Raw genomic sequence first — 82,563 nt, forward strand, 5'->3', positions numbered from 1 at the left:
GTCTTGTGCTCAACACCGAGCGCGAGATCATGAGCTTCGTCTCGGACATCATCTACGGCGTTTCGGAAGTGCTCGCCGACACGCCCTATCACCTGATCGTCACGCCCTATTCGCGCTCACAGGATCCGCTCGACCCCATACGCTATCTGGTCGAGACCGGTTCCGCCGATGGCGTCATCATTTCACGCACGCAGCCGAACGATGCCAGGGCCCGCTATATGCTCGAGCATGGCATTCCTTTTGCCACGCATGGCCGCACCGACATGGGGCTGGTCCACCCCTATCATGATTTCGACAATCACGCTTTCGCGGTCGAAGCCGTGCGGCGTCTTGCGAGCATGGGACGCCGCAAGCTCGCTCTGCTGGCACCACCCATTGGACTGAGCTACCACAGCCACACGGTCAACGGCTTTGCCGACGCGCTGAGCGAGGTCGGCGCCAACGAGATCCCGTTCAGCACGGTGTCGATCGACCATTCGATCGAGCAGATCAGAACGAGGACCGCGCAGCTGATGCGCCGCGACATCAGGCCGGACGGCTTCGTCAGCAGCGGCGCCGCCGCCACGCTTGCGCTCGTCGCAGGCATCGAGGATGCGGGCCTCAAGCTTGGCCGTGACGTCGATATCGTCTCCAAGCAATCATCGGACCTTTTGCACCTGTTTCGGCCCGAACTGCTGATAGTCAACGAGAACTTCCGGCTGGCGGGCTCGGAGCTCGCCCGCTCGGTGCTCGGCTGGATCGGCGGCGCAGCACCTGGCTCGCTGCAAAGTCTCAGCGTGCCAGGCGAGGTTCTGGCCTACCAGCGGTCCATGGCTTAGCCGGCAGCGCCACTGCCCCACGGGCCGTGGAAGGCACCCTGCTCGCCGATGCGTTCGAAACCATGCGCGCCGAAGAAATCGCGCTGCGCCTGGATCAGGTTCGAGGTGCCGCGGCCCTGGCGGTAGCTGTCGAAATAGGCCAGCGCGGAAGACAGCGCCGGCACCGGCGCGCCGGCCTCGGAAGCCTTGGCCACGATACGCCGCAGCGACGGATGCGCTTCCAACATCAAGCTGATGAAAGCCGGCGCCATCAAAAGATTGGTCGACGCGCCGCCGCTGCTAAAGGCCTCCGCCATCGTGTCCAGCATCTGCGAGCGGATGATGCAGCCGGCGCGCCAGATCCTGGCGATGGTCGGCATCGGCAGGTTCCAGTTGAACTCCTTCGAGGCACCAGCCATCACCGCGAAACCTTGCGCGTAGGCAGCGATCTTGCCGGCAAACAGCGCCAGTTCGAGGTCCTTCAGCAGCGCATCCTTGTCGCCGGAGATCTTCGACACACCGATATTGCCGTAGGCCTTTTCCGCCGCCTGCCGCTCCTCCTTGATCGACGATAAAACGCGTGCCGCCACCGCCGCCTCAATCGCGGTCGCCGGAATGCCGAGCTGCTGCGCCTCGATGACCGACCATTTGCCGGTGCCCTTCTGGCCAGCGCGGTCGAGGATGATATCGACCACCGGCTTGCCGCTCTTCGGATCGTCTGCCGCGAGCACCTTGGCGGTAATCTCGATCAGGTAGGAATTGAGCCTGCCTTTGTTCCAGGTGGCGAACACATCGCCGATCTCCTTCGGCCCCATGCCCAGGCCATCGCGCAGGATGCCGTAGATCTCGGCGATCATCTGCATGTCGGCATATTCAATGCCGTTGTGGATGGTCTTGACGAAATGGCCGGCGCCGTCAGTGCCGAGCCATGCCGCGCAGGGTTCGTCCTTGAACTTGGCGGAGATGGCGGTCAGCACTTTTTCGACGCGCTTCCAGGAATCCTCCGTACCGCCGACCATGATCGACGGCCCATGACGCGCGCCCTCCTCGCCGCCGGACACGCCCATGCCGATGAAGGTCAGGCCCGAGCCGGACAGTTCGGAGAAACGCCGCATCGTGTCGCGGAAATTGGCATTACCGGCATCGATGACGATGTCGTTGTTGGACAGCACGCCGCGCAGCGCTTCGATCTGTTCGTCGACCGGCTTGCCGGCCAGCACCATGATGATGATCGGGCGCGGCGGCCGGATCGCGGCGGCAAGTTCTTCCAGGCTGTAGCAGGGAACGACCATGTTCTTCAGCGCGCCGGCATTCTCGACAAAGGCGTCGGTGCGTGCCCTTGTGCGGTTGAAGACGGCAATGCGGTGCCCGTGTTCGGCGATGTTGAGCGCCAGGTTGGAGCCCATCGTGCCAAGGCCGATCAGGCCGATTTCGGCTTTTTCCATCGTTTCTTCCCTGCTTTCGGATCTTGTTGGTTGGAGCCCGCGATTTGGCGGGGATGATTGACGGGCCTTTCGCGCCGCGTCAACCGCCTCGCCGAATTGTGTTGCACATCTGCCGGTTACGGCCTGATGTCCACCGGCGCCTCGATCTTCACCATCTCGAAATCCGAAACCAGGATGTCGATGCGCACCGTCCAGCGGCCGGAAACCGGGATGACGAGGTTGTCGACGCGCCAGCTGCCGTCGCCTGGCTTGGTCGCCGCGCGCTTCAGCGGTTCGATGCCGGAATCGGGTTTCGACAGCACCAGCGTCACCTCCTTGGCGTCGAGTGGTCCGAAATCGCCGGTCATGATGATCATCGAGGCGGCCACCGGCCCGGCGTGGCCGGGCGTGATGCTGAGATCGGCCATCGCTTGTAACGCGTGGATGTGGACCGAGACCGGCTGCGCCGCCGCGATCGCCAGGGCTCGCGGCGGCGGCGTGAAGCGCCAGCCCGCGGCAACGCCGAAGATCGCCAGCACGATCAGCATTTCGACGCCGATCGAGCGGGTGAGCCTGCGTTGCACCTCGGTCGCGCCCGCCTCGGCCGAGGCAGTCAACTTCCAGCGATTGACAGCGGCCAGCGTGAACAGGAAGACCAGCAGCGCGAGCTTGACCAGCAGCAGCCGGCCATAGGCGGTACCGACCAGCGCCGAGGGGGTCTGCACCTGGATGACGGCCAGCACGATGCCGGCTGCGGCGAGCACGGCCACGACAGGCAGGATCGCTGAGGAGAAGCGGCGCAGGAAAGCGACGGCATCTGCCGTCTGGCGCTTCAGCGCGAGACCGAGCGGCACCAATGCGCCGGCCCAGAAGGCGATGCCGACGCCATGCACGAACACCATCGGCCGCGTCAGCCATTGCGGTTCGGCCGCACTGGCGTGGCCGCTGGCGGCAAGCGCGACGCCGACGCCGGCAAGCCCGGCAAGCGCAAACGGCTTGGCGAGTACACGCGGTCCGGCCAGTGACAGCAGACCGAGCCCCAGCGCAATCAGGGCGACCAGCACCGTCCAGCCGAAGCTGGTGCCGAGCCCGGTCCGCCAGATCACTGCTTGCACGAGATGGGAGAGCGGCGCGCCAAGCGCATCGAGCCCCTGAAAGCCGAGCGACAAGGGCGCCGCCAGCAGGCCGCACAGGATCGCGGCCGTGACGAAGCGCTGACCCGCTCGTCCTTCGCCGGCCAGCCAGGCAAGGGCAAAGGCGCCGCCGACGCCGAGGAAAAGGCCGATGTAGAGAAAGACCTTGCCGATCCAGATCGCCGACCGCAGCGGCCAGTCGACGGCCTCGGACACAGCGGGCGGTTCGCTTGCCGCGCCGATGGAAAACAGCAGCGAACCGCCGACCGGATGGCCATCGGCGGAAATGACACGCCAGCTCAGCACATGCGTGCCGGATTTGAGCGCTTGCGGATTGTCGATCTCGACGGTCTGGTCGCTGAGGCGGAAGGATGTCAGCGCAACCGGCGTGCCGTCGGGCTTCACCAGCGTCAGTACCAGCGGTGAGACCGGCTCGCTGAACGTCAGTGAGAACTGCGTCGGAGCCTGCGCCAGGATCGCACCGTCAGCCGGGTCGGTCTTGATCAGTGCGGCATGGGCAAAGGCCTGGTTTGTCGAGGCCATCACGATGCACAGCATGATCAGGGCCAGCAGCCCGCCGGCAATGCGGCCGAGGGGCTTGCCGGTCGTACCGACCATACACAGGGAAGATATTGCGCTCATGGCATGCCTTGGGATGCGGCGCGCCCTAACGAGCAGAGCGCGCCGCGAGAAAATTACTTCTTCGGCGTGAGCTTGATGCCGGGCGCTGGGTTCTCCAACGCGTCTTCATCCTGCCCTGCCGCGGGGATTTCGATCCAGCGGTCGGCGGCGCCATCGCATTCCTGCACCACCGGGAAGTAGAGTTTCTGGCCGACGGGCAGATCCGCCGTCAGCGTCGCGCGGAAGACGAACTCGTCATAGAATTCATCCGGCAGATTGCCGCCGCTCCAGTCGACCTCCTTGACGCCGTCCGTCACCGCCTGACCATAGAGCTGGTAGGATTTGTCATATTTGCCCTTCTTGGTCTGCAGCGTCCAGCCCGGCTTGGGCATCGGCTTCACCGCGATCACCCCTTCCGGAATCTGCACGCGCACGGCGGTCGTCGCCTTGCCGTCGCAGCCATGCGGCACGCGCAGCACGGCCTTGTAAGTCGAGCCGACCGCCGCTTCCTGGGTTTCGAGCGTGATGTGCGCGAAGGCGGCATTTGTTCCCAGCGCCAGAATCGCGCCGGCCGACAAAAGATACTTGTTCATGGTGGTCCCTCTGATTTCAAAATTTGCGGATCGGCGCGATCAATTGGCGTGGTCGTCCATGCCGCCCATCTCGCCCATGCCTTCGACGGCAAACTCGATATTGACCGTGCCGGCCTTCTCGAAGGTCAGCGTGGCGGCGAATTTCTCGCCTTGCTTGGGTTGCCGCTTCAGGCCGACGAACATCAAATGATAGCCGCCAGGCGCCAGCGCCACCTTGCCGCCCGCCGGGACTTCCAGGCCGCCGGAAACCGGCCGCATGGTCATGACGCCGTCCTTGATACCCATCTCATGCAGCTCGGCCTTTTCGGAGACATCAGAGGAGATCGACAGCAGCCGGTCCGGCGCGCTGCCCTTGTTGACGATGGTGAAATAGCCGCCGGCCACCTTGGCGCCGGCCGGTGTGGCGCGCGACCAGGGATGCTCGATCTCGAGATCGCCGACCTTGAACTCATGCGCCAGGACAGACTGGGCGCCGACGAGCATGATCGCAAACGCCAGCGCGGCAGCGCCGAGATGCTCCTGGAAACGAGACAGAATGCGACTGAACAGAGTGCCCGCCGCTATAGGGGAAAAATGGGACATGGTTGCTCCATGAAGTGATGATCGCGCCGTTGCCGGTCGCGAGCAGTTTTGATCCTTGGATGGGTGCGCCCGCGAAAGGTTCCGCCGGGCAAGCAGCTCAGGCTGCCAGCGGCGGCGCGCGCGGGTTCGACGGCGAGCGTTCGCGCGCGAAGTCGAGATGAATGCTCGCCGGAAAGACGAAGGCGACCGTTTCGAAGGAAAGGCTGCCCAGGGCCAGCCCGGCATCGGGCGGCGGCGCAAAGGCCGATGAGAACATGCTGCAGCCAAGCGTGCAGCAGGCCGGCAGGTGCGACGGGTGCTGGTCACCACCAGGGAGCTGGGTGGCGCCATCGCGGCTACAGATAACGTTGCCGAAAGCGTCGAGCTGCGCGGCATTCGGGCCAGTGCCGAAGGCGAACGCGCCGAGCGTCGACTGGAGCAGCAGCAGGTAGGCCGCGACAAGCGCGACCGGCATGCTCCAGCGTCTCCCCCGGCTATTCAAGCCATCTGCCTCTTCAAGCAATTTCTGGAAGGATATCTATCACGCGACCGGCGAGTGGAAAATCGGCAATTCGATGCTGCGGCAACGCGGCTCAGGACTTTAGCGAGGGCCGGCTTTCTGGGATCGAGGTCAGCAATGTCTGCCTTGCCGACTTCAGGTGCTTGCGGCAGGCGGCGTCGACCTTGCCGAGGTCGCGCGATTTGAGCGCCTCGATATAGGCAAGATGCTCTCCGACCGCCACTTCGTTGCGCTCGCGCTCCTGCGCCTTGTTCCACTGGTAGTGGTAATGGAAGATCATGGCGATGACGTCGTAGAAATCGACGATGAAACGGTTGCGCGACGCACGGTGGATAAGCCGGTGGAAGCGTTCGTCCAGCTCGGAAAACGCGTTGAAGCGCGTGGCGATCTCGCGTGCCAGCTGGCGATGTTCGTCCTCCAGGCGGTCGAGGTCGGTCCAGACCGGACTGTCCTGCGGCAGAGCCGCGAAGGCAGCCGCCGAGCGTATTTCGAACATCTCGCGGATTTCGGTCAGCTCTAGCGCGAAGGCCCGGGTAAAGCCCTTCAGCACCCAATGGCTGTTGCGGCGCTTCTCGATCAGGCCGAAACGCGAGAAGCGGATCAGGAACTCACGTACGCTGGTGGTGCCGACGCCGATCTCGCGCGCCAGTTCGAGCTCATTGATCTGCATGCCGGCCTCGGCGCCGCCGGCGAGCAGCCGGCGCATGAACGAACGCTCGATGATCTCGGCCAGGGTGTCGGTCTCTTCCTCGGGGAAGAAGTCGTCGGGACGCGGGTCGCGCAGCACCGTCTTGGCGCGCTTGTTCCAGGCGATCAGACCGGTTTCTTCCATGCGCGTCAGGATGCTGCGCACAGTGGTGCGGCTGACACCGAGCAGCGTGCCCAGTTCCGGTTCCGACGGCAGGCTGCGCGTTTCGTCGAGCAGCCTGAGGCACCTGTTGTAGGCGTCCTTGTAGACGTTGTTGCTCTTCGACATCCCCTGCCCCATTCACACTGGCGCTTGCGGCGGCCGGCTTGAAGCGCAATATGACGTTCCCATGACCCTGAAAAGCAGGAATCGCTTTCGCTGGGGTCCGGTCCGTTGTTTGCAGCGCCACCACCAGCCAGAGGCATGCGGAACGCCTGCGAAAAAACAATTGACGCAAAACTGTTTTTTCACGATAAAAGACATTAACTCTTAACAGGCGCGTGTCAATCCGCGCATCCCAGGATCACCCAGGAAACCGCCCGTGAACGTCTCCAACACCATTCTTCTGTCCCCCGCCGACAATGTCGCCGTTGCCAATGGCCGCATCGAGATCGGCACCGCTCTGCCAGGCGGCGCGCTTGCCTCCGCGGTCATCGAACCCGGCCACAAGGTGGCGATCAAACCGATTGCCGCCGGTGAAGCCGTCGTCAAATACGCCCAGGCGATCGGCCGCGCCACGCAGGACATTGCGGCGGGCGAGCATGTCCATTCGCACAATCTGGTGTTCGAGGCCGGCCGCCTGCCGGTGGTGCCGCCGAGCGAGGCAGAGCACGCAACCGAGGCCGACCGCGCCCGCACCTTCATGGGCTATCGCCGCGCCGATGGCCGCGCCGGCACGCGCAACTTCATCGGCATCCTCGCCAGCGTCAATTGCTCCGCCACTGTCTGCCATTCCATCGCCGACACCGCCAACCGGACCTTGCTGCCGAAATATCCCGGCATCGACGGCTTCGTGCCGATCGTCCACGGCCAAGGCTGCGGCATGAGCGGCACCGGCGACGGCATGATGGTGCTGCACCGCACATTAGCCGGCTATGCGCGGCACCCGAATTTCGGCGGAGTGCTGATGGTCGGCCTCGGCTGCGAGGTCAACCAGCTCACCCTTTACGGCCAGAAGGGCGTCTCCGCCGGCAAGCGCCATTTCAACATCCAGGACGCCGGCGGGTCGCGCAAATCGGTGGAAAAAGCGATGTTGGTGCTGGCCGAGATCGCCGAGGAAGTCGGTCAGTTGAAGCGTGAGCCGATCCCGGTCAGCGAGATCGTCGTCGGCCTGCAATGCGGCGGCTCCGACGGCATGTCGGGCATCACCGCCAATCCGGCACTGGGTGCGGCTGTCGATATCCTGGCCGGCGTCGGCGGCATCGGCATCCTGTCCGAGACGACGGAAATCTACGGCGCCGAGCATCTGCTCGCCTATCGCGCCGCGACGCCCGAGATCGCCAAGAAGCTCGATGGCTATGTGAAGTGGTGGGAAGATCACGTCGCCAAGCATGGCGCCTCGATCGACAACAACCCCTCGCCGGGCAACAAGCGCGGCGGCCTCACCACCATCCTGGAGAAGTCGCTGGGCGCGGTTGCCAAGGGCGGCCAGACGCCGCTCAACGGCGTCTTCGGCTATGCCGAGAAGGTCACCGGCAACGGATTGGTGTTCATGGACACGCCCGGCTACGACCCGGTCTCGGCCACCGGCCAGGTCGCGGGCGGCGCCAATGTCATCGTCTTCACCACCGGCCGCGGTTCCTGCTTCGGCTGCCGGCCGACACCGTCGATCAAGGTCGCCACCAACTCGACCATGTATCACCAGATGGAAGAGGACATGGACGTCAATTGCGGCGTCATCGCCTCGGGTGAAAAGACCATCGCCGGCATGGGCCGCGAAATCTTCGAACTGATCGTCGAGACGGCTTCAGGCCGCAAGACCAAGAGCGAGGATTTTGGCTACGGCGACAACGAGTTCGTGCCCTGGCATCTCGGCGCGACGCTCTAGATTTAGCTGATATGTGGTAGAATGGCCGGGCCGGGCAACGGCCGGCAACGGGGAGGCTTTGCATGGAAAAACGCCGCATCGGCCAGACGGCGCTCGAGGTCACCGAGGTCAGCTTCGGTGGCGCTGCGATCGGCGGCCTCTACCGCGCCTGTTCGCGCGAGGCGGCGATGGAGACGCTGCAAGGCGCCTGGGAGGCGGGCTTGCGCTATTTCGACACCGCGCCGTTCTACGGTTTCGGCCTGTCGGAACGACGCTTCGGCGATTTCCTGCGCTACAAGCCGCGCGATTCCTATGTGCTGTCGACCAAGGTCGGCCGCCTGTTTCACCCCGTACCCGAAGACCAAGTGCCCGACCACTCCTATGTCGATCCGCTGCCCTTCGCGCTCGACTACGACTATTCCTATGACGGCATCATGCGGTCGGTCGACTTCAGCTATGCACGGCTTGGCCTGAACAAGATCGACATCCTCTATGTCCACGACATCGGCGCTTACACGCATGGCGTTGAGAAGACCAAGCTGCACTTTCGCCAGTTGATGGACGGTGGCCTGAAGGCGCTCGACGAGTTGAAGCGTTCCGGCACGATTTCCGCCTACGGGCTCGGCGTCAACGAAGTCCAGATCTGCCTTGACGTGATGCGCCGGGCGCCGCTCGACTGCATCCTGCTCGCCAGCCGCTATTCCTTGCTCGACCGCAGCGCGGAAGCCGAACTGCTGCCACTGTGCCGGGCGCAACAGACATCGCTGGTCATCGGCGGCGTGTTCAACTCCGGCATATTGGCGACCGGGCCGGTGCAAGGCGCGCATTTCGACTACGCACCCGCCAGCCGCGATATGCTCGACCGGGTCGACGCCATGGAGAAGATCGCCGGCGAAGGCGGCTATCCCCTGGCTGCCGCCGCCTTCCAGTTTCCACTGCACGAGCCGACGGTCGCCACGGTGCTGACCGGCACCGCCAAACTGGCAAACCTGACACGCAACCTCGAACTGCTCGACATCGACGTGCCGGAGACGGAATATCAGAAATACCGTCCCTACACGGTGGTGCAGGATCTGGGATGAAGGCGGCATCTTGCCGACATGCCCTCGATGGCGGGCTCCAACTTCACAAATCCGCGACATCGTCGAGAGAATGAACATTCCATATTGACTAAAGCATGGAATTAATATTCCATGCTTCTACAGAACGAAACGGGAGCTTCTGGCTGCATCCTGGGAGGAGCAGCGTGCGAATGTGTCTCCGCCGACGATAGCAAGCCGGGCGTGAAACACCGCTTGCATCGGCCAGATCGATGCACTATCAAAACAGCGTAAATGTTTTTTATTGATAAAGTTCTGTTTGGGCCACGCCTATCCGAACGGAACTTTCCGTAACGTTCACCGGGCGACTTAGGGAGGAATCCTAATGAAATTCATGACCAGCATTCTCAACCGCCGCGCCGTCATGGCACTGGCAGCAGCATCGATGCTCGCCGGCGTCATGCATTCGGCGCCGGTTTCGGCGGCGGACGTGACCATTCCGATCATCGTCAAGGACACCACGTCCTTCTACTGGCAGATCGTTCTGGCCGGTGCCCGCAAGGCCGGCAAGGATCTCGGCGTCAATGTGCCGGAACTCGGCGCGCAGGCTGAAACCGACGTCAACGGCCAGGTCTCGATGCTCGAGAACGCCGTCGCCAGCAACCCGGCCGCGATCGTGATCGCGCCGACCGAGTTCAAGGCGCTTGGCAAGCCGATCGACGAAGCCGCTGCCAAGGTCAAGGTTATCGGCATCGACTCCGGCGCCGACTCCAAGGCCTTCACCTCGTTCCTCACCACCGACAACGTGCAGGGCGGCCGCGTTGCCGCTGACGGCCTCGCAGCCGCCATCGGCGCAGCCAACGGCGGCAAGATCGAGGGCGACGTCGCCCTGATCACCAACGCTCCCGGCGCCGGCTCGCTCGAACAGCGCAAGCAGGGCTTCACCGAACAGCTCAAGGCGAAATATCCGGGCCTGAAGCTGGTCGCCGACAAGTACGCTGACGGCCAGGCCACCACCGGCCTCAACATCGCCACCGACCTGATCACCGCCAACCCGAACCTCAAGGGTATTTTCGCCTCCAACCTGATCATGGCGCAGGGCGTCGGTCAGGCTGTCGCCGAGAACAACCTTGGCGGCAAGCTGGCGCTGGTCGGCTTCGACAGCGATGAGAAGCTGATCAAGTTCCTCAATGACGGCGTCATTTCCGCCCTCGTCGTCCAGGATCCGTACCGGATGGGCTATGACGGCATCAAGACCGCGCTCGCCGCCTCCAAGGGCGAGAAGGTCGAAGCCAATGTCGACACCGGCGCCAATCTGGTGACCAAGGCCAACATGAAAGACCCCAAGATCGACGCGCTGCTCAACCCGAAGCTCTGAGCTGTCGCATCCACAATCGTTTCCGGGGCCTCGCGCCCCGGAAACATCCACTGCCGGAACAAACGGCTTGGCAACCCGCAAGCTTAGGCTAGGCTGTTTTTTCGAGGCATATCCTTGCCTCGCCGCGTGCCAATGGTGAGGCCGATCTGGGAGCCAATCTGGGAGGATTGTCATGATTTCGACGGCGCAGGACCTGCATCCCGCCCCCGCGCTGGAACCAGGGCGCACGATCCTCGAATTACGCGGGTTGGAGAAGCGCTACCCCGGCACGCACGCGCTGAAGCCGGTCAACCTTGCTTTCAAGTCCGGTGAAATCCACGCCATCGTCGGCGAGAACGGCGCCGGCAAATCAACACTCATCAAGCTTCTGACCGGCGTCATGCCGCGCACATCGGGCGATGTCTTCTGGGAAGGCAAACCGGCAGCGCTCGCCACCCCGCATGAGGCGATGGCGCTCGGCATCAACGCCGTGCATCAGGAGGTCGTGCTCTGCCGTCATTTGACGGTCGCCGCCAACATGTTCCTCGGCGAGGAGAATTCACGTTTCGGCATCCTGCAGCAGCGCGCCATGGTCAGGGAAGCGCAGAAGATCATCGACGATCTCGGCTTCGACCTGCCGGCGCATGTCGTGCTCGGCGACCTTACCATCGGCCAGCAGCAGCTGATTGCCGCCGCCCGCGCCACCGTGCGCGGCACCAAATTCCTGATCTTCGACGAGCCGACCGCTTATCTCACCCGCAAGGAGGCGGACCAGCTCTTCACCCTGATCCGCCGGCTGAAGGGCGAAGGCGTGACGATCATCTACATCAGCCATCGCATGGAGGAAGTGTTCGAGCTCGCCGATCGCGTCTCCGTGCTGCGCGACGGCACGCTGGTCGGCACCAGGAACATTGCCGAGACCAACGACGCCGAGCTGGTCAAGATGATGATCAACCGCTCGATCGAGCAGGTCTATCACAAGGAGCATTTCACCCCCGGTGCCACAATCGTCGAGACCAGGAACCTGTCGGGCAAGGGGTTCGAAAATGTCTCGATGACGGTCCGCGCAGGCGAGATCATCGGGCTCTACGGCCTGATCGGCGCCGGGCGCAGCGAATTCGTCACCACGCTTTACGGCCGCCACCGCAAATCGGCGGGCGAGATCCTGTGGGAAGGCAAGCCGGTTCAGGTCAATTCCGAGCACGACGCGATCAAGCTCGGCATGGCGCTGGCACCGGAAAGCCGCCGCGACCAGGGCCTCTGCCTCAATCTGCCGGTCGGCCTCAACCTCAACCTGCCGATCTACAAGCGCATCTCCAGCAATCTCTTGATCTCCAACGCAAAGGAGAAGACCGAGGCCGACCGCCAGATCGCCGGCCTCCGGATCAAGACGCCGACGCGCGGCGCGCTGGCATCCAGCCTTTCCGGCGGCAACCAGCAGAAGATCGTCATCGGCAAATGGCTGGCGCATGGCGCCAAGCTGTTCATCTTCGACGAACCTACAGTCGGCGTCGATGTCGGCACCAAGGCCGAAATCTACCGCCTGTTCGGCGAGCTGTTGTCGAAGGGCGCCGGCATCATCCTGATCTCGTCCTACTTGCCGGAGGTCTACGAACTGGCCGACACGCTGCACGTGTTCCGGCGCGGCAAGCTGGTGGCCACGCATGGGTACCACACCGCCAGTCACGAGGACATTCTCACGCAGGCGCTCGCCGAGAAACAAGAAAAACTGGGAGGACAGACATGAGCATCGAGGCGATCCCCGCCGAAAAACCGAAGCGCAATTACAACGTCCTGTTCGGATTGACGCTGCTGGCGCTGTTGGTGCTGCTCTGGATCGTCCTTTCGCTGGCGACGCCAAGCTTCGCCTCGGGCAACAACATCGCCAATCTTCTGCGCCAGGGTTCGATGATCGCCATCATGGCGGTCGGCCAGACCTTCGTCATCATCACCGGCGGCATCGATCTTTCCGTCGGCGCGGTGGTCGGCTTCGCCACCGTCGTCGTCGCCATGCTGATCAATGCCGGCGTCCCGATCTGGCTCGCCATTCTGGCGACACTGCTGGTCGGCGTCGCCATCGGCATGTTTCACGGCTTCGGCATCGTCAAGATGGGCCTGCCGCCCTTCATCATCACGCTGGCGACGCTGACCTCGCTGCGCGGCATCGGCCTTTTGATGACCAACGGCAACTCGATCAACATCAACAGCGACACATTCACCGCCTTCTCGCGCAATTCCTTCATCGGCATTCCCAACCTGTTCTGGATGGTCATCCTGGTCGGCATTCCGGCTTACATCTTCCTCCACCACAGCCGCTGGGGCCGCTATCTGTTCTCGGTCGGCTCAAACGCCGAGGCCTCGCGCCTGTCCGGCGTCAACGTCCAGCGCACCATCTACATGGCCTACACACTGTCCGGCCTGTGCGCGGCCTTCGTCGGCGTGCTGCTTGCCGCCCGCATCGGCATCGGCAACCCGACCCAGGCCGAGGGCTGGGAACTGCAGGCCATTGCCTCGTCGGTCATCGGCGGCACCTCGCTGTTCGGCGCCGTCGGCTCGGTGCACGGCCCGCTGCTCGGCGCCTTCATCCTGGCCACCATCAACAACGGTGCCAACCTGCTCAACGTCAACTCGTTCTGGCAGCGCATCATCACCGGCGCGCTGATCATCATCATCGTCTACTTCGACGGGCTGCGGCGCCGCGGCAAGTAGGCATCCCTGAGCGGTCGCCGGCCCGACTTGACTGCCGGGCCGGCGATTTCATTAGAGACTGGATCGAAGCATGAAAGCCGTCGTCTGCCGCTCGCCCGGCGAACTTGTCCTGGAAGACCGCCCCGCGCCGGGCGCACCACCTGCCGGCTGGGCGCTGGTTTCAATCAGCCATGTCGGCATCTGCGGCACCGACTACCACATTTTCGAAGGCAAGCATCCGTTCCTCGCCTATCCCCGCATCATGGGCCACGAAGTGTCGGGAACCATCGTCGAGACCGGCGAAGGCGTCGACCTTGCCATTGGCGAACCGGTCGTCATCAACCCATATCTCTCTTGCGGCAAATGCATCGCCTGCCGGCACGGCAAGCCGAATTGCTGCGTCAGAATCGAGGTGCTCGGCGTTCATCGCGACGGCGCCATGTGCGAACGCATCCTGGTGCCGGCGCAGAATCTTTATCCGGCAAACGGCCTGTCGCTGGCCGATGCCGCCGCCGTCGAATTCCTGGCCATCGGCGCGCATGCCGTGCGGCGCGCGCGGGGCGAGCCCGGCGCCCGCACGTTGGTCATCGGCGCCGGCCCGATCGGCCTCGGCACCGCCATCTTCGCCCGCATAGCCGGGCTCGACGTGACGCTGCTCGACATGAGTACGGAACGGCTCGATTTTGCGGCGAACGAACTCGGCTTCAATATTCTCGACGGCTCCCGCGCAGCGGTGCCCGATCTGGTCAAGGAGGCGACGTCAGGCGAAGGCTTCGACGTCGTCTTCGACGCCACCGGCAACACCGCCTCGGTGCAGTCGGCCTTCGCTCATGTCGCGCATGGCGGCACACTGGTGCTGGTCAGCGTCGTCAAGGACGACATCGTCTTTTCCGACCCCGAATTCCACAAGCGTGAAATGACATTGATCGGCAGCCGCAATGCGCTGCGCGCCGACTTCGACCATGTCGCAGCCTCGATCCGCAACGGTTCGGTGCCCCTGGCCACGCTCGTCACCCACCGCACATCGCTTGCCGAGACGCCGAGCGATCTCGCCCGTTGGGCGCACGAAAAATCCGGCCTGATCAAGGCCGTGATCGAGGTGGGGTAGCCGGCCGCCGTCGCCCTACAGCGCCGACAGCTTCAGCTCCACCCGTTCCGCCGGAAACCGCGACTCCGAAAACTGGACCGGCTGCCCATCCGGGGTGACGTTGACGGAGACCGTGACGAGCACGATGGCGCCGGGCTGCAGGTCGAGGTCGGCAAGATCGGCAGCATCGGCATGGCGCGCCGACAGGACGGTCGATTGCCGGAGATAGTCGTCTATGCCGAAGCGGGCCAGCGACGCGGTGATCGAGCCGGTCTCAGCCATCGCCTTGTCGATCCCGGTAAAGCGCCTGGCATCGAACCATCCGGCGGCGCGCGACACCGGCCGGCCATCGGCTTCGCCGCGTGTCTCCAACCTGATCACCTCGGCGCCCCTGGCCAGGCCAAGCCCCTCGGCGACACGCTGGCTGGCCGGCTCGACCGATGAGGCGAGCAGCACGATATGCCGTTCCGACGTCTGCCCCTGCAGGCCTGTCGAAAAGCGTGTGCGTGCGCCGATCGGATAGGACAGCCGCTTGCGCGACAGCACGAAGGTGCCGCGTCCCTGCTCGGCCCGCAGCACGCCTTCCTGCACAAGCGCCGATATGGCGCTGCGCACCGTGTGACGGTTGACGCCATAGCGCTCGGCCAGCGCCACTTCCGGCGGCAGCGCGGAATTCTCGGCGAAATCGCCGATGGCGATCCCCTGCAGAATCCTGTCGGCGATCTGCCGCCACAACGAGACACCGCTGCGCCGCTCGATGCTGTCGGCTTCCTGTCGCCCGATCATGAATTGCCCCCCAAGCTTCCGCCGCTTGTCATCCACCCGTCATGGACACGCGTTAGGTAATATGTATAATTTGTATAGTTGTCTATATCAATAGACAAATTTAGCAAAGAGGAATGCTGCCGATGCGAGGACAGGAAGCCCGCGACCAGGCCGAGCGCAAGGCCGCCATGGCGACGCTGGCGCAATCGAGCGGCGACGACATCGTCCGGCTCTGGAACGAGGCCGGCCTGCCTTCGCAAGCCGAGCTGCTGCGCGGCCCCGAGACCGGTCTGGTGACGCTGCGCGGTCGCATCGGCGGCGGCGGCGCGCCGTTCAATATCGGCGAGGCGACCGTCACCCGCGCCACTGTCCGGCTGCCGTCCGGACAGGTCGGCCATTGCTACGCACTCGGCCGTGACAAGCAGAAGGCCAAGCTGGCGGCGATAGCCGACGCGCTGTGGCAGGACCCTGCCCGCCGCGCCGAGGTCGAGACCAGGCTGATCGCACCTTTGAGGTCGGCGCTAACGACTGCCCAGGAAAAACGCCGCGCCGAGACGGCGGCAACGAAGGTGGATTTCTTCACCATGGTTCGCGGAGAAGACTGATGGATATTGCTGCGCAATCGATCGAGGGCGGTTTCGCCGATCCGGTCTTCAACGCCCAGACCGTTTTCCGCGCCGTCATGGACGCGATGGCGCGGCCGGGCAGCGTGCAGCCTTTGCCGGCCTTGGCCCGCCCGCCGGCGCCGCTCTCGGCAACCGCCGGCGCCGTGGCCCTGGCGCTCTGCGACAACGACACGCCGCTCTGGCTCGACCCGGCCCTGCACGCCTCCGCCGCGATCGGCTCCTGGCTTGGCTTCCACACCGGCGCACCGCTGGCCAACACGCCGGCCGACGCGCATTTCGCCTTTGTCGCCACGCCGGCCGAGATGATGTCGCTCGACGGCTTTTCACAGGGCACGCAGGATTATCCCGACCGCTCGACCACCCTGATCCTGCATGTCAGCGACCTCACCTCAGGCGCTCCGCTGTTGCTTGAAGGTCCCGGCATCGAAACCACCGCCACGATCGCGCCGGCGCAGATGCCGCGTCATTTCATCGAGCAGTGGAAGCAGAATACCAAGCGCTTTCCACGCGGCGTCGACATCATCCTCGCCACCGCTGACGGCATAGCCTGCCTGCCGCGCACGACGCGCATCAAGACGATGGAGGCGTAATATGTATGTCGCGGTAAAAGGCGGCGAAGCCGCAATCGCCAACGCCCACAGCCTGCTCGCCGACCGCCGGCGCGGCGACCGTTCGGTGCCGGCGCTGCGCCTCGACCAGATCGTCGAGCAGCTGGCGCTCGGCGTCGACCGGGTGATGAGCGAAGGCTCGCTCTATGACCGCGAACTCGCCGCACTCGCCATCGTCCAGGCGCGCGGCGACATGATCGAGGCGATCTTCCTGGTGCGCGCTTACCGCACCACGCTGCCGCGCTTCGGCTACAGCAAGCCAATCGACACCGGCACCATGCGGGTCGAGCGGCGCGTGTCGGCAACCTACAAGGACCTGCCCGGTGGTCAGCTGCTCGGCCCGACCTTCGACTACACCCACCGGCTGCTCGATCCCGAACTTGCCGCCGGCGCCGATGTCGCCGAACCGTTGCAGCGCGAGACCGAAGCGCAGGCCATGCCGCGCGTCTCGGCGATCCTTGCCCGCGAGGGCCTGATCGAGCCGGACGGTGAGATGCCGCAGGACCATGTCCCCGGTGACATCACCCGCGAGCCGCTGGAATTCCCGATGGCGCGCGACATCCGCCTGCAGGCGCTGTCACGTGGCGACGAGGGTTTCCTGCTGGCGCTCGGCTATTCCACCCAGCGCGGCTATGCCCGCAACCATCCCTTTGTCGGCGAAATCCGCATCGGCGAGGTCGAACTGGAACTCGACGTTCCCGAACTGCCTTTCGCAGCACCCCTTGGTACGGTGCGGGTCACCGAATGCCAGATGGTCAACCAGTTCAAAGGCTCGGCCAAGGCGCCGCCGCAGTTCACCCGCGGCTATGGCCTCGTCTTCGGCCAGAGCGAGCGCAAGGCGATGGCCATGGCGCTGTGCGACCGCGCGCTGCGCGCCTCCGAACTCGGCGAAGACATTGTCGCCGCCGCCCAGGACGAAGAATTCGTCATCTCGCATTCCGACAACGTCCAGGCGACGGGCTTCGTCGAGCATCTGAAGCTGCCGCACTATGTCGACTTCCAGGCCGAACTCGACCTCGTGCGCCGTATGCGCGCCGAGTACGAAGGCCGCGAAAACCCCGCGAAGGTCGAAGAGAAGCGGGAGGCCGCGGAATGATCGAAGGCCTGTCCCACATGACCTTCATCGTCCGCGATCTCGACCGGATGAGCGAGATCCTGACCGGAGTTTTCGACGCGCGAGAAATCTACGCCAGCGACACCAAGCAGTTCTCACTGTCGCGCGAAAAATTCTTCCTGATCGGCGACATCTGGATCGCCATCATGGAAGGCGAGGCGCTACCGGAGCGCAGCTACAACCACATCGCCTTCAAGATCGATGACGCCGATTTCGACCGCTACGCCGAGCGCGTGGCCAAGCTAGGCCTCGACATGCGCCCGCCGCGTCCGCGCGTCGAGGGCGAAGGCCGCTCGATCTATTTCTACGACGATGACAACCACATGTTCGAATTGCACACCGGCACGCTCACCGAGCGGCTGGCGCGCTACGTCAGGGGATTGGAGGCGGTGCAATGAATTCAGTGCCCGCCCCCATGGCCGCCACCGTCGTGGGAATGACCGCCATAGCTATCATACCCGGAGTAGCCACCATTGCTGACGCCTATGGACTCACCGTGAGAGCCCTCTTTTGGCGCGGGAAGGATCATGCGCCGAAGGAAAAAGAGAACGACGCCGGCGAACACCACCAACAGAATTCCGAGATGCATCCATCCGGTCGAGTTCATCTGAATTCGCCTTTGTTTCCGCGTCCTGGACGCCAATTCAATAGCACAATGTGGATGTGATCGCCATGACCGACATCGCCACCTACAACTTCGCCTATCTCGACGAACAGACCAAAAGGATGATCCGCCGGGCGATCCTCAAGGGCATCGCCATCCCCGGCTACCAGGTGCCCTTCGCCTCGCGCGAAATGCCGATGCCCTATGGCTGGGGCACCGGCGGCGTCCAGGTGACCGCCTCGATCATCGGCCCGGACGATGTGCTGAAGGTCATCGACCAGGGCGCCGACGACACCACCAATGCGGTCTCGATCCGCGCCTTCTTCAAGAAGGTCACCAATGTCGCTGTCACCACCGATACCGCCAGCGCCACCATCATCCAGACCCGCCACCGCATCCCCGAACATCCGCTCACCGCGGGCCAGGTGCTGGTCTACCAGGTGCCGATTCCCGAGCCCTTGCGCTTCCTCGAGCCGCGCGAGACCGAAACGCGGAAAATGCATGCGCTGGAGGAATACGGCCTCATGCATGTGAAGCTCTATGAGGACATCGCCAAGCACGGCCGCATCGCCACCACCTATGCCTATCCGGTGAAGGTCGAGGGCCGTTATGTGATGGACCCCTCGCCGACACCGAAATTCGACAATCCCAAGATGCACCGCTCGCCGGCCTTGCAACTGTTCGGTGCCGGCCGCGAAAAGCGCATCTACGCGGTGCCGCCCTTTACCGAAGTCGTCAGCCTCGACTTCGAGGACCATCCATTCGAGGTGCAGACTTTCGACCAGCCTTGCGCGCTGTGCGCGGCGGAGAATGTCTATCTCGACGAGGTCATCCTCGACGACCATGGCGGCCACATGTTCGTCTGCTCCGACACCGACCATTGCGAGAAGCGGCGGGCGGACGGCCATCGCGGCCATCTTGCCCCCGAAGCCCATCCTGCCCCGGAAACCCATTCTGTCACGGAAAAAATGGAGCCGGCACAATGACCGACGAACCGTTGCTGCGCGTCTCGGCGCTGTCCAAATTCTACGGCTCGCGCGTCGGCTGCGACAACGTCTCCTTCGATCTGTGGCCGGGCGAAGTCCTGGCTGTCGTCGGCGAATCCGGCTCCGGCAAGACGACGCTGCTCAACTGCCTGTCGACGCGGCTCTTACCTTCCTCAGGCACCGCCAGCTACCGAATGCGCGACGGCCAGTTCCGCGAACTCTACCGCATGAGCGAGGCCGAGCGCCGCTTCCTGATGCGCACCGACTGGGGTTTTGTCCATCAGAACCCGGCCGACGGCCTGCGCATGACGGTGTCTGCCGGCGCCAATGTCGGCGAACGGCTGATGGCGGTCGGCGACCGTCATTACGGCAGGATCCGCGCCACGGCGGTCGACTGGCTGTCGCGCGTCGAGATCGAGGAAGACCGGATCGACGACGAGCCGCGCGCCTTTTCCGGTGGCATGCGCCAGCGCCTGCAGATCGCCCGCAACCTCGTCACCGGCCCACGGCTGGTGTTCATGGACGAGCCGACGGGCGGCCTCGACGTGTCAGTGCAGGCGCGCCTGCTCGACCTCCTGCGCGGGCTGGTCACCGATCTTGGCCTCGCGGCGATCGTCGTCACCCACGACCTTGCGGTGGCGCGTCTGCTGTCGCAGCGGATGATGGTGATGAAGGACGGCCGCGTTGTCGAAAGCGGCCTCACCGACCGCGTGCTCGACGACCCGCGCGCGCCCTACACACAGTTGCTCGTTTCCTCGATTCTGCAGGTCTGACCATGCCGACGCCTCTCGTTGTTTCCGACGTCGCCAAGAGCTTCATCATGCATCTGCGTGATGGCATCAAACTGCCTGTCGTTTCCGGTGTCTCGTTCTCGATCAAGGCCGGTGAATGCACCGTGCTTGGCGGCCCGTCCGGTGCCGGCAAGAGTTCGATCCTGAAGATGCTCTACGGCAACTATGCCGTCGACGAGGGCCAGATCATCGTCAAGCATGAGGACGGACTGATCGATCTTGCGCATGCCAGCCCGCGCACCGTGCTTGCCGTACGCCGGCAAACGATCGGCTATGTCAGCCAGTTCCTGCGCACCGTACCGCGCGTCTCGGCGCTCGATGTCGTCGCCGAGCCGCTGGTCGAGCGCGGCGAAGGGCGCGAAATTGCCCGTGGCAAAGCACGCGCCTTGCTGGCGCAGCTCAATTTGCCGGAAAAACTCTGGGCCCTGCCGCCGGCGACCTTCTCTGGCGGCGAGCAGCAGCGTGTCAACATCGCGCGCGGCTTCATCACCGAGCACCCGATCCTCCTGCTCGACGAGCCGACCGCCTCGCTCGACGCCACCAACCGCGACGTGGTGATCGAACTCATCGCCGCCAAGAAGGCTGCCGGCGTCGCCTTGCTCGGCATCTTCCACGACCACGATGTGCGCGAGGCGGTGTCCGATCGCGTCATCGACGTCACCGCCTTTGCTCCGGGAAAACTCGCCGCATGACCAGGAAGCTGTCGGAGACACCGTTGGTCCACCCGACGGCGGAAGTGCACAATTCTACACTTGGCCGCTGGACCGAGATCGCCGACCGCAGCCGGGTTTCGGAAAGCGAACTCGGCGACTATTCCTACATGATGCAGGATTGCGCCGTCTGGTGCGCGACGATCGGCAAGTTTGCCAACATCGCCGCAAGCGTGCGCCTCAATGCTACTAACCACCCGACCTGGCGGCCGACACTGCACCACTTCACCTACCGCGCCTCGGACTACTGGGACGACGCCGAGCACGAAAGCGAATTCTTCGCCCAGCGCCGCGCCAAGCGCGTCACCATCGGCCACGACACCTGGCTCGGCCACGGCTCGACCGTCCTACCCGGTGTCACCGTCGGCGACGGCGCAGCGGTTGGCGCCGGAGCCGTCGTCTCAAAGGATGTTGCGCCCTACACCATCGTCGCCGGCGTGCCGGCCAAGCCGATCCGCGAGCGCTTCGACCGCCGCACCGCCGAACGCTTCCAGGCGCTCGCCTGGTGGGATTGGGACCATGCCAGGCTGCGCGCCTCACTCGACGATTTCAGAGAACTGTCTGCCGAAGCCTTCTTGGAAAAATACGAAGCTTAGTCCCTCACATCATCGTCATGGGGAAACCTGTTTCATATCCCTGACACATCAGCGAGGCAGGACCCGGTCTTTCCCTGGAGATCGCCATGCTCGACACCGTCAGACCCTCGCTTGCCGGATTCTTTGCCGGCTCCAACCCGACCCCGCCGGCGCACCTCGGCACGCGCTACGACAGGTCAGGCAATTTCCTGACTGAGCCCGGCAACACCGTTGTCAGCCATCTCGTCAGCGGTTCCCCGTCCGAGGCCGTGGTGCTTGCGGTGCGCGAGAAGATGCTGGCGATGCCTGACGCCGACCGGCTCGCCTTCACGCCCGTTTCCAGCCTGCATATGACGCTGTTCCAGGGCATCATCGAATATCGCCGCCGCCTGCCCTACTGGCCGCAGGACGTGCCGCTCGACACCAGCATCGACGCCATGACCCGCGTCTATCTGGAACGGCTGAAGGGTTTCGAGGGCTTCGGTCCGTTCAACGTCAAGGTGGTCGAAATCGTGCCGACCGGGCTCACCGTGGCCGGCGCGACGGACGAGGATGTGCGCATCATGCGTCAATGGCGCGATGCGCTGGTGACGCCGTTCGGCTACCGGCACCCCGATCATGACGCTTACGTCTTCCACATCACCTTCGCTTACCAGATCCAGCGTCTGGCGGACGACAAAGCTGCAGCATGGCAGGCGCTGTTCGATGATGGCCTGGCACTTTTCGCAAAGCAGGCACCGGTGATCGAGATCAAGGCGCCCGCCTTCTGCGCCTTCCGCGACATGAAGCATTTCGAGGAATTGCTGGTGCTCGGCTGATTGCTTGCTGGGCGCCGGTCCTCACGCCTGTGGAGCGTAACAAAACTGACATGCTGGCGACACGGCAGGTTCATGTGGCTGCGTTAGGCGAGAGCCTAACGATCAATAAGGCCCGGACTGGAGCCCAGCCCCATGTCAGCAAGCTCTGCCACACTCGAAATCCGCGGCGTCAGCCGACGATTTGGCAAGAACACCGCCGTCAACGATGTCAACATCTCGATCCCGCAGGGTCAGATGGTTGGCGTCATTGGCCGTTCGGGCGCCGGCAAATCGACCCTCCTTCGCATGATCAACCGTCTTGTCGACCCCAGCCAGGGGTCGATTTTTTTTGACGGCGCCGAGGTCTCCCAGCTGCGCGGCTCGCCGCTGCGGCGCTGGCAGCGCGACTGCGCCATGATCTTCCAGCAGTTCAACCTGGTGCCGCGCCTCGACGTGCTGACCAATGTGCTGCTTGGCAAGTTGAACCACCGTTCGACCCTGTCCAATCTTCTCGGCATGTTCTCGCGCGCCGAATGCGCCGAGGCGGTCGCCGCCCTTGAGCGGCTCGACATCGCCCGCACCGCGCTTCAACCCGCCGGCACCTTGTCTGGTGGGCAGCAGCAGCGCGTCGCCATTGCCCGCGCCCTGATGCAGCAGCCCAGGGTGATCCTCGCCGACGAGCCGATCGCCTCGCTCGACCCGCTCAACGCCAAGGTGGTGATGGATTCGCTGCAGGACATCAATCTGCGCGAAGGCATCACCGTCGTCACCAATCTGCACACGCTCGATACCGCGCGCACCTATTGCAACCGCATCATCGGCATGGCTGCCGGCAAGGTCGTCTTCGATGGCCCACCGGAAGAGCTTAACCGCGAAGCCGTGCGTCTCGTCTATGGCGCCGACGGCAATGGCGGCGAAATCGCCGAGGCCATCACCTCGACCAGCGTTGCCTTCAAGCAAAAGATTGCAGCATCCGCCGGACCGCTCGAGCCTGCATTCCCAGGCTACTGAGTTCAACAAAGAGCGGCTCGGATCGTCCGCCCACGTCAAGGGCACCTGTCAAAATCGATAACGCTGCCGGCGCGGGGCCGGAACCTACAGGAGAGATAACAGATGTTCAGGAAGATGGTTCTCGGCGCCGTTTCGGTGCTCGCCATGGCCACCAGCATGGCCCACGCCGCCGATCTGAAGGAATTCCGCGTCGGCATTCTGGGCGGTGAAAACGAAACCGACCGGCTGCGCAACTACCAGTGCCTGGCCGACCATCTGAAGACCGAATTCGGCTTCGAGAAGGTCTCGCTGTTCCCCGCCGCCGACTATGATGGCGTCATCCAGGGCCTGCTCGGCGGCACGCTCGACTTCGCCGAACTCGGCGCTTCCGGCTACGCCAGCGTCTACATCAAGGACCCGAAGGCGGTCACCCCGATCCTCACCACCCAGCAGACTGATGGCGCCACCGGCTATTATTCGATCGGCCTGGCGCTGAAATCCTCCGGCATCACCGACATCAAGTCGGCCAAGGGCAAGAAGCTCGGCTATGCCGATCCGGATTCGACCTCCGGCTATCTGATCCCGCTGACCCAGATTCCGAAGGACACCGGCGCCTCCAACGAGACCTATTTCGCCTCGACCCAGTTCAACGGCGGCCATGAGAACAACATCCTGGCCGTGCGCGACGGCAAGGTCGACGTCGCGGTCGACGATTCCTCCGGCATCGGCGATTTCAAGAACGGCTACACCTCCGGCACCTTCCACAAGGAAGTCGCCAAGGGCGCCGTCGACCCCAACGACTTCGTCGAAGTCTGGCGCTCGGGCCTGATCCCGAACGGCCCGCTGGTCGTGCGCGCGGCGATTGGCGACGAGATGACCGCCAAGCTCGCCGCCTTCTTCACCGACCTGCCGAAGAAGGACAAGGCTTGCTTCGAGGGCGTCGAAGGTGGCGATTTCACCGGCTACGTTCCGGTGAAGCCGGACTTCTACAACGTCATCGTCGAAGCCCGTAAGGCAGCCATCGGCGGCTAACGGCGAAATCGGAAAGGGCGGCGCCGAAAGTGCCGCCCTTTTTGCATCTCCGATCATGACCCTTTCCGTGACAGCCCCTTCTTTGACAGCCTCTTCTGGCGCCACCCACCAGTTGGCCGAGGCCTGGCGACGCCAGACGTCGCTGCGCCGGTTCTATACGGTGCTTGGCGTCGGCCTGCTGCTCGCCGCGATGTTCGCCAGCATGTGGTTCGCCGACGAGGCCAATGCCGGCCATTTTTTCGACCGGCTGCCGCATATTCTGGATTTCCTGAGCTGGCTCGTCCCCAAGGACTGGAACGACGTCTGGCGGGCGCTGTTCGACATTGCCTCGCCGCATGACACCGGCACGCAGGAATTCAACTTCCCGCTCGGCCGCGTCTATGTCTGGGGCGGGTTCTACGTCCCCGAATATTTCGAGCTGATGCTGACTACGGTGAACATGGCCCTGGTTTCGACCTTCATCGGCTTCATCTTCGCGGTGCCATTCTCGTTCATCGCAGCGCGCAATCTGACGCCCCATCCGCTGCTGCGGCTGATCGTCAAGCGCTTCATGGAACTGCTGCGCGCCTTTCCCGAGATCGTCATCGCCGGCCTGTTCGCGGCCATCGTCTCGATCGGCCCGATCGCCGCCATCATCGCCATCGGCCTGCATTCGATCGGCGCACTCGGCAAGCTGTTCTACGAGGTCAACGAGAACATCGATATGCGCGCCGAGGAAGGTCTGCGCGCGGTCGGCGCCAACTGGTTCGAGCGCGTGCGCTTTGCCGGCCTGCCGCAGGTGCTGCCCAATTTCATGTCCTACACACTGCTGCGCGTCGAGATCAATGTCCGCGTCTCGACCATCATCGGCGCCGTCGGCGGCGGTGGCATCGGCGAGGAGTTGAAGCTGTCCATCTCGCGCGGCTTCGGCGCCAAGACCCTGGCGCTGGTGCTGCTCCTGTTCACCACCATCTTCATCATCGACCAGTTTTCCGCCTGGCTGCGCCGCAAGCTGGTCGGCGAACAAGCCTTCATGATGGGGGCGTAAATCATGGCGACCATGACCGCCGAGGAGATGCTGTCGATCACGGAACGCTATCCCCTGGTGTTCCGGCGGCCGCTGTACAAGCGCTTCGCGCCGCTCTTCCTGTTCGTCGGCATCCTGACTTACCTCATCTATGTCCTGTGGTTCTTCAGCCTGCCGCAAGTGTTGCGGGAATCGCACTGGGAGCGTCTGCCGCTCTTCCTGACACAATGGGTCAGCTACGATTTGCAGCCTGAGTTCCGGCTCGACCAGCCGGAGATCACGCCCAAATACCCGCGCTTCTCCGCGCTGGGCGAAAACCCCAACCCAGACTGGGTGATCAAGAACCCGGACGGCACCTTCACCGTGCTGATCGACGGCCCGGCAAAATCCGTCACCTTCGACAAGGCTCAGGCGACGATCGTGGCCAACGGCCAGACCGTGCCGGTTTCGCTGACCGGCGGCAAGCCGGTGATCACAGGCCCGGTGCCGGACTGGATCACCGCGCATGATGACGAGGTGGTGGCCAAGATGGGGTTCGTCGGCGAGGTGCGCGTCACCGTCGACCGCGTCAAGGTGCGCAAGCGCTTCCTCGGCTGGGCGAATTTCGTGTTCGACACACGCTCGCCCTTCTTCGGTAAATCAGCGGGAGAAGTGGTTTCGCTGATCGTGTCCGGGCCCGAACTGAAGCCGGGCACCTCGAACCTGGCGCTGGCCGGCGACAACATCTGGAACAACGCCCAGTGGCAGCATGGCGACGTCTGGACGAAGCTTTTGCAGACCATCGTCATGGCATTTCTGGGCACGCTGCTTGGCGGTATCGTCGCCTTCCCGCTCGCCTTCTTCGCCGCCCGCAACATCACGCCGAGCGGGGCGCTCAGCCAGGTGCTCAAGCGCTTCTTCGACTTCATGCGCTCGGTCGACATGCTGATCTGGGCGCTGTTCTTCACTCGCGCCTTCGGCCCCGGGCCGCTGGCCGGTAGTGCCGCGATCTTCTTCACCGAGATCGGCACGCTCGGCAAGGTCTATTCGGAAGGTCTCGAGAACATCGACGACAAGCCACGCGAAGGTGTGTTGTCGACCGGCGCCAACGGCCTCCTAGTGCAACGCTACGGCGTGATGCCCGAAGTCATTCCGGTGTTCATCAGCCAGACGCTCTACCAGTGGGAATCCAACACCCGTGGCGCCACCATCATCGGCGCTGTCGGCGCCGGCGGCATCGGCCTGAAATTGTGGGAAGCGATGCGCACCAATTCCAACTGGGCCAACGTCTTCTACATGGTGCTGCTGATCCTGCTCGTCGTCTTCATCTTCGACAACATCTCGAACTTCCTGCGCCGCCGGTTGAGCCGGACGATCCACGACTACAACAGGATACAGGCCGAGCAGGGTTAGGCGCCTCGCAACGAAAATTTTGACGCCAACGTTTGGTAGGTTTCTAAACCCTCGCCAGCAACGCGCAGCCGCGCCCTCACCCCGCCTTCTTCCACCCGTTCTTGATATGCTTGTACCCGTCCCGATAAACCGCTTCCGGAGTTTCCGCGAAATCGCGCCACACCTTCGTCGCCGCCGCCAGATCCTTCAGCGAACGCCCAAACGACTCGATCGTCAGCCAGTCGTCATAGCCGCTCTTGCGGATCGCCGCGAACGTCTCTTTCCACGGGATGTTGCCGCGCCCCGGTACGCCGCGATCGTTCTCCGATATGTGGATGTGCACGACATTCCTGCGGTGCTTCGTGTAGGCGCCGATCGGGTCGGCTTCCTCAATATTGGCGTGGAACGTGTCGTACATCGCCTTGATATGCGGCCTGCCGATGGCATCGATATGCTCCGACAGGTCCGCCATCGTGTTCATCAGATAACATTCGAAGCGGTTCAGCGCCTCCAGCCCGATGGTGACGTCCCGCTTGCCGGCATGGTCGCCGATAGTGCGCTGCGAGGCGACCGAACGGTTCTTCTCGGCGGGTGTCGGCCCGCTGCCGGAGAAGGCGCCGAGCGTCGAGTGCAGCGGCCCGCTGAGCGTCCTGGCGCCAAGCGCATCAGCGCAATCAACAGCCCATTTCATGTACGCGATACCGGCCTTGCGGGTCGCGGTATCCGGCGAGATCAGGTTCATTGAAGGATCGCCCATCGCCGAGACCGCGGTCCGCTCCAGCCCGATACGGTCGAGCAGGTCACCGAGCTTTTTGTAGTCGTCCGGCACACCGGCGAAGATCGGTATCTCGACGCCATCGAAGCCAGTCGCCTTGATGTCACGAAGCAGCTTCTCGTGCTTCTTCGACACCGCCGTCGTCCACAAAAACATGCACATGCCGATTTTCATCGACGCCCCTCCCCCCGTTTGATCCCCCCGGATCGTTTTTGTTTTAGAGTTTCGTCCACGCCCCATTCTTCTTCGATGACTTCACGCAGGCCTCGATGAAGGCCATGCCTTCGACGCCATCCTGGATGGTCGGGAAGACGACATCCTTGGGCGGCTTGCCGCCCTTGCGTCGTGCAGCCCGGATCGCCCGCGCGGCTTCCTGGTAGATGTTGGCAAAACCTTCGAGATAGCCCTCCGGGTGGCCTGACGGCACACGGCTGACACGGCCCGCCACCGGCAGCGCGCCGGCGCCGTTGCGGGTGATCAATTGCTTGGGCTGGCCGAACGGCGTGTACCAGAGATAGTTCGGATCGGCCTGCACCCATTCAAGCCCGCCCTTCGAGCCATAGATGCGCAGCTTCAGCCCGTTCTCGTGGCCGGGCGCCACCTGGCTCGCCCAGATCATACCCTTGGCCGGATGCGTCTTGCCGGTGGGCTTGAAGCGCAGCATGACGTTGACATTGTCGTCGAGCAGCCGACCCGGCACGAAGGCATCGAGATCGGCCGACAACGAGTCAAGCTCCAGCCCCGAGACGAAGCGAGCGAGATTATAGGCATGCGTGCCGATGTCGCCCAGCGCGCCGCCCGCACCCGCCTGTTTCGGATCGCCACGCCACGAGGCCTGCTTCTGGCCGGTGGCGGCGAGGTCCTCGGTCAGCCAGTCCTGCGGATATTCCGACTGCACGATGCGGATGTCGCCGAGCACGCCCTTGGCCACCATTTCGCGTGCCTGCCGGATCATCGGATAGGCGGTATAATTGTGGGTGAGCACGAACACCTTGCCGGTCTTCTCGACCACAGCGGCGAGTTTCTTCGCCTCGGCCAGCGTCGTTGCCAGCGGCTTGTCGCAGATCACGTGGATGCCGGCCTCTAGGAAAGCCTTGGCCGCGGGCACATGGACATTGTTCGGCGTGACGATCGCCACCGCCTCGATGCCGTCGGGGCGCTTGGCCTCTGCCTTGGCCATCTCGGCATAGGAGGCGTAGCTGCGGTCCGGATCAAGCCCGAGCTCGGCTGCCGAAGCCTTGGCGCGCTCGGGATTCGCCGACAGTGCACCGGCGACCAGCACGAAGTCATTGTCCAAGCGCGCCGCGATCCGGTGCACCGCCCCGATGAAGGCGCCTTGCCCGCCGCCGACCATGCCATAGCGGATCGGGCCGCCTCCCGTTTCCGACTTCGATGCGCCAACCATTTTCTTCTCCGTTAAATTCCCATCATCGCGCGCAGCAGCTTCTTGTCCGTGGTGCCGCTGGCAAAATCGTCGAACGCCCTTTCCGTCACGCGGATGATGTGGTGCTGGATGAAGGGCGCGCCTTCGGCAGCACCGTCTTCGGGATGCTTCAGGCAGCACTCCCATTCCAGCACTGCCCAGGAATCATAATTGTACTGCGTCAGCTTGGAGAAGATGCCGCCGAAATCCACCTGCCCGTCGCCCAGCGAACGGAAGCGGCCGGCACGGTTGGTCCAGCTCTGATAGCCGGAATAGACGCCTTGCCGCCCGGTCGGATTGAACTCGGCGTCCTTGACGTGGAAGGCCTTAATGCGCTCGTGATAGATATCGATGAATTCGAGATAGTCGAGCTGCTGCAGCAGGAAGTGTGAGGGGTCGTAGTTGATGTTGCAGCGCTTGTGGCCGCCGACCGCGTCGAGGAACATCTCGAAGGTGGCGCCGTCGAACACGTCCTCAGAGGGGTGAATTTCGTAGCCGACATCGACGCCATTGTCCTCATAGACATCGAGGATCGGCTTCCAGCGTTTGCCGAGTTCGCCAAAGGCCTCCTCGATCAGTCCGGCCGGCCGCTGCGGGAAGGGATAGAGGTAAGGGAAAGCCAGCGATCCGGTGAACGACACCGAGACATTCAGCCCGAGATTGCGCGATGCCTTGGCGCCGAACTTCATCTGTTCGACCGCCCATTTCTGCCGCGCCTTTGGGTTGTTGTGCACCGAGGCCGGCGCGAAGCCATCCATCTGCGCGTCATAGGCCGGGTGCACCGCCACCAACTGCCCCTGCAGATGTGTCGACAGTTCGGTGATCTCGACGCCGGCATCGGCACAGATGCCCTTCACCTCGTCGCAATACGTCTTGGAGGAGGCCGCCTTCTTGAGATCGAACAGCCGCGCATCCCAGGTCGGGATCTGCACGCCTTTGTAGCCGAGACCGGCGGCCCATTTGGTGATCGAGGCCAGCGAATTGAATGGCGCTGCGTCACCCGCGAACTGCGCCAGAAACAGTCCAGGACCCTTCATTGTCGTCGGCATCGGCATCCTCCCTCATTGTGTCTTGACCAAGCATAGCGCCGATTGAAAGCAGGGCCAGCCATTTTGGTCTTTTCGCACCGGGCGCTTTGCAGGCACTGCCATTCTGGTATTACCAAATAGGGGAATTTGGTCAAGCCTGACAATGCACCGGCAACGCCCTCTGCATGGCCAAAGTATCGGCATATATCGCAATATAATCAACGGAATAATTCGCACAAAAAGTTGCGTCGCCGCACTTCTTGCCGTTCCAGGTAATTTGCTGTAGACCTCGCTTCAGGCCCAATTGGTCGAACCAGTTTGCAGGAAAAGGCTGGGGATGCCTTGGGGAGGAACCCTTGCGTCGTCTTTGCGCGATGCATGTCGCAGGCAAACCATACGGACGAATTTGGGAAGGACAGACCATGCATCTTTCGACGCACAACTGGATGCGCGCGGAGCCCTTGGAGACGACGCTCAAGCGCATCAAGAAATTCGGCTATGAGTCGATCGAGATTTCCGGCGAGCCCGAACAGTACAAGACCAAGGAGACGCGGGCACTCTTGAAGGAGCATGGCATCCGCTGCTGGGGTGCGGTGACCTTGATGCTGGGCGAACGCAACCTTGCCGCCAGGGACCAGGGCCAGCGCGAGCGCTCGGTTCAATACGTCAAGGACGTGCTGACCATGGTCAGCGAGCTTGATGGCGAGATCATCACGCTCGTTCCCGCGACCGTCGGCAAGGTGGTGCCGGACGGTACCGAGGAAGAGGAATGGAAGTGGGTGGTCGACGCGACCCGCGAATGCTTCACCCATGCCAAGAAGGTCGGCGTCAAGATCGCCGTCGAGCCGCTGAACCGCTTCGAGACCTATCTGTTCAATCGCGGCGCCCAGGCGCTGGCGCTGGCCGACGCGGTCAGCCCCGAATGCGGCGTCTGCCTCGACGCCTACCACATCCACATGGAGGAATTTAACGTCCATGACGCGATCCGTCAGGTCGGAAAGCGGCTGTTCGACTTCCATGTCGCCGACAACAACCGCTTCGCCGCCGGCCTCGGCCAGATCGACTGGCCCGCGATCGTCGCCACCTTGAAGGAAGTCGGCTACGACGGCGCGCTGACCAACGAATTCGTCGCTCCGGTCGACCGCACGCCGGCAGCACCCTACCCCGAAATGGTCGAGCGCCACCCGGTCGACATCTCGCCCGAGCAGCTGAAGTTCATCCAGGATCACGGCTCCAGCGTGCTGACCGAAAAATTCTACACCAACCAGATGCGCATCACCGCCGAAACGCTGCTGCCGCTGATCAAGTAGTCGACTGCTTCTGGGAAATTTGCCCTTCCGTCCTGGCAGGCGGCAGGGCTGGGGAAAGACATGCGCATCAAGACCGTCCAAGCCTGGTGGGTCCGCATCCCGATCGAAGCCGCGAAGCAACATCGCAGCGACTTCGGCCAGGTGACGACCTTCGACGCCGCCATCCTGCGCATCGAAACCGATGACGGGCTGGTCGGCTGGGGCGAAGGCAAGAACGCCGCCGGCAGCGCCGGCAGCTACGGCGCGCTCGTCCATATGCTCAACCACGAGGTCGGCCCGCAGCTGATCGGCCGCGATCCGGCCGATATCGGCATCATCTGGGAGATGCTCTACAATGGCGTTCGCCACGACAGTGCCGCGCGCGCCGGCCACGCCATGCCGCAACTGGCACGGCGCGGCATGAGCATCGCCGCCATCAGCGCCGTCGACATCGCGCTCTGGGATATTTTGGGGAAGTCGCTCGGCGTGCCGGTCTGGCGGTTGCTCGGCGGCCGCAAGCTCGACCGCATGCAGGCCTATGCCTCCGGCGGCTGGGCGTCGGCCGATGCAATCGGCGAACAACTGAAATCCTACATCGCCCGGGGCGGCTTCAAGGCGCTGAAGATGCGGGTCGGAGCCATGGATGGCGCCGCGCACATTTCCGCCGGCCGTGTCCGCGCCGCGCGCCAGGCGCTCGGCCCCGATGTCGAGCTGATGGTAGACGCCCACGGCACCTATACGGTGGCCGAAGCCAAGCGCTTCATCCACCTCGTCAACGACCTCGATCTCGCCTGGTTCGAGGAGCCTGTGATCGCCGACGACAAGCCGGGCATGGCCGAAGTGCGTGCCTCCGGCGCCGTGCCGATCGCCACCGGCGAAAGCGAGGCGACGCGTTATGCCTTCCGCGACCTCGCGGTGCTGAAGGCAGCCGATATCTTCCAGCCCGATCCTGCCTTCTGCGGCGGCATCAGCGAGGCGATGAAGATCGGCACCATCGCCAGCGCTTTCAATTTGCGCTTTGCGCCGCATCTGTGGGCCGGCGCCCCTTGTTTCTTCGCCGGCTTGCATGTTTGCGCCGCCTCGCCGTCGAGTTTTACGATCGAATATTCGCTCGGCGCCAACCCGATGATCCATGATCTGATCGAAGAGACTGTCGAAGCCAAGGACGGTATGATAGCGATCCCGGAAAAGCCCGGATTGGGATTCACCATTTCCGAGCGATTCCTGGAGGCGCACGCGCAACGCAGTTGACGATGAAAGAAAAGAACCTCCTCGCCGAACTCGCCGCCTACCTGTTCTCCCACTCGGACAGCGAGACCGGCCGCACGCCGTCGGAGCGTGAGCTGGCGGAGCATTTCGGCGTCAGCCGCGGCCAGATCCGCGAGGCGCTGGCCATCCTGGAAGCCATGCGCATCGTCGAGCGCCGCGCCAAGTCCGGCATCTATATCGACACCAAGCAGGCCAGCGTCGAAGCGCTGGCGCTGTTCGCGCGCGCCGGGCTGCCGCTTGATCCCTTGCAGATCTATGAAACGGTCGAGCTGCGCAAGATCCATGAGATCAAGGCCGCCGAGCTCGCCTGCTCGCGCGCCACCGAGGAGAATTTCGAACGGCTGAGTGAGATTCTCAAGGCTTCCGAGGAGCGCATCGCCGCCGGCGAAGGCCTCGCCAAGGAAGACCGCGAGTTTCACCTGGAGATCGTGCGCGCCACCAAGAACAGCGTCTTCCACAACATCTGCAGTGTCTACTATCTGATGGGCGAACAGCGCCTGCCGATCTACTTCAACGATCCCGAGCGCAGCGTGCGCTCGCATGCAGAGCACGTGCAGATCTACGAGGCGCTGCTGCGCCGCGACGGCAATCTCGCCCAGGCGCTGATGAGCGCCCATCTGCAAGGGGCGGAGAGCTACTGGAAGGGCCTGATCGAAGGCGGCAAGGCGGTTGCGCCGCCAAGCCCGGCACTCGAAAAGGCCTGAGAGTGACGCAGACCGTGCCGAAGATCCTGTCGACCCATCCGCTGCATCCGCGCGCCGCGGCCAAGCTGGCTGGCGCTGGTCAACTCGTCATCGCCTCGGCGCTCGATCCCGCCACCTTGACCAGAGAGGCGAAGGACGCCGACATCGTTATCGTGCGCGCGCATCTGCCGCCACAGCTTTTCGAGGGCGCCTGGAAGCTGCGGGCAGCGATCCGCCATGGCGCCGGGCTCGACATGATCCCGATGGAAGCAGCGGCCGCCGCCGGCGTGCTGGTGGCCAACGTGCCGGCGGTCAATGCGCGTTCGGTTGCAGAGCATGTGATGTTCACCGCGCTGGCGCTGCTGCGGCAATTCCGCAGGGTCGACCGCGATTTGCGCGCCAAAGGCTGGCTCGCCGGCCGCGAGCACGCCAATTCCAATATCGAGCTTGCCGGCAAGACCATCGGCATCGTCGGCCTCGGCGCCGTCGGACAGGCCGTCGGCCATATCGCGGCGCACGGTTTCGACCTGAAGGTGGTGGCAACGACGCGCAGCATGCAGCCGGCGCCGGAGAAAGTCGGCTTCCTGTCGATCGACGCGCTGGTCGAGCAGAGCGACATCATCGTGCTCTGCTGCCCGCTGACGCCGGAGACGCGCGGCCTGATCAACCGCGAGCGCATCGCCCGCATGAAGCCCAATGCGCTGCTGATCAACGTTTCGCGCGGGCCGGTCGTCGATGACGACGCGCTGATCGAAGCCTTGCGGGAGCGCCGCATCGGCGGTGCAGCACTCGACGTTTTCTCGACGCAACCGCTGCCGTCAAATCATTCCTATTTCAGCTTCGACAACGTCATCATCACCCCGCATATGGCAGGGATTACCGAGGAATCGATGATGCGCATGGGCGTCGGCGCGGCGGGCGAGGCCCTGCTGGTGCTGGCGGACAAATTGCCGGTCAATCTGCGCAATCCGGAAGTGGTCGATCATTACCGGCGGCGGTTTCCGCTCGACATATAGCGGATCGCGGTTTCGCCCCAATTCTCCGCGACGTTGAGAGCTATGTCCGGTCTTCGCCTCGCATTTCTGATTGCTTCGTCCATCTGCGCCTTGCCGGCATTCGCCGCGGCGGAGAGCAGCTAAGTCTATTGCGACAACGGATTGCGTTGCTTCAAGGCGCCCTGCCCGTCGAACAGCGCGCTCGACCTTGCCACCGGCGCGATCATCAAGGGTGTGTCGATCGACACCAACGGATTGCCGCAGGCCGACAAGGCGATAATCGATCAGTCCGACGCGCTTTACAGCGGAAAGATCGTCGTCAGGGGCTCGATCGAGCGTCGTACCCAGACCATCACCGGCAAGGATTACAGCCTGCCCTGGCTGGTCGCGACCCGCATCGTGCGCACCGCCAAGGACAGTGAGCGCAAGCACTGCTCGTCGCCCTGACCCACTCCTAGCCACTCACAGCCGATCAGCCGCGCAGCAACCTCTCCACTTCAGCGGCAATCTGTAGCAGATGCCGGTCGAGGCCATTGCGCGCCACCAGCATCAGCCCGGCCGGCAGGGCCATGCCGGGCATCGGCAGCGAGATCGCGCAGAGGTCGAACTGGTTGGCGACCTGTGTGTTGCGCAAGAGCAGGCCTTCAATATGGTCGCGCAACTCGACATTCTCGGCCATGGAAGCGATGGTCGGCGCCGTCACCGGCGTGGTTGGCAGAGCCAGCACATCGACCGATGTCAGCCGCTCGTCCATGGCAGCAGTCAGAGCAGTGCGGCGGCGCAAGGCCCTGATGTAGACCGGCGCCGGCAGCATCGCCGCCCGCGACAAAGGCCCGCTGACATGCGGGTCCACCGGCACCCCTGCGCCCGTCGCCAGCCAGTCGGCATGGATCTCGGCCCCTTCCATGGCAGCGATCGAACCGCGCTTGGTCGCCGCGCGCAGCTCAGCGATCATGTCGTCGATCGACAGATCCGCAATGCGCGCGCCGGCCTGTTCGATCTTGCCGAGACAATGCTCGAACGCCGCCGTGACCTCGCTTTCCGTGTCGCCGAAAAGAACGCCGCGCGGAATACCGACGCGAAGCCCGGCGAGCGGAATGGCCGCCAGCTCTGTCGGCACGTCGCCAGCCATCACCGCATCAGCGGCGGCACATTGCGCGACGGTTCGGGCGAGCGGCCCGATCGAGTCCAGCGTGCCCGACAGCGGAAAGGCGCCAGAGAGCGGCACGCGCCGGGCCGTCGGCTTGAAGCCGACGACACCATTGAGCGCCGCCGGAATGCGGATCGAACCGCCGGTATCGGATCCGATCGAGATGTCGCTCGTCCCCTCCCCGACGGCAACGCCGGCACCTGAGGACGAACCGCCGGGGACACGGCTCGCCTCGGCGGCATTTCCTGGCGTGCCGTAATGCATGTTGTCGCCAATCGCGGTGAAGGCGAATTCGGTCATGTTGGTCTTGCCGATGATGACCGCACCGGCCTGCCGGAGCCGGCTGACGATGGCCGCATCACGCAGCGCGGGTGCAGCGGTCTTGCGCATCAGCGAGCCGGCCGTGGTCGCCTCGCCGGCGACATCGAACAGATCCTTGATTGAGACGATGGTGCCGTCGAGTGGTCCGAGCGTCACGCCGGCGCGGCTGCGGGCATCGCTGGCGTCAGCCGCGGCACGCGCCGCTTGGGCATAGAGCTTGGTGAAGACCTTCTCGCCGGCCGCACGATTGGCAAGACGTGACAGGATGATTTCGAGACGATCGCGGATTGATTGCATGTCGGTGTCGGACTCCGCCAAGCTAGAGCGTCTTTAAGGCAAGCAGCCGTTCGGCCTGCGGAAGGGATAGCCCGGCCAGCGTGCCTTTGCACCTGCCAGCGATAGGAAGATACTGATGCTGTACAAAGGCAGCTGTCATTGCGGCAAGGTCGCCTTCGAATTCAAGGCGGAACTGACCGGCGCCATCAGGTGCAATTGTTCGATCTGCTCGCGCAAGGGCGCCTTGTTATGCGCCATCCCGCATGAGGGCCTGACGGTCCTCGCCTGGGGCGATGATCTGGGCAGCTACACATTCGGCAATCAGGCCATGGCACACCGCTTCTGCCGCAGCTGCGGCATCCACCCATTCGCCGAGGATATCGGCGAAGGCGGTGAACGCAGCGCCTACATCAACCTCAACTGCGTCGCCGATGTCGACCCGTCAACCCTGTCGATCCTGGATTTCGACGGGCGTTCGGCCTGAGCGATTCCATATTGCCTTACCGATAACCCGTAGCGTCGGCGGGTTTGCCGGCGTCTTGGACCTCTGGCACATAGCGCCAGGCATCGGGCCTCGAACCGTCGAGATCGGTAAAGCCATAGACCTGCGCCAACCCACCGCTAGACAGCGACTGCCCGTTCCAGCGCGAGCGGTCAGGGTCTGCGGCCAATGCGGCAACGGCCCGCCCGACAAAGCGCGGTGTCTCAGAAATGACGAAATGCGGTACCGTTGCCGTGGCCTCGCGCCAGTTCTCTTCGCGCACTCCAAAGGCCTCCAGCATCATCTCCGACCGTAGCCAGCCGGGCGTCAGCGAGACCGAGGTGGCGCCATGTTTTGCAAGGTCCTTGGCGTGAGCCCATGCCATGCGGTTCACCGCGACCTTGGCAAGGTCGTAGAAGGGCGACAGTCGGTAGTGGTCGGCATTGTATTCGGCGGTGCCGTCCGTGACTTCGACCAGCAGTCCGCCTGGCTGCTCGATCATAAGGGGGAGCGCATGATGGGCAGTGATCAGATGCGTGTCGATGGCCAGCCGCAGCATGCGCAAGCCATTCTCCAGATCATGCTCCCAGACCGGCTTGTCCCATTCGAACAGTTTTTCGCCACCCCAGATGTCGTTGACCAATATGTCGAGGCGCCCCTGTTCGGTGCGGATGCGCTCGACCAGACTGCGCACATCGTCTGCCACGAGATGATCAACCTGCACGGCGATGCCCCTGCCGCCATTCGCCGTGACCATTTCCGCCGTTTCCTCGATTGTCTCTGGCCGCGCATACTCGGATTGTTGGGCGCGCGTGCTCCGGCCGGTGACATAGACCGTGGCGCCAGCAGCACCGAGTTCGACCGCTATGCCGCGCCCCGCACCACGCGTTCCACCGGCGACCAGGGCAATTTTCCCTTGCAACGTCATTAGTCTCTCCCAAAAACGAAACCATCGACAAGCGGGGCTGGTCCGCGCCGCCTGCATCATATATAAATGATCATTCGGTTATATTGGAATGTCAAGATGACCCGACCCAAAACCCGGTCCGACGAGCAGGTGCTGGAGGCAGCCCTTCGCCTGATCCATGAACATGGTCCGGAGGCACTCACTTTCGAACGGCTGGCAAAGGCTTGCGGCCTGTCCGGCGCGACATTGGTGCAACGCTTCAAGAACAAGGCGCAGTTGAAACAACGCACCCTTTTGCATGCCTGGGACGGTCTCGACGACAAGACTAGAACACTGGGCGCCGCCGTTGCCCGGACCCCGGCCGGCGCCGTCGAATTGCTGGTGGCGCTGTCGCAAGGTTATGGCGGCATCGAATCCTATGCCGACGGCCTGCTTGTCCTGCGCGAAGATCTGCGTGACCCGATGCTGCGGGCGCGGGGCGCGGCCTGGAAGGCATCTCTGTCCAAAATCCTTGCAGATTGCTTTACGGAGATGTCCAGCCCGCCACAGGACGTCGGCCTGCTGATGGCCTCGCACTGGCAGGGCTCGCTCTTGTGGTGGAGCTTCGATCCGACGATGAATGTAGCCGCCTATGTCGACGACAGTCTCAACCGCTTCGTCGTTGCCGTCACAACGACAGCGACCCGAAAACCGTGATGGTTCTCGGGCCGCTGGATAAGTCAGAGATGAGAGGGCTACTCGGCCGGCTTCGGGCCGCGCAGGAACACCACGATGGCCGCCAGCAGCGTTGCCGCGCCGCAATAGGCGAAGGCGCTGGCGACACCGGCATGGTCGACCAGCAGGCCGCCGAAGACGGCGCCCAGCGCAATCGCCACCTGGAAGGTCGCCACCATCAAGCCGCCGGCGCTCTCGGCCTGGTCGGGCGCTGCCCGCACCAGCCAGCTCTGCAGCCCGACCGGCACCGCGCCGAAGGCAAAGCCCCAGGCCGCGACGGCAGCCGCGGCGATCGTCGGCGAGGCGCCGAAGATCAGCATCGAGGCTGCCACTACGGCAATCAGCAGGGGCGCCAGCGCAACCGCGGCCTTGAGGTTGCGCTCGGCCAGGATGCCGCCGACGATGTTGCCGAAGAAGCCGCCTACGCCATAGGCGAGCAGAACCAGCGAGATCGTCTCGATGTTGAGCACCGGCACCTTCTCAAGGAAGGGCCGAACATAGGTGAAGCCGGCAAAGTGCCCGGACGCAACCAGTAGCACGACCAGCAGGGCCACCCGGATCGACGGCCGCTCGAGCACCTCAAGCAAGGTGCGGAAGCTCGCGACACCCACAGGCGGCAGCTTCGGAATGGCCGCTACCTGCACCAGCAATGCCAGCGCAGCGACGACTGTCGCGATCATGAAGGCCGTGCGCCAGCCCCAGATGTCGCCGACATAGGCGCCGACAGGAGCAGCAGTGACCGTGGCCAGCGAAACGCCGGTCAGAATGATCGACATGGCGCGCGGCATCAGCCGCATCGGCACCAGCCGCAGCGCCATTGCCGCCGACATCGCCCAGAAGCCGCCCAGCGCCACGCCGAGCACGACGCGAGCCAGCAGAAGCATGGGCAGTGACGCGGCAAAGGTGGCCACAAGATTGGACAGGATGAGGAACGACGTCAGCATCCACATCACCAGCCTGCGGTCCATGCGCCTGGTGATGATCGCCATGGTCGGTGCGGCGATCGCGGCAACGATCGCGGTTGCCGTCACCGCTTGTCCCGCCACGCCTTCCGTGACGCCGAGATCGCGCGCCATTGGCGTCAGCAGGCTGGCGGGCAGGAATTCGGCGGTGACCAGTCCGAACACCCCAAGCGCCAGTGATACAACGGCACCCCATGCCGGCTCGGTTCGTTCATCGGTGTCTGCGGGGCTCAGAAGTGTGGCGTCGATGACGCCTGTCGCGGGTTCGGCCATGGTCAGTCTCCGATCTGTTTGCGGCATCACATAGGCAATGACCGCCCGCGGCTTCCACCCGTTTCCATGCCTTGCCGTCACGGCTTGGCTATGAGGTCGGCCTTGGCTTGGTTGCGGCGCAGCATTTGGCTGCACTGCAACATAGGGAGTGACGCCATGGCGTTTCCATGCTAGAAACACCGAAATGACCTACAATTCGTCCAAAGCTGCTTTGCCCGCGTCCGGTGACCCGCTGACCGACATGCTGCGCGGCTTGCGCCTCGACGGCGTCGACTATGGCCGCTGCGTGCTTGGCGAGCCTTGGGCCGTTTCCTTTCCCGCGCAGAAAGCGGCACGGTTCCATTTCATCGGGCAGCAAAGCTGCTGGCTGTTCTCGCCGTCGAAGGAGTGGATCGAGCTGTCGGTTGGTGACGCGCTACTGATCCCGCGCGGCGACGAGCATATTCTGGCCAGTGCGCCGGGCGTGCCGCCCGTTCCGATCGGCCGCTACTCAATCGAACCGGTATGCGAGAACATCTACGACGTCTCGAACGGCTGCGATGGCTGCAAGACGTTGTTGTTCTGCGGCAGCATGCACTTCAACCTCGACGGCTCGCACCCCCTGCTCGACATGATGCCCAGTCTGATGCAGGCGCATAAGTTGATGACCAACGCGCCGGGCATCCAGCATTTGCTCGATGCCATGGCCGGCGAAGTGACTATGGACCGGGTCGGCTCCGGCGGCATTCTGGCGCGCCTTGCCGACGTGCTCGCCGCCACCATCATCCGCTCCTGGGTGGAGAATGGCTGTGGCGATGCCTCAGGCTGGATTGCCGCCGTCCGCAATCCCGATGTCGGCAAGGTGCTCGCCGCGGTTCATCTGCAGCCCGACCGCGACTGGACGGTCGAGGCGCTGGCCAGGATGATGGGCGCTTCGCGCTCCGCCTTCGCCCAGCGCTTTGCCACCGTCGTCGGCGAAACGCCGGCCAAATACGTGCTGCGCGTGCGGATGCACCAAGCGCGGCAATGGCTTACCCGCGACGGTTTGAGGGTGTCAGTGGCGGCGGCGAAACTAGGTTACGATTCGGAAGCCTCCTTCAGCCGCGCCTTCAAGCGGGTGATGGGCGTGGCGCCGAGCCACCTGCGCAACATCGGTAACGGCGACATCCACACCTGAGATTCGGATTCGGTACGTCCCGTCATCCCTCTCTGGACTGGAGAAATTGCCAAATCTTTTGGACGGCATGTCATTGCACGCCGGCCGTACCGCCATAGTCTGGCAGGCGGAGAAACCGCCATGCCCAATCGTTCTGCATTTCTAGTGCTCGCCACTCTGTGCGTCTTTCCCACTCGCGCCTTCGCCCTCGAGGACAGCTATCTGCCGGCCGACAAGATCCCCTATGTCGCCGAAGTGCCGGATCAGCCGCACCGCCTTGGACCGCTGTGGGGCGAAAGGGCCAAGGGCCCGGCCGGCACGTTGCTGAAGGTTCCCGGCAACTGGCGGGCTCCCGTTCATGCGCACACCGCGGACTACCGCGCCGAGGTCATAAAGGGGCTGTGGGCGCATTGGCAGATGCAAGGCGGCGAAGCGACCAAGGTCGAACTGCCTCCGGGATCCTACTGGACCCAGAAGGCCAATGAGATGCATGACGACGCTTGCCTGTCCGACACGGAGTGCGTGATCCTGCTCATCAACGACACGCCTTACGAGACCTACATGGCAAAGTGATCGAGCGCTCTATCCGGCGTGACGCAAACTAACACCGCTGCCCTTGTCGAACAGCACCACCTTCTCCGGGTTCCAGGCAAAGCGCACCGGCTGCTCGATGGCGACATCGGTCCTGGCCGGCACGGTGGCGCGCAGCGTCGTGTCGCCGACACGCAGCGTCAGAATCTTTTCCACGCCATGATTCTCGACATCGTGGACGCGCGCCTCGACCGGCGCGCCGCTTTCCAAATAGACATCCTCCGGACGGATGCCGAAGACGAGCGGGCGGCCGTCGGTCGCTCCGCTCGTCCTGGCTCCCCCTGATAAAGGCAGCTCGAAATTCAGCGGCGCCATCACTGCACGACCGTTCACCAGTTTGCCGTCGATGAGGTTCATCGGCGGCGAGCCGACGAAGCTCGCCACATAGGTGTCCCGGGGGTTGTTGTAGATTTCGTGCGGCGTGCCGGTCTGGACGATGCGGCCATGGTTGAGCACGCCCACCTTGTCGCCCATCGACATCGCCTCGATCTGATCGTGAGTAACGAACAGGAAGGTGGCGCCGAGCTGTATCTGCAGGTTTTTCAGTTCGGTGCGCAGCGCCTCGCGCAATTTGGCGTCGAGCGCCGACAGCGGCTCGTCCATCAGGAACACGCGCGGCTTGCGCACGATGGCGCGGCCGATCGAGACGCGCTGCATTTCGCCGCCCGACAGACGGTCGGTCTTGCGATCGAGCAGATGCTCTATCCTGAGCGTGCGGGCGGCGCGGTCGACGCGATCCTTGATCTCGGCATCGGGCAGCCGGCGGATCTTCGGCTTCAGCGGGAACTCAAGGTTCTCCCGCACCGTGTAGCGCGGATAGAGCGAGTATTGCTGCAGCACCAGCGCCACATCGCGCTCGGCCGCGCCCCAGTCGGCGACATCGACGCCGTCGATCAGGACTTGCCCTTCGCTGGGTTTTTCGAGACCGGCAATCAGCCGCAGCGTCGTCGTCTTGCCGGCACCGGTCTCGCCGAGCAGCACGAAGAACTCGCCATCGGCGATATCGAGATCGAGCCCGGTCAAGGCCGTGTGGTTGCCGAAACTCTTCGAGATGTTCTTGAGCTGGATATGGGCCATCAGAGCCTCACCTCAAGCGACTTGCCGCTTGCCTTGTCGAAGAAATGCGCCTGCGTCGGGTCGATCCTGGCAAACACCTTTTCGCCGGGGCCAGAGATGAAGCCGCTCTTGGTACGGGCGCGCAGCATCTTGGAACCCACTTTCAGGTCGACGATGTCGAAGGAGCCGAGTGGTTCGACGATCTGTGTCTCGACGGCCATGAAACCCTCCGCCGCGTCGCGGCGAATGAGCACGCCTTCGGGCCGGATGCCGAGCGCCAACTGACCGCCGGCGTGGCCGTTGAGCTTCGACAGCAGTGTGCGCGGAAACTCGAAGCCGGAAGCCGCTCCCCCGACCGTCACCGAGGCCGCGGCCGCGGTCTCGGTCACCGCCGCATCGGCTACATTCATCACCGGGCTACCGACGAATTGCGCCACGAACAGATTGGCCGGGCGCGAATAAACCTCGTCCGGTGAGCCAACCTGCTGCAGCACGCCCTCATGCATGATGACGATGCGGTCGGCGAGGCTCATCGCTTCGATCTGGTCGTGCGTGACATAGATGGTGGTCGAGCCCTGCTTGATGTGCAGTCGCTTGATCTCGGCCCGCATCTCCTCGCGCAGCTTGGCGTCGAGCGCGCCGATCGGCTCGTCCATCAGCATTGCCTTTGGCCGCCGCACCAGCGCCCGACCGATGGCAACGCGCTGCATGTCGCCGCCAGATAGCGCCGACGGCTTCTTGGCCAGCAGGTCCAATATCTGCAGTGTCTTGGCGACCGAGCGCACCTCGCTGTCGATCTCCGCCTTGCTCTTTCGCGTGGCGCGCAAGGGGAACGCTATGTTCTCGTAGACGCTCATATGCGGGTAGAGCGAGAACGACTGGAACACCATGGCGATGTCGCGGTCGGCGGCCTTCAGATGCTGGACCGGCTTGCCGTCGATGAGGATGTCGCCCTCGTCGATCGTTTCCAGCCCGGCGATGGCGCGCAAGGTCGTCGTCTTGCCGCAGCCCGATTGGCCAAGCAGCACGATGAACTCGTTATCCGATATTTTGAGGTTGAGGTCCTTGATGACCTGGACGGCGCCGAAGAACTTCTGGACGCCGCGAAGCTCGATCTGGGTCAATGCTGTGCTCCCGGATTTCGCGCGGCATGACCGGTGCCGGCCTCCTCCTCAGGCGCGATCTTCGAGGTGATGTTGAAGCCGATCAGCCCGATCAGGATGATGGTCAGGCCGTATGTGTGCAGCAGCATGTTCCAGGGCTGGCAGAGCGCCACGATGCCGAGCACCATGAGCACCTGCGAACCGGGCTCCAGATATTTCTGATTGATGGCGCGAAAGCTCATTTGCGGATCGCTCCGAAGGACATGCCGCGCAACAGATGATTGCGGAGCAGGAAGGTGAAGATCGCGACCGGCAGCAGGAACAGGAAGGTTCCCGCCGCGATCACCGTCCAGTCCGGTAGGCCGGAACCGACTTGGCTGGGGATGAAGGGGGGTGCTGTCTGCGCACGGCGATTGGTCATGATCAGCGCGAAGGCATATTCGTTCCACGCCGTGATGAAGCAGAACACGGCGGTGGCGGCGATGCCGGTGGCGGCCTCCGGCAGCACGATCTTGAAGAAGGCCTCCATGCGCGTGTAGCCGTCGACGAGCGCCGCCTCCTCATACTCCTTCGGAATTTCGTCCATGAACCCCTTCATCAGCCACACCGAGAAGGACAGGTTGAAGGCGGTGTAGAGGATGATCAGCCCGATGTGGGAATCGTTGAGGCCGACCGCGCGGTACATCAGGAACATCGGGATCGCTACCACCACCGGCGGCAGCATGCGTGTCGACAGGATGAAGAAGAGCAGATCCGCCTCCCCCTTCACCTTGAAGCGCGAGAAGCCATAGGCGGTGAAAGTACCCATGCCGACCGCCAGCACCGTCGAGGTGATGGCGATGATCAGCGAGTTCAGGAAGCGGCTCGGATAGCCCGACCACTGCACCTGGTCCTTGCCGTCGCGCACGATCTTTTCGCCGCCGTCGAAGACGACGCGTTCCCACCACGGGGCCGCTGCGTACTCTTCCGGCGACGGCGGGCTGCGCATTTGCGAGCGCTTGGTGAACAGCTTAACGAAGGGCGAAATCTCGGGCTGGAAGACGACCGTCGGCGGGATGGTCGTGGCCAGATTGCGCGGCTTGAACGCCGTCGAGGCAATCCAGTAGATCGGCGCCAGGAAGATGATCGTCACCAACAGCACGACGACGATGGCGACGCGGTTGAAGCCGATCTCGGAAGAAGTGCGCACAGCGGCCATCTCAGCGCTCCTTCACCTTGTTGAGGTATTTGACGTAGATGTTGGTGATCGCCAGCACCATGATCAGCACGATGTAGGCCAGCGCGCAGGAGCGCCCGGTCTGCCATTCCTGGAACGCCATCTTGTAGAGCCGGATCGAGATCAGCTCGGCCGTCGGCTGGCTGGTCAGGATGTAGGCAAGGTCGAAGGTCTTGAACGCTTCCATGGTGCGGAAGATGACCGCGATCATCAGGATCGGTGCGACCAGCGGCAGCGTGATGCGGAAGAAGGTGTAGAACGGCCCGGCGCGATCGATCGCGGCGGCTTCGTAGAGATGCTTCGGCACCGCCGACAGCCCGGCCAGCGACAACAGCATGACAAAGGGCGACCACATCCAGATATCGGTCAGCGCAACCGCGTAGAGCGCCATCTTTGGGTCGGCCAGCCACTCGAAGTTGCCGAGCCCGAGCGCATAGTTGATGACGCCCCATGATGGGTCATAGAGCAGCTTCCAGAACAGCCCTACAACAGCCATCGACAACATCATCGGCAGCAGCAGGAGCGTGGTGATAAGGCCCTTGAGCGGGATATCCCGGTTGAGCAGCATCGCCACGCCGAAGCCGACAAGCAGCTGGCCGGCGACAGAGATGATGACGTATTTCGCGGTGATGGCGAAATTGGACCAGACATAGGGGTCGTTGAGCAGGTCGCGGTAGTTCTGCAGCCCGACGAAATTCGCCGGCGCGTTGGTCGACGCGCGGAAGTCGGTGAAGGAATAGCCAAGCGAATAGATCAGCGGAAAGATGTTGAAGACGATCAGGAACAGGACCGTCGGGATAATGAAGAGGTTGCGGATCGAAATGTCGCTTAGGCCGCGCGCGACCGCCCGCGAGGACTTGTCCAGCGTTGTGATCATCGTGGTCGCCAAGACCCCTGCTCCCATTTGCAGAAAAAGAAACGGAGGAGGCACCAACGCCCCCTCCGTGATGCATGATTGTTACTGAACGCGGCCGTACTTCTTGAACGTCGCGTTCCAGTCGGCAGCCAGAGCGTCCAGCGTTTCCTTGGCGGTGCCTTCGCCGCCGATCATGTAGGGATAGACGCGCTGGTTGAGCTGCTGCAGCAGTTCGGCGTATTCCGGCACGGCCCAGAAGTCCTTCACCTTGAACATGGTCTCGTAGAAGGCCTTGTTGTAGGGCGTGGCACTCTGGAACTCCGGCGACTTGAGCACCGCCGCGCTGCAGGTGTAGCCGCCAAGGGCCGCCCACTTCTTCTGGGTCTCGTCCTTGATAAACCACTCAAGGAACTTCGTCGCCTCTTCCTGCTTCTTCGAGTAGGAGACGATCGAGATGCCTTGCCCGCCGAGCGCGGCGAACTGGTCACCACCGGGGCCGGGTGGATTGGCGAAGAAGCCGGTGTTCTTGGCGTTCGGGTTCGAAGCCTCGTTGATCAGCGAGGGGAAGAACGCGAAGTAGTTCATGCTCATCGCGGCCAGGTTCTCGGTGATCGCCTGGTTGTCCTCGACGAAGAACGACTTGGCCCAGCCCGGAGGCGTGAACTTGTAGAGCTCCTTGTAGGCGTCGAGTGCCGCGATCGCCTTGTCGGAATTGATGAAGCCATCGACCTTGTAGGTCGAATAGTCACCCAGTTCGCCGCCATAGGAGAACAGCGCGTTCTCGAAGCCCATCGCCATCGCGTCATAGGAATTGTCGGTGTAGATGGCGATGCCGTATTTCTTCTGATCCGGCCGGTAGAAGAATTCGGCGATGTCGCGCAGCGCCTTGAAATCCTTCGGCACGTCGAGATCATAGCCGTACTTGGCCTTGAAGGCTTCCTTCTCCTTGGGATCCTCGAACCAGTCCTTGCGATAGGACCAGCCGACAGCGTCACCCTCGAGAGGGATGGCCCAGTACTTGCCGCTGTTGCCGGGATATTCGGCGTAGTATTTCACCGTCGCCGGCGCCATCACTTCTTTCAGATTGTACTTGTTGAAGAAGTCGGTGAGGTCGACATAGTGGCCACCGGTCGAGCCGGCGCCGAGCCACTGCGAGTCGCCGACGACCAGGTCGTAGGCGTCGCCATGGGCGTTGAACTCGGTGAAGGCCTTGGTCTGGAAGTCTGACCAGGGCGTGGTCTCCACCGTGATCTTGACGCCGGTTTCCTTCTCGTACTCGTTGCCGAGTTCCTGCAGATAGTTGGCCGGATCCCATTCGGCCCAGAAGATGGTGAGCGACTTTTCCTGCGCGTAAACGGACGTGCCGCAGGCAAGCGTTAAGCCGATACCAGCAAGCACGCTGGTCACTAACTTGCGCATAATGATTTCCTCCCTTGTGCGCATTCTACCTTGTCATGCGAGCCGGCGACGGAGCCGGCTCTGGTAGTTCCTCCCGTGATCGCACCTTTCCGGTTCCGGGCCTCCTCGCCCTGCCGGAAAATGGATCGCAGCCCTCACTTTAGATCCACTTTTCTTTTCTAATCTGGTATTACCAATTGCGCGTCGACGTCAAGCCCTTTCTTGGAAGATAGACTTGGCCACTCCTGCGGAATCCAAGCATTATCTGTCTGTTTTCCAATGATTTTCCTACTCAATGATACGCAGGGCTGTTGCACAGCCCCCGGCATCAGGGATAATATTGATAGTCGGCATGCAAATCTGGTCGAACCAGATAGGTCCTACTCCGGATCGACGTCGCCTCCTTCACCGATCGATTCCGCCACCGCCGCGCGCACCAGGGCGCCTGCCGCCCATTGCGCCACGGACCGTGTCCTGCGGCTGTCCAGGCCCCAGATATCCTTGAGCACGATCAGCACCTCGACGCCGAAGATCAGCGACAGCGCCTGCGCCAGGCGCTTGAAATCGCGCGGCGGCAAATGACCCTTGAGCGGCTCGATCGCTTGCTGCAGCAAATCGACGCGATGACCGCGCGTGAAGGCCGGCTCACCGCCCAGCGTGCCGGCCTGGCGCCGCGCCCATTGATCGAGCGACAGCTTCAGCGCCGCCTTGAACGTTGCTTCAAAAGCCTCGATGCGCGGCATGGCGGTGTCGAACAACTCCGCCACCCGGCGTTCGGCATCGAGAGAGGTCGACTGCCAGGTCAGGATTGGTCCCAGCCCCTCGTCGACGACAGCCTGCACCAGTGCCGCCTGGCTCGGGAAATAGCGATAGGCGGTGGCGCGGGAAACTTCCGCCGCTTCCGCCACCTCGCTGACCGACGGCGTGACACCGGCCTGCATCAGGCGCGTCGCCGTCTCCAGCATCAGCCGTTTCGTCCGCGCCCGGGGTCCGCGCTCGGCGGCCTCGCCGCTTACCCGCTCGGTGTCGCCGCTTGCAGTGGATCGTTGACGTGAGACATCCATGTCAATATGATACGCGCGTCTCAAAAATTTGCAATAACCTGGGAACCGCCCATGAAGCGCATTTACGTCGTGGGCACTGCGGACACCAAGGGCGAGGAACTCGCCTTCCTGGCCGATGCGATTGCCGCCACCGGCGCCGCCGTTTCACGCGTCGATGTCGGCACGCGCAAGGCAACCATCCCCGTCGACATCACCGCGAAGGAAATTGCCGGCCATCATCCGGACGGCAGCACAGCCGTGCTCGGTGGTGACGATCGTGGCGCCGCGGTTGCGGCCATGGGCGTCGCCTTCACCCGCTTCGTCCAGTCGCGAAACGACATCGCCGCCGTGATCGGCATTGGCGGTGGCGGTGGCACCTCGATCATCACATCAGGCATGCGCGCGCTGCCGCTTGGGCTGCCGAAAATCATGGTCTCGACGCTCGCCTCCGGCGACACCGCTCCCTATGTCGATGTCTCCGACATCATCATGATGCCGTCGGTGACCGACATGGCCGGGCTGAACCGGCTCTCCCGTGTCGTGCTGCACAATGCCGCCCAGGCGATAGCGGGCATGGCGGCAAGACCGGCGCCGCCACCCGATGGCAAGCGGTCGATCGGTCTCACCATGTTCGGCGTCACCACGCCGTGTGTGACGGCCATCGCCGACCAGCTTCGCTCGACCTACGACTGCATGGTCTTCCACGCGACCGGCACTGGCGGCCGCAGCATGGAGAAGCTGGCCGACAGCGGCCTGCTGTCCGGCGTCATCGACATCACCACGACCGAGGTCTGCGACCTGCTGTTCGGCGGCGTGCTGCCGGCAACGCAGGATCGCTTCGGCGCGATTGCCCGCAGCAAGCTCCCCTATGTCGGTTCGGTCGGGGCGCTCGACATGGTCAATTTCTGGGCGCTCTCGACCATTCCGGACCGCTATCGCGGCCGGCTGTTCTACGAACACAATCCGAACGTCACGCTGATGCGTACGACGGCGCAGGAATGCCGCGCGATCGGCGAATGGATCGGCACCAGGCTCGCCCTTTGCGAAGGGCCGGTGCATTTCCTCATCCCGGAGAAAGGCGTCTCCGCGCTCGACATCGAAGGTGGCGCCTTCTTCGATCCGCAGGCCGACGCCGTCCTGTTCGAAGCCATCGAGCGCACCATCGAGCCGAATGCCACCCGCCGCGTCACCCGCCTGCCGCTGCACATCAACGACCCCGAATTCGCCCAGGCAGCAACCACCGCCTTCCTCGACATCGCCAGACACTGAGGTCTAAAAACATGCCCGCTATACCGCGCAAGGACATACTGAAGAAGTTCCGGGGAATGATCGACAAGGGCGTGCCGATCGTCGGCGGCGGCGCCGGCACCGGCCTGTCGGCCAAGGCCGAGGAGGCTGGCGGCATCGACCTGATCATCATCTACAATTCCGGCCGCTACCGCATGGCCGGCCGCGGCTCGGCCGCCGGCCTGCTCGCCTACGGCAATGCCAACGAGATCGTCAAGGAAATGGCCTATGAGGTGCTGCCGGTGGTCAAACACACGCCAGTGCTGGCCGGCGTCAACGGCACCGATCCCTTCGTCATCATGCCGCTGCTGCTAGCCGAACTGAAGACCATGGGCTTTTCCGGCGTGCAGAATTTCCCCACCATCGGCCTGTTTGACGGCTCCATGCGGCAGAGCTTCGAGGAGACCGGCATGGGCTTCGGGCTCGAGGTCGACATGATCGCCGAGGCGCACAAGCTCGACCTGCTCACCACGCCCTATGTCTTCAACCCAGACGAGGCCCGCGCCATGACCAAGGCCGGCGCCGACATTGTCGTCGCTCATATGGGCGTTACGACTGGCGGCTCGATCGGCGCCACCTCCGCCAAGTCGCTCGACGACTGCGTGGTCGAAATCGACGCCATTGCTAACGCCGCCCGTTCGGTGCGCAAGGACGTCATCCTGCTTTGCCATGGTGGCCCGATCTCGATGCCCGACGACGCCCGCTACATCCTCGACCGCTGCAAGGGCCTGCACGGCTTCTATGGCGCGAGCTCGATGGAGCGGCTGCCGGCGGAAGCCGCGATTGCCCGGCAGACCGCCGACTTCAAGGCCGTCACGCTGCATGACCAGAAGAAAAAGAAGGGATGAGGAAATGACCGACAAGTGCAAGGTGTTTGTCTACCCGAGGGACGTCAGCGCCTTCGGCTTCGACTGGGGAAAACTGTCGCTGACGGTGGCGCCGGAAGTGAACGGCGCGACGCGCTTTTCCGGCGGCGTCGTCGACCTGCCATCGGGCAAGGGCCACACACGCCACAACCATCCGGGCGCGGAGGAAATCATCTTCGTCATCTCGGGCCATGGCGAGCAGATGGTGGAGGACGAGAACGGCAATCCGGTGGTGGCGAAGGTCGGTCCCGGCTGCACCATCTATGTGCCGGAAAGCCGGTTTCATTCGACGCTGAACACCGGCGATGGGCCGATGCAGCTCTTCGTCGTCTATTCGCCGGCTGGGCCGGAACTGGTGTTGCGGGAGTTGCCGGATTTCAGGCTGATCCCGGCGGGGCAGTGATCTTTCCACCCGCCCCTCGTTGGGGAGGGCCCCTCATCCGGCCGCTTCGCGGCCACCGCCCTCCAGGCGTTCGTTGTTCGAAAAGCCAAGCAGTTGGCTTTTCGTCCGCTACGCGGACCACGCCTCACCCCCGAGGGGAGAAGAGACAAGCATCGTTGCCGGCTCCCCCCTCTCCCCTCGGGGAGAGGTCGGATTGCCCCGAATTGCTCTTCGCAATTCGGATGGCAATCCGGGTGAGGGGGCAGCGCCTTCATCCAGCTAGGCGGTTGCACCCCTGTTCCACCCCCTGCCCCGATCACCGAACATCACATAACCAGCATCCGTCACAGCCAGCGTATCCTCAAGCTTGATGAACCCTCGCGTCGGATGGAGCATCGTCGTCTCCACCGACAGCACCATGTTCTTTTCCAGCGGTTTGGCCGCATAGGTGCCTTCATAGGTCACTGGATGGTTGGTCATCAGGAACGGCGCTTCATGCGTGATCAGCCCCATGCCGTGGGCGAAGAAATCCGTATAGGGCGCGACCTTGGATTGCTTCAGCACGCCCTCGGCATACGAAATCATGTCGCCACCCAGCGTGCCCGCCTTCACCTTCGAGAACGCCGCCTGCTGCACCGTCTCGACCTCGGCCAGCAGATCCTCGAGCTCGGCATCGGGTTCCCCCAGAATGCCCATCCGGCAGAGGTCGCCGATATAGCCATGATAATTGCCGCCGGAATCGATCGACAGCACCTCGCCCTTCTTCCACGCTTGCGGCGAAGCGGCGCGGTTGTGACTGGAGCCCAGCGTCAGCAGGCAATATTCGAAATGTGCGCCGCGATTGGTCTCCTCGCGCCTGATCTGCTCGATCATCTCGGCCTTGGTCGTGCCTTCGCGCGCCCAGGCAATGGTCGCCAGCATGGAATCGGTGATCAGCTCGGAGGCCGTGCGTAGCTTCTCCAATTCCGCGTCGGTCTTGATGGCCCGCATGCTCTCGAGCATCGCAGTCGCATCGATCAGCTTGGCGTCCGGCAATGCCTTGCGGATCAGCGTGTAGGCATCCGACGGCAGGAAGCCCGGTTCGATGCCGATGCGCGCGCCGGCCTTGCCGATCTTTTGCAGATGTTCGACGGCGAAGTTGGCGGCATCGAGCGTGCCCCAGCAGGCGGCATGCAGCGTCGGCGTCCAGAACGGGTTGTTCTGATGCTCGCCGCCCTCCATGCGGTTGCCGATATAGGCCGCGTGATCCGGCCCGCCTTTTTCGTAGACGACGATCGGCAGGTAGCGGCTGTGGCCGATCGCATCCATGGCGGCGAAGAAGATGAATTTATAGCCGCCCAGCAGGTACTGTGTGTTGTGCTTGGAGGTCGCGAGCAACACATCGATGCCGGCCTCCTCCATCAGCCGGTCGACTCTCGCCTCGTCGAACGGAATATTGCTGACGGCACTCTTGCCCGGCGCAATGTTCATCTCTCTCTCCCTGAATTTGCCTGGGATCGACCTTGTTCTGCTCCCAATCCCTGGGCTTTGCGTCAAATCTGCACCATTTTGCCCACTCTGGTCTAGCCAGAAATACGCCAACTGCACGGCTGGGCAGTCACCAAGTCGTCATCCGTCGACTATCCGTCAAATCTGGTCCTACCAGATAGGTCGAATTGAGCCCGTTCTCTTGAACTGGTCCAGCGGACGAAAATTTCAAAGCCAAGCAAGGATGCGCCAATTCCGTCTCTGGCGAAACCCTCGGCAAGGCTCATAATCACCACCGCAAGAATGCCGATGCCGGCATTCGAGGGGTGTTGTCGCGCCCGACCGGGTCGCGGAGAGGACGGAGTTCGATCATGTCAGGTTTCACGATTTCCAGACGCAAAATGCTTGCCGGCTCGGCGATGCTGCTGGCCTCCACCGCCATGCCGACACTGGGCTGGGCGCAGACACCGAAGAAGGGCGGCCGGCTGGTGCTTGCCGCCGATTCCGAGCCGCGCAACCTCAACCCGGCGATCGTCGCCTCCAACGGCGTGTTCTTCATCTCCAGCAAGATCGTCGAGACGCTCGCCGAAGCCTCCTTCGACGGCAAGGACGGCCTGGCGCCACGCCTGGCGCTGAGCTGGGAAGGCGCCGCCGATGGGCTGTCAGTGACGTTCAAACTGCGTGACGGCGTCAAATGGCATGACGGCAAGCCGTTCACCTCGGCCGACGTCGCCTTCTCGGCACTGCAGATCTGGAAGCCGCTGCAGAATCTCGGCCGCACCGTGTTCAAGGATCTGGCCAGCGTCGACACCCCGGACGATCTCACCGCCGTGTTCAAGTTCGCCAAGCCGACGCCGTTCCAGCTGATCCGCAACGCGCTGCCGGCGCTGAGCAGCGTCGTGCCGAAGCACATCTACGAAGTGGGCAAGATCGAGGACAACCCGGCCAACAACGCGCCGATCGGCACCGGGCCGTTCAAGTTCGGCGAGTACAAGGCCGGCCAGTATTACCGGTTGACCAAGAACACCGATTACTGGGGCAAGGACGAGCCTTATCTCGACGAGATCATCTATCAGGTCCTGCCCGACCGCACGTCGGCCGCGAGCGCATTGGAGGCCGAGGAAATCCAGCTCGCCGCTTTTTCCGCGGTGCCGCTGGCAGATCTCGAACGCATCTCCAAGGTGCCTGGCCTCAAGGTGATCAGCAAGGGCTATGAAGGGCTGACCTATCAGCTCGTCGTCGAGATCAACCATCGCCGCAAGGAACTGGCCGATGTGAAGGTGCGGCAGGCAATCGCGCATGCCATCGACAAGGATTTCGTCGTCAAGACGGTGTTCCTCGGCTATGCCGCCACCGCCACCGGACCGGTGCCGAAGAACGACCCGCAATTCTACACCGCCGATGTGCCGACCTATGCCTTCGACGTCGCCAAGGCCAACGCGCTGCTCGACGAGGCCGGCTACAAGAAAGGCCCGGACGGCAAGCGCTTTACGCTGAAACTCCTGCCGGCGCCCTATTTCAACGAGACCAAGCAGTTCGGCGACTATCTGCGCCAGGCGCTGGCCGCAATAGGCATCGACGCGGAGCTGGTCAACAACGACTCGGCCGCGCACATCAAGGCCGTCTACACCGACCACGCCTTCGACCTCGCCGTCGGCCCGCCGGTGTTCCGCGGCGACCCGGCGATCTCGACCACCATCCTGGTGCAGAGCGGCATTCCCGACGGCGTGCCGTTCTCCAACCAGGGCGGCTACAAGAACGACGCGCTCGACGCGCTCATCGCCAAGGCCTCGGAAACGCTCGACACGGCGGCCCGCACCGACCTCTACAAGGAGTTCCAGAAGGAAGTGGCCACCGACCTGCCGCTGATCAACGTCGCCGAATGGAGTTTCATCAGCGTCGCCCGCGACACGGTGGGGAACATCGCCAACAACCCGCGCTGGGCGGTGTCGAACTGGGCGGACACGTATCTGGAATCGTGACACATTTGCGCGGATGAGAATTCGCGAAGAAATCGGTGGTGGGACATGGCCTAAGGCCGAGTTTCGTCACACCCCCCTCTGTCCTGCCGGACATCTCCCCCGCAAGGGGGGAGATCGGCAGTTTCGCCGTCGCGCAAATTCGGCATCCAAGGTTAGCGAAGGCAGAGGTGACATCCAATCTCCCCCCTTGCGGGGGAGATGTCCGGCAGGACAGAGGGGGGTGCCTATACACCCCACTTCTCTCGATCGGCACAGTGTCATGTCATCGCCATGACCCGCGCCCTCACCCTCATCCGCCGTCGCCTCGTCGGCAGCGTCTTCGTGCTGCTGATTGTCATCATCGGTACGTTCCTGTTGCTCGAAGCCGCCCCCGGCGACGCCGTCGATGCCTACATCGTCTCGACCGGCGGCGATGCCGGCATGATCGAATTGCTGCGCCATCGCTGGGGCCTCGATCAGTCCGAACTGACGCGGTTGGCCAACTATCTCTGGGCGCTGCTGCATCTCGATCTCGGCCAGTCGGTGACCTTCTCCAGACCGATCCGCGACGTGATCCTCGAACGGCTGCCCAACACGCTGCTGCTGATGGTCAGCGCCACCGCGCTGTCCTTCGGGCTCGGCTCGGCGCTCGGCATCTATGCCGGCGCCAGGCCCGGAAGTTTCCGCGATCGCTTCCTGTCGATCGGCTCGCTGGCGCTTTATGCCGTGCCGGGTTTCTGGCTCGGCCTGGTGCTGATCGTGATCTTCGCCGTAGACCTGCGCTGGCTGCCGATCGGCGGTATCGAGACGCTGGCCTCGGACAGGACCGGCCTCGACCGCGCCGCCGACATCGCCATCCATTTGGTGCTGCCGGTGTCCGCCCTCGGCTTCATCTACCTTGCACTCTATCTGCGCATGATGCGCGCCGGCATGGCCGAGGTCTGGCGCCAGGATTTTGTCCTGGCCACTCGCGCCAGGGGGCTTTCGCGCCGCCGCATCGTGCTCGCCCATGTCGCCCGCAATGCGCTGCTGCCGCTGGTCACTATGCTCGGCCTGCAATCGGCGCAGATGCTGGGCGGCAGCGTCGTCATTGAGAGCGTCTTTTCCGTGCCAGGCCTCGGCCGGCTGGCGCAGGAAGCCGTGGCTTCGCGCGACACGCCGCTGCTGCTGGGGATCATCCTCGTCAGCGCTGTCCTGGTCATCGTCATCAACCTGCTCGTCGACATCGCCTATGCCTTCCTCGATCCGCGCGTTGGCGCCAACGAGGCCGGCACATGAATACGCTCCGCCGCTTCCTGCGCACTCCCGAGGCTGTTGCCGGCGCCATCCTTCTGGGTGCGCTGATAGCGATGGCGCTGTCGGCCTCACTGCTGTTTCCCGGCGACCCGCAAGCCATCGCCGGCCCGGCGCTGCTGCCGCCCTTCGAGGACTGGTCGCTGCCTCTCGGCACCGATCGGCTCGGCCGCGACGTGCTGGCCGAGCTTTTCCACGGCGCCCGCACCTCACTTGCCGTCGGGCTCGCTGCAGCGGCGGCCGCACTCGCTATCGGCTCTGTGGTCGGCACGCTGGCCGGCTTTGCCGGCGGTCTCGTCGACGAGGTGCTGATGCGCATCACCGATGCCTTCCAGACCGTGCCGAGCTTCCTGCTGGCGCTGGCCTTCGTCAGCGTCGTTGGGCCGTCGCTTGGCGTCGTCGTTGCGGCAATAGCGCTCGGCACCTGGACCGGCCCGGCGCGAATTGCCCGTGCGGAAGTCCTCTCCATCCGCGAACGCGACTATGTCGCCAGTGCCCGTGCCATAGGCATGCATCCGCTCGAAATCGCCTTTCGCGAGGTGCTGCCCAACGCCTTGCCGCCGGTGCTGGCGATGTCATCGGTGATCGTCGCCGCCGCCATCCTCACCGAGGCGGCGCTGTCCTTCCTCGGCCTCGGCGACCCGAACCGCGTCACCTGGGGCGGCATGATCGCCGAAGGCCGCGCCGTGCTGCGCACCGCGCCCTTCCTGTCGATCGTTCCAGGCATAGCACTGGTGCTGACGGTACTGGGCGTCTATCTGGCCGGTGAAGGCATCGTCGAGACGACGGCGGTCAGACGAGGCCTGTCGTGAGCGTGCTGGCGTCGATCCGCGACCTGACGGTGACCTACCGCCGCGACGGCAGCGAGGTGGCAGCGCTGAGGGACATCAGCCTCGACATCATGGCTGGCGAGCGTCTGGCTATTATCGGCGAAAGTGGCTCCGGCAAGAGCACGCTGGCGCTGGCGATTGCGGGGTTGTTGCCGGCTTCCGCCAAGGTTGGAGGTCGCATCGATTGGTTCTGGCGAACACAACCAACCTTGGGTGTCCAGGCGCCCCCCTCTGTCCTGCTGGACATCTCCCCCACAAGGGGGGAGATCGGCAGCTCCGTCGCCGGCTCTCCCTCTGCAGCGTTGGAGATTGGCGAAAGCGGTGGCGACAGCGCAATCTCCCCCCTAGTGGGGGAGATGTCCGGCAGGACAGAGGGGGGCGCCATAGAGCGCCAACTTCGTCATCTTCGCGGTGGACTGCCCCTCCTCGGCCGCGACATCGGCTTCGTCTTCCAGGACCCCTCGGCTAGCCTCGATCCCGTCATGACCATCGGCAAACAAATCGCCGAAGTCGCGCGCACCCATCTCGGCCTGAATTGGCCGCAGGCCTATGCAAGAGCCAAAACCCTGCTCGAACGCGTCCGCCTCCCTGATCCATACTCGGCCCTGCATGCCTTCCCGCATCAGCTCTCCGGCGGCCAGAAGCAGCGCGTGGCGATCGCGGCCGCGATCGCGGCCGGGCCGAAACTGCTGATCGCCGACGAGGCGACCAGCGCGCTCGACACCATCGTGCAAGCCGAGATCGTCGCGCTGATCCGGCGGCTGGTGGCCGAGGACGGCATGACGCTGCTGTTCATCAGCCATGATATCGCGCTGGCGGCCGACCTTGCCGAGCGCATCGCCGTCTTCCGCCACGGTCAATTGGTCGAGCTTGGCACGACGGCGCAGATTGTCGGCGCCCCAACGCAAGCCTACACCCGCACCCTGCTGGACGCCCATATCGGCCTCGACGCCGAACCCTTGCTGAAGCGGGTCGGGCTGCACGCATGAGCCTGCTCGCAGTGTCGAACCTCACCAAGCGCTACCGTCGCGGCGGTGACACCGTCATCGCCGTCGACGATGTCTCCTTTCATATCGAGCCCGGCGAAACACTGGCATTGGCCGGCCCCTCCGGCAGCGGCAAATCGACGATCGCGCGGCTGGTGTTGCGGCTGATCGAGCCGGACGCCGGCCGCATCGACTTCGAGGGCGATGACTTCCTGGCCTTGCGTGGCGCTGCTCTGCGTGCTCGCCGCGCCCGCCTGCAAATGGTGTTCCAGGATCCGCTTGCCGCCTTCAATCCGCGCGCCACGGTGGCGCGCGTGCTTGACGATCCCTTGCGCATCCATGGCATCGCCTCCCGCGCCGAGCGCCCAAGCCGTATCGCCGCCTTGCTCGAGCGCGTCGGGCTGTCGGCGGAGCTTGCGCCCCGTGCCATCCATGAAATCTCCGGCGGCCAACGCCAGCGCGTCGCCATCGCCCGCGCCATCGCCACGAAACCGTCGCTGATCGTGCTTGACGAAGCGGTATCAGCACTCGACGTCTCGGTGCGCGGACAAATCCTCGACCTGTTGCTCGACCTGCAGAGGCAGGAACGGATCGCCTATCTCTTCATTTCCCACGATCTCGGCGTCGTCCGTGCCATCGCCCACCGTGTCGTCCTTCTCGATGCCGGGCGGATCGCCGAGAGCGGCGATGCCCGCGCCATCATCGACGCACCGCAATCGACCATCGGCAAGGCGCTGGTGGCAGCAGCGCCAAAGCTGAAAAGAACCCCGCAGGACGCATCATGACCGACCCCGAAGCCAGAGCCGAAAAACTGTCGCGCGAACTCGATTCCGCCTTCCGCAACCGTGCCGATCTCTACCGCCTGTTCCTTGAAGAGCTGAGCGGGGAGATGGGTGCTGAAAAGGCCGAGGCGATCATGATCCGCGCCATCGAGCAGCGCGGCAAGGAAGTGGCGGCGGCAGCCTTCGCCAGCTTCGGCGCCAACGACGCACGCGCGATCGGCGAAGCGTTTCTTGCCGTCAGTCCGGACGGAGGCCTGATGTATCCGACCGACGTCGAACGTGGTGATGACCGCATCGCCTTCAAGGTGAAGCGCTGCCCGCTGAAGGACGCCTGGGTCGAGGCAGACGTCGGAGACGAAAAGCTCGCCACGCTCTGCCGCATTGCCGGCGCCTTCGACCGCGGCCTGTTCGAGGCGACCGGCGTGCGCTTCGACAATGTTACCTGGACCCCGGGCCACGGTTCCGGCTGCTGCCACATCGCGCTGACCAATCGCGATGCCGGCTAAGCAATTGACGATCAAAGGTGTGTTGAGATCGGGTCAGGCCGAGTCGAAAACGATGGCTTCCGAGAACCGGAGCGGAGCGTACTTAAAGTACGTGAGCACCGTTCTACTGCGACGCAGTAGAACGGGGAAGCGCAGGAAGCCGTCGTTTGCAGACCGGCATCACCTGAATATCGGCACAGCTTAGCCGCCGACCATCAGCTTGACGACCTCGTCATGGTTGGTCTCGGAGATCTTGCGCTCGCCGGCCTGGACGCCGCGCCGCAGCACGACGATGCGGTCCGACACCGCAAAAATGTCCTGCAGATTGTGCGAGATGAAGATCACGCCGCGCCCCTGCGCCTTGAGCTGGTGGATCAGCGAAATCACCTTGCGCTGCTCCGGCACGCCAAGGGCGGCGGTAGGCTCATCCATGATCAGGATCTGCGCATCCCAGTAGACGGCGCGGCCGATGGCGACGGCCTGGCGCTGGCCACCGGAGAAATTGCTGACCGGAGCCTCGAGCCGGCTGACATGGAAGTCCAGCCGCCCCATCGTCGCCTTGGCAGCCTCGGCCATTGCTTTGCGGTCAAGCACCGGCAGGAAGCCGAACGCCTTGCGCATCGGTTCGCGGCCAAGGAAGATGTTGGCGCCGATCGACAGATTGTCGGCGAGCGCGAGATCCTGGTAGATCGTCTCGATGCCCTTCTCGCGCGCCTCCTGCGGCGTCGCGAACGTCACCGGCTGGCCCCTGAGCAGGATTTCGCCGCCCGTCGGCTGGAACACGCCCGATATCGCCTTGATCAGCGTCGTCTTGCCGGCACCGTTGTCACCGGCCAGCGCCACCACCTCACCCGGCCGCACGGCCATGGAGAAGTCGTTGAGCGCGCGCACGGCGCCAAAATGCTTGGAGAGGTTGCGGACTTCCAGCAGGGGCGTGGTCTGGTTGCTGCTATTCATCCTGACGGGCTCCACTGAACCGGCGCTGCGCCTGGTCGATAAGAACGGAAATGATGATGACGACGCCGACAGCGATGAACTGCCAGAACGGCTCTACATTGACGAAGACCAGCCCGTACTGGATGACCGCGATCACCAGCGCACCGGCGACCGTGCCGAAGATGGTGCCGGAGCCGCCGAACAGGCTGGCGCCGCCGATGACCACCGCCGCGACGCTGTCGAGCAGCAAGGGCTCGCCGGCTTGCGCCGCACCCGCGGTGAAGCGCGCGGCGTAGAGCGCTCCGCCAAGGCCGGCGCACATCGCCGACAGCACATAGAGCCGCAATATGTGGCCCCTGATGTCGATGCCGGCGCGCCGCGCCGCCTGCACATTGGCGCCGATGGCATAATTGTGCTGGCCGAACCGGGTCTGGCTGAGCAGATAGTGCATCACAATGACGAAGACCGCGGTGATCAGCACCAGATAGGGCACGCCATAGAACTTGCCGTTGCCGAGCAGCGCGAACCAGGAATTCTGCACCGGCACCGTCGTGCCGCCGGCGAGCAGGAAGGCGGCGCCGCGGGCGACGCCGAACATGCCGAGCGTGCCGATGAAGGGTGGAACCTTGAGGCGCGAGATCAGCAGGCCGTTGATGACGCCGGGCACGCCGGCAACGATCACCGAGGCGAGGATGCCCGCCAGCATGGCCAGCGGCAGGGGAATGGCAGCCCCCGCCAAATTGGTGGCATGCGCGGCGATGACGGCGGCCAGCCCCATGATAAAGCCGAGCGACAGGTCGATGCCGCCCGAAATGATGACGAAGGTCTGTCCAGTCGCCAGCAGCAGCGGCGCCACGGCGAAGATGGCGATGGACTGCAGGTTGAACGGATTGAGCACGAAGGTCGCGCCGAAGGCGAGCCGTGACCAGGCCTCGAAACAGATGAGCAGGCCGGCAAGGAACAGCCAGGCGCGCCCTTCGGCGATGCGTGCGATCAGGCTCCTGGCCGGATCGCCGTGATCGGCCTGAGGGGCGACATGCTTGTCGGCCGGCTGGGCTGGTGATGTCGAGGTCATGGATACTCCGCGGCGCCTTCAAACGGGCCTCGATTGGCGAGGACCCGGCAGGCTCCTCCCGGCGGGCCGGGAGGAGCCGAGCTGGTCTGGACTTACTCGGAGTAGAGATACTTCGAGATGTTCGGGTCAGCGATGTTGGACTTGTCCATGATCGTGAAGCCGGTGCCGATGGTGACCGGGATCGAGTGGCCGGTCAGATGAGCATAGGCTGAGACGACGCCATAATAGCCGATCTCGGCGGGATGCTGGGCGATCGCCACATCGACAAGGCCGGTGTTGATGTTGTCGACGATGCTGGTCGGAGCATCGAAGGCGACAACCTTGACGGTGCCGCTCTGTCCGGCCTGCTTGACGCCGTTGGCGGCACCCAGTGCCGAGAACAGATTGGCGCCGAACACGCCGACCAGGTCGGGATTGCGGGCGAACACCGCCTGCAGCTGCGAAGCCGCCTTGTTTGCGTCGTCGTCATTGAACTGGGTCTCCAGCACGGTGATGCCCGTATGCTTGGCCATCTCCTTCTTGAAGCCTTCCTCACGCTGGTCGGTGGTCGAGATGCCGGGCTTGACGTTCGACACATAGACCTTGCCCTTGTCGCCAATGGCGGTGGCAAGCGCGCGAGCGGCAATCTCGCCGCCCAGGACATTGTCCGAAGCGATGTAGGCCAGCGGGAAATCGGCATCGCCGGCGCCGGTCTGGTAGACGCCGCTGCCAATGAATGTGTCGACAGTGATGACCGGAATGCCGGCGTCATTGGCCTTGCGCAGCGGTTCGACCAGCTGAACCTTGTCGGTCGGCGCGATCAGGATCGCGTCAGGCTTCTTGGCGATGACGGCGTCGAGCACCGGCACCTGGGTGACCGGGTTGAAGTCCGGCGCGCCCTGGAAAACCAGGGTCACGCCAAGCGCATCGGCCGCCGCCTGGGCGCCCTTGCGCATGGTGATGTAGAAGCCGTCGGTGGTCAGGCCCGGAATGAGCGCAATGGTGTATTTCTTGTCCTGCGCCTGTGCAGGCGCCATCAGCACCGTCGCACTGACGGCAAGCGCCGCGAGCGCGGCAACAATCTTCTTCATGACATCCTCCTCATTATTGGCAGATCTGCCGTTGCAAGTGACATCGGAATGGCCGTCATCCGTTCGGATGCGACGGCCGGGAACGCCTGTTTGCCTTTCGCGGGCAGCTCCTCCCAAGCGCCCTCCAGTCTATATGTCAGCCGGTCAGCCGACCGGCGTATCTGGCCACAGCCCGTTCCTCAGCCTCCGCGAGGTCCGGCAAACCGTGGCCTGCGCCGCGCCTTGGCGGCGGGCGTTCGAACTTGTAACACTTTGCAGAAATAAATTGCAACCCGGTTTTTCCGAGCTGACAGCGCCGGGTTTTTCACACCGTACAACATCCGACTGCTCCGTAGAGCCCCGGTCAACTATCGCGCGGGGCTTGCGGCGGCACAACTGGTTTTCGTGGCCGCGCCTTGGATCGCCCAGAGCCACCAATCGCGGTAGCGCCCTGCCCGTTCAATCGCTACGCGAGCGTCGCGAGGATGGCCTGCGCCGTCTTGGTATCCGTCACCAGCGTGTTGATCAGCCCGGCGCGAACGGCGGCAATGATTGCCGTCGCCTTCTCCGGCGACGCGGCAAGGCCGATGACCAGCGGCACGGCGCGCAGCTGCGCCGGCGACATGGCGATCATCCGGCTCTCGCCTTCCCAGGCGATCAGCGTGCCCTCGGCATCGAAGTAATGGCGAAGCACGTCGCCGGCCGCATGAACCAGCGCCTGCTCGCTCGGCGTGGCGGCGCTTGCCTCGGGAGCATTGATGGCATGCGGCAGGCCAATGCCGACGATCGCGACATCGGTCCGCTCCCACAACGCGACGGCATCGCGGATGGCCGTGTCGCGCAGGAAGACCTCGCGCAATTCGGTGGAGGGCAGATAGGGCGCGTGAATGAAATGCGGTGTGCCGCCAAACTCCTCGGCGGCAAGCCGCACGAATTCGTTGACCTGAAAATGCGCCGCCTGCTGCTGCATGCCACCGGTGGCAGCCACGGTCAGCACGCCGGGCATGCGCGGCAGGCCGGCCCGGATCACCTCGCGCACGGCGCGTCCCCAGCCGATGGCGACGACGGCGCCCGCCATCAATTGCGCCTGCCTGAGCAGCCCGCCAAGCGGCGCCGCGAGCGCCGCCAGAGTGCCCGCAGCCGGCGTCTCGACCACGGCGGCATCGCGCAATTTCAAGCCATCGATCAGTTGCCTGGTGATGTCCTCAGGCGTCGCCAGGTCGAGAACCTCGATTCGCACGACCCCTTCCGCCCGCGCCCGCTGCAGCAGGCGCGAAATCGTCGCGGTAGAGACACCCAGCTGCCGCGCGATGTCGACCTGCGACAGCTCTTCCACATAATGCAGCTTGGCAACCGTATGCAGCATCGTCCGCGATGCGGCCGCATCCTGGATGGGGGAAACAGACAGCTTGCAATTCCTTTCAGCAACGTGTTACACACGTATACGCCGACGGGAGTTATCGCGCAAATCCAGCCAACTCGCAACTTTCGGCCGATCCTTGGTCGCAAGGCCGGCGAGGCATTGTTCGCGAGGGCGGATGGCGCAGTACCTCGGCAAAATCTCCCTGCCTGCCGGCAAGGCGGGCAGAACCGAACATTGTTTTCACGGGATCCGCGCCCTCCGAGAGAGCGCCAACATCGGATTGAGACCATGACGAAGATGACCACCGCGGAACTGCGCGGCTATCAGCAGATATGCGGCAAGGACGGGGCCATGGTGGCCATCGCCTGCGACCAGCGCGGCGGCATGCGGACCTTGCTGGCGTCGGATCCCGCCGAACAGGCCAAGATCACCAACGACATGCTCGGCGACACCAAGGCTGACATCACGCGCTACCTCGCCAGTGCCGCGTCCTGCGTGCTGCTCGACCCGCTTTGCGCGGTGCCGCGCATTGTCGACGAGGGCGTCTTGAACCGCGATACCGCGCTGCTCATCGGCCTCGACGCTTCCGGTTTCGACGTCTCGCCTGAGGGCTACCGCCTGTCACGCCTGGTTCCCGACATCGACGCGCGCCGCGTCCGCGCACTGGGCGGCACCGGCGGTAAGATCATGGTGTATCTGCGGGCCGACAAGCCTGAAGCCAACGAGCACAACATCGCCATCCTGCGCCAATGCATCGCCGATTTCGGGCAGGAGGACCTGCTGCTGGTCGTCGAATTCCTGACCTATCAGCTCGATGGGGAAAGCCCCGAGGACTATGCGACCAAGACGCCATGGCTTGTCGAAGAAGGCACCAGGATTTCGTTGGAGTGCGGCGCCAAGGTGCTGAAGCTTCCCTACCCCGGAACGCCGCAAGCCTGCGCCAACATCACCAAAATGGCCGGCGACGTGCCGTGGGCGGTGCTTTCGGCCGGCGTCAACCACGCCACCTTCCTCGGCCAGGTCGAGATCGCCATGCAGAACGGCGCCTCGGGCGTGATCGCCGGCCGCTCGCTGTGGAAGGATTGCATATCGCTCGACCGTGACATCCAGCGCGAAAGGCTTAAGACCATCGCAGTGCCGCGATTGCGTGAGATCCAGGCCGTGATCGGGCACTACCGGCAGAAGGCCGCTGCCTGATAATCTAGTTTGGATCACGCGCAGGACGTCATGCCTCTCAGCATAGGAATCGACATTGGCGGCACAAATCTGCGTGCCGCCCGCATCTCCGAGACCGGTGAAATCCTCAAGCGCGTTTCCGAAAAGAGCGCGCCCGACCCGGAACTGGTGCTTGGCCGCATCGCCGACATGGTGCGCCTTCTCGACACGCCGGATGTGAAGGCCATCGGCGTCGGTATTCCCGGCCGCGTCGATGCGCGGCGCGGCGCCGTTCTGTCGGGCGGCTATGTCGACCTCGCCTCGGTTGCCCTGGCGCAGCGCCTGGAAGACATGACCGGCAAGCCTGTCGTCATCGACAATGACTGCAACATGGCGCTGGCCGCCGAGATGGCCCTCGGCGCCGGGCGCGGCCATGGCAACATCGTCATGCTCACCATCGGCACCGGCATCGGCGGCGGTGTCGCTCAAGATCGGCGGATCATGCGCGGCTCGGCAACGGCGGGACAGCTCGGCCACATCACTGTCGACGTCAATGGCGAGGTTTGCGCCTGCGGCCGCCGCGGCTGCGTCGAAACCACCAGTTCGGGCACGGCGCTTGGCCGCCACATTGCGCGCGCCGGGCTCGGCGCCGACATTTCTGTCGATCAGCTCTTGGCCCGCGATGCGGCCGGCGACGTCCACGCGCGTGCCATTCTCGACGCCTGGGCGAGACCCTTGCGTGCCGCTATCGACACCGCCGTTGCCGTGCTTGCTCCCGATCTGGTGCTGCTTGGCGGCGGCCTTGGCCAGGCGGCACATGCAGCCCTCGACCGCGCGCCGGCGCTGGCGCCCTGGTACCAATGCCACGTCGAACCCGCCCAGCTCGGCGACGACGCCGGCGTGATCGGCGCTGGCCTGCAGGCGCTGGCGGCGGGGCCGCAGGCGGTTCCGGTTTCGCCCTTGACGCAGTCCAGCCACGCCAGGCGCGCCGTGCTCGTCAACGGCATCCCTGCCAGCGGCAAGAGCACGGTCTCGCGCGGCATCGCCGACCGCATGGGCTGGCCGTTGCTGGCGCTCGACACGATCAAGAACCCGTTCCTCGAAGTGCTCGGCGGCGGCGACCGCCTGTTCAACCGCACGCTCGGCCGCGCCAGCTACCAGGCCATCTGGTCGGCCGTCGGTGAAGCCCCTGCCGGTACCACCTTCATCGTCGACGCCTGGTTCGGCTTCCAGCCGCGTGAGGTTCTCGAGGATCATCTGCGAAAGGCTGGCGTCGAACAGACCGTGGAGATCTGGTGCCACGCGCCCGGCGAAGTGCTTGCCGAGCGCTATGGCGCCCGGCTCGACCAGCGCCCCGCCGGCCATCCCGGTGCCGCCTATATCCCCGAGCTGATCGAACTCGCCAAGCGCGCCGAGCCGCTGCGGCGTGGGCCGCTCTTCGACGTAGACACGACAAAGCCGATCGACTTCGATGCCATCACGGCCTGGCTCCGAGCCGCCATGGCTAGTGGTGCATAGGCTTCACGCCGGTGGCCGCAGCGCCGTGCGGGCGATCTGCCAGGCGGATTCGACATGGCGCCGCGCCGCGGCTTCCGCCTCTTCCGGCTTGCGTGCTCGGATCGCATCCATGATCTCGTTCATCTCGGCGATCGCCGCTTCGCGCCGGTTGGTCGAGACAATGGTCATCGAACGAAGCTGATTGATGCGGACATTCAGCCCGCTGACGATTTCCCAAGCGACACGCTTGTCCGCGGCCTCGAACAGCGCCTCGTAGAATTTCGTTGTCGCCCGCATCACCGCCGGCGGTGTCCCCGACGCCCATGCGTCGAACAGATCCGCCAGCGCGCGTTCGAGCGTTGCCAGTTGCTCGCCGGTGGCCGACAAGGCGCAGGCGCGCGCTGCAATACCCTCAAGCAGAGCCCTGAGCTCATAGATCTCGTCGGTACGGCCAAGGTCGGGCCTCGCCACCGCGGGCCCATGTCCGGGGATCATCTGCACGAGCCCCTCGGCCTCCAGCTGCCGCAGAACCTCGCGCACAACGGAACGGCTGACGCCGAGCTGGTCGCAAAGCGGCCGTTCGACCAGCCTTTCGCCAGGCTGGAAATGGAAATCCATGATCGCGTCGCGCATGCGCTCCAGCGCCAGCGTCCTCAAGGTCTTGGCGCTGCGGTCGATGCGAAGCGTGTCGTCTGGCATGTCTTGTCTCCTGCGCTGTCACGAAAACAGATTCCATGCCAGGTTGACAAGGTACTTGGCGCTCCATAGCATGGTATACCATAAGATGATACGGGGATCGGACGGCCCCAAGGCATCACCGACCCGAGGATTCCATGCAGCCTGCCATTCGCAAGATCGTGACCTATACCGAGAACACGCTGATCGAAGGCGGCAAGGCCGCCCCCCGGCCGCTGCGCCTGATCGGCGTCGCCGCGGTGCTGACCAATCCCTGGGCCGGTCGCGGCTTCACCGATGACCTTTCGCCCGAAATCCGCGCCTGCGCACCGGTGCTGGGAGAGATCCTGACCCGCGAGATCATTGCCATCGCTGGTTCCGGCGAGGCGATCGAGGGCTACGGCAAGGCGGCCATTTGCGGCACGTCGGGCGAGATCGAGCATGCTTCGGCGCTGATCCACACACTGCATTTCGGCAACCATTATCGCCGCGCCGTCGGCGCCAAGACCTATCTTGCCTTCACCAATCTGCGCGGCGGGCCGAACACACCGATCATGATCCCGCTGATGGACAAGAATGACGAGGGACGGCGCTCGCATTACCTGACCGTGCATTTCCAGATCGGCGATGCGCCGGCGCCGGACGAGCTGGTGGTGGCGCTTGGCGCGTCGATCGGCGGTCGCCCGCATCACCGCATCGGCGACCGCTATCAGGACCTCAAGGAGCTTGGGGACGTGCATGGCTGACGCTTTCGCATGGGCTCGACAGGACACGGCGCCCGACGGCACCGGCTTCATCCGAGCCGGCGCGGGCACGCCGGTGCTGTTCATCCACGGTGTCGGCATGAACGCGGCGATCTGGCAGCCGCAGATCGAGCGCATGGCAGACCGCTTTGACGTGATCGCCATCGACATGCTCGGCCATGGCCTTTCGCCGCTGCCGCCGCAGCACCCGGAACTGGCCGACTACGCCGACCAGGCCGTTCGCCTGCTCGACCATCTCGGCCTCGACAAGGTGTCCGTCGTTGGCCATTCGATGGGTGCACTCGTTGCCCAGGAACTCGCGCTGCACGCACCGGAGCGCGTCCGCCGCATCGTTTCGCTTAACGCGGTGTTCCGGCGTCCACCTGAACTGGCCGAAGCAGTTCGCCAGCGCGCCGTGGCGCTCAACGGCCGCAGCGATACGGCCGGCACGGCACAAACCATTGCCCGCTGGTTCGGAGATCCGGTGCCGGCCGAACTGGAGGCGGCAGCGCAGAAGACGGCATCCGCACTGAGCGCGGTCGACCCGGAAGGCTATGCCCGCACTTATCGCCTGTTCGCTCGTGCCGACGGCGATCATGCTGACCGCCTGCCGACGCTGGCCGTGCCGGCCCTGTTCATGACCGGCTCCGAGGACAGGAACTCTTCGCCGGCAATGTCGGCCGCGATGGGACGCCTGGCGCCGCATGGCCGCTGCACGGTGCTGCCGGGCGAGAAGCACATGATGGCGGTCGCCGCGCCCGATCTGACAACGCGCCATATCGTTGACTTCCTCGCAGAGGACGAAGCGATCGAACAAAACAACACTGCGGAGGCGAATACCGGGTTCGACAGCGGCGAGTTCCGCCGTGCGCTTGGCTCCTTCCTCACCGGCGTCACCATCGTCACAACGATCGGCCCCGAAGGCGAGCCCCGCGGCTTCACCGCCAACTCCTTCACCTCGGTGTCGCTTGATCCGCCGCTGGTGCTGGTCTGCATCGCCCACAAGGCGCTTGGCCATCCCGTCTTCGCGACTTCGAAAAGCTTCGCCATCAACATCCTGAATGAGGGTCAAAAGGCAGCGTCCGGCGTCTTTGCCTCGAAAGCGGCCGACAAGTTCGCCTCGGTGGCATGGCGGCCGGGACGGACCGGCAGCCCCGTGCTGGACGGCTCCGTCGCGTCCTTCGACTGCGACATGGAGCGGCTGGTCGAGGCCGGCGATCATTCGATCCTCATCGGCCGCGTCCGCGATTTCGAGCACAATTCGGCGCAGCCGCTCGGCTATTGCCGCGGCGCCTATGTCGCCCCCGGCCTCAGCCAGGACGCGCTCGCCGCCACCCAGCCCGGCACTGATGTCGGCGCCATCCTCGAAAATGGTGGCCGGATCCTGTTCCTGGAAACGGCGGACGGCTTTGAACTGCCGCGCGGCCGGGGATTGGGCTCGGCCGGTGACGGCAAAAGTCTGCGAGGGTTGCTTGCGGCAAAGGCCATCGAGGCTCAGCTCGGCTTCCTGTTCGCCGTCTGGGACGACGCCGGAAATGTTTCACGCACGCACGTCTACTATCGCGGCACGTTTGATGTGCCCGCTTCCAGCGATCGCGGCATCCGGCTGATCGAGATCGACGCGATCGAAGGCTTGAAGATGCCCGATCCGGCGATCCGCTCGATGCTCGCGCGCTATATCAGGGAATGCTCGGTGGATGCCTTCGGCGTCTATGTCGGCAACGATGTCGAAGGCGAGGTCCGGCCGCTCGCCAGACCCAGCGCTTCCATCGTCAATACAGGTGACCACGGATGAAATTCTCGCTCTTCGTGCACATGGAACGGTCGGACTTGGCCAAGCCGCATTCCGAGCTTGTGACCGAGCTCGAGGAGCTGGTCCTGATGGCCGAACAGGCAGGGTTCGAGACCGCCTGGATCGGCGAGCATCATGGCATGGAATTCACCATCTCGCCCAATCCCTTCATCAACATCGCCTATCTCGCGGCCAAAACCAGCCACATCCGCCTTGGCACTGGAACCGTGATCGCGCCCTTCTGGCATCCGATCAAGCTTGCCGGCGAAGCCGCGATGGCCGACGTCATCAGTGGCGGCCGGCTCGACATCGGCATCGCGCGCGGCGCCTACAGCTATGAATATCAGCGCATCTTTCCAGGCCTCGACGCCTGGGGCGCCGGCCAGCGCATGCGCGAGATCATACCGGCGATCCGCGGCCTCTGGGACGGCGACTTCGAACTCTCCGGCGAGTTCTGGCAATTCCCCGCCACCACCTCCTCGCCCAAGCCGCTACAGAAACCCTACCCGCCGATCTGGGTGGCGGCCCGCGACCCGAATTCGCACGATTTCGCCGTCGCCAATGGATGTAAGGTCCAGGTGACGCCGCTGGCTTCCGGCGATGACGAGGTGACGAGCCTGATGCAGCGCTTCAACGCCGCCTGCGCCTCGCATCCCGAGATCGAACGGCCGGAAATCATGCTTTTGATGCACACCTTCGTTGCCGAAGACGCGGCCGATGCCGATCGCCTCACGCAGGACCTGTCGAATTTCTACTGCCAGTTCGGCGCCTGGTTCCAGAACAAGAAGCCGGTGCATCAAGGCATATTGGAGCCGCTCACGGCGGACGAGATCGCGGCCATGCCGCAATACGCGCCCGACAAGATCAGGCAGAACCTGGTGATCGGCGAGGCCGATGAGGTTATCGCCCGGCTGAAGACCTATGAGGCGCTCGGCTACGACCAGTACTCGATCTGGATCGACAGCGGGCTTTCGCACGAGCGCAAGATGAAATCGCTGCAACTGTTCATCGACCGGGTGATGCCGGCCTTCCTCTGATCGCGAGCCCATGACCGACGCCCTCTTCAGGAATTTCATCGACGGCCGCTTCGACGAGCCGTCCGCCACGTTCGACAGCGTCGACCCGTCGACCGGCGCGGCCTGGGCCAGGATGCCGGCGGCGAGCGAAGCCGATGTCGACCGTGCCGTCGAGGCGGCTCACCGCGCACTGCGCTCAGACCCATGGCGAAGGATGACAGCAACGGCGCGCGGCAAGCTGCTGGTCAAGTTGGGCGACCTTGTCGCCGCCAATGCCGGGCGACTTGCCGAGCTCGAGACACGCGACACCGGCAAGATCATCCGCGAGACCCGCGCCCAGATCGCCTATGTCGGCGACTACTATCGCTACTATGGCGGGCTCGCCGACAAGCATGAAGGCACGCATGTGCCTGTTGACAAGCCGGATCTCGACGTCACCATCCGCCGCGAGCCGATCGGCGTCGTTGCCGCGGTGGTGCCGTGGAACTCGCAGCTCTTCCTCTCAGCCGTCAAGCTCGGCCCAGCGCTCGCCGCCGGCTGCACCATCGTGCTCAAGGCCTCCGAGGACGGCCCGGCGCCGCTGCTCGCCTTTGCCGAACTCGTCCAGGAGGCCGGCTTCCCCCCAGGGGTCGTCAACATCCTCACGGGCTTCGGCCGGGAGTGCGGCCGGCGCCTGACCAGCCATCCGCTGGTTTCGCGCGTCGCCTTCACCGGCGGTCCGTCGACGGCGCGCGCCATCGTCAGGAACACGGCGGAGAACCTTGCCTACACCACTCTGGAACTCGGCGGCAAAAGCCCGGTCGTCGTCTTCGCCGACGCCGACCTCGACAGCGCCGCCAACGCGGTGGTCGCCGGCATTTTCGCCGCGACCGGCCAGAGCTGCGTCGCCGGCTCGCGGCTGCTGGTCGAGCGTTCGGTGAAGGATGAATTCCTCGCCCGGCTGAAGCGCAAGGCCGAAGCGATCCGCATCGGTGATCCGCAGGATCCGGTGACCGAAATGGGTCCACTGGCCACGCTGCGTCAGCGCGACTGGATCGAGAAGGTGGTCGCAGAGAGCCTTGCCGCGGGCGGCACGCTGGTCACCGGCGGCACGCGGCCAGCCGGCAGCGGCTTCTACTACGCACCGACCATCATCGATGCCGGCGGCAATGATCTGCCCTGCGTGCGCGAGGAATTGTTCGGGCCGGTGCTCAGCGTGCTTGCTTTCGACAGCGAGGCGCAGGCGCTGGCACTCGCCAACGACACGCCCTTCGGCCTGGCTTCTGGCGTGTTCACCAGCAATCTCGGCAAGGCGCACCGCATGGCGCGCGACATCCATGCCGGCGTCGTCTGGGTCAACACCTATCGCGCCGTATCGCCGCTCGTTCCCTTCGGCGGCTACGGCCTGTCTGGCCTCGGCCGCGAAGGCGGGCTCGATGCCATCAGAGATTACACACGCTCGAAATCCGTCTGGATCAACACCTCGGACGAGCCGATCCCCGATCCCTTCGTCATGCGCTGAGAACCGCGGGACGCAGGTGCACTGAGAAAAACAAGAACAGACCAACAGAGGAGAATGACATGAAACTGATTTTGACCGGCCTGCTGGCCGGACTGCTCGCGGCGACAGCCGCCAAGGCCGATGAAATGGCGTTCACCAGCTGGGGTGGCACCACGCAGGAGGCGCAGACCAAGTCTTGGGCAGCCCCCTTCGAAGCCAGCTCCGGCATCAAGGTGCTGCAGGATGGTCCAACCGACTACGGCAAGCTCAAGGCCATGGTCGATGCCGGCAACGTCACCTGGGATGTCGTCGACGTGGAAATGGATTTCGCCATCAAGGCCGCCAAGGATGGTCTGCTCGAGCCGATCGACTATGCGGTCGTGCCCAAGGCCGATCTCGACCCGCGTTTCAGCAATGAGCATTCCGTCGGCAGCTTCTACTATTCCTTCGTGCTCGCCTGGAACAAGGGCGCGGTCTCGGGCGAACCGACCGGTTGGGCCGACATGTTCGACACCAAGAAATTTCCCGGCAAGCGAACCTTCTACAAATGGTCGGCCCCCGGCGTCATCGAGATCGCGCTGCTGGCCGACGGCGTGTCGGCGGACAAGCTCTATCCGCTCGACCTCGACCGGGCCTTCAAGAAACTCGACACCATCAAGTCCGATATCGTCTGGTGGGGCGGCGGCGCCGAGTCGCAGCAGCTGATTGCTTCCGGCGAGGCCGCCTTCGGCCAGCTGTGGAACGGTCGCGTCTTCGCCCTGCAGCAGGATGGCACCGATGTCGGCGTCTCCTGGAACCAGAACCTCACCGCCGCCGACGTGCTCGTCGTGCCGAAGGGCGCCAAGAACAAGGGCAGTGCGATGAAGTTCCTCGCCGCCGCCACCAGCCCGACCGGCCAGGCGAAATTCGCCGAAGCAAGCGGCTATGCGCCCATCAACACCAAGGCCAAGGCGGAGATGCCGGCCGATGCCGTCAAGGCGCTGCCCGATGCCCATGTCGAGGGCCAGATCAACCTCGACATGAACTACTGGGCCGAGCATCGCGACGAGATCGCCACGCGCTGGTATGCCTGGCAGACCAAGTAACACCGTTGCAGAACGACGTGGCGCGGCCTGCGCGCCCCGTTTCGAGACAGGACCACTCGATGCAGGGAAATTCTTTCAGACGCGGCTCGGTTGCCGGCCTGCCGGCCGGCAGCGGCAGCGCCTTGCCGGCCCTGCTCCTGGTTGGCTTGTTCTTCATCGTGCCGGTGGTCGCTTTGCTGCTGCGCAGCGTCACCGATCCTGAGCCAGGCTTGCAGAACTACGCCGCGCTGTTCGGCAGCGGCACCTATGTGCGGGTGTTCCTCAACACCTTCCTGGTCGCATCGGTCGTCACCGCCGTCACCATCCTGGTGGCTTTCCCAGTGGCCTGGATGCTGGCGATCATGCCGCCGGCCCTGGGCTCGATCGTCTTCGGCATCATCATCCTGTCGATGTGGACAAACCTTCTCACCCGCACCTATGCGTGGATGGTGCTGCTGCAACGCACCGGCGTCATCAACAGGGCACTGATGGGCCTGGGCATCATCCATGAGCCGCTGCCGCTCATCAACAATCTGGCCGGCGTCACCATCGGCATGGTCTACATCATGCTGCCCTTCATGATCCTGCCGTTGGTCGGCACGCTGAGGGCGATAGATCCGATGACGCTGCGCGCCGCCGCCCTTTGCGGCGCAAGCCCGTTCGAGGCCTTCCGCCGCATCCTCTTGCCACTGTCGCTTCCCGGCGTCGCCGCCGGCGGCCTGATGGTCTTCGTCATGTCACTTGGCTACTTCGTGACGCCTGCCCTGCTCGGCGGCACATCGAACATGATGCTGGCCGAGATGATTGCCCAGACGGTGCAGTCGCTGCTCAACTGGGGGCTCGGAAGTGCGGCCGCCTTCGTCCTGCTCGTCGTCACCATGGCCCTCTACGCGATCCAGCTTCGCCTGGTCGGCGCCAGGCGCACCGGCGGAGGGATCTGAGCATGCTGCTCGACTACGACAGGCTCGGATGGCTGCGCGTGGCGCTTGTCGGCTTCACGGCGGCCGTCGCGGCTTTCCTGTTGCTGCCGGTGGTCTTCATCGTGCTCCTGTCATTCGGCTCGTCGCGCTGGCTGGCCTTCCCGCCACCCGGCTGGACGCTGAAATGGTACCAGCAATTGCTGGCCGACCCGAGCTGGATCGATGCGGCGCTGACCAGCGCCCGGATTGCCGCCATGGCTGCCATCCTTGCCGTCATCATCGGCCTGTTCGCCTCCTTCAGCCTGGTCAGGGGCGAATTTCGCGGACGCCAGGTTCTGCGCGGGCTGCTGTTGACGCCGATGGTGCTGCCGGTCGTGGTCTTCGCCATCGCCATCTACGCCTTCTTCCTGCGCATAGGCCTCGCCGGCACCACGGTCGGCTTCGTGATCGCCCACACCATCCTCGCGCTGCCTTTCGCCATCATCCCTATCACCGCCGCGCTCGAGGGTTTCGACAAATCCATCGAGGACGCGGCCATCGTCTGCGGCGCCAGCCCGTTTCAGGCACGGTTGAGGATCACCTTGCCGTCGATCAGGATCGGCATCTTCTCGGCGGCGATCTTCTCTTTCCTGGCCTCATGGGACGAAGTCGTGGTGGCGATCTTCATGGCAAGCCCGACCTTGCAGACCTTGCCGGTCAAGATCTGGGCTAGCCTGCGCGCCGACCTCAGCCCCGTCGTCGCCGCCGCCTCCAGCCTGCTTGTCGGCCTGACCTTGTGCCTGATGATCGTGACCGCACTCCTTCGCAGAAAATTGTCCAGATGACCCGACCGTTCCTGTCCATACGCGCAGTGAGAAAGACGTTCGGCGCCTTCGTCGCCGTCCATGACGTCACCATCGATGTGCCCAAGGGTGAGTTCCTGACCTTCCTCGGCCCGTCGGGCTCCGGCAAGTCGACCACCCTCTACGCCATCGCCGGTTTCCAGGATCCGAGCTCGGGCGATGTGCTCCTGGAGGACAGGTCGCTGCTTTCGGTGCCGTCGCACAAGCGCAACATCGGCATGGTCTTCCAGCGCTACACGCTGTTTCCGCATCTGAGCGTCGCCGAGAATGTCGCCTTTCCGCTGCGCGTTCGCCGCCGGCCGGATGGCGAGATCAAGCGCAAGGTCGCCGACATGCTGGCGCTGGTGCGCCTCGAAAATTTCGCCGACCGCCATCCGGGCGCGCTGTCTGGCGGCCAGCAGCAGCGCGTGGCGCTTGCCCGCGCGCTGGCCTACGATCCGCCGATCCTCTTGATGGACGAACCCCTGTCGGCGCTCGACAAGAAGCTGCGCCAGGAGATCCAGGCTGAGATCCGCCGCATCCACCGCGAGACCGGCGTCACCATCCTCTATGTCACGCACGACCAGGAGGAGGCGCTGCATCTTTCGGATCGCATCGCCCTGTTCAGGGAAGGCCGCATCGAACAGATCGGTACCGGCGAGGATCTTTACCTCCGGCCGGCGAGCGAGTTCGTTGCCGGCTTCATCGGCAACTCGAATTTCCTGCCGGCCGAGCATTTGCAAACCGCGGGCGGGGCGTCAACGATCCGCCTGGCCGACGGCTCGATCGTGACCGGCGTCAAGACGACAACGTCCTTCGGCCAAGGCCAGAAGGTCCGGCTGATGGTGCGCCCGGAAGCCTTCCGCCTCACGCCCGGGCCAACAAGCGCGGCACTCGCCGTCGAGATCGTCGATACCGCCTTCTTCGGCGATCGCCGGCGCGTCGTGGCGCGTACGGCCAGCGGCGACGAAATCGATGTCAGGCCAACCTCGGATGCAGAGGAAGCGGATAGCGCCGCCACATCAGGTCAGCGCATCTTTTTCGATCCCGCTTCGGCATTCCTGTTCCCGGCCTGACGACTGGCATTCTTCCTGCCGGGTTCGATTCCGCCCTCGGCAACTCCGTTCAGCCGCCGCTGAAAACGTGGAGTCCCGTTCCAGCCGCTTCAATGACAGCGCGTAGCGCTGGTTGCGGCTCACGATCGGTGACGATGTCGGAAAGCTCGCCGAGCCCGCAGACGCGTTCGAGGCTGTTGCGGCCGAACTTGTCGTTGGTCACCACAAGCGCCGTCGACAGCGCGCGCGCAATCATCGCCCGCTTGACCGCCGCCGCCCCCGTGATCATGTCGCTGGGCCCGTCCACCGACAGGCTCGAGGCGCCGATGATGGCAATGTCGGCATTGTAGCGCCTGACGAATTCCACCGTATCCTCACCGACCACGCTGGCTTCGCGGCTGTCATAGGTTCCAGGGCACAGGATAACCCGGAAGGTCGGATTGGCCCCGGTCACCGAGGCCACGCCGATGGAATTGGTGATGATGGTCAGCTCGCGCTTGAGCTGCGAGAGACTGCGTGCCACCTCGTAGGTGGTCGAGCCGCCATCGATCATCACGATCTGGCCTTTCTCGACCAGTCCGGCCGCACCACGCCCGATCCGGGCACGCTCCTCGATCATGGTCTGGCTGCGCTCGGCAATCACCGGTTCGGATGTCACCAGCGAGATCGTCGCGCCGCCATAGGTTCGGTTGAGCAGTCCTGCATCGCCAAGCTCGATCAGGTCGCGGCGGATCGTTTCGCCGGCGACACCCAGGCGCAAAGCGAGCCTGGAGATACGGATCGACGCCGAGCGGCGCACTTCCGTCAGGATGAGCGCATGCCGCTCCTTCTTCGATAGCCGGCTCTTCTCCATGATCGATTCTCCGCGAAGTCGACACTATTAACCATGCCGACGCTGATGGGGAAGGAGTCTCGAAAGGCCTAGCTGGTCAGCCCCGATTCGAACGGTTCAAGCCGGATGCCGGCTGACAAGCGCAAGCGCTGCTGATTTGATGACGTTCCGACGAATCGGCGGAAGACGACGGAGACCGCAATGCATGTCGTGACATTGTTGAAGGCTGATATGTTCGACGTCGAGATCGACGGCAAGCCCGCCTCGATCCCGCAGGCCTTGCCGGACTGGAACCCGCATGACCGCTTCGGCCTGGTGATCGACGATGCGCTTGGCGGCATCGGCGCCACCCATCTTCTGCAGATCGCCATCACCTCCTTTTACGACATCAAGCCGAGCCGTCGCACGGAGCTGAAGGTCTATCCCGAAATCTATGCCTTCCACATCGGCAAGGGTTATGGCGCGCACGCGCCCTATGATTTCTGGCCGGCCCGGCGCGAGATCATCACCTCGCTCGATCATCGAGAAGTGCTCGACGCCATCAATGATCGCGGCATCACAAGGCTGGCCGTTCCCGATCGCGCTCCACGCAAGGTCGTGCATCGGCCGAAGGAAGTCGATGCGGCGCTCGACCGCATCGCATCGGCCTTCGTCTACGACCCGTCGGGTCGGGTTTCGGATCCCGACCTCGTCATTTCAGGCAACGACAGGCGTACTGAATACAATCCCAACAGTGCCTTGCGGCCGCGCTACAGCGACAGCCGGCCGGCTTCGGTTTCGACCGCGGCCAAGCCGGTCAAGGAACTCGATTCGTCCTACCAGGACTGGCTGCGCAAGCGTGAGCACGATTTGACCAGCGAGGAACGCGCCTTTGTCGAACGCCGCCGCCAGGATCTGAGACAGGACGGCCTCGTCACCGAAACCTATCGGCGCATCAGTGTCCGCGAAGCGCTGATGCGGTTGGCGTCTGCCGGCCTCGATCGAGACACGGCCGCCGCCGTTTGATCAATAGCCGACGGTAAAACGCTGCCTGATGTGGGCCGGCTTCTCGATCTCGTCGACCATGACGATGGCATAGTCCTCGAAGGAGATGCTGCTGCCCTTGTCCGAGGCGAGAAGCGTGTCCTTGCCGAGGCGGAACTTGCCGGTGCGCTCGCCCGGAATGAACATGGCGGAGGGCGACAGGAAGGTCCAATCGAGGTCGCCCACCGTCTTCAACGTGTCGAGGAAGTCGGCGCCCTTCTGTGCTTCGGCCTTGTAGATATCAGGGAATTCAGGGGTATCGACCAGCCTTTTGCCGGGCGCGACTTCAAGGCTGCCGGCGCCGCCGACAATGAGATAGCGCTTCACGCCGGAAGCACGCACGGCGGCGATCAGCGTTTCGGGGTCGCTATCCAGAAAGTGCACGGCGCTGATCACCACATCATGGCCGCGGATCAGGTCGGTGAGGCCTTGCCTGTCGAAGACATCGCCCTTCCTGGCCGTCACACCGGGCAGTGCGGCAATCTTTTCCGGGCTGCGGGCGATACCGGTGACCGTATGTCCACGGTCGGAGAGTTCCTTGAGCAGGCGCGAACCGACAGCGCCCGATGCGCCGATGAGAGCGACTTTTGCCATGTCTTTTTCCAGTCCTTGTTGGAGTTCTGTTGGGGATCACGCCGCCGCGATATGGGCGAGGAGATTGTCAAAGCTGCCGAACAGCGCGTTCGAGCCGATGAGCCGAGGCGCATCGTTGCGGATAACTGCAAGGGAAGGCACGCCATTGGCATGCAGGCGCTGGAACAGCGCGCGGCCACGGCCGATCAGCTCGCTGTGAGCCGTCAGCAAGATTTCGGTCGGCTTCTTCAGCGTTGCCGCGAAATCCGCCATACCGGCATCGGCGAGCACGCCAGCCACGCCTTCGACAGTCACGATATCGCGGCCGTCGACATAGCGCGCACGCTGGATCGCCTTAAGCGCCGCGAGCCGGCGGCTGGGGTCTTTCAGGCCGGCGGCACTAATGCCGAGGGTCGCGGCATGCGAGTCCAGCAAGGTGCCTCTGACATTGAGGACATTGTGCTGATAAGCCTGTGTGAACTTCTGTCCGGTCAGACGCTCGATACGCTGGTCGTTCGCCCAGGCATGGGCGGCAAAACCCTCATCCATTGGCCGAGCACCGGCACCGGAGAACAGGCCAGTCGGCAGCAGCTCGAGGCGCAAGCCGCTGGCCGACAGCCTGTCCAGCATCGGCGTGGCGCCGTAGCACCAGCCGCAGAGCGGGTCGAAGAGATAAGTCACGTCTGAATTGCTCACGATCGCTGCCATCCTTGGTACGGACTGTCGGCTGACGGGCCGCCAAATGTCTTGGCCTTATGTGGCAGAGGGAGGCCTTGCGATAAATGGCACCCAATAATACAAACTGTCTGATCAAATCAGACAAAAGCAATCACCTTGGCTGACCTTCTGAACCTCAACCGGCTCGTCTACTTCACCACGGTGATGGAGACTGGCTCGTTTACATCGGCTGCGGATCGGCTTGGCGTCGCCAAGGCCGTCGTCAGCCATCAGATCGGCAGGCTCGAAGAGGAACTGGGCGCGACGCTGCTGCAGCGCACGACCCGGCGCGTCACGCCAACGGAAGAGGGCCGGCTCTTCTATGACAGGGCGGTGATCATCCTGCGCGAAGCGGAGTCGGCCTATGGTGAGATCTCGCACAGCGCTGTCGAGCCGAGCGGAACGCTGAGACTGACCGCGCCGCTCGACTATGGCACCAGGATGGTGGCCCCTGTCATGGCGGCATATCTGAAGACCTATCCGCAGATGCGCGTCGAAGCGATCTTCGACGACGCGGTGAGCAATCTGGTCGACGAGCAGATCGATCTCGGCATCCGCGTCGGCTGGCTCGCCGATTCTTCCAACCAGGCGCGGCGCCTGGGCACGATCCGGCAGGTCGTCGTTGCCAGCCCGGCCTTCGCGGCAAGCCTGCCCGCGAAGGCCAACCCGAACCAGGCGCGATCGCTGGCCTGGGTCGGCAATGCCCAACTGCGCGGCGTCGGCCAATGGCTCTTCTCCAAGGGCGGCGAGACGGTGCTGACCGAACTCAATCCCGTCGTCGTCTGCGACAAAAGCCCGGCGGCCTATGCTTGCGTTCTCGCCGGCATCGGTCTGGGCATATTTCCCGACTATGCGGTCGATGAGGATATCGTCGGGGGCCGGCTTGTGCGGATATTCGCCGAATGGACCCTGCCCACAGGGGGCATCCATGCCGTCTTTCCGCCGGCCCGCTTCCGGCCCGCCAAGGTGCGCGCCTTCGTTGAATTGCTCGCGGCTGCCGAGAGAAAGCGGGCGCGCGGCGTCACCAAAGGGTGAAGCGGATCCTTCTCAGCAAGACTCCAGCGGAATCATCTTGGCTGCAGCCGAGCCAGTTTGGCGGCAATGCCGTCCAGGATCAGCTCGAGCCCCGCTGCAAAGCTTTGATCCTGGATCGCGTTTCCGTCGAAGTCGCGGCTCTCCTCGAACAGCGCGGTGGTCAGCGGATAGGTCCCGGAGCTGGTGATCGAGACCACATAGGCAGCCTGATCCGCCCGCCACTGCTCGGCGGACAGCCCTGAAATACCGATAGCGATATCGTCGGCGATCTCGGACGCGACGAAGCCGCGCACATAGGAGATCAGCGTATCGATGAGAACGAGCCGCTCTCTCGCTGACAGACCATGCTCCTCCAGGAGGCCTAGTGTTGCCTCCAGTCGCTTCAGCCGGTTGGGACCGAGCGTTGGCCGGCCGGCCAACGCCGTCACCATCCAGCGATGAGCCAGGAAGGTTTGGCGCGTGGCCCAGCCGATAGCGCTGAAGTCGGCGCGCCAGTCGCCGGAAGGACTGAATGCTCCGGTGGCCAGCGCACCATCGACCATCAGGTTCAACAGATCATCCTTGCGGGCGAAATAACGATAGAGCGAACTGGTGCCGCTGCCGATCGCCGAGGCGATGCGGCGCATGGAAACGGCGTCGATCCCCTCGTGATCCGCTATCTCGATTGCCGTCCGGGCGATCGCCTCACGGTCATGCGATGGCTCGGGGCCGCGTGCGCCACGCGCCGGCCGCATCCAGATTACTGACGGCGCCTTGTCGCTGATGGCCATACGCCTTTCCTATTGCGAACACTGTTCGCATATTCTATGCAGACAATACTGCGAACACCGTATCCAAATTAAAGGAGCGAGCAACTCCTTTGGTCGGTGTTGGGCAAACAATTGTCCGCAGGACCGGAGCATTTCGCATGAAAGCCACAAGCGCGAGACCCTATACGACCGGCGCCGTCACATCCCGTGACGGCACCACGATCGGCTACCGGCAGATGGGCAACGGCCCAGTTCTGATCTTGCTGCATGGCGGTATGCAGGCGGCACAGAACTTCATGAGGCTCGCCACTGCGCTCTCAAATACCTTCACCCTCTGCATACCTGATCGCCGCGGGCGTGGACTGAGCGGACCGTTCGGCGACGAATATGGAATGGAGAAGGAGCTTCAGGATCTTCATGCCCTCGTGGCGGGAACCGGCGCACAAGACGTCTTCGGCCTGAGTTCAGGCGCCCTCATCGCCCTTCAGGCAACGCTCTTCCTGCCTTCCCTGCGCAAGGTCGCGCTTTACGAACCGCCATTAGCGATCGCCGGCGCACCGTCGCCCTTGGCCTGGGCGCCGCGCTATGAAAGCGAGCTGGCGCGTGGCGATCTGGCGGCCGCCATGGTTTCCTGCATGAGGGGGACCGGCGACATCTCGACGATCAAGATGCCACGCTTCATCCTGGTCCCATTGATGCGGCTGGCCATCCGGGCCAGCGCGAGCGACGAGAAAAGCGGGAACGTCCCGCTGGATGTCCTTATCCGCGCCGTTCACTTCGATGTTCGCCTGGTAGCGGAGATGGCAGGCACTATCGAGAACTTCAAAGCCACGCGCACGGAAGTCCTCCTGGTCGGAGGCGACCAAAGCGCTGCCTATCTGCCTCCGACGCTGGACGCGCTGGCCGGTATTCTGCCCAGTGCCAAGCGTCTCGAATTGTCCGGTCTCGGCCATTTGGCGGCGGACGATGTCGGTCAGCCGGAGCGTGTCGCCGACGTGTTGCGGCCGTTCTTCTCGCAGCCTTGATTCGGTGAGATAGGCATGCTGCATCGCGAAAGCGTTCCGAGGGCCGGGGTCGTCACCTAAACCCGTCAGTCAGTGATGACTTACATTGACGGTGCGGCCGATCCGATCCGACTGATCAACGCATTGATTTTACTTCGGAACCAGACTCGAGAGCTCGTTTTCGCTGCGGTCTGCTGCGGGGTTAGAATTGCTGGCCACGACCTGTAGATACAAAAAAGGCCCGCATGAATGCGGGCCGTTTTTTGTTTGGTTGCGGGGACAGGATTTGAACCTGTGACCTTCAGGTTATGAGCCTGACGAGCTACCGGGCTGCTCCACCCCGCGTCAACCCTAAGCAAGCGCTTGCTTGCTGACCTAAGCAAGCATTTGCTTGCTTAGGACGTAAGCGCAAGCCGATAAGCAGGCTGGCCTACAGATAGGTAGGTGGCTCACCAAATGAAAGGGCCGCTTACGCGGCCCGTTGTCCCTTGGCGGGCCTTGTCGTGAAGAGAAGATTTCAACGTGCATTTAGCAGACCTGGCAGCGACCTACTCTCCCGCGTCTTGAGACGAAGTACCATCAGCGCTGGAGCGTTTCACGGCCGAGTTCGGAATGGGATCGGGTGCAGCCGCTCCGCCATAACCACCAGGTCGGCAAAACGCACGTTGTTCGAGAAGCTTTTTGAGCGAAGGGAGCGCAAAGAGACGTCGCCAGCAGAGCTGTCGGGTGCCTCTCGGGCTGTTCGCTGGTCTTTTTTGTGCCATCCATCTGACTTCTAGCGCAATCCGCTGGATTGCGCCGAGATGGGCATAAGGAATGAGAACGATCAAGCCGATCGAACTATTAGTACCGGTAAGCTTCAAGCGTTGCCGCTCTTCCACACCCGGCCTATCAACGTGGTCGTCTTCCACGGTTCTCAGGGAATACTCGTTTTAAGGTGGGTTTCCCGCTTAGATGCCTTCAGCGGTTATCCCGTCCGGATATAGCTACCCTGCTATGCGGCTGGCGCCACAACAGGTCCACCAGAGATCCGTCCATCCCGGTCCTCTCGTACTAGGGACAGATCCTTTCAATATTCCTACACCCACGGCAGATAGGGACCGAACTGTCTCACGACGTTCTGAACCCAACTCACGTACCGCTTTAAATGGCGAACAGCCATACCCTTGGGACCTGCTCCAGCCCCAGGATGCGATGAGTCGACATCGAGGTGCCAAACAACCCCGTCGATATGGACTCTTGGGGGTCATCAGCCTGTTATCCCCGGCGTACCTTTTATCCGTTGAGCGATGGCCCTTCCACGCGGGACCACCGGATCACTATGACCGACTTTCGTCTCTGCTCGACTTGTCAGTCTCGCAGTCAGGCAGGCTTATGCCATTGCACTCAGCGAACGATTTCCGACCGTTCTGAGCCCACCATCGCGCGCCTCCGTTACTCTTTAGGAGGCGACCGCCCCAGTCAAACTACCCACCATACATTGTCCCGGACCCGGATAACGGGCCGCGGTTAGACATCCATAGTAATAAGGGTGGTATTTCAAGGGTGGCTCCACCTGAGCTGGCGCCCAGGTTTCAAAGCCTACCACCTATCCTACACATGCCACTACGAATGCCAATGTAAAGCTATAGTAAAGGTGCACGGGGTCTTTCCGTCTAACCGCAGGAACCCCGCATCTTCACGGGGAATTCAATTTCACTGAGTCTATGCTGGAGACAGCGGGGAAGTCGTTACGCCATTCGTGCAGGTCGGAACTTACCCGACAAGGAATTTCGCTACCTTAGGACCGTTATAGTTACGGCCGCCGTTTACTGGGGCTTCGATTCAGAGCTTGCACCCCTCCTCTTAACCTTCCAGCACCGGGCAGGCGTCAGACCCTATACGTCGTCTTGCGACTTCGCAGAGCCCTGTGTTTTTGATAAACAGTCGCTACCCCCTGGTCTGTGCCACCCTCCTCTACTTGCGTAGAAAAGGGTCACGCTTCTTCCGAAGTTACGCGTGCAATTTGCCGAGTTCCTTCAGCATAGTTCTCTCAAGCGCCTTGGTATACTCTACCAGACCACCAGTGTCGGTTTCGGGTACGGTTTATAAGGAGGAGCTATTTCCTGGAACCACGCAGCAGCCCGTTCAATCCGATAAGATTGGACTACCTCAATGATCCGTCACTACCTCCAAGCCCACGAATATTAACGTGGT

Annotated in this window: 81 protein-coding genes, 1 tRNA gene and 2 rRNA genes (2 of these 84 only partly in view); 51 read left to right on the forward strand and 33 right to left on the reverse strand. The window is 63.7% G+C overall.

What is annotated here, in order from left to right:
• Positions 1–818, forward strand: the 3' portion of a protein-coding gene (locus AC1DX4_RS10275; RefSeq protein ID WP_477220202.1) for a LacI family transcriptional regulator. It extends 235 nt beyond the left edge of the window; 818 of the gene's 1,053 nt are visible here — the last part of the coding sequence; its start codon lies beyond the left edge, outside the window; the stop codon is at positions 816–818.
• Here AC1DX4_RS10275 and gndA read toward each other — a convergent pair.
• The 6 genes from gndA to AC1DX4_RS10305 all read right to left on the reverse strand — a co-directional run bounded on the left by gndA (position 815) and on the right by AC1DX4_RS10305 (position 6,625).
• Positions 815–2,242 (reverse strand): NADP-dependent phosphogluconate dehydrogenase, encoded by a 1,428-nt coding sequence (gene gndA / locus AC1DX4_RS10280; RefSeq protein ID WP_477220203.1) that lies wholly within the window; start codon positions 2,240–2,242, stop codon positions 815–817. The genes AC1DX4_RS10275 and gndA overlap by 4 nt on opposite strands.
• A gap of 116 nt (positions 2,243–2,358) precedes the next feature.
• Positions 2,359–3,996 carry a copper resistance CopC/CopD family protein gene (locus AC1DX4_RS10285; protein WP_477220204.1) on the reverse strand — a complete coding sequence of 546 codons (1,638 nt, stop codon included), beginning with the start codon at positions 3,994–3,996 and terminating at the stop codon, positions 2,359–2,361.
• Between the two features lie 53 nt (positions 3,997–4,049).
• Complete coding sequence (locus AC1DX4_RS10290; RefSeq protein WP_477220205.1) at positions 4,050–4,568, reverse strand: YcnI family copper-binding membrane protein; 519 nt, start codon at positions 4,566–4,568, stop codon at positions 4,050–4,052.
• Between the two features lie 39 nt (positions 4,569–4,607).
• On the reverse strand, positions 4,608–5,150 hold the full coding sequence (locus tag AC1DX4_RS10295) for a copper chaperone PCu(A)C (RefSeq protein ID WP_477220206.1): 543 nt from the start codon (positions 5,148–5,150) through the stop codon (positions 4,608–4,610).
• A 97-nt stretch (positions 5,151–5,247) separates the two neighbouring features.
• A complete protein-coding gene (locus AC1DX4_RS10300) occupies positions 5,248–5,604 on the reverse strand; it encodes a DUF2946 family protein (RefSeq protein ID WP_477220207.1) in 357 nt (118 codons plus the stop codon).
• 118 nt (positions 5,605–5,722) lie between these two features.
• Positions 5,723–6,625, reverse strand: a complete 903-nt coding sequence (locus AC1DX4_RS10305; protein WP_477220208.1) for a GntR family transcriptional regulator — start codon at positions 6,623–6,625, stop codon at positions 5,723–5,725.
• A gap of 253 nt (positions 6,626–6,878) precedes the next feature.
• Between AC1DX4_RS10305 and AC1DX4_RS10310 the strand changes: the two genes are divergently transcribed.
• The 6 genes from AC1DX4_RS10310 (at position 6,879) to AC1DX4_RS10335 (ending at position 14,556) form a co-directional block, all read left to right on the forward strand.
• Positions 6,879–8,384 carry a UxaA family hydrolase gene (locus AC1DX4_RS10310; RefSeq protein ID WP_477220209.1) on the forward strand — a complete coding sequence of 502 codons (1,506 nt, stop codon included), beginning with the start codon at positions 6,879–6,881 and terminating at the stop codon, positions 8,382–8,384.
• A gap of 62 nt (positions 8,385–8,446) precedes the next feature.
• The gene (locus AC1DX4_RS10315) at positions 8,447–9,445 is read left to right on the forward strand and encodes an aldo/keto reductase (protein WP_477220210.1); all 999 of its coding nucleotides are present in this window, start codon (positions 8,447–8,449) and stop codon (positions 9,443–9,445) included.
• A gap of 343 nt (positions 9,446–9,788) precedes the next feature.
• Positions 9,789–10,781, forward strand: a complete 993-nt coding sequence (locus AC1DX4_RS10320; RefSeq protein WP_477220211.1) for a substrate-binding domain-containing protein — start codon at positions 9,789–9,791, stop codon at positions 10,779–10,781.
• 172 nt (positions 10,782–10,953) lie between these two features.
• Positions 10,954–12,507: a sugar ABC transporter ATP-binding protein gene (locus AC1DX4_RS10325; protein WP_477220212.1), complete on the forward strand. Its 1,554-nt coding sequence runs from the start codon at positions 10,954–10,956 to the stop codon at positions 12,505–12,507.
• Positions 12,504–13,469, forward strand: a complete 966-nt coding sequence (locus AC1DX4_RS10330; protein WP_477220213.1) for an ABC transporter permease — start codon at positions 12,504–12,506, stop codon at positions 13,467–13,469. Before AC1DX4_RS10325 ends, AC1DX4_RS10330 begins: the two co-directional genes overlap by 4 nt.
• Positions 13,470–13,539: 70 nt before the next feature.
• The gene (locus tag AC1DX4_RS10335; protein ID WP_477220214.1) at positions 13,540–14,556 is read left to right on the forward strand and encodes a zinc-binding alcohol dehydrogenase family protein; all 1,017 of its coding nucleotides are present in this window, start codon (positions 13,540–13,542) and stop codon (positions 14,554–14,556) included.
• A 15-nt stretch (positions 14,557–14,571) separates the two neighbouring features.
• On the opposite strand, the gene phnF is transcribed toward AC1DX4_RS10335, so the two are convergent.
• On the reverse strand, positions 14,572–15,321 hold the full coding sequence (gene phnF / locus AC1DX4_RS10340; RefSeq protein ID WP_477220215.1) for a phosphonate metabolism transcriptional regulator PhnF: 750 nt from the start codon (positions 15,319–15,321) through the stop codon (positions 14,572–14,574).
• A 122-nt stretch (positions 15,322–15,443) separates the two neighbouring features.
• On the opposite strand from phnF, the gene phnG reads away from it, so the two are divergent.
• The 13 genes from phnG to phnE (AC1DX4_RS10405) all read left to right on the forward strand — a co-directional run bounded on the left by phnG (position 15,444) and on the right by phnE (AC1DX4_RS10405) (position 26,531).
• Positions 15,444–15,905 carry a phosphonate C-P lyase system protein PhnG gene (gene phnG / locus AC1DX4_RS10345; RefSeq protein ID WP_477220216.1) on the forward strand — a complete coding sequence of 154 codons (462 nt, stop codon included), beginning with the start codon at positions 15,444–15,446 and terminating at the stop codon, positions 15,903–15,905.
• Positions 15,905–16,516: a phosphonate C-P lyase system protein PhnH gene (phnH, locus tag AC1DX4_RS10350; RefSeq protein ID WP_477220217.1), complete on the forward strand. Its 612-nt coding sequence runs from the start codon at positions 15,905–15,907 to the stop codon at positions 16,514–16,516. Before phnG ends, phnH begins: the two co-directional genes overlap by 1 nt.
• Before the next feature lies 1 nt (position 16,517).
• Complete coding sequence (locus AC1DX4_RS10355; protein WP_477220218.1) at positions 16,518–17,630, forward strand: carbon-phosphorus lyase complex subunit; 1,113 nt, start codon at positions 16,518–16,520, stop codon at positions 17,628–17,630.
• Positions 17,627–18,046, forward strand: a complete 420-nt coding sequence (fosX, locus tag AC1DX4_RS10360) for a FosX/FosE/FosI family fosfomycin resistance hydrolase (RefSeq protein WP_477220219.1) — start codon at positions 17,627–17,629, stop codon at positions 18,044–18,046. The genes AC1DX4_RS10355 and fosX overlap by 4 nt, the downstream gene beginning before the upstream one ends.
• Before the next feature lie 274 nt (positions 18,047–18,320).
• A complete protein-coding gene (locus AC1DX4_RS10365) occupies positions 18,321–19,238 on the forward strand; it encodes an alpha-D-ribose 1-methylphosphonate 5-phosphate C-P-lyase PhnJ (protein WP_477220220.1) in 918 nt (305 codons plus the stop codon).
• On the forward strand, positions 19,235–20,011 hold the full coding sequence (gene phnK / locus AC1DX4_RS10370) for a phosphonate C-P lyase system protein PhnK (RefSeq protein ID WP_140764583.1): 777 nt from the start codon (positions 19,235–19,237) through the stop codon (positions 20,009–20,011). Before AC1DX4_RS10365 ends, phnK begins: the two co-directional genes overlap by 4 nt.
• Before the next feature lie 2 nt (positions 20,012–20,013).
• On the forward strand, positions 20,014–20,721 hold the full coding sequence (gene phnL, locus AC1DX4_RS10375) for a phosphonate C-P lyase system protein PhnL (RefSeq protein WP_477220221.1): 708 nt from the start codon (positions 20,014–20,016) through the stop codon (positions 20,719–20,721).
• The gene (locus tag AC1DX4_RS10380) at positions 20,718–21,335 is read left to right on the forward strand and encodes a DapH/DapD/GlmU-related protein (RefSeq protein ID WP_477220222.1); all 618 of its coding nucleotides are present in this window, start codon (positions 20,718–20,720) and stop codon (positions 21,333–21,335) included. The genes phnL and AC1DX4_RS10380 overlap by 4 nt, the downstream gene beginning before the upstream one ends.
• Positions 21,336–21,421: 86 nt before the next feature.
• Positions 21,422–22,132, forward strand: coding sequence for a DUF1868 domain-containing protein (locus tag AC1DX4_RS10385; protein ID WP_477220223.1), 711 nt, complete (start codon positions 21,422–21,424; stop codon positions 22,130–22,132).
• Between the two features lie 132 nt (positions 22,133–22,264).
• Positions 22,265–23,122, forward strand: coding sequence for a phosphonate ABC transporter ATP-binding protein (gene phnC, locus AC1DX4_RS10390; protein WP_477220224.1), 858 nt, complete (start codon positions 22,265–22,267; stop codon positions 23,120–23,122).
• 102 nt (positions 23,123–23,224) lie between these two features.
• Positions 23,225–24,133: a phosphonate ABC transporter substrate-binding protein gene (gene phnD, locus AC1DX4_RS10395; RefSeq protein WP_477220225.1), complete on the forward strand. Its 909-nt coding sequence runs from the start codon at positions 23,225–23,227 to the stop codon at positions 24,131–24,133.
• A 55-nt stretch (positions 24,134–24,188) separates the two neighbouring features.
• Entirely contained in the window at positions 24,189–25,160 is a 972-nt protein-coding gene (phnE, locus tag AC1DX4_RS10400) for a phosphonate ABC transporter, permease protein PhnE (RefSeq protein WP_477220226.1), read from the forward strand.
• A gap of 3 nt (positions 25,161–25,163) precedes the next feature.
• The gene (phnE, locus tag AC1DX4_RS10405) at positions 25,164–26,531 is read left to right on the forward strand and encodes a phosphonate ABC transporter, permease protein PhnE (protein ID WP_477220227.1); all 1,368 of its coding nucleotides are present in this window, start codon (positions 25,164–25,166) and stop codon (positions 26,529–26,531) included.
• Positions 26,532–26,607: 76 nt separating this feature from the next.
• Here phnE (AC1DX4_RS10405) and AC1DX4_RS10410 read toward each other — a convergent pair whose 3' ends face one another.
• Genes AC1DX4_RS10410 through AC1DX4_RS10420 form a run of 3 tightly spaced genes read right to left on the reverse strand, consistent with a single transcriptional unit; the run spans position 26,608 to position 29,757 of the window.
• The gene (locus AC1DX4_RS10410; RefSeq protein WP_477220228.1) at positions 26,608–27,459 is read right to left on the reverse strand and encodes a sugar phosphate isomerase/epimerase family protein; all 852 of its coding nucleotides are present in this window, start codon (positions 27,457–27,459) and stop codon (positions 26,608–26,610) included.
• 43 nt (positions 27,460–27,502) lie between these two features.
• Positions 27,503–28,690: a Gfo/Idh/MocA family protein gene (locus AC1DX4_RS10415; protein ID WP_477220229.1), complete on the reverse strand. Its 1,188-nt coding sequence runs from the start codon at positions 28,688–28,690 to the stop codon at positions 27,503–27,505.
• An 11-nt stretch (positions 28,691–28,701) separates the two neighbouring features.
• Positions 28,702–29,757, reverse strand: coding sequence for a sugar phosphate isomerase/epimerase family protein (locus AC1DX4_RS10420; RefSeq protein ID WP_477220230.1), 1,056 nt, complete (start codon positions 29,755–29,757; stop codon positions 28,702–28,704).
• A 401-nt stretch (positions 29,758–30,158) separates the two neighbouring features.
• On the opposite strand from AC1DX4_RS10420, the gene AC1DX4_RS10425 reads away from it, so the two are divergent.
• The 5 genes from AC1DX4_RS10425 (at position 30,159) to AC1DX4_RS10445 (ending at position 34,419) form a co-directional block, all read left to right on the forward strand.
• Positions 30,159–31,046: a sugar phosphate isomerase/epimerase family protein gene (locus tag AC1DX4_RS10425; protein WP_477220231.1), complete on the forward strand. Its 888-nt coding sequence runs from the start codon at positions 30,159–30,161 to the stop codon at positions 31,044–31,046.
• A gap of 60 nt (positions 31,047–31,106) precedes the next feature.
• Positions 31,107–32,276 carry a mandelate racemase/muconate lactonizing enzyme family protein gene (locus AC1DX4_RS10430; protein WP_477220232.1) on the forward strand — a complete coding sequence of 390 codons (1,170 nt, stop codon included), beginning with the start codon at positions 31,107–31,109 and terminating at the stop codon, positions 32,274–32,276.
• A gap of 2 nt (positions 32,277–32,278) precedes the next feature.
• Positions 32,279–32,998 (forward strand): FadR/GntR family transcriptional regulator, encoded by a 720-nt coding sequence (locus AC1DX4_RS10435; protein ID WP_477220233.1) that lies wholly within the window; start codon positions 32,279–32,281, stop codon positions 32,996–32,998.
• Between the two features lie 2 nt (positions 32,999–33,000).
• Complete coding sequence (locus tag AC1DX4_RS10440; RefSeq protein WP_477220234.1) at positions 33,001–33,993, forward strand: hydroxyacid dehydrogenase; 993 nt, start codon at positions 33,001–33,003, stop codon at positions 33,991–33,993.
• A 141-nt stretch (positions 33,994–34,134) separates the two neighbouring features.
• Positions 34,135–34,419 carry a hypothetical protein gene (locus tag AC1DX4_RS10445; RefSeq protein ID WP_477220235.1) on the forward strand — a complete coding sequence of 95 codons (285 nt, stop codon included), beginning with the start codon at positions 34,135–34,137 and terminating at the stop codon, positions 34,417–34,419.
• Between the two features lie 25 nt (positions 34,420–34,444).
• On the opposite strand, the gene AC1DX4_RS10450 is transcribed toward AC1DX4_RS10445, so the two are convergent.
• Positions 34,445–35,740, reverse strand: a complete 1,296-nt coding sequence (locus tag AC1DX4_RS10450; RefSeq protein ID WP_477220236.1) for an amidase — start codon at positions 35,738–35,740, stop codon at positions 34,445–34,447.
• Between the two features lie 115 nt (positions 35,741–35,855).
• On the opposite strand from AC1DX4_RS10450, the gene AC1DX4_RS10455 reads away from it, so the two are divergent.
• The gene (locus AC1DX4_RS10455; protein WP_477220237.1) at positions 35,856–36,203 is read left to right on the forward strand and encodes a GFA family protein; all 348 of its coding nucleotides are present in this window, start codon (positions 35,856–35,858) and stop codon (positions 36,201–36,203) included.
• A gap of 16 nt (positions 36,204–36,219) precedes the next feature.
• On the opposite strand, the gene AC1DX4_RS10460 is transcribed toward AC1DX4_RS10455, so the two are convergent.
• The gene (locus AC1DX4_RS10460; RefSeq protein WP_477220238.1) at positions 36,220–37,128 is read right to left on the reverse strand and encodes an SDR family oxidoreductase; all 909 of its coding nucleotides are present in this window, start codon (positions 37,126–37,128) and stop codon (positions 36,220–36,222) included.
• A 96-nt stretch (positions 37,129–37,224) separates the two neighbouring features.
• On the opposite strand from AC1DX4_RS10460, the gene AC1DX4_RS10465 reads away from it, so the two are divergent.
• Positions 37,225–37,803, forward strand: coding sequence for a TetR/AcrR family transcriptional regulator (locus tag AC1DX4_RS10465; RefSeq protein WP_477220239.1), 579 nt, complete (start codon positions 37,225–37,227; stop codon positions 37,801–37,803).
• A gap of 38 nt (positions 37,804–37,841) precedes the next feature.
• Here AC1DX4_RS10465 and AC1DX4_RS10470 read toward each other — a convergent pair whose 3' ends face one another.
• A complete protein-coding gene (locus AC1DX4_RS10470) occupies positions 37,842–39,056 on the reverse strand; it encodes an MFS transporter (protein ID WP_477220240.1) in 1,215 nt (404 codons plus the stop codon).
• Between the two features lie 184 nt (positions 39,057–39,240).
• Here AC1DX4_RS10470 and AC1DX4_RS10475 point away from each other — a divergent pair, with 184 nt between their 5' ends.
• Together AC1DX4_RS10475 and AC1DX4_RS10480 are read left to right on the forward strand one after the other, a co-directional pair.
• The gene (locus AC1DX4_RS10475; protein WP_477220241.1) at positions 39,241–40,212 is read left to right on the forward strand and encodes an AraC family transcriptional regulator; all 972 of its coding nucleotides are present in this window, start codon (positions 39,241–39,243) and stop codon (positions 40,210–40,212) included.
• Positions 40,213–40,332: 120 nt separating this feature from the next.
• Complete coding sequence (locus AC1DX4_RS10480; RefSeq protein WP_477220242.1) at positions 40,333–40,764, forward strand: DUF4437 domain-containing protein; 432 nt, start codon at positions 40,333–40,335, stop codon at positions 40,762–40,764.
• A gap of 9 nt (positions 40,765–40,773) precedes the next feature.
• Here the strand turns inward: AC1DX4_RS10480 and AC1DX4_RS10485 are convergent, their stop codons facing one another.
• The 7 genes from AC1DX4_RS10485 to AC1DX4_RS10515 all read right to left on the reverse strand — a co-directional run bounded on the left by AC1DX4_RS10485 (position 40,774) and on the right by AC1DX4_RS10515 (position 47,475).
• Positions 40,774–41,859 carry an ABC transporter ATP-binding protein gene (locus AC1DX4_RS10485; RefSeq protein ID WP_477220243.1) on the reverse strand — a complete coding sequence of 362 codons (1,086 nt, stop codon included), beginning with the start codon at positions 41,857–41,859 and terminating at the stop codon, positions 40,774–40,776.
• Positions 41,859–42,962, reverse strand: a complete 1,104-nt coding sequence (locus AC1DX4_RS10490) for an ABC transporter ATP-binding protein (protein WP_477220244.1) — start codon at positions 42,960–42,962, stop codon at positions 41,859–41,861. Before AC1DX4_RS10490 ends, AC1DX4_RS10485 begins: the two co-directional genes overlap by 1 nt.
• Complete coding sequence (locus tag AC1DX4_RS10495) at positions 42,959–43,183, reverse strand: hypothetical protein (RefSeq protein WP_027043349.1); 225 nt, start codon at positions 43,181–43,183, stop codon at positions 42,959–42,961. Before AC1DX4_RS10495 ends, AC1DX4_RS10490 begins: the two co-directional genes overlap by 4 nt.
• Positions 43,180–44,139, reverse strand: coding sequence for a carbohydrate ABC transporter permease (locus tag AC1DX4_RS10500; protein ID WP_477220245.1), 960 nt, complete (start codon positions 44,137–44,139; stop codon positions 43,180–43,182). The genes AC1DX4_RS10495 and AC1DX4_RS10500 overlap by 4 nt, the downstream gene beginning before the upstream one ends.
• Position 44,140: 1 nt before the next feature.
• On the reverse strand, positions 44,141–45,046 hold the full coding sequence (locus AC1DX4_RS10505; RefSeq protein WP_477220246.1) for a carbohydrate ABC transporter permease: 906 nt from the start codon (positions 45,044–45,046) through the stop codon (positions 44,141–44,143).
• A 69-nt stretch (positions 45,047–45,115) separates the two neighbouring features.
• On the reverse strand, positions 45,116–46,432 hold the full coding sequence (locus tag AC1DX4_RS10510; protein WP_477220247.1) for an ABC transporter substrate-binding protein: 1,317 nt from the start codon (positions 46,430–46,432) through the stop codon (positions 45,116–45,118).
• A gap of 359 nt (positions 46,433–46,791) precedes the next feature.
• Positions 46,792–47,475 (reverse strand): TetR/AcrR family transcriptional regulator, encoded by a 684-nt coding sequence (locus AC1DX4_RS10515; protein ID WP_477220248.1) that lies wholly within the window; start codon positions 47,473–47,475, stop codon positions 46,792–46,794.
• 51 nt (positions 47,476–47,526) lie between these two features.
• On the opposite strand from AC1DX4_RS10515, the gene AC1DX4_RS10520 reads away from it, so the two are divergent.
• The 3 genes from AC1DX4_RS10520 to AC1DX4_RS10530 are packed head-to-tail and all read left to right on the forward strand — an operon-like array spanning position 47,527 to position 50,010.
• A complete protein-coding gene (locus AC1DX4_RS10520; RefSeq protein WP_477220249.1) occupies positions 47,527–48,723 on the forward strand; it encodes a Tm-1-like ATP-binding domain-containing protein in 1,197 nt (398 codons plus the stop codon).
• An 11-nt stretch (positions 48,724–48,734) separates the two neighbouring features.
• Positions 48,735–49,589, forward strand: a complete 855-nt coding sequence (locus AC1DX4_RS10525) for a phosphoenolpyruvate hydrolase family protein (RefSeq protein ID WP_477220250.1) — start codon at positions 48,735–48,737, stop codon at positions 49,587–49,589.
• 4 nt (positions 49,590–49,593) lie between these two features.
• Positions 49,594–50,010 (forward strand): cupin domain-containing protein, encoded by a 417-nt coding sequence (locus AC1DX4_RS10530; protein WP_477220251.1) that lies wholly within the window; start codon positions 49,594–49,596, stop codon positions 50,008–50,010.
• A 258-nt stretch (positions 50,011–50,268) separates the two neighbouring features.
• On the opposite strand, the gene AC1DX4_RS10535 is transcribed toward AC1DX4_RS10530, so the two are convergent.
• Positions 50,269–51,459 (reverse strand): M24 family metallopeptidase, encoded by a 1,191-nt coding sequence (locus tag AC1DX4_RS10535; protein WP_477220252.1) that lies wholly within the window; start codon positions 51,457–51,459, stop codon positions 50,269–50,271.
• Between the two features lie 368 nt (positions 51,460–51,827).
• Between AC1DX4_RS10535 and AC1DX4_RS10540 the strand changes: the two genes are divergently transcribed.
• From AC1DX4_RS10540 to AC1DX4_RS10565, 6 genes are all read left to right on the forward strand, one after another.
• Positions 51,828–53,438, forward strand: coding sequence for an ABC transporter substrate-binding protein (locus tag AC1DX4_RS10540; protein ID WP_477220253.1), 1,611 nt, complete (start codon positions 51,828–51,830; stop codon positions 53,436–53,438).
• Positions 53,439–53,708: 270 nt separating this feature from the next.
• Positions 53,709–54,695: an ABC transporter permease gene (locus AC1DX4_RS10545; RefSeq protein WP_477220254.1), complete on the forward strand. Its 987-nt coding sequence runs from the start codon at positions 53,709–53,711 to the stop codon at positions 54,693–54,695.
• Positions 54,692–55,522, forward strand: coding sequence for an ABC transporter permease (locus tag AC1DX4_RS10550; protein ID WP_477220255.1), 831 nt, complete (start codon positions 54,692–54,694; stop codon positions 55,520–55,522). Before AC1DX4_RS10545 ends, AC1DX4_RS10550 begins: the two co-directional genes overlap by 4 nt.
• Complete coding sequence (locus AC1DX4_RS10555; RefSeq protein WP_477220256.1) at positions 55,519–56,529, forward strand: ABC transporter ATP-binding protein; 1,011 nt, start codon at positions 55,519–55,521, stop codon at positions 56,527–56,529. The genes AC1DX4_RS10550 and AC1DX4_RS10555 overlap by 4 nt, the downstream gene beginning before the upstream one ends.
• On the forward strand, positions 56,526–57,311 hold the full coding sequence (locus AC1DX4_RS10560) for an ABC transporter ATP-binding protein (RefSeq protein ID WP_477220257.1): 786 nt from the start codon (positions 56,526–56,528) through the stop codon (positions 57,309–57,311). Before AC1DX4_RS10555 ends, AC1DX4_RS10560 begins: the two co-directional genes overlap by 4 nt.
• Positions 57,308–57,814 (forward strand): L-2-amino-thiazoline-4-carboxylic acid hydrolase, encoded by a 507-nt coding sequence (locus AC1DX4_RS10565; RefSeq protein ID WP_477220258.1) that lies wholly within the window; start codon positions 57,308–57,310, stop codon positions 57,812–57,814. The genes AC1DX4_RS10560 and AC1DX4_RS10565 overlap by 4 nt, the downstream gene beginning before the upstream one ends.
• 180 nt (positions 57,815–57,994) lie before the next feature.
• Here AC1DX4_RS10565 and AC1DX4_RS10570 read toward each other — a convergent pair whose 3' ends face one another.
• The 4 genes from AC1DX4_RS10570 to AC1DX4_RS10585 all read right to left on the reverse strand — a co-directional run bounded on the left by AC1DX4_RS10570 (position 57,995) and on the right by AC1DX4_RS10585 (position 62,219).
• Positions 57,995–58,750, reverse strand: a complete 756-nt coding sequence (locus tag AC1DX4_RS10570) for an ATP-binding cassette domain-containing protein (RefSeq protein ID WP_027043364.1) — start codon at positions 58,748–58,750, stop codon at positions 57,995–57,997.
• Entirely contained in the window at positions 58,743–59,804 is a 1,062-nt protein-coding gene (locus AC1DX4_RS10575; protein ID WP_477220259.1) for an ABC transporter permease subunit, read from the reverse strand. The genes AC1DX4_RS10570 and AC1DX4_RS10575 overlap by 8 nt, the downstream gene beginning before the upstream one ends.
• 92 nt (positions 59,805–59,896) lie before the next feature.
• Complete coding sequence (locus AC1DX4_RS10580; RefSeq protein ID WP_477220260.1) at positions 59,897–60,874, reverse strand: ABC transporter substrate-binding protein; 978 nt, start codon at positions 60,872–60,874, stop codon at positions 59,897–59,899.
• Positions 60,875–61,319: 445 nt separating this feature from the next.
• Positions 61,320–62,219, reverse strand: a complete 900-nt coding sequence (locus tag AC1DX4_RS10585) for a sugar-binding transcriptional regulator (RefSeq protein WP_477220261.1) — start codon at positions 62,217–62,219, stop codon at positions 61,320–61,322.
• A 285-nt stretch (positions 62,220–62,504) separates the two neighbouring features.
• Here AC1DX4_RS10585 and AC1DX4_RS10590 point away from each other — a divergent pair, with 285 nt between their 5' ends.
• Positions 62,505–63,413 carry a tagatose-bisphosphate aldolase gene (locus AC1DX4_RS10590; protein ID WP_477220262.1) on the forward strand — a complete coding sequence of 303 codons (909 nt, stop codon included), beginning with the start codon at positions 62,505–62,507 and terminating at the stop codon, positions 63,411–63,413.
• A gap of 30 nt (positions 63,414–63,443) precedes the next feature.
• Positions 63,444–64,889 (forward strand): ROK family protein, encoded by a 1,446-nt coding sequence (locus AC1DX4_RS10595; protein ID WP_477220263.1) that lies wholly within the window; start codon positions 63,444–63,446, stop codon positions 64,887–64,889.
• Between the two features lie 3 nt (positions 64,890–64,892).
• On the opposite strand, the gene AC1DX4_RS10600 is transcribed toward AC1DX4_RS10595, so the two are convergent.
• Complete coding sequence (locus tag AC1DX4_RS10600) at positions 64,893–65,567, reverse strand: GntR family transcriptional regulator (protein ID WP_477220264.1); 675 nt, start codon at positions 65,565–65,567, stop codon at positions 64,893–64,895.
• A gap of 134 nt (positions 65,568–65,701) precedes the next feature.
• Between AC1DX4_RS10600 and AC1DX4_RS10605 the strand changes: the two genes are divergently transcribed.
• From AC1DX4_RS10605 to AC1DX4_RS10640, 8 genes are read left to right on the forward strand one after another with little or no spacing between them, the layout of a single operon-like run.
• A complete protein-coding gene (locus tag AC1DX4_RS10605) occupies positions 65,702–66,289 on the forward strand; it encodes an amino acid synthesis family protein (RefSeq protein WP_477220265.1) in 588 nt (195 codons plus the stop codon).
• On the forward strand, positions 66,282–68,081 hold the full coding sequence (locus AC1DX4_RS10610; RefSeq protein ID WP_477220266.1) for an alpha/beta fold hydrolase: 1,800 nt from the start codon (positions 66,282–66,284) through the stop codon (positions 68,079–68,081). The genes AC1DX4_RS10605 and AC1DX4_RS10610 overlap by 8 nt, the downstream gene beginning before the upstream one ends.
• On the forward strand, positions 68,078–69,115 hold the full coding sequence (locus AC1DX4_RS10615; protein ID WP_477220267.1) for an LLM class flavin-dependent oxidoreductase: 1,038 nt from the start codon (positions 68,078–68,080) through the stop codon (positions 69,113–69,115). The genes AC1DX4_RS10610 and AC1DX4_RS10615 overlap by 4 nt, the downstream gene beginning before the upstream one ends.
• Positions 69,116–69,125: 10 nt before the next feature.
• Positions 69,126–70,595 carry an aldehyde dehydrogenase gene (locus AC1DX4_RS10620; protein WP_477220268.1) on the forward strand — a complete coding sequence of 490 codons (1,470 nt, stop codon included), beginning with the start codon at positions 69,126–69,128 and terminating at the stop codon, positions 70,593–70,595.
• Between the two features lie 59 nt (positions 70,596–70,654).
• Complete coding sequence (locus AC1DX4_RS10625; RefSeq protein ID WP_477220269.1) at positions 70,655–71,659, forward strand: ABC transporter substrate-binding protein; 1,005 nt, start codon at positions 70,655–70,657, stop codon at positions 71,657–71,659.
• Between the two features lie 59 nt (positions 71,660–71,718).
• Positions 71,719–72,579 carry an ABC transporter permease gene (locus AC1DX4_RS10630; protein WP_477220270.1) on the forward strand — a complete coding sequence of 287 codons (861 nt, stop codon included), beginning with the start codon at positions 71,719–71,721 and terminating at the stop codon, positions 72,577–72,579.
• 2 nt (positions 72,580–72,581) lie between these two features.
• The gene (locus tag AC1DX4_RS10635) at positions 72,582–73,382 is read left to right on the forward strand and encodes an ABC transporter permease (protein WP_477220271.1); all 801 of its coding nucleotides are present in this window, start codon (positions 72,582–72,584) and stop codon (positions 73,380–73,382) included.
• The gene (locus tag AC1DX4_RS10640) at positions 73,379–74,455 is read left to right on the forward strand and encodes an ABC transporter ATP-binding protein (protein WP_477220272.1); all 1,077 of its coding nucleotides are present in this window, start codon (positions 73,379–73,381) and stop codon (positions 74,453–74,455) included. The genes AC1DX4_RS10635 and AC1DX4_RS10640 overlap by 4 nt, the downstream gene beginning before the upstream one ends.
• A gap of 49 nt (positions 74,456–74,504) precedes the next feature.
• On the opposite strand, the gene AC1DX4_RS10645 is transcribed toward AC1DX4_RS10640, so the two are convergent.
• Entirely contained in the window at positions 74,505–75,287 is a 783-nt protein-coding gene (locus AC1DX4_RS10645) for a DeoR/GlpR family DNA-binding transcription regulator (protein ID WP_477220273.1), read from the reverse strand.
• Positions 75,288–75,467: 180 nt separating this feature from the next.
• On the opposite strand from AC1DX4_RS10645, the gene AC1DX4_RS10650 reads away from it, so the two are divergent.
• Positions 75,468–76,271, forward strand: coding sequence for a hypothetical protein (locus AC1DX4_RS10650; RefSeq protein ID WP_477220274.1), 804 nt, complete (start codon positions 75,468–75,470; stop codon positions 76,269–76,271).
• On the opposite strand, the gene AC1DX4_RS10655 is transcribed toward AC1DX4_RS10650, so the two are convergent.
• Both AC1DX4_RS10655 and AC1DX4_RS10660 read right to left on the reverse strand, forming a co-directional pair.
• Positions 76,272–76,883, reverse strand: coding sequence for an NAD(P)-dependent oxidoreductase (locus tag AC1DX4_RS10655; RefSeq protein WP_477220275.1), 612 nt, complete (start codon positions 76,881–76,883; stop codon positions 76,272–76,274).
• A 36-nt stretch (positions 76,884–76,919) separates the two neighbouring features.
• Positions 76,920–77,558: a DsbA family protein gene (locus tag AC1DX4_RS10660; protein WP_477220276.1), complete on the reverse strand. Its 639-nt coding sequence runs from the start codon at positions 77,556–77,558 to the stop codon at positions 76,920–76,922.
• 138 nt (positions 77,559–77,696) lie between these two features.
• Here AC1DX4_RS10660 and AC1DX4_RS10665 point away from each other — a divergent pair, with 138 nt between their 5' ends.
• Positions 77,697–78,614 carry a LysR family transcriptional regulator gene (locus tag AC1DX4_RS10665; protein WP_477220277.1) on the forward strand — a complete coding sequence of 306 codons (918 nt, stop codon included), beginning with the start codon at positions 77,697–77,699 and terminating at the stop codon, positions 78,612–78,614.
• 32 nt (positions 78,615–78,646) lie between these two features.
• Here the strand turns inward: AC1DX4_RS10665 and AC1DX4_RS10670 are convergent, their stop codons facing one another.
• The gene (locus AC1DX4_RS10670) at positions 78,647–79,384 is read right to left on the reverse strand and encodes a TetR/AcrR family transcriptional regulator (RefSeq protein WP_477220278.1); all 738 of its coding nucleotides are present in this window, start codon (positions 79,382–79,384) and stop codon (positions 78,647–78,649) included.
• 215 nt (positions 79,385–79,599) lie between these two features.
• Here AC1DX4_RS10670 and AC1DX4_RS10675 point away from each other — a divergent pair, with 215 nt between their 5' ends.
• Positions 79,600–80,388, forward strand: a complete 789-nt coding sequence (locus AC1DX4_RS10675) for an alpha/beta fold hydrolase (protein WP_477220279.1) — start codon at positions 79,600–79,602, stop codon at positions 80,386–80,388.
• A gap of 247 nt (positions 80,389–80,635) precedes the next feature.
• Here AC1DX4_RS10675 and AC1DX4_RS10680 read toward each other — a convergent pair.
• From AC1DX4_RS10680 to AC1DX4_RS10690, 3 genes are all read right to left on the reverse strand, one after another.
• A tRNA-Met gene (locus tag AC1DX4_RS10680) sits at positions 80,636–80,712 on the reverse strand.
• 190 nt (positions 80,713–80,902) lie between these two features.
• Positions 80,903–81,017, reverse strand: a 5S ribosomal RNA gene (gene rrf / locus AC1DX4_RS10685).
• Positions 81,018–81,189: 172 nt separating this feature from the next.
• Positions 81,190–82,563: ribosomal RNA gene (locus tag AC1DX4_RS10690) — 23S ribosomal RNA — on the reverse strand (it continues 1,436 nt past the right edge of the window).

It is taken from the genome of Mesorhizobium sp. P3_A8 (genome assembly GCF_056402995.1).

Coding starts and splice junctions, on each gene's coding strand:
- AC1DX4_RS10540 (WP_477220253.1), top strand. CDS start 51,828: ATGTCAGGTTTCACGATTTCCAGACGCAAAATGCTTGCCGGCTCGGCG.
- phnK (WP_140764583.1), top strand. CDS start 19,235: ATGACCGACGAACCGTTGCTGCGCGTCTCGGCGCTGTCCAAATTCTAC.
- AC1DX4_RS10640 (WP_477220272.1), top strand. CDS start 73,379: ATGACCCGACCGTTCCTGTCCATACGCGCAGTGAGAAAGACGTTCGGC.
- fosX (WP_477220219.1), top strand. CDS start 17,627: ATGATCGAAGGCCTGTCCCACATGACCTTCATCGTCCGCGATCTCGAC.
- AC1DX4_RS10560 (WP_477220257.1), top strand. CDS start 56,526: ATGAGCCTGCTCGCAGTGTCGAACCTCACCAAGCGCTACCGTCGCGGC.
- AC1DX4_RS10565 (WP_477220258.1), top strand. CDS start 57,308: ATGACCGACCCCGAAGCCAGAGCCGAAAAACTGTCGCGCGAACTCGAT.
- AC1DX4_RS10510 (WP_477220247.1), bottom strand. CDS start 46,432: ATGCGCAAGTTAGTGACCAGCGTGCTTGCTGGTATCGGCTTAACGCTT.
- AC1DX4_RS10635 (WP_477220271.1), top strand. CDS start 72,582: ATGCTGCTCGACTACGACAGGCTCGGATGGCTGCGCGTGGCGCTTGTC.
- AC1DX4_RS10610 (WP_477220266.1), top strand. CDS start 66,282: ATGGCTGACGCTTTCGCATGGGCTCGACAGGACACGGCGCCCGACGGC.
- AC1DX4_RS10535 (WP_477220252.1), bottom strand. CDS start 51,459: ATGAACATTGCGCCGGGCAAGAGTGCCGTCAGCAATATTCCGTTCGAC.
- phnE (WP_477220227.1), top strand. CDS start 25,164: ATGGCGACCATGACCGCCGAGGAGATGCTGTCGATCACGGAACGCTAT.
- AC1DX4_RS10645 (WP_477220273.1), bottom strand. CDS start 75,287: ATGGAGAAGAGCCGGCTATCGAAGAAGGAGCGGCATGCGCTCATCCTG.
- AC1DX4_RS10365 (WP_477220220.1), top strand. CDS start 18,321: ATGACCGACATCGCCACCTACAACTTCGCCTATCTCGACGAACAGACC.
- AC1DX4_RS10620 (WP_477220268.1), top strand. CDS start 69,126: ATGACCGACGCCCTCTTCAGGAATTTCATCGACGGCCGCTTCGACGAG.
- AC1DX4_RS10380 (WP_477220222.1), top strand. CDS start 20,718: ATGACCAGGAAGCTGTCGGAGACACCGTTGGTCCACCCGACGGCGGAA.
- AC1DX4_RS10575 (WP_477220259.1), bottom strand. CDS start 59,804: ATGACCTCGACATCACCAGCCCAGCCGGCCGACAAGCATGTCGCCCCT.
- AC1DX4_RS10500 (WP_477220245.1), bottom strand. CDS start 44,139: ATGGCCGCTGTGCGCACTTCTTCCGAGATCGGCTTCAACCGCGTCGCC.
- AC1DX4_RS10525 (WP_477220250.1), top strand. CDS start 48,735: ATGCCCGCTATACCGCGCAAGGACATACTGAAGAAGTTCCGGGGAATG.
- AC1DX4_RS10435 (WP_477220233.1), top strand. CDS start 32,279: ATGAAAGAAAAGAACCTCCTCGCCGAACTCGCCGCCTACCTGTTCTCC.
- AC1DX4_RS10330 (WP_477220213.1), top strand. CDS start 12,504: ATGAGCATCGAGGCGATCCCCGCCGAAAAACCGAAGCGCAATTACAAC.
- AC1DX4_RS10420 (WP_477220230.1), bottom strand. CDS start 29,757: ATGCCGACGACAATGAAGGGTCCTGGACTGTTTCTGGCGCAGTTCGCG.
- AC1DX4_RS10325 (WP_477220212.1), top strand. CDS start 10,954: ATGATTTCGACGGCGCAGGACCTGCATCCCGCCCCCGCGCTGGAACCA.
- AC1DX4_RS10580 (WP_477220260.1), bottom strand. CDS start 60,874: ATGAAGAAGATTGTTGCCGCGCTCGCGGCGCTTGCCGTCAGTGCGACG.
- AC1DX4_RS10460 (WP_477220238.1), bottom strand. CDS start 37,128: ATGACGTTGCAAGGGAAAATTGCCCTGGTCGCCGGTGGAACGCGTGGT.
- AC1DX4_RS10355 (WP_477220218.1), top strand. CDS start 16,518: ATGTATGTCGCGGTAAAAGGCGGCGAAGCCGCAATCGCCAACGCCCAC.
- AC1DX4_RS10545 (WP_477220254.1), top strand. CDS start 53,709: ATGACCCGCGCCCTCACCCTCATCCGCCGTCGCCTCGTCGGCAGCGTC.
- AC1DX4_RS10320 (WP_477220211.1), top strand. CDS start 9,789: ATGAAATTCATGACCAGCATTCTCAACCGCCGCGCCGTCATGGCACTG.
- phnD (WP_477220225.1), top strand. CDS start 23,225: ATGTTCAGGAAGATGGTTCTCGGCGCCGTTTCGGTGCTCGCCATGGCC.
- AC1DX4_RS10515 (WP_477220248.1), bottom strand. CDS start 47,475: ATGGATGTCTCACGTCAACGATCCACTGCAAGCGGCGACACCGAGCGG.
- AC1DX4_RS10585 (WP_477220261.1), bottom strand. CDS start 62,219: ATGCTGCATACGGTTGCCAAGCTGCATTATGTGGAAGAGCTGTCGCAG.
- phnL (WP_477220221.1), top strand. CDS start 20,014: ATGCCGACGCCTCTCGTTGTTTCCGACGTCGCCAAGAGCTTCATCATG.
- AC1DX4_RS10650 (WP_477220274.1), top strand. CDS start 75,468: ATGCATGTCGTGACATTGTTGAAGGCTGATATGTTCGACGTCGAGATC.
- AC1DX4_RS10285 (WP_477220204.1), bottom strand. CDS start 3,996: ATGAGCGCAATATCTTCCCTGTGTATGGTCGGTACGACCGGCAAGCCC.
- AC1DX4_RS10335 (WP_477220214.1), top strand. CDS start 13,540: ATGAAAGCCGTCGTCTGCCGCTCGCCCGGCGAACTTGTCCTGGAAGAC.
- AC1DX4_RS10670 (WP_477220278.1), bottom strand. CDS start 79,384: ATGGCCATCAGCGACAAGGCGCCGTCAGTAATCTGGATGCGGCCGGCG.
- AC1DX4_RS10305 (WP_477220208.1), bottom strand. CDS start 6,625: ATGTCGAAGAGCAACAACGTCTACAAGGACGCCTACAACAGGTGCCTC.
- gndA (WP_477220203.1), bottom strand. CDS start 2,242: ATGGAAAAAGCCGAAATCGGCCTGATCGGCCTTGGCACGATGGGCTCC.
- AC1DX4_RS10675 (WP_477220279.1), top strand. CDS start 79,600: ATGGGCAACGGCCCAGTTCTGATCTTGCTGCATGGCGGTATGCAGGCG.
- AC1DX4_RS10550 (WP_477220255.1), top strand. CDS start 54,692: ATGAATACGCTCCGCCGCTTCCTGCGCACTCCCGAGGCTGTTGCCGGC.
- AC1DX4_RS10485 (WP_477220243.1), bottom strand. CDS start 41,859: ATGGCCCATATCCAGCTCAAGAACATCTCGAAGAGTTTCGGCAACCAC.
- AC1DX4_RS10425 (WP_477220231.1), top strand. CDS start 30,159: ATGCATCTTTCGACGCACAACTGGATGCGCGCGGAGCCCTTGGAGACG.
- AC1DX4_RS10295 (WP_477220206.1), bottom strand. CDS start 5,150: ATGTCCCATTTTTCCCCTATAGCGGCGGGCACTCTGTTCAGTCGCATT.
- AC1DX4_RS10430 (WP_477220232.1), top strand. CDS start 31,107: ATGCGCATCAAGACCGTCCAAGCCTGGTGGGTCCGCATCCCGATCGAA.
- AC1DX4_RS10520 (WP_477220249.1), top strand. CDS start 47,527: ATGAAGCGCATTTACGTCGTGGGCACTGCGGACACCAAGGGCGAGGAA.
- AC1DX4_RS10495 (WP_027043349.1), bottom strand. CDS start 43,183: ATGAGCTTTCGCGCCATCAATCAGAAATATCTGGAGCCCGGTTCGCAG.
- phnF (WP_477220215.1), bottom strand. CDS start 15,321: ATGATCGGGCGACAGGAAGCCGACAGCATCGAGCGGCGCAGCGGTGTC.
- AC1DX4_RS10655 (WP_477220275.1), bottom strand. CDS start 76,883: ATGGCAAAAGTCGCTCTCATCGGCGCATCGGGCGCTGTCGGTTCGCGC.
- AC1DX4_RS10315 (WP_477220210.1), top strand. CDS start 8,447: ATGGAAAAACGCCGCATCGGCCAGACGGCGCTCGAGGTCACCGAGGTC.
- phnH (WP_477220217.1), top strand. CDS start 15,905: ATGGATATTGCTGCGCAATCGATCGAGGGCGGTTTCGCCGATCCGGTC.
- AC1DX4_RS10465 (WP_477220239.1), top strand. CDS start 37,225: ATGACCCGACCCAAAACCCGGTCCGACGAGCAGGTGCTGGAGGCAGCC.
- AC1DX4_RS10600 (WP_477220264.1), bottom strand. CDS start 65,567: ATGCCAGACGACACGCTTCGCATCGACCGCAGCGCCAAGACCTTGAGG.
- AC1DX4_RS10450 (WP_477220236.1), bottom strand. CDS start 35,740: ATGCAATCAATCCGCGATCGTCTCGAAATCATCCTGTCACGTCTTGCC.
- AC1DX4_RS10480 (WP_477220242.1), top strand. CDS start 40,333: ATGCCCAATCGTTCTGCATTTCTAGTGCTCGCCACTCTGTGCGTCTTT.
- AC1DX4_RS10410 (WP_477220228.1), bottom strand. CDS start 27,459: ATGAAAATCGGCATGTGCATGTTTTTGTGGACGACGGCGGTGTCGAAG.
- AC1DX4_RS10290 (WP_477220205.1), bottom strand. CDS start 4,568: ATGAACAAGTATCTTTTGTCGGCCGGCGCGATTCTGGCGCTGGGAACA.
- AC1DX4_RS10595 (WP_477220263.1), top strand. CDS start 63,444: ATGCCTCTCAGCATAGGAATCGACATTGGCGGCACAAATCTGCGTGCC.
- AC1DX4_RS10385 (WP_477220223.1), top strand. CDS start 21,422: ATGCTCGACACCGTCAGACCCTCGCTTGCCGGATTCTTTGCCGGCTCC.
- AC1DX4_RS10455 (WP_477220237.1), top strand. CDS start 35,856: ATGCTGTACAAAGGCAGCTGTCATTGCGGCAAGGTCGCCTTCGAATTC.
- AC1DX4_RS10570 (WP_027043364.1), bottom strand. CDS start 58,750: ATGAATAGCAGCAACCAGACCACGCCCCTGCTGGAAGTCCGCAACCTC.
- AC1DX4_RS10625 (WP_477220269.1), top strand. CDS start 70,655: ATGAAACTGATTTTGACCGGCCTGCTGGCCGGACTGCTCGCGGCGACA.
- AC1DX4_RS10470 (WP_477220240.1), bottom strand. CDS start 39,056: ATGGCCGAACCCGCGACAGGCGTCATCGACGCCACACTTCTGAGCCCC.
- AC1DX4_RS10475 (WP_477220241.1), top strand. CDS start 39,241: ATGACCTACAATTCGTCCAAAGCTGCTTTGCCCGCGTCCGGTGACCCG.
- phnE (WP_477220226.1), top strand. CDS start 24,189: ATGACCCTTTCCGTGACAGCCCCTTCTTTGACAGCCTCTTCTGGCGCC.
- AC1DX4_RS10605 (WP_477220265.1), top strand. CDS start 65,702: ATGCAGCCTGCCATTCGCAAGATCGTGACCTATACCGAGAACACGCTG.
- AC1DX4_RS10415 (WP_477220229.1), bottom strand. CDS start 28,690: ATGGTTGGCGCATCGAAGTCGGAAACGGGAGGCGGCCCGATCCGCTAT.
- phnC (WP_477220224.1), top strand. CDS start 22,265: ATGTCAGCAAGCTCTGCCACACTCGAAATCCGCGGCGTCAGCCGACGA.
- AC1DX4_RS10630 (WP_477220270.1), top strand. CDS start 71,719: ATGCAGGGAAATTCTTTCAGACGCGGCTCGGTTGCCGGCCTGCCGGCC.
- AC1DX4_RS10530 (WP_477220251.1), top strand. CDS start 49,594: ATGACCGACAAGTGCAAGGTGTTTGTCTACCCGAGGGACGTCAGCGCC.
- AC1DX4_RS10615 (WP_477220267.1), top strand. CDS start 68,078: ATGAAATTCTCGCTCTTCGTGCACATGGAACGGTCGGACTTGGCCAAG.
- AC1DX4_RS10300 (WP_477220207.1), bottom strand. CDS start 5,604: ATGCCGGTCGCGCTTGTCGCGGCCTACCTGCTGCTGCTCCAGTCGACG.
- phnG (WP_477220216.1), top strand. CDS start 15,444: ATGCGAGGACAGGAAGCCCGCGACCAGGCCGAGCGCAAGGCCGCCATG.
- AC1DX4_RS10590 (WP_477220262.1), top strand. CDS start 62,505: ATGACGAAGATGACCACCGCGGAACTGCGCGGCTATCAGCAGATATGC.